The organism is Bacillus sp. AFS012607 (genome assembly GCF_002558005.1).
Classification (GTDB): Bacteria; Bacillota; Bacilli; order Bacillales; family Bacillaceae_G; genus Bacillus_A; species Bacillus_A thuringiensis_S.
This window is the reverse complement of record NZ_NTVM01000005.1, coordinates 173,015-288,357: the sequence shown is the minus strand read 5'-3', so window position 1 is coordinate 288,357 and position 115,343 is coordinate 173,015. Positions and strand designations below refer to the sequence as shown.

Below are 115,343 nucleotides of genomic sequence, written 5' to 3'. Positions count from 1 at the left end.
AAATTGCAAGGGTCCTTTTCCCGATTAGTTACTTTATCTTCTGCGTTTCTTCTTTTTTCTCATCATTTTCTTTCGGCGCGTATTCACCTTATCCGCTATAATGTGGAGCGTACTTGCCACAACAATTCCCATTAAGAACGTTACAATTTCAACCTCATGTTTCTTCGCAATTTCTATTAAATTACCATCCAGTGCGATTACATTTAATAGGAATAAAAATGGAGAAAAGACGATTAACATGTACGCAATACGAATCACATCACCAAGTATAATCGTATGCGTAAAGAAAGATCGATGTGGCATTACTTTCTTATAAGGATACCAAAATATACGTAAGAAACCCCATTTGTTATAAGCATTACTGTACGTATCTAAATCTGGTGTTAAAAATGAAGTACCTACTAAAAAACCAATTGCAAAAGTTAATAAAAAATCAAAATTTGTTAATCCATACGAAAAGAGCAAAAACAAAACAACCGGAAGGGATATTAAGTTTATTTTCGTATGCGTTCTTCCTGATGGCATAATGCACTTCCTCGCTTACGTTCGTCCTGTCACCTTATGACAGATTTCACCTATTGACCTAATTTCTGATCGATAAATGTTGTGTCTATATCCGAACCAAACCATTCTGCCAACTTCACTCGTGCCTTATCTTTCACATCTTCATTGACGTATAACGACACCTGTATTAGTGCGGCCGTTAACGCCCCTAAATCATCCGTATAGCCAATTCCAGCAATGAAATCTGGAATCGCATCAATCGGTGCAATAAAATAAGCAAGTGCTCCAATTACAATAATTTTCACTCGTTTTGGAACATCGGGTCTTTGCAAAACGTAAAACAGTAATAAACTTGTATAAATGACCGACTGCCCTGCTTGCTTTGCAACATGTTTTACTTTCTTCCAAAACGCTTCAACTGAAAATTTTTGTTTCATGTAAAAGCCTCCCTATTTTTAAAAAGAAATAAGCTACAATATGTTATCAGTAAAAGTTCATGGAAATTACACAAAACCTATCAATGAACTTTCATTGTAACAAATAAACCAAAAAAGAACAAGTGTTCGTTAATTTTTACACAATTTCCTTCATATAATAGATTTCTAGATAACCCTTATCCACCTTCGTTTCTTATTTCTCAACAAAGAAATTTTCACTTCCACTTAACATTCTGCTCTATCTTTGTTATATTTTCTAGTTGACGGACATATAAACGAATGTTAAAGTTTTCTCTGGTAGTGACAACTCTTATACAAAAAATGTAAAATGTTATAGTGTTTCTCAGAAATGAATTTTGTTGTATAATACAGAAATGACGTTATGCTTATGAGCAACAAAAGAAACCAAAAGGGTATGCATAGTTATAGTCGTATATGGGTGAATATAGAACCTTTAATTATGGCCAAGAAAACTATGTATTTTTTATTTTAGCATTTTTCGCTCCAAAATCGACCAAGCCTGATAGAGAAAGGGTGGAAATGAATGAAAGAAACCTTGAAATCGCAATTTCAAAATGTGCGTTTCACTGTATTCGTAGCTTTAGCCTTATGGCTGAAAACTTACATTATTACACGCACAAGCTTTGATTTAAAACTTGAATCTTTCATGCAAGAATTCATTTTATTCCTTAGCCCATTAGCAGCATCATTACTGCTTGTTGGTCTTGCATTATTTGCAAAAGGGAAAAAACGTAACTATATAGCACTTGGAATTAACTTTGTCTTAACAATCGTTCTTGTTGGTAACGTAATGTTCTACGGATTCTACAATGACTTCGTTACTTTACCAGTACTCGGACAAACATCTAACTTCGGAAGTTTAGGTTCTAGTGTGAAAGAATTATTTAACTACAAAATTATTCTTGCATTCGCAGACATTATCGTATTCTTCGTTCTATTGAAGAAAATGAAAAACTTTGCACCTACAGAGCGTGTAGCACGCCCGATGCGTTCTCTATACTTCGTATCAACAGTTGCTATTTTCTTCGCAAACTTAGGACTTGCAGAAGCTGAACGCCCAGAACTATTAACACGTTCATTCGACCGCGTTATGCTTGTTAAAAACTTAGGATTATATGTACACCAAGTATACGATCTTGGATTACAAGCGAAATCAAGTTCACAAAAAGCATTCGCTGACGGTAGTAAATTACAAGAAACAGAAAACTACGTGAAAACAACACAAAGTAAACCAGATCCAAATATGTTCGGTACTGCAAAAGGGAAAAACGTAATTGTTGTCTCTCTTGAGTCATTACAAACATTCTTAATTGGCGCAACAGTTAACGGACAAGAAGTTACACCGTTCTTAAACCAATTTACGAAAGAAAGTTATTACTTTGATAACTTCTTCCATCAAACTGGGCAAGGTAAAACATCTGATGCTGAATTCCTAGTAGATACTTCTTTATATCCACTAGACCGCGGTGCTGTATTCTTCACACACGGTAACAATGAATATACAGCAACTCCAGAAATTTTACGTCAGCAAGGGTATCACACGTCGGTATTCCACGCAAACAACGCAACATTCTGGAACCGTAACATTATGTATCCAGCACTTGGTTATGATCGTTACTACAACGAGCTTGATTACAAGATTACGCCGGAAACAAAATTAAACTGGGGATTAAAAGATATCGAATACTTCGATCAATCTATTGATATGTTGAAAGAAGTGAAGCAACCATTCTATACTCGCTTCCTTACTTTAACGAATCATTACCCATTCACTTACGATGACAGTACAAAATTAATCGACGAATATAATTCTGGTGATGGAGTATTTGACCGTTACATGGTAACTGCTCGTTACTTAGACGAAGCAATGAAACACTTTATTGAGCGTCTAAAAGCAGAAGGTATTTACGACAACTCAGTAATCGTATTCTACGGTGATCACTACGGTATTTCTGAAAACCATAACCGTGCAATGGCACAGTTCTTAGGAAAAGAAGAAATCACTGCATTTGACCATATGAACTTACAAAAAACACCGATGTTTATTCACGTTCCAGGTCAAAAAGAAGGTAAAACAATTTCGAAACCAACTGGTGAAATTGATATTAAACCAACTATTCTAAACTTACTTGGTGTAGATTCTACAAATGACGTTCGATTCGGTCATGATGTATTCTCACCTGATAATAAAGGATTTGTTGTTCTTCGTGACGGTAGCTTCATTACAGATAAATACATGTACACAAACAGTACATTCTACGACCGTGCTACTGGCGAAGTTGTACAATTACCGAAAGAAGAATCTCAACCACTAATTGATCGTGCCCAAAATGAATTGCACATGTCTGATAAAATCATTGAAGGTGACTTACTTCGCTTCTCTGAAAGTAATAAGATCAAAACTGGTGAAGTAAAAACAGCTATTAAAGAATAAAAGAAGAGCGCTGAGTAATCTCAGCCTCTTTTTTTATTTTCTTCCATACAACTGCTTATATTCATTAACTTTAAAATTACATAACCTTTACCAAATATTCACATAGGGTTAATGAAGAATCTCTATAATAAAATATGTAAACAAGGTTCTACATATTTCTTACCTCTCATCTTTCGTAAGATCCCTTAAAGAAATGTGTAAATCTCTTGTTTCTACTTTCTTATAATTGTCTTTCAACATGTTTTGTTTCCATACACAAAGCATTCAACGAGACAATGTCCCTATGAAAGATAGCTACCCTCCTTGTGCAGCATTCCATAAGAATGTTGCTTTTTTTTATTTAAAAGCAGGATTCTCATTTCTTATTTTCGAATTTGTATATACAAAATGCTGTAAAGTGAAACTTTAATCAGCCCGTTAATGCGGGGGAAATCGTCCTTACTTCTCTATGATTTACAAATACATATACGGTCATATATAGAGAATAGCTTACATAAAAATTACTATAGTGATTTTTATCTCGCATGAATGAAAGTTTCACGTTATTTACGTACTTACGAAAGGATGGGACGGAAATTGGCATACGAAAAATTTGTACTTTGGAATGATGAAGTTATTGATACAACAAAACAACAAACGTACATAGAACTTGAAGAAAGAGGTTTGCAATTCGGAGATGGTGTCTACGAGGTTATTCGCCTATATAAAGGGAACTTTCACTTATTAGATCCGCACATAACAAGATTATATCGATCCATGGAAGAAGTAGAATTATCGCTCCCTTTCTCAAAAGCTGAACTCATCACTTTACTTTACAAATTAATTGAACGAAACCATTTCCACGAAGATGGCACAATTTATTTGCAAGTATCTCGCGGTGTACAAGCTCGCACACATGTATTTTCATATGACACCCCTCCGACAATTTATGCCTATATTACAAAAAAAGAAAGACCAGCATTATGGATTGAATATGGTATACGCGCTATATCAGAACCCGATACTCGATGGCTACGCTGTGACATTAAATCATTAAATTTATTACCAAACGTACTAGCTGCTACGAAAGCTGAACGTAAAGGCTGTAAAGAGGCACTTCTCATAAGGAATGGTATCGTAACGGAAGGAAGCCATTCCAACTTCTTTTTAATTAAAAACAGAACTCTTTACACACATCCAGCCAATCACCTTATTCTAAATGGAATTATTCGTCAATATGTCCTTTCTTTAGCGAATACTCTTCACATTCCTGTACAGGAAGAACTTTTCAGCGTTCGTGACGTTTATCAAGCAGATGAATGCTTTTTTACAGGCACAACGATTGAAATTTTACCAATGACCCACCTTGATGGAACCGCGATTCAAGATGGGCAAGTTGGGCCTATCACCAAAAAACTGCAAAAATCTTTTAATCAAATCTTGTTACAATCCAATATGGCATCTTCTTAAACACGAATAATTTCTGTCCTTTCATATTCAATATATACATTTAAATGGAAATCAAGGTGTAAATTTATGCCTTGATTTTTTTTTGTAATCTTTTTGTCATATTCAGATTCCTACATAAGTCTTGACAGTAATCGACATGCTCTTTAGAATTTTTAACAGTTGGTAAATATTTCTTCACTACATTACAGACAGAAAGGAATCGACAAATTATGAAAAAGTATCTTGCCGGTCTTGCGGCAGTGTCTGTAGCAGGAGGAGCAGCACCTACACTTGATAGTGTTCAAGCTGCACCTGAACAAAATACACAAAAAGCTGCTACAACTGTCCAAGCTTCTGCATCAAACGACTCATCTTATAAGGTAAACGCGAGCGTATTACATGTTCGTGCGGGATCAAGCACTTCTCACGACATCATCTCACGCGTTTATAACGGTCAATCACTAAACGTGATTGGCGAAGAAAATGGTTGGTTCAAAATTAACATTAACGGAAAAACAGGCTTTGTTAGTGGCGAATTTGTATCAAAAAGTGGAGCAATAAACAACAATGTAAGCACAGGCGGAAACAATAAAGTTACTGCTGATGTATTACGTGTACGTACAGCTCCTAACACTTCTAGTTCTGTTTCTGGACGTGTATATGCAGGACAAACATTAAACGTAATTGGACAAGAAAATGGTTGGGTGAAAATTAACCATAATGGACAAGTAGGTTATGTAAGTGGCGAATTCGTATCTGGCGTTTCTTCTAATGCGGGTTCTTCAAACAACAATACGAATAATAACAATAACAACCAAGAAGTAAAACCAGCAAGCGGAAACTATACAGTAAATGTATCTTCCCTTCGTGTTCGTACAGGTCCTAGTACTTCTCACACAACTGTAGGTTCTGTTACAAAAGGACAAGTAGTACAAGTTGTTGGCGAAGTTCAAGATTGGTTCAAAATCAATTACGCAGGACAAACTGCTTATATAAGCAAAGACTACGTAACAAAAGGCGGTTCTAACGAAAACGTTACAGAAGGCAACAAACAAGAGCAAAACAATAATAATGGAACTATTCAAACTGGCGGTTCTTACGTGGTTAACGCTACATCTTTACGTGTTCGTACAGGCCCTGCTGCTTACCATAGTGTAATTGGTGGTGTTTTAAACGGTACAACATTAAACGTAGTTGGATCTGAAAACGGTTGGTTTAAAGTAAATTACCAAGGAAAAACAGGCTTTGTTAGTAGCGAATTTGTAAAATTCGTTAAAGGTGGTACTACTACTCCTGAGCAACCAAAACAACCTGAAAAACCTAACCAAGGTGCAATTGGCGACTACTACATTAATGCTTCTGCACTAAATGTACGTAGCGGCGAAGGTACAAATTATAGAATCATAGGTGCACTTCCACAAGGACAGAAGGTTCAAGTAATCTCTGAAAACTCTGGATGGAGCAAAATTAACTACAACGGTCAAACTGGTTATATCGGAACACGTTACCTATCTAAAACACCAGTTGGAGGCGCAGTAGATAATAAGCCTAACAATAACCAAAATAACAATCAAAACAATAACAACAATAATAATACAGGCAATAATAGTGGCGACAGTTCTTCCGTACTTGCATATGCAAAATCAATGCAAGGTGTACCATACGTTTGGGGCGGAACTTCTGCTAACGGCGTAGACTGCAGTGGCTACATCTACCATGTATTTAAGAAATCTGGTCATAACATTAGCCGTCAAAGTGTTGCGGGATATTGGAGTAGCCTACCAAAAACTTCAAGTCCACAACCTGGTGACTTAATTTATTTCCAAAACACTTATAAATCTGGTCCTTCTCACATGGGTATTTACCTTGGGGGCGGATCATTTATCCAAGCTGGAGATAAAGGTGTAGCAATCGCTTCATTAAGTAACTCTTATTGGAAGAGCCACTTCTTAGGATACACGAAAGCACCTTAATTAATAGTTTCAAAGCCTTCTAGTTTACTAGAAGGCTTTTTTGTTACGAGTTCAACACATTACTCCCTTTCCCCTAGTTTCTCTCTACAAAAATAATGTATCCATTCTTCTATTTCATACACTTTATTCTGCAAAAACAATGCATAACGTTATCATAATGTATATATTTTCATAAAAAACATAACCTATTTCATGTCTATTTATTTTATATGTGTTTTTTTGAAGAATTTTCTTTTTATTTAAACTTTTCATTAGACGTTTGACCTCCGATGTCCATTATGATAAGTTACTTAAGATGTTATATTCGTAAATGTATAGACAACTGGTTTATACACTGTTTTTTACTATGAGGAAGGAGCATACACTGCATGAATCTTTTATGGGGAATTGGCGGCGTGATTGGAGTATTAGCAATTGCTTTCTTACTATCTTCCAACCGCAAAGCTATTAATTGGCGCACAATTTTAATTGCGCTAGCATTACAAATGTCATTTTCATTTATCGTATTACGATGGGATGCTGGTAAAGCAGGTTTAAAACACGCTGCTGACGGTGTTCAAGGATTAATTAATTTTTCTTACGAGGGAATTAAGTTCGTTGCTGGGGATTTAGTCAACGCAAAAGGACCTTGGGGATTTGTATTCTTTATTCAAGCACTACTTCCAATCGTATTTATTAGTTCATTAGTAGCAATCTTATATCATTTCGGTATTATGCAGAAATTTGTTAGCGTCGTTGGTGGTGCATTAAGTAAACTTCTTGGAACTTCTAAAGCAGAAAGCTTAAACTCAGTAACGACTGTATTTTTAGGACAAACTGAAGCTCCAATCTTAATTAAACCTTACTTAGCACGCTTAACAAATAGTGAATTCTTCACTATTATGGTAAGCGGTATGACAGCTGTTGCCGGATCAGTTCTTGTCGGCTATGCAGCAATGGGTATTCCGTTAGAGCACTTATTAGCAGCTGCAATTATGGCAGCTCCATCAAGCTTATTAATTGCGAAACTAATCATGCCAGAGACAGAAAAAGTAGATAATAACGTTGAACTTTCTACAGAACGTGAAGACGCAAACGTTATCGACGCAGCTGCACGTGGTGCATCTGAAGGTATGCAACTTGTTATTAACGTAGCAGCAATGTTAATGGCTTTCATTGCATTAATCGCTTTATTAAATGGTCTATTAGGATTAGTTGGGTCTTTATTCCACATTAAACTTAGCCTTGATTTAATCTTCGGTTACTTATTATCACCATTTGCAATCTTAATCGGGGTTTCTCCAGGTGAAGCTGTACAAGCAGCAAGCTTTATCGGTCAAAAACTTGCAATCAACGAATTCGTTGCATACGCAAACTTAGGACCACATATGGCAGAGTTCTCTGACAAAACAAATCTAATTTTAACATTCGCAATCTGTGGATTCGCAAACTTCTCTTCTATTGCAATTCAATTAGGTGTAACAGGAACGCTAGCTCCTACTCGCCGTAAACAAATTGCACAATTAGGGATTAAAGCAGTTATCGCTGGTACATTAGCTAACTTCTTAAATGCAGCAGTTGCAGGTATGATGTTCCTATAAACTTATATAGAGTCTTCTCTTTCTCCAAGAGAAGACTTTTTTCATGCACTCCAAACGCCTTTTATGTATCTATCAATCACCTTACCCCAAATATGAGGACATTATGATACAATAATGTTTAAGTCTTTTTATTTTTCTTATGAAAATAGAGATACTACTTGTTGTTGCCCTTCAAAAGAATTTAACGACATAGTCAATTTCTTAATAATTGCGCATACTACAAGTATCTATGGATGAAATAGCTTTAAGGAGGAAAGTTTTGTGAAAGATAAGTTCTATAAAATCCTCTCTATGTGGATTCTACAAATTGTATTTTATTTTACTACTGTACATGTGACGAATTATGAGCATGCGCTCATTTTTACAATAATATACGTAATCGTAAATGTACTATTCTTATTTTTAGCTGATAAAACAGCATTTATTTTCTTCATACTAGGAACCATTATTTCCGTATTTTATTTATTTTATCAAGCATGGCTTCATTTATGGAGTACATCAGATCAATGGCAATATATGATTACCCACTTCCTGATGGTAGCTAACTTCTTCATTGTATATATAACAACTCACCTATTGAAAAAAGTGATTCATGAAAATAAAACTTTAACTGAGCGTGTGAGAACGTTGGAACAATATATTGGAGAATCAAAATTATTAACTAGACAAGAATTCGAGAGACGCCAAGCGTTATTAACGACTGCAATAAATCGTCGTAATGAAACAGGCGTTATCGTTTACTTTGATTTCACTTCCTTTAGTAAATATACGAAGGAAAGTGTTATGGATCGTGTAGCTTCCTTATTAGTTGAAACGGTAAGGAATGATTTTGACCTTGCTGCTGAATATGATGAGAGTACATTAGTTATTTTATTACAGAACACAAATGAGGCTGGTGCAGATATAGTAATGAACCGTCTACAGCCAAAATTAGAAAAATGGCTTGCAGCTGAAGCAATCCAAGATATAAAAATTTCACGCGAGCAAATTGGAAACAAAGGACAGACATTGTTATGATGACTCTCGTTATACTTCTTTTATTTCTTCTGTTTTGCGTACTCGTTTTTTGGATCAGTATCACATTTTCAATTAAATATGTACTTATTTTTACGGCCTTTCTATTCTCTGGCTTACTCGTTTACTACTCTTTCTTAACAATCGCGGGTTTAATTCACCGAAATAGCAAACGAAAAGATCGTACACTAGAACATTATCCTAGCGTCGATATTTTCATACCTGCCCATAACGAGGGGGTCGTTATTAAAGATACTTTAGAGGCGATGGCGAAGATTGAATATCCAGGAAAGCTAACTATTTATTTATTAAATGATAACTCTCAAGATGAAACACCTGAAATCGGCGATGATTTCGACAAAGCTTATGCTCATATTCGCCACATTCGTGTTCCCTCCGGTGAACCGAAGGGTAAATCACGTGTACTAAACTATGGGCTTAGTATTTCAGATGGTGAATACTTCTGTGTTTACGATGCAGATAACCAACCTGAACCACACGCACTGCGAATGCTTGTAGAGCACGCTGAAACAACTGAAGATGCGGTTGGAGCAGTTGGACACGTTCGTACTGTAAATGAAAAAAGAAACTGGCTGACGCGAATGATTTCGCTAGAATTTCAAATCTTCCAGCTCCTTATGCAATCTGGACGCTGGTTACTATTCCAAACGGGTTCACTGACAGGAACAAACATGCTTCTTCGTCGCTCTGCACTAGAAGAGCTTGGTGGCTATGACCCTTATGCAATTGCAGAAGATGCTGAATTAACATTACGAATTACACAAAAAGGTTATCTCTTACCAATCGTCCCAGAATCAGTTACTTGGGAACAAGAACCAGAGCATTTAAAAATTCTTATTAAACAACGTACACGTTGGCTCCAAGGAAATTTATACATTTTAGAAAAAATGTTCTCGTCATTAAGTTTCTTTAAAGGAAAACTGCTCGTTCATTCCTTACAACAAGTTCTAGTGTATGTTGTATTTTGGCTATTCCTAATCATTTCAAACGTTTGGTTTGTAATTGGGCTACTCGGGATATTCCAAATTCAATATAGCATTCCGCTACTATTTATGTGGTATGTAGCATATATTACATATGTTTCACAATTATTTAGTGCCCAGAGTGTCGAACGAACCTTTACACCGACTAATATTTTTATTAGCGTTATTATGTACTTTACGTATGCACAGCTCTTTACGTACTTATTTATTCGCAGCTTAATCTTATATTTACGTGCAAAGAGCAAGAAACAAGTCATCGGCTGGGATAAGACAGTTCGATTTAAAAAAGATAAATAAAAATAAGCACAGAGCGCCGTATGCTCTGTGCTTATTTATTGCCGTATAAATTATATATCAGACAATACCCCTTAGCTGAAAGTAATTTCACGTCCATCCCCCAACGAACGATCGACCTTCATTTATATACGAAAAAGTGATTGCTATTTTTGTAGAACCAATTGCTTCTCTTGCTGTTCTTTGCGCGTTTCAGTCTTAGGTTCCGTGCTTTCTTGGACACTACGATGTGCCACACGTTTCAAACAAATATGCTTCCACTTTCTTTCGTAACGTTTCATTATTCTAGATGTCCCCCTTGAATGCGCTTTAAAACTATTTGAAATCGCTTACAGGAAATAATATAGCACATATACATAAAAGTGACAACACATTTCCGACATATTTTTGACAAAAATACGAATAGAATTCGTAAGGTATCGAATATTGTCGAAACCTATCGTTTTTTCTTCATATAAAGGGCATACTACTTATATAGTAAAGTATTTTATTTCCCCTACCCGCATTTCAAATTCCTTCTATATAAAGTGAAACTTTCATTAGCCATCACCAATCGGGCTTTTACAAGCAGCTCGATTTATTTGCTTTTGCTGAATTTTGAGGTGGGGTTCTTACTGCTCAGCAAATAGAGGGATAAAAAAAGAGCTGATATAAAATCAGCTCTTTTCCTTCTATTATTAATGACGCTTCATACGTCCTTCTTTTTGTAACTCTTTAAATAATGCTACCATCATAAAGAAAATAACAAAGACGAATGGGAATGCTGCAATGATAGCTGCCGTTTGTAAGGCTTCTAATCCGCCAATATATAATAAGGTAGAAGCTATCGCGGCTAGAACGATACCCCAAATCATTTTAATACGATTTGGTGGGTTTAAACTACCATGTGTCGTTAACATTCCTAAAACAAATGTTGCAGAGTCTGCCGATGTAATAAAGAATGTAGAAATAAGAAGAATCGCTAAAACAGATAAAGCTGATCCAAAGCTTCCCATCTGATCGAACATAGCAAACAATCCTACTTCTGTTCCCATCTCTTTAATTTTTTCAAAGATATGTGCATCACCAAACAGCTCCATGTGAATACCAGTCCCGCCGAAAACGGAGAACCAAAGCGCACCGATTACGGTCGGTACAAGTAACACACCGATAACAAACTCACGAATTGTACGACCTCGTGAAACACGAGCAATAAACGTACCTACGAACGGTGACCACGCAATCCACCATGCCCAATAGAAAATTGTCCATGACTGAATCCATTGATTTCCGCCTTCATCCAATGGACTTAAACGGAAACTCATACTTGGCAATTCCTGAATATAAGAACCTATTGTTGAAGTGAAGTAATTCATAATAAAGTTTGTTGGACCTGCAAATAATACAATGATCATAAGTGCAAATGCAAAAATAATGTTCGTATTACTTAAATATTTAATTCCTTTATCAAGACCTGTTTGTGCAGATAACATGAAAAGAACTGTTACGATTGCAATAATAACTAACTGTGTCGTTAATGAATTCGGAATAGATGTTAAATAGCTAACACCACCTGCAATTTGTTTTGCACCGAGACCTAATGAAGTTGCAACACCAAACACAGTTGCGAAAACAGCTAACACATCAAATGAATGAGCAATACGTCCGTGTTCCCCACCCTTAAATAACGGACCTACCGTCGCACTAATCGTACTTGCTTTTCCTTTTCTAAAGGTAAAATAAGCAATACATAACGCTACAAACGCATATAGTCCCCAAGGATGTAATCCCCAATGGAAAAATGAAAAACGCAATGCAAGGCGCGCACTTTCCTCAGTTGCACCTTCTCCAAACGGAGGTGCGTACAAATGGTTTAATGGTTCAGCAACGCCCCAGAAAACTAAGCCGATACCCATACCAGCACTAAATAGCATAGCAAACCATGTCATATAACTATAATCAGGTTCGTCATCATCTTTACCTAAACGAATAGAACCGTATTTCGAAACAATTAAAAAGATAGACACACCTAAAATAATAGAAACGGAAATAATATAAAACCACCCAAACTTACTAACTAATGCAGTTTGAATTGCAGTTGTTACATTTCCTAAGCTACCTTTTCCAATAATAGATTCGGGAATAATCCCCCAAATTGTAAATGCAATACATAATGTTAATGAAACGATGAATGTTTTTGTCAGTTTCCTCATCAAATCCCCCTTCGTAGGTTTCGCTTTTGTAAATAACATAAATTCCGATATGTAAAATCGGATAGAAAACTATAATTTTGCGGTGATTTTCTTACTTTCACCTTCACCAATTCGAATTCTTATAGACAGCCTTACCTTTCGTATAACCTTTTCACTCTGCAAGAGCTACAAGTTAGAAATACTGCTGTCAAATTGTGTGAGAAAAACGCGGATAGGAATGTATTTTCCTAAAAAAGGATGTGTTACATATGTAAAAAAGGGCGAATTTCTTCCTTGCAACCCTTTCGTTTTGTAACAATTATGCGGTTTTTTTGCTAGTATATAGCACGTGTTTATAGCTTCACAAACAAAATGTTTATGTTTATATAACTATATTACCCATAAAACGGTAAAATACTCAAGGAATGTAATCGTTTAGTAAACATCATGTAACATTCCTGTAATATTTTTATTTACGTCGAAAAAAATATGTTGTATTAAATATTTTGAATATAACCAGCAACCTATGAGTCATATAGAATGAAAAACGCTTTCCTATATTTTTTGTTATATTACAGGATGTTAACGACTGATTACGAATGGTTTGTAATTGTGTGTTTTCCCCAAATCCGAAAAAATCTGTTGCTATAATGAGGACACGAAAACAAACGCAATGGAGGCTATCATGAAAAAATTAATTGGAATAGCAACAGCAGCAGTTTTTGGTCTTGGGATTTTCACATCATCTGCTAATGCAGAAACTGTTGTAACAACAGACGTACTAAACGTACGCGAAAACCCTACTACTGAATCAAAAGTTGTCGGTAAATTACTAAACGGTAATAAAATAGATGTTCAAAATACAGAGAACGGATGGTCAAAAGTTACTTTAGACGGTAAAGACGCATTCGTAAGTGCAGAGTTCACAAAAAGCATCTACTACGTAACAGCTAACGTATTAAACGTACGTGCTGAAGCGAACACAAACTCAGAAATTCTTGGAAAGTTGAAGAAAGACGATGTAATCGAAACAACGAGCCAAGTACAAAATGAGTGGTTACAATTTGAATATAACGGGAAAACAGCTTATGTTCATGTTCCTTTCTTAACAGGTACAGCACCTGTAATTGAGAAACAAGAAACAACTGCTCCTGCTAAAGCTAAAGTTGAAGCACCAGCTAAGGCTCAAACACCTGCAGCACAAGCAAAACCAGCTGCTAAGCCTGCTGTGAAAGCTGCTGAAACTAGCGAACCGTCTGGTGGTCGTGAGTTAACAGTTGTAGCTACAGCATATACAGCTCATCCGAGCGAAAACGGTGGCACATATGGCGGCCGTGTATTAACTGCAATGGGTCATGATTTAACTGCGAATCCAAACATGAAAATGATTGCTGTTGACCCGAAAGTAATCCCATTAGGATCTAAAGTATGGGTAGAAGGTTACGGAGAAGCTATCGCTGGAGATACTGGTGGTGCAATTAAAGGTAACCGTATCGATATCTTACTTGGATCAGATAGCGCTGCTCAAAAATGGGGACGCAAAACTGTTAAAGTGAAAATTTTAAAATAACCAATGACTGCTAAATTACAAGCCGGTTCTCTTTATTGAGAGCTGGCTTTTATTTATTTATAATACATATAAGGAGGCTATGCCCATGAATGTACAAGCAAAAGTAGACTGGATTGGTACGCCAAAACCGTACATATATAAAGATGAAGTAACATATAACGCTACTTCTATTGATTTCTCACTCGCTGGCGATGATAATCGCTATAAGCTAATTGTGCTCAAGTCAGAAAAAAATACACATTACAAAATTGTGCAATATGGAATAAAACCAGGCTCTCAAAAGCCATTTCCTATCGACATTCCATTTGAACAAAACATGTTACCAATTATAGAGCAAATATTACATGATCCATATGTACAAGCGATATTAAAGGAAACGCACTCATAATTGTAAAAAAAGATATCAACGATTTTCCAAATATATCTATCATAAATCGCAATATATCAACAATTTTTCAATTATATCTATCATAACTTACGATATATCAACGGTTTGACACGAAATATCGATTTAGCTACAAAAAGAGGCTGTTCAAATATTGAACAGCCTCTCTCATATTAACGAGTTGGACCAGATACATCTTCTGATTTCAACGTATTATTTGCACCAAGAGAATGATACAACATCTTTCCATTTCCATTCACAGTTACAATATGTTCGTTGTTAAAACTTTTGAACTTCACAGATCCATCACCGTAACGAATATGATACTCTTCATATGTCGTTACTTTATATTTCGTATCACTTTGACGCTCTACATTACGAACTTCCATCGTTAATAAGTCTTCTGTAATTCCTTTTTTGTGTAAATACTGTATATAATCACGGTCTTCCTTATACGATTTCCCGCTCTTATCATAATTATTTTCAATTAAACTAAAATCATTTAATGAAATTGCACGTACGTTATCATAAATATGATTTTTTACAAATTCGCCCACTGCTGAACTTGATGTTTCTTTCGGGAATTTTAAGTAATAGGTGCTTTGGTCTCCAACTTTAACGCTTTCTGATTTAATTAAGCCAAACTCAGCATTTTTCTCTAAATGCACTTCTACCGTTTCATCTGTTGGTACAGGACCAAGTTTATAACTTCCGCGGCTTAACTTCCCACGCTTCTTACCATTCACAACTACATTTGCATCATTTTCATCAGAGGAAATTGTTACATAATTGCCTTCTAATGATAAATTTACATCTACCTTCGCACTTTTTTCATCTGCTAAATCTACTTCTTTTTCTGTTTCTAACTCAGTTAACTCTGACTTTGCTTTTGCCTTTACAACGTAAGAACCCGGAAAATATGGACCAATTTCTTTTGAAGTTTTGTCATTAGACAATTCTACTTCTTTCTTATCATTCACATATATTTCTGCATTCTTCGCAGTTGTACTTACATTCATATAATACGATTTCATGCTAAATTTATACTTCGGATATAAAAACCATTCTTTTCCGTCTTCTATAATTTGTCCATCTTTAAACGATGCTTTATCACTTGCTAGTTTTTGATCCACTGTCTCTCTTTGTAAATAAGACAGCAGCTCTTTATTATATGAAGGGTTGTCTTTTAAATAACGGATATATGCCTTAATATCCTCTGCCTTAATCTTTAAGCTCGGATCATCTACCTTTACAAACTCATCAATTGCATTCGCATCTTTCTTTTGAAACGCCTCAATCATAACGTTTACTTGTTTTTCCTTTGAAAACTTGCTTGCACCAAATTTATATGCTCCGAACAATATAGCAAAAATAACAAGAAAACCTAGCAGTAAAAATATGTTCTTCTTACTTTTCACCGGCTTTGTTTCCCGTTGTATTTCTGAACGAGAAGAAGCTGTTTGATCAGCTATTTCTTCTATCTTACTTCCACACTCTGGACAAAAATTTAAATGGTCTGCAACTTTTTCATTACATATTCCACAAAACTTCAAGCGATTCTCCCCCTTATTTTTTTACCAACTTCATCCCAGCAAACACTAATACGTAAGAAAGAATAAAGCTACCTACTATTAAATACATCGTGCTACTTTGAATCGATAATAGCGGACCAGAAATCCCCGTAAATTCCTTCATAATTTCCTTACTACCTGAAGCTTCGATTTGGATTTTTGCTAATCCATTTACACAAAGCATCATCACAGTATAAACCGCACTAAACATCGCAATTGTTACATATATATTTTTCATTGGATATTGAGCTAATTTCATTCCAGCTCTAAATAGTAAGATACATGGTATTAAAATTAATAAACCCCACCAATGCATGTAGGAATTGAAATCATCCATATATTTAATTTCTTTAGCAGAAGCACCATTAGCAATTGCCACATCTTTTAAAGACGTACCATTTAATGATATGCCTGATGTATATGATAAATGTAACGGCCCTTTTCCTCCTGGATAGTTCTGTATTTCTTTCTCCATGTTCGCCCATTCAATTGCAGTTGGAGCAAAGTGAGCCATATTCCACATATACGGTGTTGCTTCTAATGAAATTAATGCTTTATATGTTTTCTCAGGGAAATCAATTGGTCCCATTGATTTTGAACTACTAAATAAAATCGTAATAAGTATAATACCAAATGTAATGATTAATCCTTTTAAAACAGTCACTACACTATAATAAATAGATGCTGCATATGGAACACTTTGACTAATTGCGGAAAGCATACGATGTGGTCCCGCTGCAATACTCATGCCAATAAAGCTAAATAATAAACCAAATATAATACCGTACAACAAACTAATAATATGAGAATAACTAACATTAATTGTCATTGTTTCATAGAATTGAGAAATCGTCGTAGAAGAACTTGCTACAAAACTTATAACACATAAGAAAATTCCATATACAATACCGATAATACATGCTGTTACTAGCTTCTCACGCCAAACAATAGACGGGTTTTTTTTCTCTACAAAAAAGCCAATTCCACCTAATATAAGTGCTGGAATAGTTAATAAAATGAACAATGGGACATGAAGAATAAATGACATTATGTATGTACCACTTCCACTGACTTCAAGACCCGCTAAATGATACATTAAAATTAATGGCGCTATGCCAATGAAAGATTGATTAATGGTAGTCATATCCAGCATACCGTTCGTATTTGTAACCATCGTTCTCATTAAATCATTCATCGCTGCATCGATAATTAAACTACTAATCCAGCCAGCCAAAAACATGCATATAATTGCCAGACCACCACCAAGTAAGCCTTTTTTCAAAGCAATTCCAGATGAACCCACATTTAGTTGTACACCCTGGTCTGGTAATTTCGTTTTCATTTCTTTTTTCGTAATACCTACTAGTAAGGAATCGCCGCATTTCTCACAATATGTAGCAGTTTCTTTACTTTCCACTCCACAAGTTCGGCAATATTTTGAGTCTTTAGGCGCTAATATAATATGACTTGCTACACCACCTGTACTAGACCCATCATGCGTACAATAATTTGATACATCAGACTGTTCTAAACCACAAGTTTTACAATACATGTTCCTCACTCCTTACTTTGCTTCATACCACAAACTGGACAGAATATAGCTTCTGTTGCGATTTGTTCACTACATGAAGAACATGATTCATTTTCAACATTGTTTGTTTGAAGGAGTAACTCATTTTCTTTCCCGCACTGTCCACAAAATTTATCATTTAATGATAATGAGCCACCACAGCTACACTGCCCTTTCTGACCTTGATTCTGCAAATTAGCAATTTGCTTACGCATGTTATAAATAGCAATATCAAGCTCTTGTACCGGTTCTACAATTCCTTTCAATACCTCTATTCGAACTTCATCATTGCGCAGTTGCATATATGTAGTTTGACCAAGCTCCAACAAAATTTCAGTTTTCGCTTGTAACTTCTCCTGCGTAATTTTCTTTAGTTGTGCAACCTCTTGTGCAACTTGCAACTTCATCTTTCCTTGCTCAATTCCCTCTTGCAACTTGTTCATACCATTACCAAACTTCGCTTGTAAATCTGACACAACTTCCCCTCCTATAAATATATAGTAATATACGAAATTAACATTTTATATATTACCATGATTTTCAAGTTATGTAATCCAAATTTCATTTTTTCTGTTTTGAGCATTTTTTGTTTATAATGGTAAAGGAAAGAAATATGTGTACGGAGGAATATTATGCTGCAACACTCAATTACGAAAGATGAAATTATGATGATTGCGAATGAGTTCGTTCAAGGACTAGATCCACAGCAAACAGCTGATCAGGAACATGTCGCTACAGCTCGGCACCTATATCGTAGTGGTGTTGTCTATAACGTTGACTTTGATGGTTATACACTATCAGGAACTGTAGATGCGGAAGGCAACGTATATAGCGTTCATATTCCGATTCGTAACGTCGCTGAAAGCTATTGTGATTGCTTCGCACCAACACAATGTGAGCATATGCTCGCTGTATTACTATCTGCAGCGTCTAGTTTTGGGCAAGTAGGAGATGTATTAACTTTATTTAAAAATAATACGAAACCTTCCCTTCCCCCTATTCGAACTGCAAGACAAGTATTACAATCATCAGCTTTTGAAGAAACTGACTATAAAAGTTGGGAATCATATTTTGAAAAAGAATATGATTCATTTAAAAAAGAACAAGCTCGGCTTACTTATAAACAAATGTATTTTCTTATGAGTATCTTTACAGATTTCTATACGAAACTTGAGCGGAAAGCTCCGCGTATCATTGCGATACATGAATTATTCAGGTTACACGCAGCACTTTACTGCTTTCAAAAATTATTAGAAGAAATTCAGGCATTCGAAGCAAACAAAACATATTCTTATCACCAACCTGTTAATGTCATTCGCCTATTTGTAGACAAAGTGGAATCCATCGTTCGGGACTTACAATCAGAAGCGATTCCTTCAGAGTCTGAAATAATTTTACAAGAAACAGCTCGTCTCGTTCATGAAGTATTCTTCTCTACCGACGCTTATACGCAAGAGCGATTTTTCATTTATCGTCACATATGGAGTGAACTTTTAAACAATAAAGAGAAAATACAAGAAGAAGAAAAACGAATCGATACAAAAATCAATCCACTATCTAAAGCGTTAGCGTCTTCTCATCTTCTCTTTTTAAATGACGAAGATCTACTAGCGATGGACTTACTAAAAAAACAGCCTGCTTCTGTTGTGAGTCTATACTTCTATTGGTTAGAAGAACTATTAAGTGCCATGCATTGGGATCGTGCAAAAAACTGGCTTTCCTTTACGTATAAACAAGTAAAGAAAACGATCCAAGATCACGAAAATACGATTTTCATAAAAGATGTCGTTCGGCTATTTGTAATCATGTATGAAACATATGCAACACATACAAATGAACAAGCTGGTTTCGAAATGATCTTACAAGAACTATTACCGTATAGTTTCACAAACTATGAACAGTACGTACTCGCGAAAAAACAGTATCGTACATGGGCAGAGCTTCATCTCCTATATGGATTTGAAGCAATTGAGCTGTTGAAAGAGCCACTGAAAGATATTGAAAAAGAAGCGCCAGAAGTGGCACTTCCTCTTTACCATCTTGCTGCTGTAGAGGCGATTGAAGAACGAAATCGTAAATCATATAAACGCGCAGTTCGTTACTTAAAGAAATTACGTACATTGTATAAACGATTAAAACGCACCGATGAATGGGATGCTTTCATTATTCACATCGCCAATCTCCATTCACGTCTGCGTGCACTACAAGAGGAATTACGGAAAGGAAAATTAATCGATGATCAATCAAACTGAAGTAACAATTAGGCTCCAGCATGTTAGTCAAGGTTGGTTCCTTTGGGGAGAAGATGACAGCGGTACTCCATTATCCGTAAAAAGTTGGAAACGAAATGCATTCACATGGCACTCCACTTCTTTCTACGGTACTTCTCTAAAAGAAGCAACCTTCGAAGGAAAACAAGGTGTGCTCCTAACAAATGCACAAGCCTTTGAATACATTGCAAACAAACCGATGAATTCCTTTGCACATATACAAATAAACGGACCTATTACAGCACTTACGAAAGATGCAAATGAATTATGGGACACCTTTACGAGTGGTAGCTTCGTACCAGATATGAATCATTGGCCTAAACAGCCATCTTGGAAAGTTCAAAATACACCAATTGAAGATGACACATTAGCATCTCTTTTCTCAGCAGCAGTTAATGAAAGCATATTACAAGATAATCGCTCAAATGACGGCTGGGAAGATGCTAAAAGGCTATATGAACATTACGACTTTACGAAAAGACAATTGGAAACAGCACTACATGAAGAAGATTGGCTTCGAAAAATCGGTTATATTGAAGATGATCTTCCGTTTACAATCGGACTAAGACTACAAGAACCACAAGAAGAATTTGAAATGTGGAAGCTTGAAACAATTGTGACACCAAAGCGCGGGGCTCATCGCATATATGTATATGAAAACATCGATTCCTTACCGAAAAGATGGCACGATTACGAAGAACGGATTACAGAAACACAAGAAGGTTTTAGTAAGCTCATACCGTGGTTAAAAGAAGGAGATACATTCCGAAATGAGCTCTTTGAAACAGAAGCTTGGAACTTCTTAACAGATGCAAGCAACGAATTACTTGCAGCCGGCATTACAATTTTACTACCATCATGGTGGCAAAATTTAAAAGCAACAAAACCGAAATTACGTGTCCAGTTGAAGCAAAATACAGCACAAACACAATCGTTCTTCGGTATGAATACGCTCGTTAATTTTGACTGGCGCATTTCGACGAACGGCATTGATTTATCAGAAAGCGAATTTTTCGAGCTCGTTGAACAAAACAAACGTCTATTTAATATAAATGGTCAATGGATGCGACTAGATCCAGCCTTTATCGAAGAAGTAAGGAAACTCATGAACCGTGCCGATAAATACGGACTAGAGATGAAAGATGTCCTGCAGCAACATTTATCAAATACGGCTGAAACAGAAATTGTAGAAGATGATAGTCCGTTTACTGATATTGAAATCGAACTAGATGGATATTATGAGGAACTATTCCAAAAGCTGCTTCATATTGGAGATATTCCAAAGGTAGATGTCCCTACTTCACTAAACGCAACACTTCGTCCGTATCAACAACATGGTATTGAATGGTTATTATATTTACGAAAGCTTGGATTTGGAGCATTGCTAGCTGACGATATGGGACTCGGGAAAAGTATTCAAACAATCTCTTACTTACTATATATAAAAGAAAACAATCTCAAAACAGGCCCTGCATTAATCGTAGCGCCGACATCTGTTCTTGGAAATTGGCAAAAAGAATTTGAGCGTTTCGCACCGAATTTATGTGTCCAATTACATTACGGAAGTAATAGAGAGAAGGGCAATTCATTTGAAGATTTCCTTCAATCAGCAGATGTTGTATTAACATCTTATGCATTGGCTCAACTCGATGAGGAAGAACTGACTTCATTATGCTGGGATGCTGTTATTTTGGATGAAGCACAAAATATTAAGAACCCACATACGAAACAGTCGAAAGCAGTACGAAACTTGCAGGCAAATCACAAAATCGCTTTAACTGGTACACCAATGGAAAATCGCCTCGCTGAACTTTGGTCCATTTTCGACTTTATTAATCATGGATATCTCGGAAGCTTAGGACAATTCCAACGCCGCTTCGTCACACCGATTGAAAAAGATCGTGATGAAGGAAAAATCCAGCAAGTTCAACGGTTTATCTCACCATTTTTACTGCGCCGAACGAAGAAAGATCAAACAGTCGCATTAAATTTACCAGATAAACAAGAACAAAAAGCTTACTGTCCTCTTACTGGTGAACAAGCTTCCTTATATGAACAACTTGTTCAAGATACACTGCAAAATGTAGAAGGATTAAGCGGAATTGAAAGACGCGGCTTTATATTACTTATGTTGAACAAGCTAAAACAAATTTGTAATCATCCTGCTCTTTATTTAAAAGAAGAAGAACCACAAAATGTCATTGAACGCTCTATGAAAACAAAAACGTTAATGGAGCTCATCGAAAATATAAAAGATCAAAATGAAAGTTGCCTCATCTTCACTCAGTACATCGGCATGGGAAATATGCTAAAACATGTGCTAGAAGAACAATTTGGCCAGCGTGTCCTCTTCTTAAACGGTAGTGTACCGAAAAAAGATCGTGACAAGATGATTGAGGAGTTCCAAAACGGAACGTATGACATTTTCATCTTATCCTTAAAAGCTGGCGGAACAGGATTAAACTTAACTGCTGCCAACCATGTCATTCACTACGATCGTTGGTGGAATCCAGCTGTGGAAAATCAAGCAACAGACCGCGCATATCGCATTGGTCAAAAAAGATTTGTTCATGTTCACAAACTCATTACAACAGGAACATTAGAAGAAAAAATCGATGAAATGCTAGAAAGAAAACAATCTCTAAACAATGCGGTCATCACAAGTGATAGCTGGATGACTGAACTATCAACAGACGAACTAAAAGAATTACTTGGTGTATAAAGTGAAACTTGAATCAGGTCGGTTACCGGAAGTTTTACTACCCGCAAAAAAAGCGCTAATCTCGAAATGAGATTAGCGCTTTTTTCTATTCCAAAACCAATTACTTATTATAATTCCCGTTAATCCGCCGCACGTATCAAGCAATGAATCTTGCCACATTGGTGTACGGTCCCCCGTATACCATTGGTGAATTTCATCAAATGTTGCATAACCCGCAACGAAAAGAATGGCATATATAAAACATCTTTTCCTCGAATGACCTGATCGATGAAAAGCGTAATAAATCAATGAACCTAGCATAAAGAACACCATAAAATGAGCACCTTTACGAAGGAAAAACTCAATAAATCCGCCTACACCTTTATTCGCAATACTAACAGGGGTTCCTCCACCATAATCAATAGATACCCATGAAAAATGCTCTTTTACAAATTCAACATTTACATATTGTTCAATATCTGAACGCATATCCTGCTTTTTATATGGTTGTGCCGAAGAATAGAAAATCAGCCCCATCCATAGTAATACAGGAATCCAAAATAACCATTTACGATTCATTATCCAGAATTCTCCTCTCTTAATCTTTTAAGGGTACCAAAAAAAAGAAAAAATTTCACGCCAAAACATGACATTTACGCCCTATTTATAAAGTGAAAGGAGGTGATACACATGGCAATTGAAACAATCGTAATGGATTTAACTTTACGTCTTGTCTTAAACAACGGATTAGATAAGAACGGCAAAACAGTTTTCAAGAGCAAACAATTTAAACGTGTTAAAACAAATGCGAGCTTAGATCAAGTACACAACGTAGCTCATACTCTCGCTTCCTTACAAGCATCACCACTTCACTCTGTGCAACTTGTAAGCACATCAGATCTTTCTAAACTATAAAGTAAAACTTCAGATCAGTGGGGATTTTATTCATCCCTACTGATTATTAGCCCGCAATTTAATCGGCAGACCCGAATCCCGTAAATAGCGGGATAAATACAAAGGAGGGAATAACACATGCAAGTACTAGAGTTAATTTTTGCGAAAGAAGATGGAAAAACAGTCGTTTTTTCGATCGATACGCCCATCACACCAATTGATGCACAAGTCGTAAATCAAGTAATGGATACAATCCTTGCCTCATCTGTATTTTCATCCATTGATGAAAATACAAGAAAAAAGGGAGCTCGCCTTGTAGAAAAAAATGTATCTGAAATTCCAATTACTCTATAAAATGAAAAAGACGAATCTGCATCATTTTGCAGATTCGTCTTTTTTCTTCGGCATTTCAATCGGAATAAAAATCTTTGAAAAACCGACGCATACATACTTATAATGTTCTTCACCTATATCAAACTCAGTCGTATATGTTGAGAAGAATATATAATCATTTCGCTTCGTATAATGATCAATTAATAACCCAACTTGTGGCTCAACATACTTTTTCGCTAACTTTTTACCGGCCGATGCCAAGTCGCCAAGGAGACCCTCTTCATTCTCTTTTTGAACTTCATCTAGCTTCTTACTCACATCATTACGCTTCATAAACTGCTTCGCTGCCCATTCTGTATATTCTCCTTTACTCGGATTACTGTTTGCTAAATATACTAGGAGGATGACAACTAAAGCCATAATAATATACTTTTTCTTCATACTATATCACCGCCTACTCTTTTCTATTTTCATATATATGTACAAGCGATGCAAATTAGAAAGACTATCACCTATTGATTGTAAACGAATAGCCAAAATTTACAATATGAAATAGAATATTAACAACCAATTTACTTAATTTATATATAATTATATTCAGAATGAAAATTATAAGGGAGGATATAGAATTATGGATAATGAAAACAACATTTTTATTTCTAGTTCTACAATGATGCTTGAACCATGTAAACACCCTTATTACCGTACAAAAATCATCGACAGTAGCGGAAACCATCTTTACTCCTGTCAGACTGCTCTCCAACTTATACAGAAATCTTGTCTAACAAATATTCATTCTACCTATCAAGGGAGACGTAATGCCGTAAAAACAAAATTTAAATTTAAACAAAACGTTCCAATTCCGATCAATCATAGAGAATATATTTGCGCTTTCCCAACAGAATCTCCTGCTTCTCCAAATTGTATTTGGCTTTTCTTCAAACATGTTCATACAATAGAGTTTTTCAAAAAAGCTAAACAAGCTAAAATTCATTTTTCAAACGGAGCTACCGTAACGATACAAATTAGTTCCCATAAGCTAAGTCAGCAATTATGGAAAGCTGGATATGTATTATCCCAAATGAACATGCAAGATTCATCACCTTAATAGCAAATAGAATGGAAGGTAGTATTTTCTTAACTTCCATTCTATTTGCTATTTTTATCCTCTTACACTATCTCGCATTTTCTCGAGTGCTTGCCGATACATCCATCTTACTTGATAATATGTCATTTCCGTCTCTAAAGCGATTTCTCCCATCGTCTTTCCTACAAAAAAACGTTCAAAAATAATATACTTCTCCTTCTCATCTAACACACTCATAAAATCCTTCACTCTTATTTCAACATCTTCAAAATGAAAAATATCCTCATACTCACCTACACATACACATCTTTCTTGTACAGTAGATTCTTTCTTCAATCTTTCTAATATATAACCACGCACCGTTACAAGTGCATATGCAGGGAAATACCCTTTCTTTGCATCAAATCTTTCATACGCATGCCAAAGACCAATTAAACCACATTGATAATACTCTTCATAATCTTGGCGAATACCTAATTTCTTTATTTGATTTACAATCATTCCTTCATACAAAACAACTGCCTCTTTAAAAGTCGCTGGCTTCACACAGTACCCGTTTCTAAAAGGTATACCTTTCTAGTATTCCGCGGTACCTTCACAATATAAAAATAAAGAAAAGATTTCACTGTGAGTAATTTCAAATACTACCGATGGAATTTGAAATTACACTAGATAGTATTTGAAATTTTGTTGTTGGTATTTGAAATAAGGGTAAAAATAAAAAAGGGTGACTCCTTTGAAGAGTCACCTTTTCTATTTTATTTCCTTATTGGAACATACCTTGTAAAGCACCCATTCCGAGAGTTAAAACAAAGAAAACAATAGTAATAATTGTTGCCTGTTTTTTAGTTAAGCCTGCTGTAATTTGAAGACCTAGCCATGTAACTACATATCCCCAAATTGTAAACACTTCAAATTTACTTACAATACCTTTTACAACACCACTACTCGAGGCGAAAATTGGTCCTAGGCCAGTGTACATTTCTTGACCCGATCCACCTAAAATATAAGCTAAAATTATATTTATTAATACACCAATTAATGAAATAACACTTGAATATACAGTAATCGCCAATAATTTTTTATAAGAAGTATCATTGCTCATAAACACCATTAATACTTTATACACTACAGCACTTATTAAGAAACTAAATCCCATACCAAGAGCACCTACACCGAATCCCATACCATATGTCATTCCAGCTGAAACAGTAACACCTAACTCCTTATTGAGCTCAATTGCTTCAGGTGTTAGAGAATATACATAAGCAGCAAATCCCCCAACAAGTCCACCTAATAAAACAAGTAGCCAAAACGCTCCCCAAACTGCATTACTCGTTTTCATTCTTTCGAACTGCACTCCAGGCGAAGTGATTATTCCGAACAATGATGGCTTTTCTCCACCAACTTTTTGCGTATTAATATTTGCTTCCATTATAACGCCTCCTTCTATTTATATAACCCGTTCTAACGGGCGGTTCACTTCCTCATGCAAGAGGCTACGAACCGCCCACTAGAACGGTAATGTGTAGTTCTACTACACTATTAATTACTCATAACGCAATGCTTCAATTGGATCTAATTTCGCAGCTTTATTTGCTGGAATTAATCCGAAAATAATACCGAGTGTCATCGAGAACAGTACGCCTCCAACAACAACTTCCCACGAAACAAGCGGTGGCCATTTTGCGAATGTGGAAACGATATATGCTCCGCCATACCCAAGACCAATTCCGATTAAACCACCTAGAAGTGTTAACATAACGGCTTCAATTAAAAACTGTAATAAAATTTTACTACGCGTTGCTCCAAGTGCTTTACGTATCCCAATTTCGCGCGTACGCTCTGTTACAGATACGAGCATGATGTTCATAACACCAATACCACCAACGACTAATGAAATACCAGCGATACCACCGATGATCATCGTCATAATGTTAGTAACTTTAGAAACATTTTCTTGGAATTCTTTTAAATTAACCAGTTCATATTTACCCGGAATTTCACTTGGCTTACGACTATTTAATACATCAACAGCTTGTTTCCCTGCTGCTTCTAAATCGTCTACATTTTTAGCTTGAATTGCGATACTTTGAATTTCATCTGTTCCGTATAAAACAGGCCATAACGTAAGAGGGATTAACGCTTCTTCCATTTCAAATCCCATAAATTCATTATCAGATGTATACACACCGACAATTTGCATCGGTTGTCCTTTCATCTCAATAATTTGTCCTACTGGATTTACGCCCTTAAATAACGTCTCTTCTGTTTTTGTACTAATCATCACGACGTTATTTGCATGAGAAATATCTGATTCATTTAAAGTACGTCCCTTTACGACCTTTACTTTATTAACCGCAAAATATTCATTATCAAGACCAATAACATTCAGATTTGCTTTTTTATCATTTACATCAAGCACCTCTGAATTCTGGTTTGTCGTAATAACATGTGAAACATCTTTCACTTGTTTTACTTCCAAAATATCCTCTTCCGTTAACTTCGGCATTTCAAATCCACCTATAGCAAACTCATCATTAATATCTGGTTTAAATTGAATTGGCATAAGGTTATTACCACCAGAACCTGCGAATTTCGACTTCAGCATCGCTTCCCCGCCTTGCCCAATCGCAACGACAGTAATAATTGAACCTACCCCGATAATAATACCGAGCATCGTAAGAGCTGAACGCAATTTATGAGCTAAAATAGAAGAGAGGGCAATTTTTATACTATCTAGTAAACTCATACCGCACACCTTCTATCTTCTGTAACTTTCCCGTCCCGCAGTACAATGCGGCGGGAAGAATACGCTGCTACTTCCTCTTCATGCGTAACCATAACAATCGTCGTGCCTTCTGCATTAAGCTTCGTGAAAATATCCATAACTTGTTCACCAGACTTCGTATCAAGTGCACCAGTCGGTTCATCGGCCATAATGAACGTTGGATTATTTGCAATCGCTCTTGCAATCGCTACACGCTGCTTCTGTCCACCTGATAACTCATTCGGTAAATGATGCACGCGATCTGCCAATCCAACTTTACCTAACGCCTCCAAAGCGCGCTTACGACGCTCCGCTTTCTTCACACCACCATATACGAGCGGAAGCTCAACATTTTCCACCGCGGAAAGACGAGGCAGTAAATTAAAGTGCTGAAATACAAACCCAATATATTCATTACGAATTAAAGCAAGCTTTGACTCGTCTGCTGTTAAGATATTCACGTCATTCAGCATATATTCACCTTCTGTTGGACGATCTAAACAACCGATAATATTCATAAGCGTCGACTTACCAGAACCAGACGGTCCCATAATCGAAACGAACTCACCGCTCTGAATCGTTAAACTAATACCATGCAAAATCGGCACCGCCAATTTCCCTTGATAATACGTTTTAGCAATATTATTTAACGTAATCATTTCTCTTTCACTTCCATTCCGTCATACACATCGTCGGAAGGATTTTTAACCACCTTTTGCCCCACTGTTACGCCTTCTACAACCTCTGTCCAGTCTCCATCAGTAGAACCTTTTTTCACATTTTGTTTACGAAGCTTCCCTTTTTCCTCAACATAAACAAATGCATCCTCGCCTTTTTCTACAATGCTTTTACTTGGAACAGCAATCATCGTCTTATTCTCTAAGTTTACTTGCAGAGAAACGTGGTAACCTGGAGATAAACCATCTTGACTATCAAGACTTGCTTTATATGTATACTGAGACATATTTTGAGTTGCTTCACCCACGCCGCCAGCTTGCGCCATCTCTGCGCTCGTTGGGAACTCACTTACCTCTGTAATCTTACCTGTCCACTTCTTCTTGCTATTTGCTTTTGCAGTTACAGTGAATGTTTGATCCTTTTGAATTTGTGACTTCTGAAGCTCAGTTAACGTACCTTGAACTTGGAATGGATCTTTAGAAGCTACTTGTAAAAACGATTTTCCTTGACCACCTAACGCTTGAGATGAACTTTGCGCCGCATCTTTATCTAACTTTTGAACAACACCAGCGAAATTACTATAAATCGTAAGCTCTTTCTGCTTCTTACTTAACTCTTCTTTCTGCAACTTCCCTTTTTCTTTCTCAAGATCAGTTGTCTTTTGAGCTATCTCTAATTCGTTTACTTGCTCGTCCATCGGATCTGTTACTTCTTTCCCAGCTCCGCTATCTTTCGCCTTCTTAATTTCTTTCTTCAATGAATCAATCTTCTTTTTCCCTTGATCATAACGCATATCCGCCATCTTCTGATCAAGCTCAGCTTGCTTCATTTGAAGGTTAATCTCTTCATTATCATAAGAGAATAACTTCGTACCTTTCTCTACCTCTTGCCCTTCTTTTACCTCAATATCTTTCACTTTCCCTTTAGCCGGATCTGCATAGAAGCTTTCAATATTACCAGGCTTCACCTGACCAGAAATTAACTTCGTATTATTCAGCTTACGCTCTGTCACTTTCTCAAAACTTACAGCATCAGCATTTGTTGATGCACCCTTCTTCTTACCTTGCATAACAAAAATATTAATTGCCGCTACAATAACAATTAGTGCAATAACCCCAATAATAATCCATTTCTTCTTCTTGTTTGGAGTACGAACCGTATTTGGTAACATATTCTCTCTCCCTTTATAAATTAATAGTTTAATAAATAACATAATTGTATAAAACTTTCTGAAAATAAACTGTATATTATTACAATCTTTTTACAAAGTTTTACACATCCATTTATATTGTAACAAAAATTCCAATGATTAGAAATATGACATTATATCTTTTAAGATAGATTTAAGGAAAGATTATATTATATAGAAAAAGCCATCCAAAATAATAATTGGATAGCTTTTCAAACAAAACATTACGCTACTTTAGGATCTTTTCTCTCATGTCCACGTTGAACAATAAATAAGAAGATTGTTGATAAAACCGCTCCTGTTAATAGTAAGATGAAACAACCATCCCAGCCAGAACGATCAACAATAACACCAATTGCTGCGTTAGCTACAAGACTTCCGCCTACATAACCGAATAAACCACACATACCAACTGTCGTACCTACTGCAAATTTCGGTACTAATTCCATCGCACTTAAACCGATTAAGAACTGTGGTACATAAATTAAACAACCGATAATAGAAACTGCAATACTTACAACAAGTACGCTAGTTGCTTGCCAATATATAAACGTACCAATAACAACCCCAACCATACTAATAATACATAATGGCATACGTTTTCCTTTAAATAATTTATCACTTAAAAAACCAACGATTAATGAACTTGGAATTGCCATACCTTCAAAGATTGCATATGCCGCATGCGCTTCTGCTTTTGAAAATCCTTTAACTGTCGTTAAATAAAGCGGAACCCAGTTAATAACACCGAAACGAATTAAATAAACAAAAGCATTCGCAATACATAAGAACCATACAAATTTATTTTTCACTACATACTTCATTAAAATTTCTTTTGGTGACATCTTGTTAGCATTATCTGCTTTTTCAAGATTTTCATAGTCATTACGATACTCATCAATTGGAGGAAGACCTTCAGATTCTGGTGTATCCTTCGCATTAATCCAAACAAGAACTGAAATTACCATTGCGATAATTGCAGGGAAAATAAACACGCCGCCTTGCCAATGGTTTTCACCAAAAATACCTACACCAATTCCGACAAGTGGTGGCACAAGCATTCCACCAACGTTATGTGAAATATTCCAAAGACCTGTTTTCGTACCACGTTCTTTCTTTGAGAACCATTTCGTCATAACAATACTACAAGGTGGTGCTCCCATACCTTGTACAATACCGTTAACAACAAGTAATGTAACAATCATCCCAAATGACGATGCAAAGCCAAAACAAATATTTACAAGCCCTGATAAGAATAAACCGACTGCGATAAAGCGCTGGGCGAAAGCTTTATCTGATAAATTCCCCATAAAGAACTTACTAAATCCATAAACAATTGCCATTACTGAACCTAGTAGACCAATTTCAGCTGTACTAAAACCATATTCTTGTACTAAGTACGTACTTGATAACGTAAAGTTACTACGAACTAAATAATAAGCAGCATATCCAACTGAAATCCCGATTAACACACGAATACGTAGTAATCGATATACACGGTCGATCATATCCGCTGGCAATCTTTCAATTGCAGGTGCTGGCTTGAGCCATTTAAACATATATTTTCGTCTCCTTTTCTCACTTCAGAGAGAGACGCTGTCTATTCCATATCTCGATTATCCCGCTATTTGATATATTTTGGTTCGTCCTTCTAACCGGCTGTCCTTCTATTTCTTTCTCATTCTTCGCAAACATCGTTGGTACGCCAAACGACACTTTTTCTAAAATGTGACCCGCTTCTTCTGATAAACAATAATCAATAAATAAATCCGCAATAATACCACTCGGTGCACGTTTTAGTTTAGAAATCGCATTAACGGATAACCCTGTTTGCTCAGGTTCGTTACTTAAAATAGGAAAGCCTTGTTTTTGAAGCATTCTCTGATCTCCCATAAAGTTGATGCCTATCATATATTCACCGCTCGCAACAAGTTCTGCTGGGATATAACCATTCACTGTTACTTCTCCAACTTGTTCTGCCAGATTCTTCACATATTCCTTCGCTTCCTCTTCACCTAACGTATCAATAAGTGATTGAAAAAACGTATATGCTGTACCTGAAACATTTGGATCGGGCATGACAATCTTTCCTTTATATACTGGATTCAATAAATCTTTCCATCTTAACGGATACGAGAGACCGAGCGGCGCTATTTCCTCGTTCCACCGCTCTTTATTAATCGCAATTGCTAGCTTCTCCACTTCATAACCGTACCAATAACCATCTTTATCTTTAACAGTCTTTGAAATACGATTTGCATGTTGGCTTATCACAGGAATAGAAAGATTTTTTTGCTTCATCATTTGATGCGCATCTACTGTACCGCCAATAATAATATCCGCCTTCGGATTTCCAGCTTCTTCTTCCACTCTACGAAGAAGTTCTTCTGTCGAAAGACGAATAAATTCATACGTACATCCGCGCGGCTTACAAAATGACGAAAGTAACGCTTCACCAACTTCCTCACGAGCCGCTACATACGCAACAATATGACGATCATCCAAAATAGGGAGACCATTTTTACTATATTTAATAGAGGTTGTATCTCGAGAGCAACTAGACATCGCTCCTCCAATTACTAGCAAAAAGAAGAAAAAGGCTATCTTTCTCATGACGCATTCTCCTTTACGAATAACTCTGCTAGAGAGCCTTTCATATACATGACATTACCGTTATTATCACCGAGATATTGCACAACAAAGTACGATGGATACACAGAAATCGTAAGAATATCTTCACGATCATTCTTTACACGCTTACCTGTTTTATAAGCTGTAATATAAGCAATCGGTTCATTCTGTGATTGTAATAACTTCTGAATTTCTCCGTAATCTGTAATTTGCTTTGCGTACCGAATAGAATCAAGTATGTGCGTAAGATTGATAGTACGTACCACATCACCTTGACGTACTACGACATCCTTTGCTGAAGCAAAGAAATCACTAATACGCTCTGGTGTGTAATACAGGCTTAATAAATACGTTTGAAGTGCTGAAATCATCGGATCCATGCCATTCTTTCCGTATACATTTTCCCCATACTGGAACAAGTCACCTACTGCAAAAGTACGCTTATGTCCATTCAAGTACGTTACTTCTCCAGTAAATACTTGTTCTTTGCTCTTAACGTCACCTGGCTCTATTCGAATTCGGTCAAAGAATGAAACAATCGTATGCAAACGAACTTCATCCGTTACAACAATTTCTCCCCACTTTTCATGTCTTACTTTCACTTCAATTGGAAGAGATTCATTCACCCTTTGTAAAACGGCTTGTTTATCATTTACAATGTTGATTCGATTATATATTTGCTTCTCCATAACATAAAACAAAACAAGAGAAACAATTATACAAATGACAAACATAAGAATTTGAAATGATAGCCTTTTCATTTCTGCCTACCTCCAAGATAAAAAAACGTTGTTTCGAAAATACCGCATAATTGTTTCATAAATGTATCATTTAACCGCTTTCAAGTTTTTTATGTCTTCCATCCTTCTCGGAAGCAAAAATGTAATGAATATTGTAGTACCTATTTCTTCACTACTCTCAATCCGCATGCTTCCGCCCTGCTTATTCATAATCTCCTGACAAATATACAAACCATAACCATTCCCATAACTAGAAGGAAGTGCCTTTCCTTTCGGAGACTCATTCCACTCTGCAAGCACCATTTCATCTATACCGATCCCATCATCATGAACAAAAACCTTCGCCTCATGCTCATTTACAATTACATTCATACGAATATGCGAAGCATCACTATACTTAATTGCATTATCAAGCACATTTAAGAAAATTTGCTTCGTCTTATCAAAATCCGCAACAACATGTACATCCGTTAACTCATTTATTACTTCAATTTCAAACTGATTTAGGCGAGGTTTCACAATTGAAACTGCTTCTTCTGCCAATTCCTTTATATTCACAACTGTAGGTGACACTTCAAACGTACTCGTCCCATATTTCGAAGACTTAAGCAGTTCCTCTACAAGTGATAATAAACGCTCACTTTCCACCGCCACATAACGAAGACTTTCCTGTACATCTTCTTTCGATTGTAACTTCGGAATTAAATCCACATAGCCGATAATTGCCGTTAGCGGTGTTTTTAGCTCATGCGTAATGCGGTCTAGGAAATCTTTCTGCTTCTCTTTCTCCTCCTGCAGTTGCTTAATATGCAGCTCAATTCCATCGGCCATCGCGTTAAAAGATGCTGAAAGCTGAGCGATTTCCACGTACTCATTTAACTCGATCTTACTCTTATAATCACCATTCGCGAGCCGCTGTGCCATTTGTCTCAACTGATCAATTGGTTTATGAAGAGACTTCGCCAAACGAATCGCAAAGAAAATACCGGTTGCTACTAGGCAAAGAGATGTCATTAAGAACGTCCAGCTCACATTCGTTAAAACTTCCTTCTCACCCGTTAACTCATTTATAAAACGAATACTTCCAATGACATCGTTTCCATAATAAACCGGGCTTGAAAACAAAAGAATAGGAGCTGGATCCGCCTCCTCAAAAACGTAAGACTTCTTTCCCTTCAAGGAACTCTCAATGTCGATGTTACGGTGAAGCAATGCTCCTTTTTGTGTATCTGCAACAACATCGCCATTCTTCCCGATCATCTGCACACGGACATCCATACGCTTCGCTAAATACGACGCAATTAAAAGTGAATTAGGACCAAGCGTATCCACTTCTGCTTCCTTCTCTAAATAATTCATCGTATAAATTTGTGCTTCTACACTTAACTTTTCTAAAGAATCTGCTGCGTTATGATACATATTCTTTTCTAACGTAATATAAACAACTGCATATAAAAGAACAAAAATCGGAATTAACAGCCCAACTATTCCAAACACCATATTTCGCTTTAAAGACATACCATCACCACTCAACAATCCAGTTTATAGCCAACGCCATAAATTGTCTTAATATATTCTCCGCTCGTACCAAGCTTCTTTCGAAGTCTCTGCACCATAATATCAACTGCTCTCGTATTTCCGATATACTCAAACCCCCATACTTTCTCAAGTAACTCATCCCTCATAAACACACGCTGCGGATTTGAAACAAATAACTGACATAAATTAAACTCTCGGTACGTTAACTGAATCTCTTGTCCACTCACATGTACCTTTCTTTCCTTAGGACAAATCACTATCTCTCCAGCCTCAATTACTTCATGACTTACAGCGGTCTCCGTCTTCTTTACACGCCGCGCCATATTCTTAACCCGAAGAATAAGCTCCGCATAATTAAACGGCTTCGTCACATAATCATCAGCACCAAGCTGCAAGCCAAGCAACTTATCATTCATCTGACTCTTTGCCGTTAACATAAGCACCGGAATATCCCTATCCCTCTCACGGAACAAACGAAGCAACTCATACCCATCCGTATCCGGAAGCATAACATCCAAAATCAATACATCCGGCCCTTCATTCCATCGCTCTAAAGCTTCTCTCCCATCAGCCGCTGCCAATACTTCATAACCTTCCATCTCCAACTGCATCCGAATCAAATTACGAATACTCGATTCATCATCAACCACAAGTATTTTCATTACTCTCCTCCTTCCATCATGTATTATAGTACAGTTTAGTATAGCAAAAATCGTACAAAAAAAGAGAGGGTATTGTCGAACATATTTTGTCGACGATACCCTCTCTTTCACTTATTATATTTATTTAGCATATCCATTCGGTTGCTTTTGATGCCAATTCCAAGCATGTTCAATGATTGTCTTAACATTTACATACTTAGGATCCCATCCTAGCTTCTCTTTTGCTTTCTTAGAAGAGGCAACTAAACGTGCTGGATCGCCCGCACGGCGCGGTGCTACCTCGGCAGGAATTTCATGATTTGTAACTTCGCGAACTGCATCAACAATTTCTTTTACACTGAAACCATTACCATTTCCTAAGTTATAGAAATCAATCTCTCCGCCGTTTTGTAAATCCTTAAGCCCTAAGAAATGAGCTGCCACTAAATCTTCAACATGAATATAATCACGGATACAAGTACCGTCTGGTGTATTATAATCATCACCAAACATCATAATCTTCTCACGTTGACCTAAAGCCACTTGCAACACAAGAGGAATTAAATGTGTCTCTGGGCGATGATCTTCCCCAATAATACCATTTGGAGTCGCACCAGCCACGTTAAAGTATCTGAAGATCTTATAACGTAAATTAGAAGCTTGGCTATACCAATGAAGCATCTTCTCGATTGCTAACTTCGTCTCTCCATACGTATTCGTAGGATTTGTCATCGTTTCTTCAGTAATAAGATCAACATCTACCTCACCATACGTTGCCGCAGTAGAAGAGAAAATGAACTTATCTACCTTAAACTCATCCATCACTTCTAACAAGCAAAGGGCACCATACACATTATTATTATAATATTGAAGGGGCTTCTCCATACTAACTCCAACTAAAGAATCAGCTGCAAAGTGCATAACCGCCTCAATATTTTCTTGTTTAAAAACATCCCTTAAAAAGGCTTTATCACGAAGGTCGCCATTATAAAACTTTGCGCCTTCCGTAATTGCATCTTCATGACCAGTTTGCAAGTTATCTACTACTACTACAGATAAACCTTCGTCTACTAATTTTTTCACAGCGTGAGAACCGATGTAGCCAGCTCCGCCACAGATTAGGATTGAGTTCATTGTTTTCCTCCTACCATTTCAGATATCTTATTTATAACAGGAAAAGGTATACGATAACTCGTATACCTTTTATCTCTCCTTCATTACTTAGCTACAAAATAATCAGTTACATATTTCGCCCAAACGTCATGTCCTTTTGCACTTGGGAAACCAAATTCTTCTTGTAAGTATGGTAGGATAGCCTTTGTTGTCGCATCAGGCCATGCTCCCCAATGATCAATATATGTATAATTATTTTGCGTTGCAAATTGTTTTAATGCTTCAATCGATTTCGGATAATTTTTCGCACCATACACTGGATTTGATGGTTGAATCATAATCGTAGCGCCTTTTGCACTAGTAGAAAGTGCTTGAACAAACTTCTGTGTATTCACAACAGAGTTCCCATTACCAGTTTTACCGTTATCAGTAATGAATGGTGGTTCAAATAAAATCACATCTGGATTGTCTTTCGCAATCTCTTTATCACGCTTATTCGCGATTAACTCTTCTGTGCTTTCACCCTTATATTCCTTTACCGTCACATTCCATAAACCTTTACCGTAAGCTGTTTCTAAATTAGTTGTTAACTTAGCTGCCCAAGCATCTTTTGCAGATGAAGAAGCTTCATCACCAACAATAACAAGGTTTACTGGCTTTTTATCCTCAGCAGCTTTCTTTAACTTCTCTTTCACTGCATCTGGCAAGCTCTTCGCATATGCTTCATTAAAAGATGACTTTGTATCTTGTTTTTTCTCTTCCTTTTTCTCTTCTTTCTTCGCTCCGCTATCTTTCACTTCATCCTTTGTTTTCGTTACTTCACTCGTTTGTCCTGTTGCATTCGCAACCTTCTTATTCCAGTACAATTTACCGCTCACAATCGAAGCAACAAACAATACAAAAATAACAAGGACAAGTACTGCTTTCTTATTCATCGATTCACCTCATCTATTAATCTCACAATATATAATACTAATATAAATCCATGCAAAAATAAACCCAACTCCTTCCAAAGGAGTTGGGTTATTACATATTACTTAGTCACCTCAAGATGCGCTCTTAACTTATTCGTTAAATCTTGTTTTGCAGCATCTGGAACGTAGTAGTACCAAATACCATCAGCAGCTTTGTGTCCGTCACCTGGGATTTGGATATCCTCACTATTCTGCAGACAATCTTTATAATTCTTTTGCATATCAAACATTTGATCTTGCGTTAAGTTTGTCTTCACATTCTTTTGAATTGCTGTTAATACATCACCATAACTTGTTAAAGAAGAGAAAGTTGCGCCTTTCTTAATAACAGCTTGCATTACTTGGCGCTGACGCATTTGACGTCCGAAGTCGCCGCGAGGATCTTCTTTACGCATACGTGTAAACGATAACGCTTCATCCCCCGTTAAATGTATATTCCCTTTAATAAAGTGGTGACCATCTGCAGTAAATTCTAAGTCATTATTTACATCTACGCCACCAACTGCATCAACAATATCCTTAAATCCTTCCATATTTACCTCAACATAATAGTTAATAGGAATATTTAAGAACTTTTCTACAGTTGAAACAGACATATCTACGCCACCAAATGCATATGCGTGATTAATTTTATCACTTTTCCCTTTTCCAACGATTTCTGTATACGTATCACGAGGGATACTTACTGTTTTCATTGAATTATTTTTAGGATTTAACGTAATAACGATTAAAGAGTCTGAGCGCCCTTTGTCTTCACCGCGCTCATCTGCTCCTAATAGTAAAATTGAAACCGGTTCAGATTTATTAATCTTTTCTTCTTGTTTATTATCCTGATCACGCTTTAACGGCTTATGAACTTCATCTAATGTTTTTGAGACTTTTGAATATACATTATAGGCATATACTCCTCCACCTATAATCATTACCCCTATAATCCCTAGTACCCATAATAGGATTTTCTTTTTCATTACTATAGACCTCTTCTTTCAATTATTCGAAATAAATATTCAGATAACATAAATATTAACTTAGTCTATTATACTAAGAACGAGATTCTATAACTAGTATATTTCCTGTACAGTAATGTAAGATTTTAATTATTTCACTTTATAATAATCCACATACCAATTAGAAAATTCCTGCAAACCTCTTTCTATAGAAGTTTTAGGTTTAAAATCTACAGCTTTCTGTAATAAATCAGTTGATGCGTACGTAGCTGGTACATCTCCTGGTTTAATAGGTTCAAAAACTTTCTCAAATACAACTTCTCTTCTTAAAGCTTTACTTAACGCTTTCTCTAAAGTCTCGATAAATACCATTAATTTTTCAGGATTATTATTTCCAATATTAAATACCTTATGTTCAACATCACCCTTAGGTGGGTTGTTTAAAAGACGTTGAATTCCTTCAACAATATCATCTATATAAGTAAAGTCTCGATACAGATCATTTTCAAAATCACCATTATTAAATATTTTAATCGATTCACCAGCGAAATATTTATCAGTAAATCCAAAATACGCCATATCTGGACGCCCCATAGGACCATATACTGTAAAGAAACGAAGTCCAGTTGCAGGGATTTTATACAAATGACTATACGTATGTGCCATTAACTCATTTGATTTCTTAGTAGATGCATAAAGTGATACTGGATTATCTACAAAATCTGTTTCCTCAAATGGCACCTTTTTATTAGCACCGTAAACAGAACTAGATGATGCATATACAAGATGATCTACTGGGTAATGTCTACAAGCCTCTAGGATATTATAGAAGCCTATAATATTACTTTGAATGTATACATCTGGATTTTCAATGGAATATCTTACACCCGCTTGCGCAGCTAAATTCACTACAATATTTGGCTTATGCTCCTCAAAAAGTTTAGTAATCATATCTTTATCAGAGATATCACCTTTAATGAAAGTAAATTTATCATATGGCTTAAGTTGCTCTAAACGAGCATATTTAAGGTTCACATCATAATAATCATTTATATTATCAACACCTATTACTTGGCAACCTTGTTCTAGTAATCTTTTAGATAAAAAGTATCCTACAAAACCAGCTGCTCCAGTGACAAGGTATTTTTTTTCATTATTTAGAGATTTGTAATTCAATATTAGACAGCTCCTTCCTACGGTCTCTACTTGTTGATTTTCTACCAATAGAATGATACTCTATACCCGCTTCTTGCATAGACTGAATATCATATATGTTTCTTCCGTCATAAATTAGAGGTGTCCTCATTAATTTTTTATACATTTCTGGAGTTAACGCCTTAACTTCTCCCCATTCTGTAAAGATAAAGCAAACATTTGCCCCTTCTAAAGCTTGTTCAATATTTGTTACGTAGGTGATATTTCCATGTTTATTGCTTCCTTCTGGATACACTTTTGCAAAATTATTTGCACCGACTGGATCAAATGCATAAATATCAGCACCTTGCTCTAATAATAGAGGAATATTTTCAAGGGATGCAGCTTCTCTTAAATCATCTGTACCAGGCTTAAACGTCAATCCTAGTACAGCCACTTTAAGTCCATTGAAGGTAATTAACCTTTGACTTGCTTTTTTGTATAACAAAGTCTTTTGATCTTTATTCACATCGATTGCAGCTTTTACTGTTCTTAACTCATAACCATTTTGTCTTGCTAAATATTCTAACGCTTTTGTATCTTTAGGGAAACATGATCCACCAAAACCGATACCTGCGTTTAAGAACTTACTACCAATACGCTCATCAAAGCTCATACCTTTTGCAACATCTTGAATATCTGCTCCAACTAATTCACAAAGATTTGCAATATCATTCATATAAGAAATTTTAAGAGCTAAGAAATCATTAGAAGCATACTTAATCATTTCAGCTGATCTTCTATTAACAGAAACAATTGGCAAATGGAATGGTTTATAAAGGTTCATTAATACTTCCTCAGCCCACTTACTTTCTGTACCAATAACAATCCTTTCTGCATATAACGTATCGTGAACAGCAGAACCTTGTGCTAAAAACTCTGGATTTGATGCTACTTCTACTTTCACATCATTAACTAAAAAGTCATGAATAAACTGCTCAACTTTGTCATTTGTTCCAATTGGAACAGTTGATTTTACAACAACCAGACAATCTTTTTCTATACTTTCAGCAATTTGCTTGGCAACAGTTGCAATATATGAAAGATTTGCAGAACCATCTGCCTGTTCCGGAGTTCCAACCCCAATAAAAATAGCATCTACATCCTTATATGCCGCCTTATAATCTGTTGTATAATTAATTCTTCCAACGCTATAATTTTTCTGCATTAACTCTTCTAAATCCGCTTCATAAATTGGTGAAACACCAGATTTCATTAATTCTACTTTTTTTTCATCTATATCCACGCAAGTTACTTGGTGTCCAACTTCTGCAAAACACACACCTGCTACTAAGCCGACATAACCTGTTCCAGCTACTGCTATTTTATACATTTACAGTGCCCCTTTTCACTAAACTATAATAAATCTAAGTATTTCTCTTACAAATACCCACAGAGTCATATTCTAATTGATATTGATTTCTGGACCTTTTCAACTTCAACTTTAGAAACAATAAAAATAAAATTTCTACAATTCCTTAATTATTATACATATCACCCGTAATCACAGATGTTACCAATTATTAAATGACAGGCCTTTAAAAGAATAAAAGGCCTGCAAGAGATTGGTACCCTGTTTCCTACTATAAGGTTTATTTTATTTCTTCTATGAGTTCTACCTGCAATAGCGATTTTGAATCTTTATACTTAGCAGATCCTTGATAGAAAAATGTGAAATTATCTTTATCATTACCAAATAGCTGTAAATATTTCTTATATTCTTCGCTACCATTATAAAAATTCCCCTCTTCAACTCGTTGTTTATACTTGTTTAAATCACTATTAAGAAATTTATAATGTAGTAAAGCTGAAAAACAAGGTGAATTCTTATTTTTCTTATATGGATATGGGAAATGAGAATGTCCTTGTATATCACCCTTTCGGAAATAAAACAATGGATGTTTAGTCAAACAAACCTTTAAATCAAAGATACGTTCTCGTGGCCCCCCACTTATCATCAATCCCTCATGAACTTCAAGTACTCTATAATTTGTTTTATCAAAATAACTATACTCCGCTACGTAATCTTCATTCTCACTATTTTCCTTCTTATCAAGAATTATATTATCTTTTGGATACATATCTAACATTATAGAACGAATCCGTTCATAACCTTTATCCTTAATAAGAGATATAAAATAATTAATATCTTCCTGTTCAATTCCCGGATACACAAAGTGCTCATCTGAATCCACCACTAAATACCATTGATTAAATCCGTAATGGCTCAGTAAACGATTAATCCATCCTTCCCTTTTATGTGTTGAATAGGGTTCCTTCGTACAGAAAACATCACAATCCGGTTGGTTACATAACCATTCACGTGTTCCATCATTTGAGTTATTATCCAAAATGACAAAACGCTGAAAACCAATACCTCTATAATGATTTAAAAAGGTTTGGATACGTTTAATCTCATTTTTTACAATCGTAACTAAGATAGGTCCTTCATCATTTTGGCTATGCCCATTAATAAGATCTATGCGATTCTCTGTAAACGCATTAAGTATTTCATGCGTATTCTGATTATTACACCATAACTTATAAAATGCTTTCCGCCAATGTAAATCGTCCTGATTTTGATATAAATGTTTTAAATTATTATCTTGTGCCTTACTAAATTTATTATTAATGATTTTTTTATAATTATGGCTTTTTATAGGGTGCTTAATAAAAAACGGTACTTTTTTGTTTAAAACTCTCAATATATCCAACATATAATTAATATCTCCCTTTAAGTCTATATCCTATAAATATCTATGTTTTTTTCAACTTTCCTTTAATCATATGAATAGCTAATTTTTTTTCGTGATTATTAAATATAATAATAAAACTCGCAATATATCCACTCAAACCTGCAAAACCACAAACCAGTATAAAAGAAATCCATGATGATATATTAGCAATATGATTTATTACAAAAAACATGGCAGTTAAGATGAACAGTGCTACTATCCCTCTTAATAGGATAACGTAAAATGTATACCATTTCACATTCAAAGTATAAGCTGCATAAATTGGAACAAATACAACCATACGAATTAAAATCATTAAGCCGCTCACTGCTGCAACTGCATAAACACCTAGATTTGTATAATTAATCAATAAATATACAATAATTATATTTGCCCCTCCCATAATAAGGTTAGTAATTACAGGAAGTTTTATTTTTGCAGTAATTGTATTTACATTAAAAAGTGGATTAAATATTGTATTACATATTAATGGCAATAATGTTAATACTGAAAGAATTTGAATCTTTACAATTTCATTGTCCGAAAGACCTGGCATCCATAACGCAAAAAAATCTTTTCCAAAAATTATCAGTCCTATAATAGGAACAGACCCCAGAAAACCAGTAATTTTCATTGAAAAGATTATTTCTTTAACAAATTCCTTTATATTTCCACCGGCATATGTTTTAGTAAGCTGAGGTGTAAATATATTAGCACTCATGTGTATAAAATTTTGAATTTGTAGTGGGATAGTCTTAGCAATAGATAAATACCCCATATCTGTTGCACCAATAAATAAGTTTGTCATTAATAAATCCATACCAGCCATTAATATTTGACTTAATTGATTAATTGAATTCCACACCCCTACTACTAATAGTTCTTTCATTGAATTCCAATTAAAATATTTCTTTCTTATTTTAAGTTGGGGTGTTAATTTTTTCATAAACTCAATTTTTTTCACAGTAACATAAATTGTACAAAGTAGCGTTATAAATCCTATATACCATAAATGAGGTGGCATAAAACTAAAAAAAACAAATAGTAGTATGGCTCTAAATATGTTGGATTTAATATCAATTGATGCAGCAAGGTCCAATCGATTTTTCACAAATGTTCCTAAATTATAGACGCTCCCTAACAGACTAAGAAAAAAATTAATAAATAATAGTAACCAAAGTATTTTAACATCAAAAATAAAAAGTTTTGGTATATTAATAATGTTATCTAAAAACAAAACAAATACAATTGTTGGAAGTGTAAAAACTAGTACGATAGTAAGATTCGCAATTGCTACAGACGAATAGTACTTATTTGCAGTCTCAATATCATTTTGATGAATCTTAATCATTACGAATCGGCTTAACATACTATTCAATGCAACGGTAAATACTGTTATATAACTAACAAAATTATTTGCTAATCCCCAAAAACCATACATTTCCTTACCTATATTTTCAACAATAAACGATGCTAGAAAAAAACTTATTCCAATGTTCAATATAAAACTAATTATTTGAGTTGCCATATTAATAGCTACTTGTTTCTTTGCTCCCATCTTATTCCTCTATCCTTATCATTAATTTTCGAATATCCTCGTTAATTCATCTTTATAAAAAAGATAGTGGTGCATTCTCCACTATATGGACTTCTCTACTTCCTTTTTACATATCTCAATATTACTTACTGATTCTATTTTTCATTTCAATAAACAGCCATATAATTTAAGGGTATTTATAATTAATCTAATGGATAATAGCTATTATCCATTAGATTTTCATTAAATAAATTTTGATATAGCCAATTATTAACCTCACTTTTAATAACAAGTGAAGTTAACCCACTTATTTTATTTAATATCTCGACTTCCTAATATAATACAATCAATACACCCTCATTTATTCTGACTAATTTCACATAGAGTTAGTAAGTTGTATTCAAATAGTAAATATACTTTGATACGGAATAAGTTTGTTAATTGGATTCATAATCATATTAAAATGTTCAAATAAGGTTAAGGAGATTAGAAACATTAATACAATAATTTTAATATACTTATTTTTAATAGAAACTACTATTTCTGGAATTAGTAGTACTAAAAATATGGAAGAGTAAGCCATTAATCGAGTTATAATCCAAGTATTTAAACTAAAAATTGATAATGCTAAATTAAGGAAGGACCAATTAATAAGAATATTATTATACTTGCTACGATTTATTAATGATTTCTTACAAATCATAGTAAGTATAAAATAAATCAGTGCAATCATTACAGTTTTAATATTGCCACCTGTCATTCCAAACGAAGCCTGCGTATAGTCATTATAAAAATATCTTTGTATAGTTGAGAAAATAAAATTAAAAGATAAGCTCATAATAAATCCTATAAGCAATACATATACCATGCGCTTAGCATTTAAATTAATATTTAAAATAAAATATAATGGTAAGATCAGTAAAGCTGAGGTATGGAATAGCGATGCTACTAATATTAACCCTAGGAACTTAATAAATTTCTTTTCTATTATATATCTATAAGAAAAAAATACTATTCCAACTGCAATATACTGCCGTACTATATTTAAAGAAGATATATATGCACCCACAGTAAAAATATATACACTTAACCAGACAATAGATGAATATCTGCTAATAGTTTTAAATATTAAATACAATATGATAAAACTAGTTACAATAAAAATCCATTGAGCTTCGTCGGTAAATAAACCTACTATCTTATTAAGAAAAAGGTATCCATATTCAACTGTTGATTTTCGACCAACCTCCAATAATTCGATTAGATTAGAGGTGCTATTTACCAAATTAAATGTCCCTTTATAATTTATAAAATCCACCCCAACTTCAAATCTCATGGCTGAAATTGCTAGCAACTGTATAAAAGTCAAAAATAAAAAAATTTCTTTTTTATTTTGCAATGGGACAAGAATAAATAAAAAAATTGCAAGAGCAAAGATAGCTATAATATTAAATATATATATTTCCATTCAATTACCTCTTACTAAAATCATTAACCTTACAATATAGCTTAATATTAATTATTAATAATATAGCTTTAAAAAAGGTCTTTAGGCTATTTGCTTTTCCTATGACGAATGATTTTCTTATATTTTTTTTATATTCAGGTCTATCTAACCTTCCTATATAAATACCACCCAAAAAAATATTTAGTAAATACTCATATAAAATTTTCCTTTGTTTCTCGCTTACTTTCTCTCTGTAAATACTTTCTAACTTATAACAAGTCTTTAGTATATGCAAACCGTTTCTAGATTTATCCCTTACATTCGTAATTGAACCTTCTCTAATTACATACATATAACCTTTAAAATCTACGTACCTAATTTTCTTTGCTTCAAGGAAAACCCTAGGTGTCCATTCCTCATCTTCATGTAATAACCCTTTTTCAAAGTAGAGATTATTCTCAAATAATAAATCTCTCTTATATAAGTTTAACCATGCACACACATGAAAAGAGTTTTGCTGAATGCTTTCACACATATACTCTATTCCAGTTAATGTTTCCTTAGAAAGTTTTTTCTCTTTCATTAATGGTAGATCAGACTTACCTTCCTGTATCAACATGGCATTAGCAGCTACCACATCTAAATTTTCTTTGATGGCCGCCTTAATTAGGATTTCGTATGTATTTTGGATTATATAATCATCACTATCAACAAAAGCAATATATTCTCCTTGTGATGCGAGCATCCCTGTATTCCGCGCATCTGATAATCCTCCATTTTTTTTATGTATAACTTTTATTCTGCTATCTTTATTTGCATAGTTATCACATATTTCTCCACAACCATCTAAGGAACCATCATTTACAAGTATTATCTCTAAATTAGTATACGTTTGATTACATATACTTTCAATGCACCTGGGTAATACTTCCTCAACATTATATATGGGTACAATTACACTAATAAGCCCTTTAATCAACCATCTCACTCCACTAACTTTTTTATGATGTAAAACTATATTTTTCTACTAATACTTAAATTTCATTTTTGACTTTAATATCCAAAAGAATTTACTTGTATAATACATAAGTGATTTATTATTAGTTTTTAATATCCCTTGCAATAACCTAAACTTAAAACCATCTCTACAAGAATTTTCTATCATATATCTGAATTTAGGTGACTCTGAAATTTTATTAATAGCACTCATTTTTTCTTTTTTTGATAATGTACAATGCGGATGAAAAAGATTCATAAATGCAGCATATACATTTTTAATATATATAAAATTTATTCGCCCTAAGATTTTATCATCCTTGCATCTATCCATATAAAAATTCACGAGTAAGTCGTGCACCTCATTTGTCATATCATATTTATTAGGGTAATATCGCGATGTTACACTTTCCCCTACCCCTTTATTGTAATGATAGTAACAGCCTTCCAACACACACATCTTCTCTGTTTTTTCTAATATTTTCAAATTAAAATATAGATCTTCTTGCAAACTAATATGCGGTGGCATTTCTATCATATTTTTCTTTACAATATCCATTCTAATCAGCTTACAACAAGGACCACTTATACTCTCATTTTCTACTAATTCAATAATACCCAAAGGAATATCCTTATTTGACGATATATTTTGCTTTGGAAGATTTACTTCTAAAGAAGATACCAAGTTCTGCTCTCTATCGAAAGTATCAACCAACATACCACACATTACAAAATCCGCACTTTGCTCCGTAGCAACTTTAGCTAACTCTTGTAGCATGTTATACTCAATATAATCATCCGCATCCACGAACATTAAATAATCGCCTGTTGCATTTAAAATCCCTTGATTCCGTGCTGCAGACGCACCTAGATTTTCTTGGGAAATTAATTTAACTCTTTTATCTTTCTCCTCAAATTTCTTACAAATAAAATTACTAGTATCTCTTGAACCATCGTCAACTAATATTAACTCTATATTCTCGTAAGTCTGATCTAAAATACTGTTTATACACTTCTGTAAAGAGTTTTCACAATTATAAACTGGTACAATAATACTGATTTTTTTATCACTCATGACACATCAATTCTCCATATATATTCATCATCTTAATTGTAGAATTTTCAATATTAAATTTTTGTACCCTGCTGATATTACTTTTTCCCATTTCCAATCTCAAATCCTCATTATCAACCAATTTTTCTATTGCTTCCAAAAATGCATCTACATCAGTTGAATTGCATAAATACCCTGTAACACCATCAATAGAATAATCAACGATCCCATGAATATTTGATGTAATTATTGGCAATCCCGTAGCCATAGCTTCCAGAGCAACCATACCAAGCCCCTCTCGTCTTGAAGGGAAACAAAAAATATCAGAAATCTTACATATTTCAATTATATCTCTACGGTATCCTAAGAGTTTCACCTGATTTTTGAGCCCTAGTTGTTTTATTAATAACTGCAAATGTGTTTCTAATGGACCCTTTCCACAAATTACATATTGAACGTTAGGATTATTTAATTTTGCAATAGCCCTTATAACTGTCTCATGATTTTTATTTATATTAAGTTCTCCTACTGAGAGAATAACAATTGCGTCTTTTGATATTCCGAGTTCTGTACGTTTTACTAATTTATTAACATCCATCATATTAATTTTCTGTGTATCAAGTCCCACTCCAGGAATATATTCTACCTTACCTGCTCTAAAAGATTGAACTGCTCTCTGCTGATCTTCATTATTAATCGTAATAAGCACATCTGTATGCTTTGATAAATAATACTCTATTGGATAATATATCAGCCAATTTTTTAAAGGTGCACCCTTAAAAAAATGAAATCCATGTGCAGTATATACAACTTTTACGTTCTGGATATTTTTGCAAGCAAGTCTTACACATACAGAAGCGACAGGTGTATGTGTATGTACCATGTCGTATTGTCCCGATTTTATAATCTCTTTTAATTTTTTGTATGCAAAATAATTTCTTTTGTCTAATGGTGAACGCTGGAATTCTAAATTGTAAACTTTACACCCAAGATCTAATATACTCGGATCGACTTTTTGTTGAAGATTAAATGCGACATCTACATGATGCCCCTGTTCAACTAACATTTTGATGTGAGGTATCAAAAATGCATTTACAGTATTAGATATAGTTGTAACATATAGTATTTTCATTTTTGATATTTGCGCTCCTTTTCTAAAATTACTTTACTAATTAATTTTTCTTGCTGGTATCCCTATGTATGTTCCGGACTCATTAATATCCCTCACAATTACAGCCCCTGCCCCTACCTGACATTTATTAGTGACACTTATACTATTCTTTACTAAACTGCCAATCCCTAGCCACGTTTCTTCCCCTACTCTTACATTTCCAGCCAAATGAACCCCTGGGGATATATGAACATAGTCTTCTATTATATTGTCATGATCTATAGTAGAAGCGGTGTTAATAATGCAACCTCTTCCTATTTTTGTACAACTATTAATTATAACCCCAGCCATAATGACTGTCCCATCCGCCATTTCAACCTGCTCCCCAATAATTGCACTAGGATGAATTAAAACCGGTAAATTAACACCGTTATTTTCCAATTTTTTTTGGAGTTTTTTTCTTATAGTGTTATTACCAATACCTATAAATAAATCATAGTTTTCTATAAATTGGGTGAAATCCATAGATGTACCTATCACTTCAAGTCCCATAGATGATCTTAACCCTTTATTATCATCCAAAAAAGCTATTTCTTCCCATAAGTCCATCTTTAAAGCTATATCAGCTACAACCTTACCATGACCACTAGCACCTATAATAAGGAGTTTTTTCTTCATAATCCTATACTTCCTTTTTTTGTTCCTTTAAATGGCTCCATCGTTGCAGCAGTTCCTGAATTGATTCCTTCTCTAATAAAAACCTTCTTAATTGTTAAAAGGATAATTTTCCAATCTGTAATGAAACTTATATTTTCCACATATTCTACATCGTAATTAAACTTTTCTTCCCAACTAATAGCATTACGACCATTAACTTGTGCTAACCCAGATAACCCTGGTCGAACTTCATGACGTCTTTTTTGATGCTCATCATATAAAGGTAAATATTGAACCAACAAAGGTCTAGGTCCTATAATTGACATATCACCTTTAAAAATATTAAAAAGCCCTGGTAATTCATCAAGTGATGTTGAACGTAAAAATTTACCGAACTTAGTAAGCCTTACGCTATCAGGTAGTAACTCACCGTTTTCATTTTTTTCATCTGTCATTGTTCTAAATTTATACATTTTAAAAATAGTTCCATTTAATCCTGGTCTCTCTTGTTTAAATAATACCGGACTACCCAATCTTGTTTTTACAAGAAAAGCCACTATAAGGAATACTGGACTAAGCATTATAATAGCAATTAAAGACAGTATAAAATCCATCGGCCTTTTTATAAACCTACCATAGATGCCAACTTTAGAACTCCTCATTATGCTATCCACAACCCTTTAATAATTTTCACAACTTTTTCTAGATCTGCTTCTTTCATCTTCGTATCGCTTGGTAAACATATACCATTCTCAAAAAGTTTTTCTGATACATCTGTACCAACAAAATCATATTTCTCAAAGAATGGTTGCATATGCATTGGCTTCCAAACTGGTCTAGATTCAATATTTTCTTTTTCAAGGGCTTCCATCACATCTATTGGACGAACCTTACCGTTTAGTGTCATAGAACTTAGCCAATAGTTTGGTTCATTCCACTCATTACTAGGCATAAATTCAATTCCTTCAAGATTTCCTAATTCTCTCTTATAAAAATCAAATATGTATCTTTTCTTCTGAACTCTTTGATCTAATACTTTAAGTTGCCCTCTACCAATTCCAGCAACTACATTACTCATACGATAGTTAAATCCTAATTCACTGTGTTGATAATGTCTTGCCTGGTCTCTACTTTGAGTAGCCCAAAACCTTACCTTCGAAACTCTTTCTTCATCATTAGAAACAAGCATACCGCCACCAGAAGTAGTAATGATTTTATTACCATTAAAAGAAAAAATACCATACTCTCCAAAACTACCTGTATGTTTACCTTTATAATAAGTTCCCAAAGATTCAGCAGCATCTTCAATTAAAGTAACATCATGTTTTTTACAAAGCTCAATAATCTTATCCATATCTGCCGAAAGACCATAAAGATGAACTACTATAACTGCCTTTACATTTGGATACTTTTTAAAAGCCTCTTCTAATGCTTTAGGACACATATTCCAAGTTTCATAATCACTATCTATGAAAACAGGAGTAGCATTTTGATAAATAATTGGATTTGCTGTAGCTGAAAACGTAAGTGTTTGACAAAAAACAACATCACCTTCCCCTACTCCTGCTGCTTTTAAAGCCATATGAATTGCAGCTGTTCCAGAAGATAGTGCTGCTGCTGCATTAGATCCTACTTTCATAGCTAATTCTCTTTCAAATCCATTTACATTTTCCCCAAGTGGTGCAATCCAATTTGTATCGAAAGCTTCCTTCACATAATGCATTTCATAACCTTCATCACTCATATGTGGTGATGAAAGAAATATTCTATCTCCCATTTTTAAAACTTCCTTCCATTGAATTAATTTTTAAGATCTACTTTATTATTTGCAATATCTAATAGTCGTTCTCTTATTTCTTCTTTACTAATTCCTTCAAAGTCATTCATAAACTGCCTTAAAATCCCTTGATCAATTAAAACAGCCTTTCCTATATGAATTTTAGGGAAAATTTGTTCTGGATGAATTTCACCTTCATTTAATAACTCTTCATACATTTTTTCACCTGGTCTTAATCCGGTAAATTCAATTCCAATTTCTTCAATAGAAAAACCTGAAAGGGTAATTAAATTTTTAGCTAAATCCACAATCTTTACTGGGGCCCCCATATCTAGCACGAACAATTCTCCGCCCCTAGCTAGTGTTCCAGCCTGAATAACTAATCTTGAAGCTTCTGGTATTGTCATAAAGTAACGAATCATATCAGGGTGAGTAACTGTTACAGGTCCACCTTTTTGAATTTGTTTCTTAAACAGAGGAATTACACTTCCCCTACTTCCAAGAACATTACCAAATCTAACCGCAACAAAACGTGTACCAGTACTAACCGATGCCATATGCTGCACAATCATTTCTGCAAATCGTTTTGTAGCTCCCATTACATTTGTCGGATTTACAGCTTTATCTGTAGAAACCATAACAAACGTATTCACTTTAAACGTATCTGCCGCTTCAGCTACATTTTTCGTACCAAAAATGTTATTTTTAACAGCTTCTTCTGGATTACGCTCCATTAAAGGAACATGCTTATGTGCAGCTGCATGATACACAATATACGGTTGATGCTTTTTCATTATTTCAAAGATTTTATGACGATCTTGAATATCAGCGATTTCTGTTGTAATTTCAACTGTATCTTTATATGTAACTCTCATTTCCATTTCGATATTATAAATGCTGTTTTCACCATGTCCTAAAAGAACAATTTTAGCTGGTTTGTATTTCATCACTTGACGACATATTTCTGATCCAATTGATCCACCAGCACCTGTTACTAAAATTGTTTTACCTGTAATCTTCTCTCCAATTCCTGCATCATCTAACTTTATTGGTTCTCTCCCTAATAAATCTTCTACTTGTACATCACGGAATTCATTAACAGAGAGTTTTCCATCTAAAAGATCTTCAAGCATCGGTACAATTTGTGTTTTCGCCTTCGTTTTTCTACACTTCTCAAAAATCTCATTTATTTGATTTCTATTCAATGAAGGAATTGCGATAATAATATGTTCTATATCATTGTCTTCCACAATTTCTTGAATATGATTTGTTGTACCAACAACCGGAACATTATAAATTTCTAATTTTTGCTTATTCCTATCATCATCAACAAACGCAATTGGATATAGGTCTGCTTCTCTATTATGCTGTAATTGACGTACTACCATTGTTCCCGCTGAACCAGCACCAATAATCAATGTTCGCTTTTTATCAGTAGCTTTAGCAATATACGTATCACGGAACATACGCCATACGAAGCGAGAACCACCAATCAATAATAAATGTAACATCCATGCGATCGCTAAAATTCGAACATAAATATCATGATTTATAATTTGTTGAACAATTGCCGTTACTATGATTGAAAGCGTTATAGCTTTAAATATTTGTTTTAATTCTCCAATACTTGCGTATTCCCAAGCCTTGTTATAAAGCTTATAAATAGCAGCAAAAACATGATGACTACACAATAATGTAATAGAACTAATAACTACTGTCATAGGAATTTTGTTTAATACATTGGGATGTATAAACCAATAACTTAAATACACGGCAGTTAATACGATAAATGAATCTAATAAAATTAATAATGAGAGCCGTTTTCGATAACTCAATATACCTGTTCCCTTCTTTAGATAATTCTTATCTTACTCATAATAAAAAAGGACATTCTCTTATGAATGTACCTTTTCTTTTTTTACAAGTTCTTTCATATATTCCATTAAATCAACTTTTAATTCTTCATTTTGAAGTGCCATTTCAATCGTCGTCTTAATAAATCCAAACTTCTCCCCAACATCATAACGTGTACCTTCGAAATCATAAGCAAACACACGTTGAATTTCATTTAATCTTTGAATCGCATCTGTTAACTGAATCTCTCCACCAGCACCTGTCTGTTGATCCTCAAGGAACATAAAGATTTCTGGTGTTAATATGTAACGTCCCATAATTGCCAAATTAGATGGCGCTGTTCCTTGAACTGGCTTTTCTACAAATTGACGCACCTGATAACGACGTTCATTTTGTTCAACTGGATCGATAATACCGTAACGATGTGTTTCATTTTCTGGTACTGTTTGTACACCAATAACGGATGATTGTGTACCTTCATATTGATCCATTAATTGACGTAAACATGGTGTATCAGCTTGTACAATATCATCACCAAGTAATACTGCAAATGGTTCATTTCCAATAAACTTACGTGCACACCATACTGCATGCCCTAGACCTTTTGGCTCTTTTTGTCTTATGTAATGAATATTAATTTTTGAAGAAGCCTGCACTTTTTCGAGCACTTCAAGCTTTCCTTTTTCTAATAAGTTTTGTTCTAATTCGAAAGAATGATCAAAATGATCTTCAATCGCACGCTTTCCTTTTCCAGTCACAATAATAATATCTTCAATTCCTGATGCTATTGCTTCTTCTATTATGTATTGAATTGTCGGCTTATCAACGATCGGTAACATTTCTTTTGGCATCGCTTTCGTTGCTGGTAAAAATCTCGTCCCAAGACCAGCTGCTGGGATAATTGCTTTTCTTACTTTTTTCAAATCTAGTACCCCCAAAAATAAATTTTTATATTTACATGTAGCAATAACAAAAACCCTACCTATGGAGTCATAGTTATAACTCCATAGGTAGAGTTTCTATCATAAATAAATTATGGGCATCTAACCCACCCTCACGTCATACTCCCGACGACAAGCGTCTAAGGTAGGTTCGAAATAAAAATTTCTACCCACAGCACAACCGAGTGCCCCCATTGATAACGGTTAGGAGACATCACCAATTCTTTATTTAAAAAATACCGAACAATTTTTTACGACGAATTTGTTCTGGATCTTCTTTATAAATTGCTTTGCCGCTAATTAATAAATATGGATTCTCTTTCAAATCACTCATAACATTCATTCCAACTTCTTTCTCAATTAGTTCATAGCTTTCCGCTAAGTGAAAACCTCTTGACGTTGTGTTATGTGCATCTGAAGCGACCATATGTGTTAAGTTATGTTCTACAAGTTGAAGTGAAAACTTTTTAATTTTTTTACCGAATTTCCCTAACAAACTACCTGCCGTTACTTGCGTTAATGCCCCTTTATTTACAATGTTATATAACTTATCTGGCCGCTCGATTAACTCGGCATTACGTTCCGGATGAACGATAATTGGAATCATTCCTTTTACGCGCAGTTCATATAATAATTGTTCGGCATAACGTGGTACGTGATTCGATGGAAATTCAATGAATATATATTTATTTGTTTCATTTAAAGTAACGATTTTATCAGCTTCATAGTCTTCTAATAAATCGCCATATAACCTGACCTCTTGCCCAGGTAAAATAGTAAGTGGAATATTATGTTGTTGTAGTTCATCATTTAGTTGTTTTACGTGATGAATAATTGAGGTACGTTCATTTATATATTTACCATTTTGATGATGTGGTGTTGCGACAATAGTATGTATTCCTTCTGAAACGGCTTGTTGCGCCATCGCTAAACTATCTGTTACTGTCTGTGCACCGTCATCAATACCAGGTAAAATGTGACAATGTAAATCTATCATTTGTTTCATCCTCCCTCTCTCCTATAAAGATCTTTTTTCCCTTGAATATGAGATATCGCTCATATTCAAGGGAAAAAAGGAGATATGTTTCAACCATATCTCACTCTTTTAATTAGTTTGCACCGTAATAATAATATAAGCCTTCTTCACGTTCACGATCATTCAGAACAACGCCCAACAATTTACCTTTAGCCGATTCTAACAATCCTTTTGCTTTTACCGCTGTTTCTTTCTCTGTTGATTCACTACGAACAACAAGAATAGAAGCATCACATACATTTGCCATAATTTGCGCATCTGTTACAGCTAAAATTGGCGGCATATCAAAAATAACTAGATCGTACATACTATATGCTTGTCCAAGAAGTTCTTTCATTGATTTCGACCCTAGCAATTCGGCCGGATTTGGTGGAATTGGACCACAAGCTAAAAAGTGTAGATTATCAACTAATGTCGTTTGTACACATTTTTCTAAACGTTCACTATGTGTTAATACGTTTGTTAATCCAAAAATATTATCTACTTGGAACATTTGATGCATTGCTGGTTTACGCATATCTGCATCAATTAATAATACTTTTTTTCCTTGTTGAGCAAACACAACTGCCATATTCGCTGTCGTTGTCGTCTTCCCTTCACTTGGGTTTGCAGACGTGACCATTAATGAATGTAAATTCGTATCAACAGCTGCAAATTCAATATTCGTTCGAATATTACGATATTGTTCTGAAATTGGTGATTTCGGTTGTTGATGAGCAATTAATTGACGGCGTTGACGATGATTCTTTTTCTTTTTAAATAAATTAAGAGCCAATTGTTTGTCCCCTCACTTTTCTTGATGATGGAGCGTGTGATTTCACGTTCATTGTTTCTTCATCCATACGAGCTACAATCCCTAACACTGGTAAGCCAAGTAAGGTTTCTACATCTTCTTCTTTTTTCACCGTGTTATCTAAGTACTCTAGTAAGAATGCAAGACCAACTGAAGCCATTAAACCAACAACGAAAGCGATTGCTACATTTAACATTGGACGTGGTTTAATTGGAGATTGATTTTCTGCCACTTCTGCTTTAGATAATACTGTTACGTTATCAACACTCATAATTTTTGCAACTTCACCTTTAAATACATCAGCGGTTGCATTTGCAATATCACGGGCTAGTTTTGGATCTTTATCTTCAGCTGTTAAAGAGATTACTTGTGAATCCTTTTCATTCGTAACATTAATCTTCTTTGTTAAAGCTTGGGCTGTCATATTTAAATTTAATTTTTCATTTACTTGATCTAAGATTACTGGACTTTTAATAATAACCTTATATGTATTCGTTAATTGAATATTCGTTTGAATTTCACCAGCTTGAATCATTGCCCCTTCTTGCTTCTTCTGATTAACAAGAATTTGCGTCGAAGATTGATAGATTGGTGTCATGAAGAAAAAGCTAATGATAGCACTTACTATAGCTGCACCAAATGCGATTACGAGGGTCATTGCTAAACGTTTTTTTAAGATATGAAATAACTCTTTTAAACTAATTGTTTCTTCCATAAGTTCCTCCAACTTTCTAAAATTTACACATAGGAAAAATTATAACATATAAATCTTACATTTTTTATTTTTAATAATTCAGTTCTATATTTGTTCACAAGAAACAAGTTTAATCTTACAAAATAATCTTAAATATGACAACACATTCCAATGATTTTCCAAATTATTTATCATATCACGTTTTTTATGCTATGTAACTTGAGAAATAAATTTCAAAATGAGAAAAAAGCCAACAAGTATTCCTTATTGGCTTTTTTCTATTTTAGTAATAACCATACTGCTCTTTTTCTTCTCTTTTGTCGTTTAAAACGACTCCAAGTATTTTTCCTGATGCTTTATCTAATATTTGTTTCGCTTTTACGATTTTATCTTTTTCTGTCTTTTCACTTCGTACAACGAGTACGATTCCATCACATTTATTCGCAAGTATTTGTGCATCCGTAACCGCAAGGACAGGTGATGTGTCAATTAATATAATATCAAACATGTTATATGCTTCTAGCAACGCCTCGTCCATTGCCCGGCTCCCTAATAGTTCTGCTGGGTTTGGCGGGATTGGACCTGCTGCCATTAAGTATACGTTCTCTATATCTGTTTTTTGAATGCATTGCATAAGTTTTGCTTGTCCTGATAATAAGTTCGTTAACCCATTTGAACTATGAATGGCAAATAAGTTTTGTATCGTCGGCTTACGCAAGTCAGCTCCAATTAATAAAACTTTCTTTCCTTGTTGTCCGAAAACGACTGCTAAGTTTGCGATTGTTGTTGTTTTCCCATCACCTGGATCTGCTGAAGTAACAATGATAGAACGAACATGATTATCTACAGATGTAAACTCAATGTTTGTACGAATGTTACGGTATTGTTCTGTAATACGCGATTTAGGCTCTTTATGTGTAATTAATTGTCGTAATGGTTTTCTTTTCTTTCTCCCGAACATATTCATAATCTCCTTTTGTGAAATGCGACATTTCCCTTTTCTCTCTTTTATGCTCGATTTCATACGTCTAATTAATATTCTTGCTGAGTTCCCCACATTTCATCATAATCAATAACATTCTACTTTGTCTTATTTAATTACCTTAACAATATGACAACGCCCTTATTTCTTTATTACCTTTATCACTTATCCTGTTTTCTAGACAAATAATAAAGTAAGTATATGGTAATTGCCATCTATTTACAAGTTATTTTCTGATTAGTTTGCAAATTATCGTTTCATCGTTATATAGCAGAAATTAAAAAATCTCCTTGTCTTTTCACAAGGAGATTTTTTAATTTCTATTCTTTTTTATCACCAATCGCAAATGTAATTTCTGCCTCACATGCAACTTCACCATCTACTGTTGCGATTGCTTTTCCTTTTCCAATCGGGCCGCGTACGCGTGTCATTTCTACTTCTAGACGAAGCTGATCACCTGGTCGTACTTGTTTTTTGAAACGGCAATTGTCGATACCTGCAAAGAAAGCAAGTCTTCCGCGGTTTTCTTCTTTCTTTAATACTGCAACTGCTCCAACTTGCGCTAATGCTTCTACAATAAGTACACCAGGCATAACTGCATAGTCAGGGAAGTGTCCGTTAAAGAATTCTTCGTTTGCGGATACATTTTTAATCCCAACCGCTCTTTTTCCTTCATCTACTTCTAATATTTTATCAACAAGTAAAAATGGATAGCGGTGAGGAATGATTTCTTTAATTTGTTCTATATTTAGCATGTAACAATCGCCCCTTTTGTAATATTGGTCTTACCACTTGGACATATTGCTATTATCCCATTTTGTTTATTATTTGTCATTACAAAGTAACATTTTATATTTAGCACAACTTCCTAAAAAAAAATGCACACACTCTATTCCATTAAAATAGTTGCACATTTTTGCAACTGACACGGAGGTAGAAAAGAGTGTATGCCCAAATTAGGGAAAGGCAATATGTATTGAAACATTATTTGCCTTAATGTCGTATTCGACTCATTATATTATAAACGTTTTCAAATAAGGAAATATTAAATTTAACCATATATATGAATATTTTACCTGTTTCCTTCATATTTCTCTATTTTCCTTCCATTTTCGCAAAAAAGCAAAATAAAAAAATATAAAAATGAAAAAAAGAACTAAGGCGTCAGCCTTAGTTCTTTCAAATTATCTCAAAGCACGCTTTGGTAATCTGTCGATATTCTCTAACATAATACCTGTACCAACCGCAACGCAGTGCATTGGGTTTTCAGCAATTAATACCGGTACTTTTAGTTCTTCTGCTAGAAGCATGTCAATACCGTGTAGTAAAGCTCCACCGCCTGTTAGAATAACACCGCGGTCGATGATATCTGCAGATAATTCTGGTGGTGTGCGCTCTAATACGCCTTTTGCAGCTTGTACAATAACAGCTGCATTTTCTTTTAATGCTTCTGTAATTTCTTCAGAGCATACTGTAATTGTACGTGGTAAGCCTGTTACCATGTCACGTCCGCGAATTTCAAGTTCTTCGCTACGTGCACCTGGGAATACTGTACCAACCTTAATTTTAATATCTTCTGAAGTACGTTCCCCGATTAATAGCTTATACTTACGTTTAATATAGTTTAAGATCTCCATATCAAACTTATCGCCAGCCATTTTGATAGAGGAAGAGGTAACAATATCACCCATAGATAGTACAGCGATATCTGTTGTACCTCCACCAATATCAACAACCATGTTACCGCTTGGTTGGAAGATTTCCATACCAGCACCAACTGCGGCTACTTTTGGTTCTTCTTCTAAAAATACTGTTTTACCACCTGAACGTTCAGCAGCTTCACGAATTGCTTTTTGTTCTACTGATGTAATATTTGTTGGACAACAAATTAAAATACGAGGTTTTGAAAAGAAGCTCTTTACGTCCAATTTGTTAATGAAATACTTTAACATTGCTTCTGTAATTTCGAAATCTGCTATTACACCATCTTTAAGCGGACGAATTGCTACAATATTACCAGGCGTACGTCCCACCATACTTCTCGCTTCTTCACCGACTGCTAATACTTTACCACTATTACGATCAATTGCCACAACAGATGGCTCGTTTAATACAATACCCTTACCTTTAACATGAATTAATACATTAGCCGTACCTAGGTCAATTCCGATATCTCGCGCAAACATTCCCGTTTTTTCCTCCTCGATATTCAAAATCAGGTTACACCCGAATTCTTTTCACCTAATTTCTGATTTTATCATAAATTTAACAGAAACGTAATATTCGCAAAAAGAATTCTTCTGAAAAATATTACCGAATGTGAACGGAATGTTTGCTACTGTAACATTATTGACGTACAGGCTTCTCTACATCTTCTTTTCTATACTTTTGTTTTGTTGCTTCTCCACCTCTTAAATGACGAATAGACTTATGATAATCAAGAATTTCTTTTACTTCATTTGCGAGCTCTGGATTAATCTCTGGTAGACGTTCTGTTAAATCTTTATGAACTGTACTCTTTGATACCCCAAATTCCTTTGCAATGACACGCACTGTCTTTCTTGTCTCCACGATATACTTACCAATCTTGATAGTTCTCTCTTTGATGTAATCGTGCACACCACTCGCCTCCCTAATTTGGATGTGAGAAGGGTGAAATGAGCCTCGCTGCATACGACTAAGAAGTAAGTGTGAGTGCTGTTTGTAAGCGTTAAACATTCTTGGATTTATAATGAAATGATTCACGATTTCTCACCTCAAACACTCTCTTTGCTTTGGTTTATACCATTGTATTGCCCGCACTACTGATATATGCTACATGTTCACTATTTTTGCGGACTAAGTTAAGAAAAATTACATTTTTTTGTGAGAAATACGTTAAAACTGACTATTATGGCCAAAAAAAATGACACCTTGTATAAAAGGCGTCATTCTTCTCGTTCCAATTCTTCTTCTAACAACTGATGGTGGGGAACCTCTTTCTTACCGGCAATATAATAATATAAAGTGAATAAAACAAACAATAAAATAATAGCAGTCGACAGAACAAATAAAAATGACACAGTATCCCCTCCCTTTTGTAATATATATTCGAGAATCTCGTCATTTTTCCTTGTTTTTGCAACTTTTTTCTCGAAATTGATTATTTTTATATAGAAATAAAAAAATCAGCTCTCCTAATGAGAACTGATTTTTTCACTTTCTTATTCTTGTGAAGAAGAATCGTTAGATGATTCTGTAGAACCATTTGTAGATTTTTCTTCTTTCTTCGATTCTTCTTTTTTGTCACTAGTTGAACCGCTTGTTGATTTCTCTTCTTTTTGAGACTTGTCTTCTGTTTTATTTTCTGGTTTCGTGCTCGTTGACTTCTCTTCTTTTTGAGATTTGTCGTCAGCTTTTTTACCAGAAGCATTCGTAGCTTTTGCAGCACCTGCATCAGCTTTAATTTCTGTTACTGATTTATTTAAGTAACGTTCAGGATTCACAGCCACATTGTCTTTACGTACTTCAAAGTGAACGTGAGAGCCTGCCTCTTTATTCATTGCACTTAGACCGGATGTTCCTAATACTTCACCTTGTGCAACTCTTGCACCTTTTTCTACTTTCACACTGCCTAAGCTTTGATAAGATACCGCTACACCATTTCCACTATCAACTGTTACAACATAACCAAGAAGTGAATCTTTTTCAGCTTTCGTTACTGTACCACTTAAAGCAGCAGCAACATTGAATTCTTTTCCATTCTTCGCAGCAATGTCAATTCCTTTGTTCGGGGAATATGTGTTGTTATAAAAGACAAGTGCTTTTTCTTGTTCCGCCTCAGTTGCTGCATCTTCATAGAATTTCTTCTGTACGACTACTTCCGCATTCGCGGCAGCTGGCATTTTCACTACTTCTGAAGATTTCGTTACTGGTACTGCTGGATCTTCCGATTGTGTATACGGTGTTGCTTGATCGTGGTTTGGAGTCTTCTTCGGATTAGCTCCTTGGAACCATAGCGCAACCATTAAGATTACCGCTGCACAAGCAATGTATAGTGCCGGAAACACCCATCTTTTCTGAAATAAATGTACTACCTTTTGCGACTTTTTATTATTTCTTCCTCGCATTCCATCATCACCTCAGCAATCATTTTGAACAATATTCACGTATCCTATACAACGCATAACTAATTACTTTTCGACAAAATCTGTAAAAATATGTATAAGAACTGTAAAATTTCCGAGGAAATGATAGAAAAAAGAAAAAACTGAGCGTTTCGGCTCAGTTTTTAGTCTAATTGTTTCTTTTTATATACGATTAAACATACAACGAGCGATATAATAAGCCAAACTGCAACATTTAATATATGCCCACTAATACTACTAAATCCTGCTCCACCTACTACGCTGTTAATCGCTTTTGAAATATGGGATGTTGGAAGATATCCAATCATCGTCTTAATTAATTTATTTTCAACCATTGGCTCAAACTGTACAGCTAAATACATCGTCATTAAAATAGGCATACCAATTAATGATGTTTGTGGTACAGAAGATGCAAGTAATCCGATCATTGTTCCAAGCACGATAAACAGAATAGTTCCGCATAAGAATATCAATCCTACCAATGGAAGATTAATATTTAACTGATCTAAAATGAATAAATTTGCAATACAAATGGCCATCGTCAGACCCGATGTTAATAAACTCTTTCCAAGAAGAACTTCAACAGAAGATGCTGGGGATAACATTAACACACGCAGTGTATGTTTTTCTTTTTCTTCTGCAATTACCATAGATTGAACAAATCCTGCGACAAATAGGAAGGCCATTATAGTAGTAGTGCCTAACATTTCCTTTCCCACTCCAAATCTGCTAAACAAAAATGAAAGTATAATTGGTAAAAATGCCATTAATAATACTTGTGAATTTGTCTTAAAATCTTGGACTTCTTTCCGAAAAATAGCTGAAAATCTTCTCATTGAAAATGTCATTATAATCCCCTCCCAGTAACTTCAATAAAGATATCGCCTAGCGTTGGTTCGTGTGAATGAATAGATAACAGTTCGCCCTTTTTCATCCATTCTGAAATACGTTTTGCGCCTAATTCATCTTTTTGCACTACTTCTTTTTGTTTATCTTTTAATACGACCTCTATTTGATCCTTAGCGTATTGTAAGCGCAGGTTCTCTGGCGTATCAAGCGCTACAATTTCTCCGCCACAAAGGAAGGCAATACGGTTACAAAGCGTTTCTGCTTCATCCATGTTGTGAGTCGTTAAGAAAATGGTCGTTCCTTCTTCATTTAAGTCTTTTAAGATTTTATGAATGTTTTGTACATTTACTGGATCAAGTGCAGATGTTGGTTCGTCTAAGAAGAGGATATCTGGTTTATGAAGGATTGCTCTTGCTAGTGTGACGCGTTGCTTCATTCCCTTTGATAGTTTCTTTACTGGTGTTTTTTTATCATCTAATAAATTTACTTGTGCTAGTACTTCATCGATTCGTTCTTTTTTACAATCGTATAGGTCACAAAATAATAGTAAGTTATCATAAATACTAAGTCTTTCATATAAGCCGCTGTTATCTGTTAAAATACCAATTCGTTTGTAATCGATGCTACTTGGTCCTGTAATATCTTTCCCTAATACTCTTACTGTTCCAACACTATGAAGCAATTGAGAAGTTAAAATTTTTACCGTTGTCGTCTTACCAGATCCACTCGGTCCGAGGAATCCGAAAATCTCTCCTTGCTTTACCTCAATATTTACATTTCGAAGTGCCGTTTTTCCGCCGAAACTTTTCATTACATCTTTCATTTCAATTGCCAATGTCATTTCGTCATCCCCTTTGTTTTTCTTCTTTATAGATGAAAGTCGCTTTAGCGCTTTTCGTTTGTTTGTTTGTTTGTTTGTTTGTTTGTTTGTTTGTTTCGCTTTTCTTGACTCAATCATATGAAAAACAAAGGGATTACGCAGTAAAATACCGGTAAAAGGAGTATTTTTACCGGTGAATGAATCGCATGTTGAGCTTATTGGAGCACTTTTTATAGCCCAATCACGCCTTTTAATTCATCCATGCGTCCTTTTGAAAGCGGAATTGAACTTTTTCTTTCGTCATCCAAAATTAAGCTGAAACTGTTACGAGTCCATGTAATCACTTCTCGTACTCTTTGTAAATTTACAAGGTACGAGCGATGACATCTAAAGAAACCAAAACCTGTTAATCTCATTTCTAGTTCACTTAATGTTAAGGCGCATACGAAATCCCCTTCACGAACGTGAATATGTGTTACCCCGTTTTGCGTTTCAATAAAATGGATTTCCATCGGATCAAGTAAAATAATTTTATCGTTCACTTTCGCAGGTATTCTTTCTAACTTCATTTGCGGAATCATTTGAATGACTTTTTCTTCATCGACTTCTTCCACTTCCTCTTGCTCAATTTCTATCTTTTTCACACCATCGTTGTTTAATATGTATACATCCTCTGTTAACGAAAGGGCATCCGATAGAAATGATGACGTAATAAAGATTGCCTTTCCTTTCTCTTTCATTTTCATGATCGCCTTTCGAATAATAACCGTACTCTCTGTATCTACATTTTGCTCCGGTTCTTCCAAAACAACTAAATCCGGATTATGAATCATCACTCGTCCAATATGAAGACGACGCTTCTCTGAAAACGATAGTTTTTCTATTTTAACGTTTAGTTTATCTAGGAGACCAACAGACTGCACAACTTCTTCTATGCTTATCTTTGATTCATAAAGCCCTATTAAAAACTTAAAGTATTCCTTCACCTTCAAACGATCATATGCCTCATCTTTCAAAAAACAAAAGCCGATGCGTGGATAATTTTTCTTTCCAATTGCTCCCCCTTCAAACAGTACATTGCCAGTCGACGCTTCTTCTTCGCCTATAATGATGCGGTGCAACACTTTAGCTGTATGATTATTGCATTGCAAAACAACACATTGTCCTTTCGCGACTTTTAGGTCAATTACCGGTAATTGGTTCGTTTTCCCTAACTGTTTCAACTCCAGTAGCACCATTTCATCTCCCCCAAATGCCTTTTTATCCTATTATATCAAACAGTTAATGGAAAATTATGATATTTTAAACAAAAAAATAAGTGCCAGAGTTCTGACACCTATTTCTTCACCATCAATTTTCCTTCATAATCATTCATCGTCTTTATTTCAACGCCTTTATAGTAATGAGCGACGATATCTGTATATTTCTTTCCTTCCGCTGCCATACCGTTCGCTCCGTATTGACTCATACCAACGCCGTGACCGAAGCCTTTCGTTGTAATGATGATTTTATCCCCTCGTTGTTTCCACGTGAAATCAGAAGAACGTAAATCTAACTTTTCACGAACTTCTTTTCCTGTTAATGTTTTTCCTTGAAAAGCTACATCCTTTACGCGCTTTCCTTCCGTAAGGTCTTTAATATTTCCAACCTTCCCGTCTGCTAGTACTTTCACACCGAGACGTTTTTGAAAATCAGCTACTGTAAATGTTTGCTCGCTCGTAAACTTTGGAGAGGCTTGATCCCACGGACTATCTACACTTTTCAAGTACGGATAATCATTTCCCCAATAGTCAGCTGCATTTTCTGTCCGGCCATTACTCGTTGAGAAGAAGGATGCTGAAATTGGTTTTCCATCATATGTTAAAACTTGTCCTGCTGTTTTCGAAACGGCTTCTTCGATTTTCTTCAAATTATTTTCGTAGTTATTACCCCATTGTTTCTTCAATTCTTCTTTACTTTTGTACACTTGATCTTTCACCGTATCTGTCACGTCCGCATTATTTTTCTTTCCTCCGCTTAGCATACGTTGTACTACAAATGTTCTCGCTGCTAATGCCTGTGCCTTTAGTGCCTCTATTTCAAAACTGGCATTCATCTCAGAAGCTACTACACCGGTCACATACTCCTCCATAGGCAATGATTCTACCTTCTTCTGTTTCTCACGATATACAGCAACTTGAACCGCTGTATCTACTTTTCCTGGAGCTGGTATACTTTCTATCGCTGGAGGAGTTTTAGAGGCCGTTTCTTCCCCTACTTTTGCTTTCGCAAATGGGATAACAAGGGCTGCAGGTACAATGATAACGAGCGCTATTAAGAGCGCTACTGTAATAAAAAGTGGCTTTGAAAATTTCATCCTATTTTCCCCCAATATAAAAGCTTTACTCCATTCATTCTTATGGAACAACTCTTTCTTTTAGAACATACTTAAGGAGGAAGAGCATAAAACGGAAATTTTCTAAATATTTTTACTGGTACGTGCATAAGTATAGAATTTATTGACTATAACAGTAATAACCCAAAAAAAAATAGCCCCTATGTCAAAAGACATAGAGACTATTTCAATTAAGCGTGAAGATCAGAAACTTCTTGTTCTTTCACTTCTTCTACTTTTTCGTTTACACGTTCAATAGTTGCACCTAATGCAGCTAATTTCTTATGGAAATCTACATAACCACGGTCAAGATGTTTTAACTCAGTTACACGAGTATAACCTTCTGATACTAAACCAGCTAAGATTAATGCAGCTGCAGCACGTAAATCAGTTGCGCCTACTTCAGCACCTTGTAAGCTGTTTGGACCGTTCATAATAACAGAACGACCTTCAATTTTAATATCAGCATTCATACGACGGAATTCTTCAACGTGCATAAAGCGGTTTTCGAATACCGTTTCTGTAATCATGCTTGTTCCATCAGCTTGTAGTAATAATGCCATCATTTGTGATTGCATGTCTGTTGGGAAACCTGGGTGAGGCATAGTTTTAATATCAACCGCTTTTAACTTATCTGGGCCGATAACACGTACACCTTCGTTTTCCTCAATAATTTTAACACCCATTTCTTCCATTTTCGCTGTAATTGAGCGTAAATGTTCAGGTACAGCATTTTCAATTAAGATGTCTCCACCAGTAATTGCTGCTGCAACCATGAATGTTCCCGCTTCAATACGGTCAGGAATAATAGAGTGGTTTGCACCATATAATTTATCAACGCCTTCGATACGAATCGTTCCAGTTCCAGCTCCGCGTACTTTCGCTCCCATTGCATTTAAGAAGTTAGCTAAGTCAACGATTTCTGGTTCTTTCGCTGCGTTTTCAAGAATTGTTGTCCCTTTTGCTAATGTAGCTGCAGACATAATGTTTTCTGTCGCGCCTACGCTTGGGAAGTCTAAGTAGATTTTAGCTCCTTTTAGTTCTCCCTCAACATATGCCTCAACAAAACCGTTACCAACCTGTACTTTTGCTCCCATTGCTTCGAAGCCTTTTAAATGTTGGTCAATTGGACGTGAACCGATTGCACATCCACCAGGAAGTGCAATACGAGCACGACCATTACGTGCTAATAATGGTCCCATTACTTGAACAGATGCACGCATTTTACGTACATATTCAAATGGTGCTTCAATGTTTAGTTCTTTAGAAGAATCGATTGTTACTTGATTATTTTCAAATACGACTTCAGCATTTAAATGACGTAATACCTCATTAATTGTGTATACATCAGACAAAACTGGTACTTCAGATAGTACATTCTTTCCATCACTCGCTAATAGGGCTGCAGCGATTATAGGTAATACAGCATTTTTTGCGCCCTCAACACGCACTGTGCCGTTTAACCGCTTTCCGCCACGGACGATGATCTTTTCCAAATTATTCCCCTCCGTGTCCTTTTTTCAGTATCTATTCACTCAATACTCAGAAGTTATGATCGGTGTGCCAACCACAATTGTATCTTTGTTGTCTGTAGAACGTATTGCTATTTGCACATTTATTTTCTCTCTATTTGTTGAAAGAGCGTCATCCCACTTTTTATTGTATGCGGAGACTGACACAAATGCTCTTTCTTCTACTTGTTCGATCGCTCTTGCTGAAAGATCTTTCAAAACCTGATTGGTTTTATTTTGCAAAACACCTTCAATCTTATCATTCAGTACACCTTGAACACAAGTGTAAATTATAGGTTTTTCACTAAAAATTTTATTCACTTTTTGAACATACTTCGGGTCCCATTTCGCCCCACTTACTTCAAAGATAATGAAAGTGTTTTCTTTAGTATTTTCTTTACTCCAAGTTACTACTACTCGTTCTTCATGAGAAGCAAACTTTTTATAGGATGTAGCTTTATATCCATCTGGAGATTGCTCTACTTCCCACTTTTGAATATTTGCCTTGTCCTTCACATCGTTTAACAACTTTTGAAACGTATGTATATTAGAAATTGTTTTTGTTTCTCTAGCTAACCATGACCATTTTTCTACTTTAGCATCATTTTTCTCTAAAGCCTTAATCATGCTCTCCATTTTCTGTTCATCGCTTATCGGTTTCATCTCTCTATATCCAACCAAAAATAAAACAACACTAAGTGCAACAATAAGAATGGCTTTAAGCTTCAATTTCATCCCCTCCTATCCCCATTGTTAACGGAGATTTGAGGTTCTATACACTTACTTTACTAAATACGTTAAACTCTTCGAATAGCCTAAATAATCAAGGAAAAAGTTACTTACAGATGTCCCAATTGCAATTGTAATTAAGATGAGTAATACTCGCGTCTGCAGCACTTTTCCGGACTTCATTAAACGCTCAATGTGAATGCCTTGCAAAGCCCACCACGTAATGGTAATAAACAATAAATGCGAAACAATGGCAATCAGTGCTTGTTGCCCTAAAAGTTGTGCCAAAAAATCGACCCCTTTTTACTCAGCTACTACTTATGAAAGAATATAAAAACGATACCATAATAAGTAGGAGCCACACTTTTTCAAATGCAAATAGACATCTTACATTTTACATCGTGATTTTCTTTCAAAAAACGTATATCTACATTACAAGTTAACACAAAATAAAAAGCGCAGAGTACTGACTCCACACCTTTTATTTTCACTATTGTACCACGTTCCCTAAGAAGAAGAAATCTTTCATTAATGGAAAATATTCATAAAAGAAATTGTACCCAATCATCGGCATAATCCCTAGTATTACAATCGAAATTGCACAAAGACTCATAACAACCTTTATATTTAACGGTAACCGTATCCTCTCTTCTGTCTCTCCGGTGCGGAAAAACATTTGTTGTAAAATACGGAAATAATATACGAATGAAACAACTGTCGTACCCATCATAATCGAAGCTAGTACGTAATGTGCTGGCTCTACATGAAGCGCGCCTAAAAAGATGTTAATCTTTCCAATGAAGCCAGCCGTCCCTGGTATCCCGGCCAGCGATAAAATAAAGATTGTCATCATGATCGCTGCAAATGGTGATTTCTTATATAATCCGGTGAAAATCGTTATGTTTTCCTTATCGTTTTGTAAGATTAAGCCGTGGATAATGGCAAACGCGCCTATATTCATAAGCATGTATGCCAGCATATAAAACCACATGCTATCTAGCGTAAATGGTGATAATGCCACAAGTGGAACGAGTAAATACCCAGCATGCGCAATACCTGAATAAGCAAATAAACGTTTTATGTTGTATTGTTTTAACGCGACTACATTCCCAACAATCATCGTTATACTTGCTAGCACCGCAATATATATACTCATATGCCCATATAAAGATTGCATATCTCCTTGTATTAATACACTTGCAAAAACCATAAGGAACAAACGAATAATGAGTAGGAAACCAGCAATTTTAGAAATCGTTCCAAGAAAAGCGGTAACAGGTGTAGTCGCTCCTTCATACACATCAGGTGCCCACATATGAAACGGCACTGTGGCAATTTTAAATGAGAGACCAACTAGCAATAAAAGAAATGCGAGAGCTAACAATAACTGAATACCACTAGCGAGCTCCCCAGTGAGTAACTTTTGCATATCTACAATGTTAGTTGAACCTGTAATACCGTATAAATAACTCATTCCGAAGAGCGTGATCGCCGTTCCAATTCCTCCGCTAATGACATATTTCATTGCCGCTTCATTTGATGCACGGTTCTTTTTTCGTATTCCGACTAAAATATAAGAAGAAAGTGAAAGTAACTCTAAACCAACGAAAAGGGTGATAAAGTCAACACTAGAAGCCATGAACATTGCGCCAAGAAGTGCCATTAAAAATAAGTAATAATATTCGCCCTTATCTTCAATCGGATTCTTCTTATCATCGCTCATTGCGATGCATAAAATGAGAGCTGAGGCGCCTAATAACAACGTTTTAAACCCTTTTGAAAATCCATCTAACACAAACGATCCATTTAAAATATCTCCAGCTGGTTCGCTATATAGCGTAATTAATGAAACAATTGCTAATACGATGGCAGCGATCGCACCAAGAGCTACATATCTATGGTTCAGCTTAAAAAACAAATCACATATGGAAAGAAGGATGGCGGCCCCGAGAATAATAAATTCTGGCACCATTAGATGCCACGATAAGCTAAGTAACGTATTCATATCCATCCTACTTCACCCCCAATGTTTTCAATGTATTTTGAAGCGGATCCCCTAGTATCTCTGGCATAACTCCAATTGCAATAATACAAAAGATAAGTAGTAAAACAGGGACGTACTCCCATCCGTGTATATCAGATTTCGCTTCCCATTCTTTCTTTCCAAATGTCACTTGAAGTGTCGCTCTTAATACGTATACAGCGGTTAAAATGATGCCAATCACACCGACTGCAGCAATGACGGGCTCTCCTTGAAATAAACCGAGAAAGGCAAGAAATTCACTAACAAACCCAGACATCCCTGGTAATCCAAGTGATGCCATTCCTCCTGCTAAAAAGAATCCGCTAAGTATCGGTACACTTTTCGCAAGTCCGCCTAGCACCGTAATATCCGAAGTTCCAAATCGTTGTTCTATAACACCTAGCAAGAAGAAGAGCAAGGCTGCAATTAAACCATGTGATACAACTTGGAATAGCGCTCCTTGTGTACCAGGTGCATTAAGTGACGCAAGTCCCATTAATACAATTCCCATATGCGAAATACTAGAGTAAGCGAGTACTTTCCTAAAGTCCGTTTGGATGAGCGCTAAAAAGGCACCGTATAATAAATTAATTACGCCTAATATCGCAATTAGCGTTGCAACATCGTGAAAATATTCCGGGAATAACCCTTTCCCGAAGCGAATAATACCGTACGCTCCAATCTTTAACAAAACACCCGCATGAAGCATAACTACAGCTGGATGCGCTTCTATGTGTACATTGACCATCCAGCGGTGCAACGGAAAAACAGGTAGTTTAATTGCAAAGGCAATCATTATGGCAATAAATACACCAAGCTGCAAGCTACTTGGGATGACGAGTTCTCCCCCTGCGCTTACGCTTCTTAATATCTCTTTCAGCTCCACAATATTTGTTGTACCTGTTTTCGCGAACAAAATTGAGAAAACAATGAGCAAAATAGCTGAGCCAATACCGTTATATATTAAATAACTATAAGCAGCCTTTTCACTCGACAATTTTCCCCACTTCCCAATTAATAAGAACATGGGTGGCAACGTAATTTCAAAGAAGATAAAAAACAACATTAAATTTTGAGCAGCAAAGACGCCGAGCATCCCTATTTCTAGCATGAGTAACAGCATATAAAATGCTTTTAAATTGCTTTTAATAGAAAAGGCTGCAATTGCTGCAAGCATCGCTAGAAGAGCCGTCAGTACCATCATGACAAGCGACAAACCATCAATACCGAGCTCGTAATAAATAGAAAACCACCTTTTATCCACCGCTGTAAAATCTCCGAACTTAATCCATTTCACCTTTTCATCAAATAGTGACAAGCTCTTTCCAGAAGCATATGTACAAGCGAGGACGATGGCGATTCCAAATGGAAGTGCCGTCCCAAATAAGCCAAGCGCCCGCACTGTACGCAATTCCTTTTTCGGTGTTAATACAAGCAATAAAATTCCTAAAAGCGGGGAAAAAATGAAGAACGTTAACAACAAATCATTCATCGTAAATCCCCTCCCGTATAGAGCAAAATAATGACGAGTACAGCGAGCGAAACCGCCGTTACAGTACCGTACACTTGTACATTCCCGTTTTGAAGTTTCGAGCCAAGGTTACTTGTGCCTTTAACTACACTTGCAATTAAAACTGCAATTCCTTCGACTACATACACTTCAAATAAGCGAAGCACACGAGCGATTCCTTTCGTAATAGGGATCACCGTCATGTTGTATAGTTCATCCACATAATATTTTTCTTTCAAAAGATTATAAAGCGAGGTTCCCGTACCCCCAGCCCACTCTCTAGAAATTGATTTCTTGCCATATATGAAATATGCAAGAGCGATTCCCGCAAATGAAACGAGCGTCGCAACAATCATAATCCAAACTGGTCCATGCGCTTCTTCAACCTTAAACCCTACATCTTTCGTCAACCAATCTCCGAGAAACGTCCCAAACCATGGTGTATTTATATATCCTGCCACTACTGCGAGAACGCCGAGAACAATCATTGGATACGTCATAATGCGGGGCGACTCATGCACATCTTCCTTCGTCTTCGCTTCCCCAGTAAAGACAAGGAAGTATAGACGAAACATGTAAAATGCCGTTAAGAATGCCGCAAGTACTGCTAATACGAATAAAAAGTAATTACCATTCATCCAAGTCGCAGCCAAAATTTCATCTTTACTAAAGAACCCAGAAAGGAGTGGAACCCCACTAATTGCAAGTGTACCTATCAAAAATAGCGTACCAGTTACTTTCATCTTCTTCTGTAAACCGCCCATTTTGTTAATGTTTTGCGTATGCACGGCATGAATTACACTTCCTGCTGCCAAAAATAGTAGTGCTTTAAAAAAAGCATGTGTCGTCAAATGGAATATACCAGCTACATAACCAGCAGAACCTAACGCGAGCATCATATACCCGAGCTGGCTAACTGTAGAATAAGCAAGTACTCTCTTTATATCTGTTTGTACAAGGCCGATAGAGGCCGCAAAGATTGCAGTGAAAGCTCCGACAATTGCCACTGTCTGCATCGCTACCGCACTTGCCGAAAATAATGGAAACATCGTCGCTACTAAATATACGCCCGCTGCAACCATCGTCGCCGCGTGAATAAGTGCCGACACGGGCGTTGGCCCCTCCATTGCATCTGGCAACCACGTGTGAAGCGGGAACTGACCTGATTTCCCCATCGCCCCGATAAAAATTAATATCGCCGTTATTGTAATCATGTAAGGAGGTAGATCCCCTGTATAAATCGCCCTAAATATTGCGTCATATTCAAAACTACCTGCGTACCAAAAAATTAAAATCATCCCGATAAATAAACCAACATCCCCAATACGGGTCATAATAAAAGCCTTTTTTGCAGCAGTCTTCGCTTCTTCTTTAAAGAAATAAAAACCGATAAGTAAAAATGAGCCAAGGCCAACTAATTCCCAAAATATATAAAGCTGTAATAAATTCGTTGATATAACAAGCCCTAACATCGCAAATGTAAAGAGTCCTAAATATGCGTAAAAGGTTGGTAATCGTTCATCACCTTTCATATAACCTTTCGAATACACATGTACAAGCAGACTCACAAGCGTAACGATAAACAACATTAAAGCTCCTAATGCAGTCACTTCAAAGCCAAATGATATATCCACATCTCCAGCTCTAAGCCACACCCACTTATGCTTCACGCTTGCTTCTGAAAATCTTTCTATTAACACAAGTACCGCAAGTATAAAGGAGAGAAAGACGAAAAAAATACTAAGTACACTGCTTCCTTCTCTAATTTTCTTCCCGAATATAATAAGTAACAAAAACGAAACGAGTGGGAAAAGCGGTATGAGCCATGCATAATCGATCATTGTTTCCTTCCCCCTTTTTCGGTCACAATGCTATCCTTTGAGCGTATCCATTTCATCCACCTGAACTGTCGTACGATTACGATATAAAGCAATTAAAATAGCGAGTCCTACCGCCGCTTCCGCTGCCGCTACAGCCATCGTAAACAGTGAGAAAATTTGACCTGTTAAATTCGGAAATAAGCCTAATTTACTAAACGCCACTAAGTTTAAATTGGAAGCATTTAGCATTAATTCGATACAAACTAATACGATTACTGTATTCCGCTTTGTTAAAGCTCCAAATAGGCCGATGCAAAACAAAATAATCGCAAGTGTTAAATATGCAGAAGCCGGAACGCTACTCATTGGAATCCTCCTCTTTCTCGTCCTTTTTCGCAAGTATAATCGCGCCAACGAGTGCTACAAGTAAAATAACTGAAGTTAGTTCAAATGGGATAATATATTTTGAATAGAGAAGCGTACCGATTTGAAGTGTGTTGTTTTCATGGAGAGGTAAACTTCCTTGTGTGCTCTCATTTGCAAAATCAATATTATTAACAGCGAAATACATAACCGCTCCAAATGCTACAACCGCAAAGAAGATAATCCATTTTCGAAGAGTAAGACGCGATTCATTTTCCGCGTTATGTTTCGTTAACATAATGCCGAAAATCATAATAATTGTGATTGCACCAGAGTAAAGTAAAATTTGTGCAACGCCTATAAATTCGGCTGATAAAAGAAAATACAAACCTGCAATGCTGAGAAATGTTAGAACGAGAGCTAGCATCATGTGCATAACTTTCGTTAAGTTCAACATAAGAACACCGCCGATAATTGCAGTCAAGGATAGTATAAAGAATGCTACAAACTCGCCATTCATGCCTTATTCTCCTTCCTGACGTTTTCGTCGTTTTCGTCAAGCCACTGCAAATTTTTAAATAAGTCATCACGTGAATATTCCGCGAGCTCAAAGTTATTTGTCATGACAATCGCCTCTGTCGGACAAACTTCTGTACATAAATCACAAAGAATACAAATTTCAAAATTAATATCATACGTGTCGATAATTTTTCCTTTTTTCGTAGGATCCGGATGTTTCTTTCCTGTTAACTGAATACAGTCTGTCGGACAAATGTTAGAGCATTGATTACAAACAATACATTTCTCCGGATAGAATTTTTGAATCCCCCGAAAACGGTCTGGCAACGGCAACGGTTGATTTGGATAATCATACGTTACCTTCTTCTTGCTCAAATTACTTAGTGTATATTTTAATCCTTTAAATAGTCCCTTCATCTCTTACTGGCACCCCCCTCATAGATTAGAAGAATAACTCCTTAATCAATGCCGTTAAGAAAATATTTGCAAGTGCAATCGGCAATAATACTTTCCATCCAAACTCCATTAACTGGTCACCTCTTATACGCGGGAACGTAACGCGGAACCAAATTAATAGAAAGACTACACTGCTAAATTTCAAAGCAAACCATACGGCACCTGGGATAAATCCAAGAAACATGACTGGATTCCATCCGCCTAAAAAGAGCACTGTAATTAACGATGCCATCCCGAAGAAATATACGTACTCTGAAAGCATGAAAAACGCCCAGCGAAAACCTGAGTATTCCGTATGATATCCAGAAACAAGTTCTGACTCCGCTTCTGGCAAATCGAATGGCGTCCGATTTAACTCTGCAACTGCTGCAATTAAGAAAACGACGAAGCCAATTGGCTGCACGAAAATGTACCAAACCTTCTCCTGCGCCGCTACAATCTCATTTAAATTCAGGCTACCAGCTAACAACACGATACCAATTACACTCATTACGAGCGGAATCTCATAAGAAATCATTTGCGCCGCCGCACGCATCCCTCCTAAAAGGGAATATTTATTATTCGATGCCCATCCCCCAGTTACAACACCTATCGTCGTAATACCGGAAACAGCGATATAATAAAGTAGCCCGACTCCAATATCGGCAAATTGAAATTTATCAGTGAACGGGATAACTGCCAGCACCATAAATGCTGGCGCAAATGCAATGACAGGTGCTAATATAAACAGTGGTTTATCTGCTGCTTTCGGAATACTATCTTCTTTCAATAATAGTTTTAAAACATCAGCTACCGTTTGCAGTAAACCGAATCGGCCTCCAACCTGGTTTGGTCCAATCCGCCCTTGCATAAACCCCATCACTTTCCGTTCTGCCAAAATTCCATATGTAACGAAGCCAAGGACTGCAAATAGTAGAAGCACCGCTAATCCGAAAAAAATGAAGAAATTCGTCCAGCTTGAAGGTGATTGTAAGAGCGTCTCAATCATTAGCCATCAACCTCCCCAAGTACAATATCAACTCCACCTAAAATCGTAATTAAATTAGCGATGTTTTCACCTTTCAATAACTTCGGTAAAATTTGCAAGTTATAAAAAGATGGCCTACGAAACTTCAAACGGTACGGCTCTTTCTTTCCGTCACTAGCGATGTAACAACCAATCTCTCCGCGCGGCGATTCGATACGTACAAACGCTTCTCCCTTAGGTGCCTTAATAATTTTCGGTACTTTTGCCAGCACTGCTCCATCTTTTGGGAACTGCTGAACTGCTTGCTCAACAATCTTTAAAGACTCCTCGATTTCTTGCATTCGGCAAACGTAGCGATCCCAAGCATCTCCCACGCTTCCAACAGGAATATCAAAATCAAAACGATCATAAATCGAATACGGCTCGTCTTTGCGAAGATCCCAGTTTACTCCAGTGCACCGCAAATTTGCTCCGCTTAAAGAATACGAGATCGCTTCTTCCGCGCTATATATACCAACGCCTTTCACACGATTTAAGAAAATCTCATTACCGCTAACAAGATCATGATAACCTGCCAATTGCTCTCTCATATACGGAACAAACTCTTCCACCTTTTCAATCCAACCATCTGGCGCATCCCACTTCACACCGCCAACTCTCATATAGTTAAAAGTAAGCCGTGCCCCGCATAATTCATTTAATAAATTTATAATCATCTCTCGTTCACGAAACGCGTACAAAAACGGGCTGACCGCTCCTATATCAAGAAGATTCGTCCCCCACCAAACGAGATGGCTTGCAATTCTCCCTAGCTCCATCGCAAGTACTCGCAAGTATTCGGCACGCTCCGGAATTTCAAGTCCCATCATCGTCTCTACAGCATGGCAAATGACGTAATTATTCGTCATGGCTGATAAATAGTCCATTCGATCTGTATAAGGGATAATTTGCGTATACTGTAAGCTCTCAGCGATTTTTTCCGTCCCGCGATGCAAATACCCAATAACCGGTGTAGCTTCTCTAATAATTTCCCCGTCAATCTTAATTACGAGCCTGAACACACCATGTGTACTCGGATGCTGAGGTCCTACATTCAAAAGCATCTCTTCCGTACGGATCATAGCTACACCTCCACATCATACGGTTCATAGTCTTTTCTAAGCGGATGTCCTACCCAATCATCTGGCATTAAAATACGCGTTAAATTCGGATGCCCTTTAAATACAATGCCGAGCAAATCGTATGCTTCTCGCTCCGGCCAGTCAGCCCCTTTCCAAAGCGCTGTCACAGATTCAACTTGCGGTTCTTCCCGGTCTAGCTTTACCTTCACCGCTACCGATTGTTTCTTACCATATGAAAACAAATGAACATATACTTCCATATGTGTCACAAAATCCGTCGCATGTAGCTCTGACATATAATCAAAAGCAAGTCCTTCATGGAATCGCAGTGACTCCATCACTTCATAATATTTTTCTTGATCCACCACAAGAGTCGGCACATCCTTTGACAGTTTATTAATGTAGGAATCTACTAATGCACCCTCTCCTACCTTCTCCCTAATAGCCTCAACATACTGATTTAAATACGGCTGATTTACGGACGTTTCTTCCCGCTTCGGCTCATCCTCTTTCTTACCTTCAGCTCCCTTTGTCTTCGCTCTTGCAGCCGCTGCTGCTTTCGCTTTTGCTGCTGCAATTGCCTTTTCCTTTTCATCTCCCGAATCCCCATCACCTTGCGAAGCTTTCTGCTTCGCTAATGCTGCCGCTTTTGCCTTGGCTGCTGCCACCGCCTTTGCCTTTGCTTTCGCNNCTAACGCCGCCGCTTTTGCTTTTGCTGCCGCTGCTGCACGTCGTTTTGCTTCTTCTATAGTAATATCATTATTTTTTGGTAGCGCTTTCTCTTTTTCTTGATTTTCTGCCTCAAGCTCACTTATTTCCGCCTCGTGTTTCGCTACAAGGCGTTTTCTCGCTTCTTCTTTTGCACGCCTAGCTGCTTCTTTTTTCAGATCCTCTAAGTCTTTGTTTGGATTACTCATTTATTCGTCACCTGCTTCCCGGTCTTTGCTTCGTAACGAATTTTTTCTTTTAATTTATTAATTCCATAAATTAAAGCAGCCGGATTTGGGGGACAACCAGGAATATACACATCAACTGGTACGATTTGGTCTACACCTTTCACAACAGCATATGAATTTACATACGGACCACCTGCTGTCGCACAAGATCCCATCGCAATAACCCATTTCGGTTCGGGCATTTGATCATATAAGCGCCGAACAATAGGAGCCATCTTCTTCGTTACTGTTCCCGATACAATCATGACGTCCGATTGTCTTGGTGAAGTCCGAAAAAATGACCCAAATCGATCTAAATCGTAATGTGATGAGCCTACTCCCATCATTTCAATTGCACAGCACGCCAGTCCGAATGTCATCGGCCATAAAGAATTGCTCCTCGCCCATCCTTTCAACTGCTCCAATGTAGAAAAAAAGATATTTCGTTCTAATTCTGCTCGCTCATTTGGATGTAATTCCTCAAAATTTATAACCATTGTAACACCTTCTTTTTCCAAGCATACGCTAATCCAACTAGCAACATTACAACAAAGATGAGCATTTCAATTAATGCAAATAAACCTAGCTTGTCATACGCAACAGCCCAAGGATATAAAAATAAAGTTTCTACATCAAAGATCACAAACAATAAAGCGAAAATATAATAACGAGCATGAAACCGAATATTTGCATCATGAAACGGCTCAATTCCACTCTCATACGTCGTCGCCTTTGCTGCACTTGGCTTATTTGGGCGCAGCATCCTTCCTAATGTAAGAGCCACTACCGGCAGCAATATACCTAATAGCAAGAAAATCAAAACGATCATATAACTATTTTCATATACACTTGCCATTGTGAAACCCTCCCCCCTAAATTAAGAACAAGTTCACATAGTAAACAATATGTCCTAGTTGCAGTAATTATTATTTTTAAATTTTTCTAAATAATGCAACTATTCTAATCATTATAGCAAACTTCAAATTCCTATGTCGATATGTTGGGAGACAGAAACAAGAATTATTAAAATCTATTTTTACAACTCGCTATAACTGTGCAAAATAAATATAAAACTTATATACGCTTTTCAAGAAACCGTAGGTGATATAAATGAAAAAACAAACACATGTAAGTATTCTTATAAGCATTGTATTGCTGTCTATAACGATTCACTACGTAGCGATGCCTTTTCTATATGAATATTCATTTCCTTTTCAGCTATTAATCGGAATGAGTACCCTATTAATTGATATTATCGCTTGTAGTTATATACTTTACTTTTCAAACATGAAAGAAGGGCTATCTCGTTTATTTTGGATTATATTATCCGTTGGAGCTCTCTCTTATTTTATCGGTGATATAGTCGTTGCCTATCAGCGTTTAATTGTAAAGGACTTCTATACGTTCGTTGATCCATCTGACTTTTTTTACTTACTTTTTTTAGTTACTTTTGCATTTGCCTTTCTATACGAAATCATTTATAACCGAGATTTATTAGAAAAACTTTTTATGCTATGTGATATTTGTATTATCGTTACAGCCCAATTTACTTTAAGTTACTACTTACTTATTGAACGAACCATTCACGTTTTTACAACATCCTATATCGACATATTTGTTCAACTTACCTATCCAATGGTTGATTTACTCTTTCTCTTAATAGGAATCAATCTTTTATTCAAACCACTATCCTTATTACCTAAAAAGGTTGGTGCGCTTCTTAGCAGTGCTTTAATTTTATATGCTACTACAGATGCGATTTATGCTTATATAAAATACTTCATACCAGAGTATTCTATGTTTACAGTTACTCCTTTCTATCAAGTAACCTTAGTACTAGTAGCAATCGCCTGTATTCTCCATACAAAAGAACCTGAAAAACAAGAGCAAGTACTACTAACACCTAAAATTGGTGAATCAATCCGATTATCATTGCCTTATATTTCAGTAATAACACTTATTCTTTTTATATTAGTTGAATACGTCTTTGGGCCTATTATAGTAATTGGTCTTATAATAACTTTCTCTTTCGTTCTCATACGTCATAGTTTAGTTCGAAAACAAAATAAAATATTATTGCTAGCTCAAATGCAATTCAACTCAGAACTCGAGAAACAAATTAAACTACGTACAGAAGATTTAGTAGAACAGAAGAATGAACTCTATCATAATCAACAAATGTTTAAATCTTTATACGAGCATCATCCAGATCCAATCTTCACATTAGATTTATACGGCAATTTTCTCAAAGTAAATAACGCTGGTACTACTTTACTCGGTTATCAAACGAATGAATTATTAAACCAGCCTTACTATTCACTCATATACGAAGAAGATTTAGAAGAAATGATTAACTCCTTTCATCGTGTAAAAAAGGGACATTCTATCTCTTTAGAAATACGGGCGTATCATAAAAACAGAGATATTTACTACTTGCACGTTACCGCCGTACCGATCTTTTTAAAAGAGAAAATTTCTGGGGTTTATTTAATGATTAAAGATATTACGGAAAGCAAACAACAGCAAGAACAGATTAATTTTCTAGCATACCATGATACTTTAACAGAGCTTGCAAATCGTCGTGCATTTCATCAACATTTGGAACAGGCAATTGCACGAGCAAAAATATCGAAAAAGCCTTTTGCTGTTATGTTTCTCGACCTAGACCGTTTTAAAGTTATTAATGATACCCTCGGTCATCGAGTAGGAGACCTATTGCTCATCGCAGTAGCAAAAAGGCTCGAAAGAATATCAACATCAAATATGAAACTCGCGCGGCTAGCTGGAGATGAGTTCACAATCCTTATCGAAAATTACAAAAAAAAGCCAGATGTCCAAAAAATGGCTGATATAATTGTAGCGGCCATGAATGAGCCATTTGAAATCGAAAATCAACATTTACAAATCTCACCGAGTATCGGAATTGCAATATATCCTGAAGCAGGTGAAGATCCGCTATCCATTTTGCAGCATGCTGATATGGCCATGTACGAAGCAAAAAATAAAGGAAAAAACGGTAGCTCTCTTTACACGAAAGAACTATATAAAAAAATGGAACGAAAAGCTCGAATTGAAAAAGATCTGCCAATTGCTTTAGTAAACAAAGAATTTCATCTCGTCTATCAACCACAAATTGATACGACAACAAATAAAATCATCGGCGCTGAAGCTTTAATACGTTGGAAACACCCACTATTAGGTGATATTTCACCATGTGAGTTTATTCCAATTGTAGAAGAGACGCCACAAGTAGTCCCACTTGGACATTGGGTATTACAAGAAGCTTGTCTCCAATTAAAAATATGGCATATCCTTGGCTACCAAAATTTAAAAATAAGTGTTAATTTATCCGCAAAAGAGTTCCGGCAAGATCAATTAATCGAAAACATTTCACAAATATTAAACAACGTAAGCGTCGACCCAAAATATGTCACACTTGAGTTAACAGAAAGAATTGCAATGATTGACGAGAAAGAAACGTTATTAACACTGAAGCAATTAAAAGAATACGGTATCCAAACTTCCATTGATGACTTCGGTACTGGGTATTCTTCTCTTGCTTATTTATCAATTTTTCCAATCGACACATTAAAAGTACCGAGAGAATTCACACAATTAGCCGATCATCGTCCTGAAGAACGAGCCATCGTTTCTACAATCCTTTCCCTCGCAAATACTTTAAATCTTTCAGTCGTTGCCGAAGGAATTGAAACCGAAAAACAGCTTAAGTTTCTGCAAAAACATAACTGTAAATATATGCAAGGTTACTATTTCAGTAAACCACTTACTAGTAATCAATTTATAAAGTTTCTACAAAAAACCCCCAGTATGAACAAATAATTCATACTGGGGGTTTTATAGTGCTAAATTTTTTCTCATAATATTCTTCTGCGATTTCTTCGTAAAAAGCCGCAGATGTTGTGTAGAAATATGGAATTAACCATAAGAATCCAATCCCTAACGTAATACAACTCAATATAAACCAACCGATAAAACTTAAACATAAAATGAAATACTCCATCTTATGCCCATCCATCATACGACGGCTTTCTGTAATAGCTTGATTTATGGAATACTCAGGATGATCATTTATTATAAAGTACGTCATCGCATAAGAGAATGATTTAATGATGCCTGGAATAATAAATAGTAAAAACCATAAGAAAATATAAATGTTCACTACTATATATAATAAAAATGACTTTATAAACTTACTTCCTGCTGTAAACCATCTAAATATATGCCCAATACGCGCGTCTTTTTCTCGAATTATATGTAGCGCTAAATAATAGCCACCTAACGTTAATGGACCTACCATAAAAGTTGTAATAATATCTACTATCATGGAGTTTTTCATATCTTCCCAACCCAAAATTTGTGTAAACGAAAAATCAACAATAAAGTTAAAAGTGATCATTATAACAGAAATAAGTAATGTGGCTCCGACTGCTAATCCCCATTTCCCTTCTAATGAATCTAGTGCTTCTCCTTTTAGATCACTAATCATATTTAGCCTCCTATACACAATAATTCTATTAGTATAGCATGTTTCTATTGCAATTCACCTTTTGAGATGTAGCGATAAAAGTATGCTGTCGTTGTACTCATATACGGACTAAGCCAAAGAAAGCCTATTCCAAAAGTAAGAAGCGCTAAAATAGCCCATCCTATGAAGCTCAGCCATAAAAGAAACAAATCTAACTTATGCCCCTTCATAAGATTCTTACATTCCTTCATCGCCTGCGAAACACTATATTCTGGATTTTCAATCATTACATAGTACGTCAGCGCATAAGAAAAATACATCACAATCATACCAACAATTGAAATCGCTAATAGCACGAAGAAAGCTATTGCAAATGACGTATTCCCTTCTTCACCTAACAATGCAAATAAGCCTATTAACAGCATCGGAATCCACTTACCTGTATATAACAAAATTGCAAGCATTGCCCACATTGTTTTCATCATTCTTTTAAAACCGCGAAATCCTTCAAATAAGTGATCTACTTTAGCATCTTCTCGTTTACTAATCTGTAAAAATACATTTGTATAACCATATGATGTAATCCCATACGATGCGTTACTCAAAATTATCATAATGCAATAAAAAATCCCAAAGGTAATACCTGCTCCAATTGACATCGTTTCCTCTTCAAATGATCCAGTTAAACTTACAACTGAGAGAAATATAATAATTCCTGGAATTAATAGTATAAGCATTGCAGCCATCGAAACGACATAACTTAAAATAAAATATAAAATTGTTGACCCAACACCTAGTCCCCATTTTCCCTTTAAAGAGTACAATGCTTCTCGTTTCATTTCACCAATTATTGATTCATCCCCTTCATAAAATATAAATTGTTGTACACTTCTACTTATACAAGCATCAATATAATTATACCAATTTTGTAAAATTATCCATGAAATAGACAAAAAAATCCGTAAAGGCAAGGGCCCTTACGGATTTTTTTTACTTCATATCAGAAACGTTTAAACGGTTCACGGCACGTTGCAAGGCCATTTCTGCACGTTTAAAGTCAACATGTGCTTGTTTATCTTGCATACGTTGCTCAGCGCGACGCTTCGCTTCATTTGCACGATGGATATCGATATGGTTTGCTTCTTCAGCAGATGATGATAATACAGTCACTTTATCTGGACGAACTTCGATAAAGCCACCGCTTACTGCTACATAATCAGTGTGTCCACCATTTTTCAGACGAACTGCACTAATTTTTAATGGTGCAACAGTTGGAATGTGACCTGGTAAGATCCCCATTTCCCCACTCTCTGCTTTTACACTTACCATTTCTACTTCTTTTTCGTAAACCGGTCCATCAGGAGTTACAATACTGACTGGAAATGTCTTCATACTTCGTCCCTCCTAAGGCCTTACGCCATCATTTTCTTCGCGTTTTCAATAACTTCTTCAATGCCACCTACTAAGCGGAATGCATCTTCTGGAAGGTCATCATATTTTCCTTCTAGAATTTCTTTGAAACCACTAACTGTATTTTTTACAGGTACGTAAGAACCTTTTTGACCTGTAAACTGCTCAGCTACGTGGAAGTTTTGAGATAAGAAGAATTGAATACGACGAGCACGATGTACAACTAACTTATCTTCTTCAGATAACTCATCCATACCTAAGATAGCGATGATATCTTGAAGTTCTTTATAACGTTGTAAAGTTTGTTGTACTTGACGAGCTACTTCATAATGTTCTTCTCCTACGATTTCTGGAGACAGTGCACGAGATGTAGATGCTAATGGATCTACGGCTGGGTAAATACCCATTTGTGTTAAACGACGCTCTAAGTTTGTTGTTGCATCTAAGTGAGCGAACGTTGTAGCTGGTGCTGGGTCAGTATAGTCATCGGCTGGTACATATACCGCTTGGATAGACGTGATAGACCCTTTATTTGTAGATGTAATACGCTCTTGTAATTGACCCATTTCTGTTGCAAGTGTTGGTTGGTAACCTACCGCAGATGGCATACGACCAAGAAGGGCAGATACTTCAGAACCCGCTTGCGTGAAACGGAAGATGTTATCGATGAACAGAAGTACGTCTTGTCCTTGCTCATCACGGAAATGCTCAGCCATTGTTAAACCTGTTAATGCAACACGTTGACGTGCTCCAGGTGGCTCGTTCATTTGTCCGAATACCATCGCAGTTTTCTTGATTACGCCAGAATCGCTCATTTCGTGGTATAAGTCATTACCCTCACGAGTACGCTCACCTACACCAGCGAATACAGAGATACCACCGTGCTCTTGTGCGATGTTGTTAATTAATTCCTGAATTAATACTGTTTTACCTACACCGGCACCACCGAATAGGCCGATCTTACCACCCTTAATGTAAGGAGCAAGTAAGTCTACTACTTTAATACCAGTTTCAAGAATTTCTACTTTAGTAGATAATTCTTCGAATGCAGGTGCTTGACGGTGAATTGGATCACGGTGTACATCCGCAGGAAGTTCACCATCTAAGTCAATTGCATCACCTAATACGTTGAATACACGTCCAAGTGTTACATCACCAACTGGTACAGAAATTGCTTTACCAGTATCTTCTACTTCTGTGCCACGAACAAGTCCATCTGTGGAAGACATCGCAACTGTACGAACTGTATCATCACCTAAATGAAGTGCAACTTCAAATGTTAAGTTCATGCTTCCGTTTTCGTTGCTTTGTTTTACCGTAAGGGCGTTGTAGATTTCTGGTAGCTTTCCGCCATCAAACTTAACGTCTACAACCGGACCCATGATTTGCGTAACGCGCCCTTTATTCATCGGGTTCCCTCCTAGCTTTCTTTTAATTAGCCAGCTTTCTAAGAGAAGTTGGCTTTTAATTTTTTATTAGTTTAGCTTACGCGACTCTTTTGAAAGAGCCGCTTCCGCTTTTAATACTATTCTAACGCTGCTGCTCCACCAACGATTTCCGTAATTTCTTGCGTAATCGCTGCCTGACGCGCACGGTTGAATGAAAGTGTAAGTGAATCGATAACTTCCATTGCGTTGTCTGTAGCACTCTTCATTGCTGTCATACGCGCTGCGTGCTCACTTGCTTTACCATCTAGTAATGCACCGTACACTAAGCTTTCTGCGTATTGTGGCAATAGTACTTTTAAAATCTCTTCTTCAGAAGGTTCGAATTCATAAGCTGTCGTCGGTTTATCAGACGCCACATCAGTAAGCGGTAAAATTTTATTTTCCGTTACTTCTTGTGAAATTTTACTTACGTAATGGTTGTAGTAAATATACAGCTCATCATAAGCACCATCTGCAAACATCGCAATTGCTCGAGAAGCAAGATCTTTAATATCAGTAAATGATGGGTGGTCAGATAATCCAACTACTTCATCAATGATGTTAAAGCCGCGACGTTTTAAATAATCACGTCCTAGTCGTCCAAGCACAATAATTGAATATTGGTTTGAATCCATATTATGACGTTCACGAATTACGTTACTCACTGTACGTAATACGTTACTGTTATAACCACCTGCTAGTCCGCGATCAGATGTAATAACGATGTATCCTGTACGCTTTACAGGACGCGCATTTAGCATCGGATGATTAATTCCTTTACTTCCTTGCGCAATGCTCGCTACTACTTCTTGAATCTTTTCCATATACGGAACGAAAGATTTAGCATTTTGTTCTGCACGGTTTAACTTAGATGCAGATACCATCTCCATCGCTTTCGTAATTTGACTCGTTTTCTTTGTCGAGGTAATCTTCGCTTTTATATCGCGTAAAGATGCCACAGGTTTTCACCACCTTTTTTCCGGAAGTTGGCACGATTAGTAAGAATCCTCTTCCTAATCTACGTTGCAAGATATTCTTGCTCATGATTGAAGGAAAAGAATAGGTGCACCTACTCTTTTCCTTTACATAACCGTCAGCAATCTCAAAGATTGAGATGCCTATATATATTATTATCTAGCTCCAGCGGCTTGAATGTTCGGTGGCTTCACTTCTTCCCCCTCACATTCAGGACGAGCCGCTTCCGCTTTTATTACTCAGAAGCTACGAATACTTTTTTAAATCCGTTAATTGCTGCTGCAAATTTGTCGTCATCCGCAAGTTTCTTAGTTGTGCGGATTTCTTCTAATAAGTCAGTCGCATTAGAATCTAACCAAGCATGGAATTCTTCTTCGAAACGAGTGATATCTACTACTGGGATATCATCTAGGAATCCACGTGTTAAAGCGTAAAGAATGATAACTTGTTTCTCTACACGTAACGGTTTGTGTAATCCTTGTTTTAATACCTCAACAGTACGAGCACCACGGTTTAGTTTCGCTTGAGTTGCTTTATCAAGGTCAGAGCCGAACTGAGCGAACGCTTCTAACTCACGGTAAGATGCAAGGTCAAGACGAAGTGTACCTGATACTTTACTCATTGCTTTAATCTGAGCAGATCCACCAACACGAGATACAGAAGTACCCGCATCGATCGCTGGACGTACGCCAGAGAAGAATAGGTCAGATTGTAAGAAGATTTGTCCATCCGTAATAGAAATTACGTTTGTTGGGATGTAAGCTGATACGTCCCCTGCTTGTGTTTCGATGAAAGGTAGTGCAGTTAAAGAACCGCCGCCTCTTGCATCACTTAATTTTGCTGCACGCTCTAATAAGCGAGAATGTAAGTAGAATACATCCCCTGGATAAGCTTCACGACCTGGAGGACGACGTAATAGTAATGACAGCTCACGGTAAGCCGCTGCTTGTTTTGATAAGTCATCATATACTACTAATACGTGTTTACCATTGTACATGAACTCTTCACCCATTGTTACACCAGCATAAGGAGCTAAGTATAATAATGGAGCTGGTTGAGAAGCAGATGCAGTTACAACGATTGTGTACTCTAATGCACCGTGCTTACGTAGTGTTTCTACTACGTTACGTACAGTTGATTCTTTTTGTCCGATAGCTACATAGATACAAATCATATCTTCATCTTTTTGGTTAATGATTGTATCAAGTGCAACTGCTGTTTTACCAGTTTGACGGTCACCGATGATTAACTCACGTTGACCACGGCCAATTGGTACAAGAGCATCGATCGCTTTAATACCTGTTTGAAGTGGCTCATGAACAGATTTACGATCCATTACACCTGGTGCTGGACTTTCGATTGGACGAGTGTTTGTTGTATTGATTGGGCCTAAACCATCAACTGGTTGACCTAATGGGTTTACAACACGACCAATTAGTTCTTTTCCTACTGGTACTTGCATGATGCGACCAGTACGACGAACTTCGTCACCTTCACGGATTTCTGTGTAAGGTCCTAAAATGATAATACCTACGTTGTTTTCCTCTAAGTTTTGTGCTAGTCCCATAACGCCGTTAGAGAACTCTACAAGTTCACCAGCCATAACGTTATCAAGACCATGAGCACGCGCAATACCGTCACCAACTTGGATAACTGTACCAACATCACTAACTTCGATTTCAGACTGATAGTTCTCGATTTGTTGCTTTATCAGTGCGCTAATTTCTTCAGCTCTGATGCTCATGTGCTTCACCCCTATCTATTCTTCATTAATTCACGCTGAATACGTGCTAATTTTCCTTGTAAACTTCCGTCATAAATGCGATTTCCAATACGTACTTTAATTCCGCCTAGTAAATCTTCATCTACAACATTTTTCACGCGAATTGCATCTTTTCCCGTTCTCTTTGCAAATGCTTCTGCAATGTTAAGCTTCTCTTCTTCAGATAGAAGACGAATAGAATATACAGTTGCATCCGCTACGTTACGTTCTTCATTAGCAAGAACAACATATTCATCTGCAATTTCAGGTAAGATATCAATACGCTTGTTATCAATTAAAATATATAACGTATTTAAAATTGATTCAGAAACAGATCCGAATACGTTTGCAAGAAACGTTTTCTTCTGCTCTTTTGAAATGTTTGGTTGCGTTAAAAAGCTATGTAGTTCCCCGTTCTTTACATAAACGTTTTGTACAAGGCGTAATTCTTCTTCAAACATTTCTAATACGTGTTTTTCTTTTGCAATTTTAAAAAGAGCGACAGCATAACGTTTTGCTACAATCCCATTGCTCATCGCGCTTCTCCTACTTCTTTAATATAATCGCGAATTAACTTAACTTGATCTTCTTCTTTTAATTCTTTTTCAATTACTTTAGAAGCAATTTGAACAGATAAAGAAGCGACTTGTTCTTGTAAAGCAGCAATTGCTTGCTCTTTTTCGCGTTGAATTTCTTGTACAGCAGATGCTTTAATTGATTCTGCTTCTTCTTTCGCAGCAGCAACAATCACATCTTTTTGATCTACAGCTTGTTTTTTCGCTCTTTCGATTAACTCTTGTGCTTCAACACGCGATTGTTTTAACATTTCACGTTGTTCTTCTACTAACTTCTTCGCTTCAGCGTTACTTCTTTCTGCAGCGTCGATTTCATTAGTAACATGCTCTTCACGTTCTTTCATAATTCCCATTAAAGGACCCCACGCAAATTTGCGTAGCATTACTAATAGAATTAAGAAAATGAACAATGTATAAGCAATCGTTCCAAATGGAATGGCAGCTCCTAATAATAAAGTTGGCACAAGGATTCACTCCCTTCAAAATATCTAAATTGATCATATGAAAAAAAAAGACATACGTTTCGTTCATAAAGCAATGGCGAAGAAAGTTCGGAAAAACACTCTTCGCCATCTATGTAAGGGGAGTCTCCCTTATTTGTTCATTACGATGAATGCAATAACTACACCGATGATTGGAAGTGCCTCAACTAAAGCAACCCCGATGAACATAATTGTTTGAAGTGCGCCTTTTAATTCTGGTTGACGAGCAACACCTTCGATTGTACGTGATACGATAAGACCGTTACCAATACCTGCACCTAATGCTGATAAACCAATTGCAATTGCAGCTGCGATTACACCTAAACTCATTTAATTTGTCCTCCTTTGTATTATAAAAAAATAAATTTTTTCTTACTTAAATTATATTAATGGTCATGACTTACTTTATGAGCCATATAAACCATCGTTAACATAACGAAAATAAATGCTTGGATTGATCCAACGAATACACTGAATCCCATCCATGCTAACATCGGTACAAGCGCACCTAATGCTCCAAGGAATGATGCCCCGCCTAACTTAGCAAGTAATCCTAATAAGATCTCACCTGCATAAATGTTACCGAATAAACGAAGACCTAACGTTAATGTGTTAGCAAACTCTTCAATAACCTTTAATGGGAATAAGAATTTCATAGGTTGGAAATAACCTTTAACATACTCTTTCGTACCCTTCATCTTAATTCCATAATAATGGGTGAGGGTAACTACCATCACGGCTAATGTTAATGTAACTGCTGGATCAGACGTTGGTGACCTCCACCATGCAATATGTTCGCCAGCTTCAGTTGCTGAATACATGAATGGTAAACCAAGGAAGTTCGATACGATGATAAACATGATAAGCGTAACGCCAAGCGTTAAGAAACGTCCACCTGTTTTCCAGTCCATCGTACTATTGATAATCCCTTTCACGAAGTCAAACACCCATTCCATGAAGTTTTGCATCCCGGTTGGGCGAAGGGCTAAGCTGCGAGTTCCGATAACAGCGATTAAGAAAACAATAACTGCTGCTACAGTAACCATCATAACTGATGACAAATCGAACGTTAAACCTAGAAATTTAACTAATTTACCGTGTTCCACTAGTAATTCACCTCTCTTCCCTGCTCTTATACTCTAAATAAAGAAAATCTATGATCATGACAAGGTATCCTGTCAGCAATCCTACACCTAAGCCCCACATCGCAATTAACTCTTGATATTTGGCTGCAAATAAAATTAATAACCCAATCGTGGCGAATCTTGAATATGTACTTACAGCTGTCGCCTTAAACTTCACGTTTTCTCCATTTGTTACGCGATCTAACAGCTTGTCTGTTCTACGTGCAATGATGCGCAAACTAAGAAAACTGAAAATCGTTCCGATAATCAGCCCAAGAAATACATCCTTGTAAGAGGTAAATCCCCATCCTAGCACTAGAAGCGCAAGCAAGTAGTACATATATTTCTTTTGTCTTTGGACAAGTCCATGTACGTCTATCATCATTGCTCTCCCGAATAGTAATGTCGAATGAGTCGAATCATTGCGTATACCCCTGTTCCTAACCCGAGTAATAACCCTATAATAAGAAACAATGGAAACGTTCCAACCTTATTATCAATCCACTGCCCACCAAAGATTCCAACAAGTATGGAACCGACTAATTGAGCAAGAATTCCTGACATTAAAGCATATGCTTTTATATGGCTGCGATCGTTTTTTTGCAAGGATTCATCCCTCCAATATGTAACCCTCATTCACGATGTGTTAATAATAACTCATTTTTTTGCATAAATCCTATACAAAACAAAAAGTTTACATTTTCGTCACGGAATAGATGTATTTTTGTCACTGAAAGCCCTACCATCTATCCCCGTTGTTAGCATACAATAGGGTATTAACAGTGTCAACGAGAAATCGTAAAAAATCTAAAAATTTGAGTATTAGGCATTTCCTCCCAAAAATGAAAACGTTCCCCTTCTAAATACTGGTTACATATATGCAATTTCTAACAGTTTTCTCTTTATAATAGAAGGAAATGTTCACAAGTTTGTCACTATTATATTTTCGAGATATAACGCTTTTCTTCCATAATATAGTGTTCCTCAGACGTAAGACTTCTATATTATATGTGATGTGTATGCAACTTATGTTGTATATACGATGTATATTTATCCTCTCCTCTCCCCTCCCCTACTTGCTTACAGCAAAAAAAAACGAGCAGGGGAATCTCCCCTGCTCGTCAGTTGTCTTACTTCGTTCCGAATAAACGGTCACCAGCATCACCAAGACCTGGTACTACATATCCGTGGTCATTTAATTTCTCATCTAATGCTGCTACATAAATATCAACATCGGGATGTTCTTCTTGTACTACTTTTACCCCTTCTGGAGCTGCAACGATACACATTAATTTAATTTGTTTCGCACCGCGCTTTTTCAGAGAGTTAATTGCTTCAGCCGCAGAACCACCTGTTGCTAGCATCGGATCTAGTACGATAAAGTCACGCTCTTCTACATCCGTTGGAAGTTTCACATAGTATTCTACCGGTTGCAATGTTTTAGGGTCACGGTATAAACCAACGTGTCCTACTTTTGCTGCTGGAATTAATTTCAGAATTCCATCAACCATTCCTAAACCTGCACGTAAAATCGGAATTAAACCAAGTTTTTTACCAGCGATCACTTTTGTTGTCGCTTTGCTTACAGGCGTTTCAATTTCAATATCCTTAAGCGGAAGGTCGCGAGTAATTTCGAAAGCCATTAAGCTTGCTACTTCGTCCACTAATTCACGAAAATCTTTCGTACCTGTATTCTTATCGCGAATATATGTAATCTTATGTTGAATTAACGGGTGATCAAATACATACAGTTTTCCCATGTGAATCTCTCCTTTAGATGATATTCATGCGTTTGCACGCTTTTTTACACTATTTACGATTGTAAAGAAAACGCTACTAATATTCAAGGGCAAATTTGGCAAAATCATGATTTTACGATGAATCTATCTAGTATCTTTACCAATTATGGGAGCTGTATCCTTCATTATATCGCCAAAATTTATTCATCATTTGTATACATACTTTAAAAATAATATATGTCCACAAAAAAGACTGCCAAAACAATTACGTTTCAGCAGTCTTCTTCAATCTATTATAGATTTGGATACATTGAGAATTTGCTCGTTAACGCTTCTACACGCTTACGTGCTTCTTCTAATGCAGCTTCATTTTCATGATTTTTTAATGTATAAGCAATAAGTGACGCAATTTCATCCATTTCTTCTAAACCGAAACCACGAGATGTTACAGCTGCTGTACCGATACGTACACCACTTGTTACAAATGGGCTTGCTGTTTCAAATGGAATTGTATTTTTGTTCACTGTAATACCAACTTCATCTAATACGTGCTCTGCTACTTTACCTGTGATTTCTAGGTTACGAACATCAATCAAGATTAAGTGATTGTCTGTTCCGCCAGAAACAAGTGTAAGTCCTTCTTTTTGAAGACCTTCAGCTAAGCGGTTCGCATTGTTAATGATATTTTGTGCATACGTTTTGAAATCCTCTTGAAGTGTCTCACCAAACGCAACAGCTTTTGCAGCGATTACGTGCATAAGTGGACCACCTTGAATACCAGGGAAGATTGATTTATCAATTTGTTTTGCAAACTTCTCTTCACATAAAATCATACCACCGCGCGGACCACGTAACGTTTTATGTGTTGTCGTTGTAACGAAATGTGCATGTGGTACTGGATTTGGATGTAAGCCAGCAGCTACTAAACCAGCGATATGTGCCATATCCACCATTAAGTATGCACCCACTTCATCTGCAATCTCACGGAATCGTTTGAAATCGATAACACGAGGGTATGCACTTGCACCTGCAACGATTAATTTTGGTTTATGTTCTTTCGCTTTTGCTAATACATCATCGTAATTAATACGGTGAGAGTCAGCATCCACGCCATATTCTACGAAATTATATTGTACTCCACTGAAGTTAACAGGGCTTCCGTGTGTTAAGTGACCACCATGAGATAAATTCATACCAAGTACTGTATCGCCTTGCTCTAAAATTGTGAAGTATACTGCCATGTTCGCTTGTGCACCAGAGTGTGGTTGAACGTTTACGTGCTCTGCGCCAAAAATTTCTTTTACGCGATCACGTGCGATATCTTCTACTACGTCTACGTGTTCACAGCCACCATAGTAACGTTTTCCAGGATATCCTTCAGCATACTTATTTGTTAAAACAGAACCTTGCGCCTCCATTACCGCTTCACTTACAAAGTTTTCCGAAGCAATTAACTCAATCTTTGAACGCTGTCTTCCTAGTTCTGCCTCAATTGCAGCAAATACCTTTTCATCTTGACGTTTTAAATGATCCACCAAAATCCCCCTTTTCTGAACGAATTACATCGATTCCCAACAGTTTTTTCTCATTTATTCAGAAAAAACGAAAATTCAGGTTGTAATTCTTTCGAACCTTCATGTTTTCAACTACATTCTAACATGACTTTCTATATCATAAAAGAAAAAAAAGACCGAAAATCGGTCTTTTCTTTCTTCTACTATAAAGTCAGACAACATACCTTTTATCTTATGATAAACAGCTACTATATGACTTCCTAATTTCTCATATTTAACGGCAAGTGGTAGTCTCTTCCGTCACCGCGTAAACAGCACGTGCTCCACCAATTAGTTTTCCACGTGTTTTGGCCATCGTTACATGCGCACTTCCAATTGCCTTCACACTTGTACGAACCGGAACAGCTACATGTTTTAAATGCATACCAATAAATGTATCACCAATATCCATTCCTGCATCTGCTTTAATAAACTCAACTACTACCGGATCTTTCAAATTGTGATACGCATATGTCCCCAATGCACCACCTGCTGATCTAACAGGCGTAACTGTTACAATTTCAAATTGATATTTTATCGCTACTTCTCTCTCAACTACTAAAGCACGGTTTAAATGCTCACAACATTGAAACGCTAATTCAATACCTGTTCGCTCTTGAAATTGTTTTAACTCAGAAAAAATCGCCTCTGCTACTTCCATCGTTCCTGATGTTCCAATTCTTTCGCCTAGCACTTCGCTCGTGCTACAACCCACTACAAAAATTTGACCGCTTTGTAATGAAGCTTGTTCTTGGAAATCAGAAAGCGACATTTGTAGCTGTTCTCTTACTTTTACGATTTCTGTCATTACGCCTCTTCCTTTCACAGGTTGGTTCACCAAATTATATTTCACACTACTAATAGTTAGAATCTATTACTTTGTTTCGTATGTTTTAATTTTTCCTACGCGGTTTTCGTGACGACCACCTTCATAGTCAGTTGTTAACCAGATTTTTGCGATATCACGCGCTAGACCAGCACCAATTACACGCTCGCCCATTGCTAGCATGTTAGTGTCATTATGCTCTCTCGTTGCTTTCGCACTGAAAGTATCATGAACTAACGCACAACGGATACCATTTACTTTGTTTGCTGCGATTGACATACCAATGCCTGTCCCACAAACTAAAATACCACGATCTACTTCACCGTTCGCTACCATTTCAGCTGCCGGAAACGCAAAGTCAGGGTAATCAACAGAACCAGCTTCACATTCACAACCTAAATCAATATATTCAATATTTAACTCTTCTAATAAACTTACAAGTTCTTTGCGGATATTCATACCGCCGTGATCAGATGCTATTACTACTTTCATTTTTACCCCTCCAAAGTTTCAATCAATTATCTTCATTTCACACTTGCTACCTCAATAGGACGAAGTGATCTCCAATATCGTATTATACACGAAACATCAACCTACTGAATGTTTTTTCAGTAAAGTTTGTACAAGTTTTTCCATCTCATCTAACGTTTTTTTATAAATAGAAAGCGAGCCTCCAAATGGATCTGAAATGTCCTTACCTATACCTTCAGTTAATCCATATAACGTATTCAATTTCTTTTCAACACTCGGATAATGCCCAAGTACAATGTGTTTATGATTTTCTGTCATCGTTACGACAATATCAGCCCAATCAAGCAAAGTTTCGTTTACTTGCTGCGCGGCATGATTAATTGAAATCCCTTTTTCAGCTAAAGCTTCCTTCGCATATACCGATGCATCGCTCCCAGGATAGGCGAAAACACCGGCAGATTGCACTTCAAACCTATCTCCTCCGTGATGACGAAGCAACGCCTCAGCCATCGGACTACGACATGTATTGCCAGTACAAACAAATAACACTCGTTTCATCCAACCCCACCCCTATATTCGATTTCTTACCACTCATCATAACTTACATTAGAATAGAACAAAAGAAATGTGAATATACAAAAAGCGCAGTTCTCTTATATTTTTTCTAAGAAAAATGCGCCTTATCCACATATATGTGAAACCCTATTTCCAAGTGCCCAGAGTATTTTAACATACCTACTGAATATGCAACAAAAATAAGGAATCCATTTCATACTAAACAGATTCCTCTTATACAGCAATTATTTCATTGTAACTTTCATTACTTCTGTTGAACCTTTTGTAGCTGTTACGCCTACAGTTGTCTTAATAGACTCAGCTGCATCTGTGTTTGTAATAACGATTGGAGTAATTGTGCTTTTCGCTTTTTCACGGATTAATTCTAAGTCGAATGAGATTAATTTATCTCCAGCTTTTACAGCTTGGCCTTCAGAAACGTGAGCTTCGAAACCTTCGCCTTCCATTTTTACAGTTTCTAATCCAACGTGGATTAAAATTTCTGTGCCGTTTTTCGCTTTAATTCCGATAGCATGTTTTGTGTGGAATAATTGTACGATTTCACCATCAACTGGAGATACAACTACACCTTCAGTAGGATCGATTGCAACACCGTCACCCATCATACGACCAGCGAATACTGGATCTGGTACTTCTTCAATATTTTTCACTGCTCCAGTTAATGGAGCTACGATTGTTTCTTCATTTGTTTTTGAACCAAGACCAAATAATTTTTTAAACATAGGATAGTCCTCCTTATAATTTACCTAAAAGTTTATAGGGCAATCCCTAGTAAAGCTCGGGATACATGTAAGACTTCATACTTCGAATATTATACTGTAAAAACGCTTTCGAAATAAATTACGTCATTACTAATAGACTCTTATTGTAGCGCTTCACAAAATTCCAGTCAATTCTGATTGTCTGAATAACAATAAGAAGTTAACTTCTATTTATATTTTCTCTTTTTTTGCCCAACTTGTCTAGAGGTCTTTACTACATTTTGTTTTTTGTTGTTAATTTGTAAAATTTAATTCAAACTTTTTTCAAAATCCGCTTGACTAAAGTAAGTAACTATTTTATCATTACTTACGTAAGGTAAGTTAATAACTTTTAGGAGGTTTTTAAAAATGATGGATTTCGGTCTTCTTATTATTCGTCTTATTATAGGAATTACATTCATGGGTCATGGTGCTCAGAAATTATTTGGTTGGTTCGGCGGTTACGGTTTAAAAGGAACAGGTGGCTGGATGGAATCAATCGGTTTACGTCCTGGTGTATTTATGGCATTTATGGCTGGTGCAACTGAATTACTAGGTGGTTTCTTATTCGCATCAGGTATTTTCATTATAGTTGGCTCATTATTTATCGTTGGAACAATGTTAATGGCTATCTTCACTGTTCACGGGAAAAATGGTTACTGGGTGACACAAAACGGATATGAATATAATTTAATGTTAATCGCTGTTGCTGTTGGTGTAGCTTTAATCGGACCTGGCGCATACGTTTTACTTTAATTTTCATCTCAATCTTGAGATTCTTGAAAAAGAACTTACTTCATTACAATTGAAGTAAGTTCTTTTTATGAAACAAAATATTATTTCCAGCAGGATTTTCTCACCGATATCTTGTAAACAAACAATAAGTATTCATATTTAGAAAGGGGATTACAAGCATGTTATCCATTAATCCAAATGAACAAACTGAAAAAGATAATTACAAATTACTTACTGGAAGTATCATCCCTCGCCCTGTCGCATTCGTTACTTCTGTAACAAAAGACGGTGTATTAAACGGCGCACCATATAGTTATTTCAATATTGTCGCTGCTAATCCACCACTTATCTCTGTTTCTGTACAACGAAAAGCCGGAGAAAGAAAGGACACTTCCCGAAACGCAATTGAAAAAGGTGAGTTTGTCGTACATATTTCTGATGAATCTTACGTAGAAGCAATTAACGAAACAGCAGCTAATCTCCCGCCAAATGAAAGTGAAATTGAACTAGCAAAACTAACACCAATTGAAAGTGAAGTCATCTCTGTTCCAGGTGTAAAAGAAGCAAATATTCGAATGGAATGTATATTAGAACGTGCAATTCCACTTGGTGGAACAGAAGACTCACCAGCTTGTGATCTACTAATTGGACGCGTCGTTCGTTTCCACGTTGCCGAGCATCTATATGAAAAAGGGCGCATTCACGCAGAAGGACTCAAACCAATAAGCCGCCTAGCAGGACACAACTATGCAAAATTAGGAGAACAATTTGAACTGGTTAGGCCAGTTTAAAAGCAGAAGCGGCTCGCTCAGAATGAGAGGGGGATGGAGCTTCTGACGCAGAGGCGCTTTTTGCCTCATAGGAAGACGCGAAGCCACCGACCATTCTAGCCGCTGGAGCTGGATAAATATCTAAAAGCGGAAGCGGCTCGTTCAGAATCGATTCCTGCCATCACTCAAACATAAAAATCCCCTGCTTTTTAGCAGGGGATTTTATCATTGTAATTCTTCCTTCTTTTCCTCTAAAGTAGGCAGTTTTTCTTTTTTCGGCTTCCCTAGCTTAATTACGAAGAAGTATAGGGAAAGCAGTGTAATAAGAAAAACAATTAAAAACGGGTACGGAGAGTAAAAAGCACGCGCCGCCTCAGTCTTTCCTGCAACAAATTTCAATGACTCAATATCTAAAAACTCAGCAAACATTTGTACACCGAGCATACTAAACCAAAAAACAAAAAAACTAATAATAATACCAAAAACTTGCTTCAATCTTGTCATTCATCTCATCCTTTCTATATGTGTAATTTTTTAGCGCAATCAATATAGTACAAACAAAACTATGCACAGAAAGGAGCTATCTTACTATTCGCGAATTAACTTAATCCAACCTAAAATTGCAATTTGCAAAATAATACCCCAAATTATAAGCCTTCTTAGCCATCGAGGAAAGAAGGTTAAAAACTTAACATACCATCCCAATAGCTTGTTCATAATTCCCTCCTACATAAAATTATATAGGAAAAAGGATATATAATCCAAATCCAACTAGAATGATGCCACCTACTATCTCGCCATATGTACCGAGCATATCTTTCGCATGTCTACCAATTAATAAACCAATCCACGCTAACAACATGCTAACAAATCCAAAAAGTAATATCGTAATGATTGTTTGTGCCCCATAAATACCAAGACTAAGCCCTACTGAGAAACTATCTATACTAACGCCAAATGCAAATACGAATAAGCTAATTCCAATAGGGACAGTTCTAGTCTCTCCATTTTGTAAAATGGTCGAATATACGATATAAAAACCTAGTCCGATTAATAAAATAGCACCCGCAAAATGTGCAATATCTCCATACTTCTCTGATAAAAAACGACCTAGTACCATCCCTATAAATGGCATAATAATATGAAATATCCCTATCGTCATACCAATATACAGGATTTGTCTTAACTTTAGGGGCATCATCCCCATACCAAGACTCACCGAGAACGCATCCATCCCTAAGGCGAATGCCATAATTATTAAAGGTATTAGCTGTTCAAACGTCATTCATGCCCCTCCTTGGACGTGCTACTTCACAATATGCTTATCCAAGGAGAAATATTCTGTTTGCTAACCTTACCTTATCATTCAATAATAATATGATGTCCTGCCGCTTTTGTTAAACGATTCATAATAGCATTTCCTATTCCTTCATTAGGGAACGACTCACTAAAAATAACATCCACTTCACTTGCATCAAATGTTCTAAGTACATCATATAATTTAGTCGCAACGCTAGCTAAGTCACTTCTAACACCACAAGACAATATAACATCTGCGTTATATACATGCTGATACTCTTCCGTCGTTAATACACCTACTTTAAATCCTTCTTCCTTTTTCTCATCCACAAGTTGCTGAATAAACTCACGTGAGCCCTCAACAATACTAAGTGGTGCTTTCGGCGCATAATGTGTGTATTTCATTCCAGGTGATTTCGGTTTTTCCTTCTCATCCTTTAAAGCTGGATCTAAAGAAACGGTACCTATCACCGCTTCTAATTGTTCTTTCGTAATCCCACCTGGACGTAATATTGTTGGAACCGTGCTTGTACAATCAATTACAGTTGATTCAACGCCTACTCCAGTTGCACCACCATCAACAATACCTGCAATCTTCCCATTCAAATCTTCATATACGTGAGAAGCTAGTGTTGGACTTGGACGCCCTGAACGATTCGCACTTGGTGCCGCAACAGGTACATTCGCCTCTTCAATAAGAGCAAGTGCAACTGGATGATCAGGCATTCTTACCCCAACCGTATTAAGTCCCGCCGTCACCCTCTCTGAAATCCCTTCTTTTCTCGGCAAAATAATTGTTAATGGTCCTGGCCAAAAATGCGCCATTAACTTCTCTGCAACTGGTGGGATTTCTTTCACAATCCCATCTAACTGAGATTTTGTACCTATGTGGACAATGAGTGGATTATCACTCGGTCTTCCTTTCGCTTCGAAAATTTTCGCGATTGCTTCATCATCCATCGCATTTGCACCTAACCCATATACTGTTTCCGTAGGGAAAGCAACCGCCTCATTTTCTCTTAATAATTTTGCTGCTTCTTGTAACTGTGGATAATATTTTTTTCTTTCCACAACATTATCCACAACCCACATATTTGTATGCATTTTTTTCCACGTCCTTTTCTACCCTTAAATACTTGTCTATTTTTAGTTTACTATGAGATTTATCCAAAAGACAAACAAGGTTTATCCACAAAATGTGGATAAACCCAATTAATCCGTGGATAACTTTGTGAATAGCTGACAATTTAGTATTATTGCATTCTGCTCTTTTATATTTTTACAAAAATGTTCTAACTGTTGAATACCCTCTGGAACCTCATCCTTTTCTATAGTAAAAAAGTCAAAGAACTGAAAGATCGGTACAGATTGTGGATGGTTTGTTAGTAAGTACAATTGTTGAACACTTTTTTCTTTCATATACTGCAAAAACATTTCAAAAAAATATAAGAAAGTCTGTTTATCCACATGAGGTGTGAATAAACAAGAACGAATAAGTACATCTTCCCCACTTTGTTCATAACCAATTACAGCTCTTATTTCTTCCGCCTCTTCCAAAATCATAAATTGTGCGTACAACTCATTTATTTTATCATCTTTTTTATTAGCTTGTCCGAAAAAAGAATGTAATCTTTCCACATCTGCTTTCGTAGCAAAATACACTTTCTTCATAATAAATCCCTCCTCATTTTTATATATGAGGAGGGATTTATTAATAGTACTATTTAGAGAATAAAGATGTAAAAGCTTCTACAATAAACAATTTAACTTCTGGCTTTTTTTCTTCCTCTTCTACTTTTACATACTCATTTTGCTTTTCTTGTTTTTTCTCCACAGGTTTCTCCACTTTTTCCACCGTTTTTGTTTCTTCTTTACTTACAGGCTGCTCTTCGACTTTTGTTTCATTTTTTACTACTTTCTTTTCAGAAGCTGTTACTTCTTTTACTACTTCCTGTTTTACAACTTTCGTTTCTTTAACCTTATCCACTTTCTTCTCTTCTGTATTTACTACTTCCTCATCTAGTTGTTTCACCTGCTCCTCTTCAGGAGATTCCGCCTTCACAACGTGCTCTTCTTTTCTTACAGCTGTCCCACTCGAAAAATCTAAGAAACACATTGGTGGAAATAATACACACCACCAGTTCGCCCCTTCACCTTCTCCAATTGTAATCAATACCGCTTCATATTCTCCTGCTGGATAAATAAAATTCCCATATACCTTTGTAGGAAACTTTACATTCTTACTAAATTTCACTTGAAATGATTCTTTACTTCCTTCTCTTTTTAACGTATTTTCCACCGTTTTCTCGATTTCTGGAATATGACTTTGAATTACTTTGCGCGCCTCTTCAAATGAAGTTAAATCCGCTACCCATCCATCAATTTGTGCTTTTACTTCATCACGCACTTTACGCTTTAATGCCTGGTCTTTATCTGAATCACTATTTGCTAAAATTCGTAATCGAACGGCCTCTTTCGGAATAACTGAAGGCCCTTTTGCATCAGCTTTCATATATCCAAACTGCACAAGTAACTGTGCACCAATTAATAATATAAGAAGATAAGCAATAACTTGTTTTTTCATTTCCTCCACCGTCCCCTCTACAAACAGTGTGGACAGACTTTCATATTTCTAAACTATTAAATTCAAAATCTATATGAATTTTCCCACAAAAAAATGGAGTAAGGTGTGAACCTTACTCCATCTCTGCAAATACCATACGGTCTTTTCCGTTAATATCAAAAACAACCTCAACATGGGCATGTGGAAAAGCTTGTTGTAACAATCTTTTTACATCCTCACCTTGTCCTACTCCAATTTCAAACGCTACAATTGCTTTCTCCTGCAACACATTCGGCAATTCTTCCATAAAACGGCGATAAAAATCTAATCCGTCTTCTCCACCAACAAGCGCTCTCTTCGGCTCATGCTCTTTCACAACAGGAGAAAGACCACGCCAATCCTCTTCCGGTATATATGGAGGATTTGAAACAACAACATCTAGCTTTTGACCCGTTTTATGAAATGGTGACAATAAATCACCGTGATAGAACGTTACTTCTGCACCTAAAGCTTTTGCATTTTCTTTTGCAACTTCAATCGACTCTTGTGCAATATCTACTGTATACACGTGGAGATTTTTATTTTCTAAAGCAAGCGTAATAGAAATCGCTCCACTACCTGTGCCTATATCTGCTACATGTAGTTCCTTGTCGCCAAAATGGCGCTCAATTCTTTCTAATACTCCTACTATAAGCTCTTCTGTTTCCGGTCTTGGTATTAATACTTCTTCATTCACAAAGAACGACCGGCCATAAAACATTTCATAACCAATCATATATTGAATAGGAATACCTTCTACATGTTTGTGGATAAACTCCGTAAAGCTTGCCTCTTGTTCCTCATTTATTTCTTCACGCATATTCATAAGTAATCCTGTTCTGTTCATCTTTAATACATGACAAAGGACAATTTCTCCCGCATTTTCATCTCGTCCATTTTCCTGTAAAAAAGAAGAAGCCCATTTCAGGGCTTCATAGACACGCATTACTCAGCTGCCTCCATCCTTTGAGCCTGATCTTCCATCACTAAGGCATTGATGAAATCATCTAACTTACCTTGTAAGATTTGATCTAGCTTTTGAATCGTTAAACCGATTCGATGGTCTGTAACACGGTTTTGCGGGAAGTTATACGTACGAATACGCTCTGAACGATCGCCCGTACCAACAGCTTGTTTACGGTTTTGATCATATTCAGCTTGTGCTTCTTGTCTAAACTTATCATAAACACGTGCGCGTAATACTTTCATCGCTTTTTCTTTATTCTTAATTTGTGATTTCTCATCCTGACAAGATACAACTACACCAGTCGGTAAATGTGTTAAACGTACCGCTGACATCGTTGTATTAACACTTTGTCCACCAGGACCACTAGAAGCAAATGTATCAACACGAACATCTTTCTCGTGAATGTCGATTTCTACTTCTTCTGCCTCTGGTAATACAGCTACAGTTGCTGTAGATGTATGAATACGTCCACCAGATTCCGTTTCAGGAACACGTTGTACACGGTGAGCACCATTCTCGAATTTCAGCTTCGCGAAAGCACCTTTACCGTTAATCATAAAGATAATCTCTTTATATCCACCTAACTCTGTATAGCTAGCCTCGATAATTTCTGTTTTCCAACCTTGAACCTCAGCATAACGGCTATACATGCGGTATAAGTCACCAGCAAATAAAGCGGCCTCGTCGCCACCAGCAGCCCCACGAACCTCAACGATAACGTTCTTATCATCATTAGGGTCCTTTGGAACTAGTAAAATTTTCAGACGTTCTGATAACGTTTTTTCTTGTGATTCTAACTCAGAAACCTCTTCTTTTACCATGTCACGCATTTCTGCGTCTAACTTCTCTTCTAACATTGCTTTCGCATCTTTTAATTGCTCACGAACATCCTTATACTCACGATACACCTCTACCGTTTCCTGTATATCAGACTGTTCCTTTGAATATTCACGAAGCTTATTTGTATCGCTAATAACCTCTGGGTCACTTAACAATTCATTTAACTTCTCATAACGATTTTCTACAGCTTGCAAACGATCTAACACATCATTCACCTCTACATCCTAGTATCTAATACAAATAGTATATGGTACTTACTCAAAAAAACGCAAATTATATTTAAAAGCGTAAGCGGCTTGCTCAGAATCGCAGGCCATTGGAGCTCTCGACCTTGAAGCGCTTTTTGCTTCAAGCGAGAGAGTGAAATGGCCGGAGATTCTAGCCGCTGAAGCTAGATAATATTTAAAAGCGTAAGCGGCTCACACCACCCACACTCTCCATTCTGAAAAAAACCCGCCTTGCGCAGCGAGTTTTACTTGTCTTTGTTTGTAGGAACTGCATGACAATGACGACATCGTGGTTCATACGATTCTGAAGCCCCAACTAAAATAATCGGATCATCAAATGCCGCTGGTTCTCCATCAATTAATCGTTGTGTACGACTTGCCGGAGATCCACATGCAGAACATACTGCTTGTAGCTTTGTTACATGTTCAGCAATTGCCATCAGCTGAGGAACTTGTCCAAATGGTAGACCACGGAAATCTTGGTCTAAACCAGCTACAATGACACGATAGCCACGATTTGCCAATACTTGCACCACTTCCACAATGTCCCCATCAAAGAATTGTACCTCATCGATTGCAATTACATCCATATCTTCAGTGATATGTTCAAATATATCTTTTGAAGCTGAAACAGGAACTGCTTTTACCTTTAATCCGTTATGCGATACAACGTCTTCTTCACTATAGCGATTATCAATACATGGTTTAAATACAATTGCATGTTGTTTTGCAAATTGCGTACGGCGCACACGGCGGATTAACTCTTCTGATTTACCAGAAAACATACTACCGCAAATCACTTCAATCCAGCCATTTTGATTTATTAAGTACATGAAGCTCTCCTTTCATCTACTTTTTAGTTAAAAGTAGGGTAAAGGTATAATATTTTCACAAAAAAAACAGACAAGCGAATACATACACTTGCCTGTTTTATGTTTTTATTACTTGATACCGTATTTCTTATTGAAGCGATCAACGCGTCCGTCTGCAGTAGCAAACTTCTGACGTCCAGTGTAGAATGGGTGAGAATCAGAACTGATCTCAACTTTTAGTAATGGATAAGTGTTACCATCTTCCCACTCAACAGTTTCGCTAGAGCCTTTAGTAGACCCGCTTAAGAATTTGAAGCCTGTGTTTGTGTCCATGAATACAACTTTCTTGTAATCTGGGTGAATTCCTGCTTTCATTCTTTTCATCTCCTTCCGCCCTGAATCATTTTCGAAACAGAGTTTTTCATCTTCAGCTGCATACACAACTATATTGATGAAACACATATGATGAAATTATAACAAGGCTAACTTCATTTTGCAACTACCTGTTTTTGTCTTTTGAAATTTAAAGTGGCTTGGGCTCGCTCAGCTCTGACCAGCTAAGGTTCTCCCACTTATTTCTCTCTTTAATATCACCTAAAAGGCATAAGAAAACTCGCTTACTATAAAATAAGCGAGTCCCAATCTTTTCCCTTTACTTAGTTGTTACATACCTTTTAGAGTCTGCAACAATGTTTTGTAAAAATTCTTCGTTTGTCTTCGTTTGACGAAGCTTACGTAAGAAGCTTTCAACAAAGTCTGGTGTATCACGCATTGTTTTACGAATGCCCCATAACTTGTCTAAATGCTCTTTTGGAATTAATAGATCTTCTTTACGTGTACCAGAACGACGAATATCAATCGCTGGGAAGATACGACGTTCAGCTAACGAACGATCTAAGTGAAGTTCCATATTTCCAGTTCCTTTAAATTCCTCGTAAATAACATCGTCCATACGAGATCCTGTATCAACAAGGGCTGTTGCTAAAATCGTTAAGCTACCGCCTTCTTCAATATTACGTGCAGCTCCAAAGAAACGCTTCGGTCTATGGAAAGCCGCTGGGTCGATACCACCCGATAATGTTCTACCACTTGGCGGAATAACGAGGTTGTAAGCTCGCGCTAAACGGGTAATACTATCCATTAAAATGATAACATCTTTTTTGTGCTCTACAAGACGCATTGCACGTTCTAACACAAGTTCAGCTACTTTAATATGATTTTCTGGTACTTCATCAAAAGTAGAACTTACAACGTCACCCTTAACAGAACGTTCAATGTCTGTTACTTCCTCTGGACGCTCATCAATTAAAAGAACAATTAATTCTGCTTCTGGATGATTTGTTGTAACACTGTGTGCAATTTCTTTTAATAGACTTGTTTTACCAGCCTTTGGAGGCGCAACAATTAAACCACGTTGTCCAAATCCAACTGGTGCGATTAAATCCATGATACGTGTCGGTAACTTTTTCGGTTCCGTTTCCAATTTCATTTGGCGATCTGGGTATAATGGTGTTAATGCAGGGAAATGCACACGCTCTTTTGCTGAATCTGGATCATCTCCGTTTACAGCTTCAACTTGTAATAACCCAAAATAGCGTTCATTTTCTTTCGGAGGTCGTACTTTACCAGAAACTTTGTCTCCATTACGTAAATCGAAACGACGAATTTGCGAAGCTGAGATATAAATATCTTCTGAGCTTGGAGAATAGTTGATAGGACGTAGGAATCCAAATCCTTCTGATTGAATAATTTCTAATACGCCTTCCATGAAAAAGAAACCTTCTTTTTCTGCTCGAGCTTTCAAAATAGAAAAGATTAACTCTTTTTTCGTTAACTTGCTATAATACGAAATCTTAAATTCTTTCGCAAGCTCGTATAACTCTTTTAATTTCATGTTTTCTAATGCTGCAATTGACAAATTCATTCAGACACCACACTTTAACGTTATTCTCTTTTTTCATGGGTAAAGGGAAAAATACGGAAGGCAAATAATTAATAATGAAAGGCAATAAGTTCAAGTAGGGTAATATTCACTATTGTAACCCTTTTATCTAGTTTTAATCAATACGTTGGAACACAAATACAAGAAGCGAAGACAAGAAAATTTGTCTTCGCTTCTTATTTAGTTTAGTTCCAGCTCCGATAGTTAAAAAGATCGACCATTTTAACCTTTCTGAAGGAGCCGCTTACGCTTTTTATTTAATCCAGCTTCAGCAGCTAGAATGGTCGGTGGCTAGAAGGGTCAGTCATTTCACCCCTTCCTGCGAGGCACAAAATGCCTCTTCGTCAGGAGTTCCAATGCCTTCCCCTTCTGAGCAAGCTGCTTACGCTTTTTACTTAAATCCAGTTCCAGCGGCTAGAATCTCCGGTCATTTCACTCTCTCACTCGAAGCAAAGAGCGCTTCAAGGTCGAGAGTTCCAATGTCCTGCGATTCTGAGCGAGCCGCTTCCACCTTTTACTTAATAACCAAGTTCGGTTTTTTATTTAAGCTATGACGACCATCTACGAAGCGAACTGTGCCTGATTTCGCACGCATAACAAGAGATTGCGTTGTTCCTACGCTACCTTTAAATTGAACACCGCGTAATAGTTCTCCATCTGTTACACCTGTTGCTGCAAAGATTGCATCGTCACCTTTTACTAAGTCCTCCATACGAAGGATACGATTAATGTCTTCTATGCCCATTTTTTTACAACGCGCTAATTCAGCTTCGTTTTGTGGCAATAGTTTTCCGTGAATTTCTCCACCTAAACATTTTAAAGCAACTGCTGCTAATACACCTTCAGGTGCTCCACCAGATCCAAATAAAATATCTACACCTGTACGATCAAACGCTGTATTAATCGCTCCAGCTACATCTCCATCATTAATTAATTTAATACGAGCACCAGCTTTACGAATTTCTTCGATAATTTCTTGATGACGTGGGCGATTTAAAACTGTCGCTACAACATCTTCAATATCTTTATTTTTCGCTTTCGCAACTGCACGTAAGTTATCAATAATAGGCGCATCAATGTCGACCGCCCCAACTGCTTCTGGGCCAACCGCGATTTTATCCATGTACATGTCAGGAGCATGTAACAAATTACCATGGTCTGCAATTGCAATAACAGCAAGAGCATTCCAGCCACCAGCTGCTACGATGTTTGTCCCTTCTAAAGGATCAACTGCAACGTCTACACGTGGTCCATATCCTGTACCTAATTTCTCTCCGATATATAGCATTGGTGCTTCATCCATCTCACCTTCACCAATTACAACTGTACCTTTCATCGGAATTGTATCAAATACATCACGCATAGCTGATGTTGCTGCACCGTCTGCTTCATCTTTTTTCCCGCGCCCCATCCAACGCGCTGATGATAATGCTGCAGCCTCTGTTACACGTACTAACTCCATAGATAAACTTCTTTCCACAATAATCCCTCTCCTTTAAGTCTTTATATTTCTGCCGTATTTTGTGAACCGTGTTTTTCTATAAAGTGTACTTCCGCAAGTAGTGATCCTTCGCTTCCCCCTTGCGGAAGTATCACTTATGCGTTCTTCATCTCTTCAATTTCTTGTTTTGTCATTTGTTCTCGCCAAATGTTTGCTCCAAGCCCTTTAAGCTTGTCCACTATATTCTCATAACCTCGATCAATATGCTCAAGTCCTGTTACTTCTGTAATTCCATCTGCCATTAACCCTGCAATAACAAGTGCCGCTCCCGCTCGTAAATCACTCGCCTTCACTTTTGCACCTTGCAGTAACACAGGACCAGTTACAATTGCCGAACGACCTTCTACTTTAATTTGAGCATTCATACGACGTAATTCATCAATGTGTTTGAAACGGGCACCGTAAATTGTATCTGTTACAACTCCCGTCCCGTGCGCTTTTGTTAAAAGCGTCGTAAACGGCTGTTGTAAATCTGTTGGAAAACCTGGATATACAAGCGTTTTGATATCAACTACTTTTAACTTTCTATTACCGTTCACCGTAATTTGATCATCGTTCGTTTCAACTTGAACACCAGCTTCTCTTAGCTTTGCAGTAACTGATTCTAAGTGCTGAGGAATAACGTTATCAACCGTTACTTCTCCTCCTGATGCAGCTCCTAGAATCATATACGTACCAGCTTCGATACGATCTGGGATGATAGTATGGTGACAACCATGTAAAGAGTCCACACCATCTATTCGGATTACATCTGTACCAGCACCTTTAATACGTGCTCCCATGCTTGTTAACAATGTAGCTACATCAATAATCTCGGGCTCTTTCGCTGCATTTTCAATAACAGTTCTACCTTTCGCTCGTACAGCTGCTAGCATAATATTAATCGTAGCTCCCACACTAACAACATCTAAATAAATACGTGCTCCATGTAGTTCATCTGCCCTTAAATAGATGGCACCTTGTTCATTTGTAACATGTGCACCCAGCGCTTCAAACCCTTTAATATGCTGATCAATTGGCCTCGGTCCTAAATGACATCCACCCGGAAGCCCAATAACAGCTTTTTTAAAACGGCCAAGCATCGCACCCATTAAATAATAAGAAGCGCGCAACTTTTTCACTTTTCCATTTGGCAAAGGCATTGCAACCATGTTAGAAGGATCGACTACCATCTCTTCCTCCTGTCCATAAGTTACTTTCCCTCCAATTTCCTCTAGTAAGTCTCCTAACATTTTCACGTCCGAAATATTAGGGACACCACCAATAGTTACTGGAGTATCTGCTAAAATTGTCGCTGGAATTAATGCAACGGCACTGTTCTTTGCACCGCTTACTCGAATTGTTCCATTTAAAGCTCTTCCGCCTTCAATTAGCAATTTTTCCATATTGAGCTCCCTTCTTGTGAATGTATTTACTTTCTATATTTTTATAGAAAGCTCCCCTTAAGAATCTCAATTACTCTTTCCATCCCAAAACTCAATAAAGTGAAACTTTAATTAGTCGGGGGTGTTTATCCCCCACTGGTTATTAGTTGAACCAATCGGGCTTTTACGGGCAGTTGACCCCCACCTAACTTCTTTGCTTCCACTAAATTTTGAGGTGGGGGTCTTACTGCCCTTTAATGCGGGATAAATAGGAAACCATTATCTTCATTTCTCCTGTAGCACGAATAGATAAAGATCAACTATTCATCGAATTCACTTTATCAATTTAGATACGTTATCACATTTATTAATAGGACTATGCACATTATTTTCTATTTAAAAACCAAAAATGATAAAATCTTTCGACTTGTTCACGCTTTCATTATACAACGAAAGGAAACCGTCTAAAAGACTAGACGGTTTCCAAAACGGAATTTTATTCTTACGCTTTACCGTTAGAACCGAACTCACGCATTTTACCAGCAACAGTTGCTTTAATAGCGTCGCGGCCAGGTCCGATAAATTTACGAGGATCGTAAACTTCTTGGTCTTTGTTTAATACTTCACGAACAGCTTTTGTAAACTCGATTTGGTTCTCAGTGTTTACGTTGATTTTTGAAGTACCTAAAGAGATAGCTTTTACGATATCAGCAGTTGGGATACCAGTACCACCGTGTAATACTAAAGGTACGCCAGTGAAGTCACGAACTTGTTCCATTTCAGCGAATCCTAAGTTAGGCTCACCTTTGTAAGGACCGTGTACAGAACCTAAAGCTGGAGCTAGGCAATCGATACCTGTTGCTTCAACAAGGTGCTTACACTCTGCTGGATCAGCGTAAATTACGCCTTCAGCGATTACGTCGTCTTCTTGTCCGCCAACTGTTCCAAGCTCAGCTTCAACAGATACGTTACGAGCGTGTGCGTATTCTACTACTTGTTTAGTAGTTTCAACGTTTTCTTCGAATGGGTGGTGAGAAGCGTCGATCATTACAGATGTGAAACCTGCATCAATTGCTTCTTTACATTTTTCGAAGCTTGAACCATGGTCAAGGTGAATCGCTACAGGAACAGTGATGTTCATTTCTTCGATTAAAGCTTTAACCATAGCTACAACTGTTTTGAAACCAGTCATATGACGAGCTGCACCCTCAGATACACCTAGGATTACAGGAGATTTTTCTTCTTCCGCAGCAGCTAAGATAGCTTGAGTCCACTCTAAGTTGTTCATGTTGAATTGACCAACTGCGTATTTTCCTTCTAGTGCTTTGTTTAGCATTTCTTTCATAGAAACTAAAGGCATGGTGAATCCTCCTAAAAAACGTTTTTTGTATCCGATAAGTTCTTATCGCTGGTAGTATGACCAGAATAAGGTAAAATATGTATATCTACATACCGGACTTTTTTCTACACTCAATAGGATAACAACTTGTACTCAAAAACTCAACCGTATTCACCTGCACAATAGTCCATGTAAACGCTTTTTTCCATATTTTTTATAAAAAATTCATTTTTATGCCTCTACAGCGAGCTCATTTCTCACAGCTTGACGAATTTCATCAATATCAAATGGTTTAGCAAAATGCATTAAAGCACCTAAATCTTTTGCTTCTTGGATCATATCAAGCTCTCCATAAGCAGTCATTAAAATGACTTTAATACTCTCATCAATTTCTTTTACATGCTTTAAAATCTCTATACCATCCATGCCTGGAATTTTCATATCTAATACTACTAAATCCGGATTATCTTTTTTCACGATATCTAAAGCTTGAAATCCATTCGCTGCTTGGAATGTCTGATAACCTTCTTTTTGGAACACTTCATGTAATAACACACGAATCCCATATTGATCATCAACGATTAAAATTTTACCTTCCATAATTCCCAACCTTTCTGTGTAAGTACAAGATTTAAAGCTTCTTATATCTTAACGATTTATTTTCGCTATTCTTTGGCAAATTCCTTCCTATTCTTTCTTATTTTACCGTTTCCTATTTTGTTATGCTACCCTACGATTTCACCTTTCTAAAAAAATAAACTATAATGAAAGCCGGCAAACACGTACGAAGGGAGTAACATTATGTTAAAAATTTTTTCAACTCAATTAAGTGGTTATTTCTCCAGAGTTTCTCAAAAAGAAGAAATGAATATAGAAGATAGCGCTCGTTTACTTGCTCAAGCACTAATTGGCGATGGTTTCATTTATTTATATGGTACAAATGAAATGGATGGTGTTGTTACCGAAGCACTATTCGGTGCTGAACCAATGAAGCAAGCAAAACGCTTATTTGAAAATGGTAAAGAAGCAGAAGTAACCTCTGCGGATCGTGTACTTCTTATTAGCCGTTTTTCAACAGATGAAGCAGTTGTAGAAATTGCAAAAAAACTACAAGAAGAGGGACACTCTATTGTCGGCATTTCTGCTCTTCAAGAAGGTACGAAATCACTGGAACAATATACAGACGTACATATTGATACAAAACTGTTAAAAGGCCTTATTCCAGACGATGAAGGTAATCGCTACGGGTTCCCAAGCTTAATAGTGGCTTTATTTGCTTATCACGGAATCAAATTTACAATCGATGAAATGTTAAACGAATATTAAAAAAAGCGCCGTCACTTTAAAGTGACGGCGCTTTTTTTATTACTTGCTCTCTTTATTCGTAATAGAAGCTCTTACGAAGTCATGGAACAATGGTTGTGGACGGTTTGGACGAGAAACAAGTTCTGGGTGGAACTGTGCTGCTACGAACCAAGGGTGGTCTTTTAATTCAATGATTTCAACTAGACGACCGTCTGGGCTTGTACCAGAGAATACGAATCCTTCTTTTTCCATATCCGGACGGAACTGGTTGTTGAACTCATAACGATGACGATGACGCTCATATACAACCGGCTCATTATAAGCATTGTAAGCATTTGTTTCTTCAGAAAGCTTACATGGGTATAGACCAAGACGAAGTGTACCACCTAGGTCCTCTACATCTTTTTGTTCTGGTAATAGGTCAATGATTGCGTATGGTGTATCAGGGTTAATTTCAGAAGAGTTAGCACCTTCTAAACCTAATACATTACGTGCGAATTCGATTGATGCAAGTTGCATACCTAAGCAAATTCCTAAGAATGGAACTTTGTTTTCACGAGCATATTGAATCGCAACGATTTTACCTTCTACACCACGATCGCCGAAGCCACCTGGTACAAGGATACCATCTGTGTCTCCTACTAATTCTTGTACATTTTCTGCTGTTACGTGCTCAGCATTTACCCATTTTACTTCTACATCTGTATCGAATGAGTAACCAGCATGACGAAGTGCTTCTACAACAGAAATATATGCATCTTGAAGTTCTACATATTTACCAACAAGAGCGATTTTTGTTTTCTTAGAAAGGTTACGTACCTTGTTAACTAGCGCAGTCCACTCTGTCATATCTGCAGCTGGATTGTCTAATTTTAAGTGATCACAAACGATTTGGTCCATGTTTTGTTCTTGAAGAGATAATGGAACCGCATATAAAGTATCTGCATCGCGAGCTTCGATAACTGCTTTTGTATCGATGTCACAGAATAATGCAAGCTTGTCTTTCATATCTTGAGAAACAGGAAGTTCTGTACGAACAACGATAATATTTGGTTGAATACCTAAGCTACGAAGTTCTTTAACACTATGTTGTGTTGGTTTTGTTTTCATTTCACCCGCTGCTTTTAAGTACGGGATTAACGTACAGTGAATGTACATTACATTGTCACGACCGATGTCGCTCTTAATTTGACGGATTGCTTCTAAGAATGGTAGAGACTCGATATCACCAACAGTTCCACCGATTTCTGTAATAACAACATCCGCATTTGTTTCACGGCCAGAACGATATACGCGCTCTTTAATTTCGTTAGTAATGTGAGGAATAACTTGAACTGTTCCTCCTAAATATTCACCGCGACGCTCTTTTTGAAGAACTGAAGAGTAAATTTTACCTGTTGTTACGTTGCTGTATTTGTTTAAGTTAATGTCGATAAAACGCTCATAGTGACCAAGGTCTAAGTCAGTTTCTGCGCCATCATCTGTTACGAATACCTCACCGTGTTGGTATGGGCTCATAGTCCCTGGGTCTACGTTAATGTATGGATCAAACTTTTGAATCGTTACATTTAAACCACGATTTTTTAAAAGTCTTCCAAGAGATGCTGCTGTAATACCTTTTCCTAAAGACGATACTACACCGCCTGTTACAAAAATATACTTAGTCATGAAAAAGCTCCCTTCTATTTTGCTGTTATATAATCACCGTTGCAAAGCGCAACGTATGTAGATAACACTGTATCCATCTTATTGTTAGACTCTTTTTATTTTCTAAACAAAAAACAAAAAAGAAAATTGCTCCCCTCATCACATAAAGTAATAAGTAGGGAGCAATTTTCTTTTATATTTACACTTTAAAAGTATTATCGTCCTTTTTTAAAGAGCCCAAAAATGATTCTACATGGACGATAATGAAAAGTCAAGAACTACAGTTCTTCCTCTTCTTCTTCAGTTTCATCATACTCAAGTTCTTCTTCAGCGAAGTCGTCTTCTTCATCTTCTTCTAAATCATCAAGATCGTCGTCATCTCCGTCTTCTTCTTCAAGAACCTTGTCCAAATCTTCTACATCATCTTCTTCGTCTGCATTTCCGTCTGCATCGTCAAAGTCATCTTCATCTTCTTCAATGTAGTCGTCAAAACCGTCTTCTTCAACTTTACGTTTCTTCTTCGGTTTTGGCTGTGGTAAGATTTCTTCATCAATTTGCTCATATGGGTACCAGCTGCGTAGTCCCCAACGATTTTCTCCTAAATTAATGAAACGTCCATCGATGTTTAAGTCTGTATAAAATTGTGCGAGTTTCGCATTAACTTGCTCTTGAGATAGTCCCAGCACTTGAGCGATTTCTTGAACCAACTCGTTGAATGTCGTTGCTTGTCTTTTATCCCCTAAAACGCTATGTACAACTTCAATCATTGAACATTCTTTTAGCTCTTCTGGTGAATATTGCTTAAAATTCACTTATGCGGCACTTCCTTTCATCAAATATAACCTTATATATAACGGTCTGCTTAAAAAAATCCATACTATTCATTATAAACAAAAGTCGCACAAATATGCTACAAAAAAAAACGGGAAACTTTTATATGGTAATAAAATTAATAATTTGTCTGTTCCTTATTTCGGAAGCATATGGGCACCTTGCAACACATACCTAATTTGCATTTCTGTGTATTCTTCAAGCGTATACAGTTTTTGCAGCGCCCAGCGTCTAAACCCCCACATTTGTCCTTGTATAAAAATATTATGTGCAAGAAGCTGTATTTCTTTTTTATTTAATATAAACGTTCCATTTTCCGTACACTGTTCTAAAATATCCTCAAACATTCCTACCATTTGAAACTCTTTTTCTAATACATATGGGAGAGATTCTTTCGGTAAAAAACGTACTTCTTGATACATAATTAATACTTCTTCTTGTAATTCGTCCATCACTTTAAAGTAATTCGTTATCGCTATCTTTAAACTTTCTATACTCCCTTTTTCTGTACATACTACTTCCTCTAATCGTTCTTTTACATGTTCATATATACTATCACAAACTAAATACAAAACATCATCTTTTGTACGAATGTACTCATAAAGTGTCCCTATACTAAATCCCGCCGCTTTTGCAATCTCTCTCGTTGTTGTACGCGGAAATCCTTTTTGTTTAAACAGTTGCACCGCACCTTTAATCATTTGTTCACGTCTTAACGCAACTAATTTTTCATCTTTCACCGATGCATGTACATTATGTTTAACCATTACCTTCACCTCTCTCTATTATTTTTTGGAAGGAAAAAGCGTAGGAAAATACCTACGCTTTCGTTCCTACTTCGTTAACATACGAGAAATTACAAGCCTCTGAATCTCTTGTGTTCCTTCATATATTTGTGTAATCTTTGCATCTCGCATATAACGCTCTACTGGATAATCTTTCGTATAACCGTAACCACCAAATACTTGCACCGCTTCAGTCGTCACCTTCATCGCTGTATCCCCCGCAAATACTTTTGACATCGCTGATTCTTTTCCATACGGAAGCCCTTCTGATTCAAGCCAAGCCGCTTGATATGTTAAAAGGCGTGCCGCTTCTACATCTGTTGCCATATCCGCAAGTTTAAAGCCAATCCCTTGCTGCGCCGCAATTGGCTTTCCAAATTGATGGCGCTCCCTTGCATATTCTACAGAAGCATCTAAAGCCCCTTGTGCAATACCAACAGCTTGCGCCGCAATACCGTTACGACCTCCATCTAATGTTTGCATCGCAACTTTAAATCCTTGCCCCTCTTCTCCAAGTAGATTCTCTACAGGAATACGGCAATCTTCAAACATAATTTCAGTCGTTGGTGAAGAGCGAATCCCTAGCTTGCTCTCCTTCTTCCCAACTGAAAATCCCGGTGTATCACTTTCTACAATAAATGCACTCGTACCGCGCTGCTTCGATTCAGGATCAGTTAGCGCAAAAACAACATAAATATCAGCAATACCGCCATTTGTAATGAAAATTTTTGATCCATTTAAAATATAATGGTCGCCATCTCTCTTTGCGATTGTCTTCATTCCACCAGCATCCGATCCAGATCCTGGCTCCGTTAAGCCGTATGCACCAATTTTCT

The 115,343-nt window shown here is 36.4% G+C and carries 116 protein-coding genes (1 of these 116 cut by a window edge); 17 read left to right on the top strand and 99 right to left on the bottom strand.

Translation table 11 applies throughout. The features are described from left to right. Nucleotides 1-33 precede the first annotated feature (33 nt). On the bottom strand, nucleotides 34-525 hold the full coding sequence (locus tag CN409_RS04205; protein ID WP_001139059.1) for a metal-binding protein: 492 nt from the start codon (nucleotides 523-525) through the stop codon (nucleotides 34-36). A gap of 50 nt (nucleotides 526-575) precedes the next feature. Then, nucleotides 576-941, bottom strand: coding sequence for a YkvA family protein (locus CN409_RS04200; protein WP_000810378.1), 366 nt, complete (start codon nucleotides 939-941; stop codon nucleotides 576-578). Between the two features lie 544 nt (nucleotides 942-1,485). Here CN409_RS04200 and CN409_RS04190 point away from each other — a divergent pair. The 6 genes from CN409_RS04190 (at nucleotide 1,486) to CN409_RS04160 (ending at nucleotide 10,692) form a co-directional block, all read left to right on the top strand. After that, on the top strand, nucleotides 1,486-3,396 hold the full coding sequence (locus CN409_RS04190) for an LTA synthase family protein (protein WP_097980963.1): 1,911 nt from the start codon (nucleotides 1,486-1,488) through the stop codon (nucleotides 3,394-3,396). Nucleotides 3,397-3,960: 564 nt separating this feature from the next. Next, entirely contained in the window at nucleotides 3,961-4,845 is an 885-nt protein-coding gene (locus tag CN409_RS04180; RefSeq protein ID WP_079997269.1) for a D-amino-acid transaminase, read from the top strand. A 209-nt stretch (nucleotides 4,846-5,054) separates the two neighbouring features. Beyond that, nucleotides 5,055-6,797 carry a C40 family peptidase gene (locus CN409_RS04175; RefSeq protein ID WP_079246185.1) on the top strand — a complete coding sequence of 581 codons (1,743 nt, stop codon included), beginning with the start codon at nucleotides 5,055-5,057 and terminating at the stop codon, nucleotides 6,795-6,797. 368 nt (nucleotides 6,798-7,165) lie between these two features. Beyond that, nucleotides 7,166-8,377, top strand: coding sequence for a NupC/NupG family nucleoside CNT transporter (locus CN409_RS04170; protein WP_001051018.1), 1,212 nt, complete (start codon nucleotides 7,166-7,168; stop codon nucleotides 8,375-8,377). Nucleotides 8,378-8,638: 261 nt separating this feature from the next. Beyond that, nucleotides 8,639-9,394, top strand: coding sequence for a nucleotidyl cyclase domain-containing protein (locus CN409_RS04165; RefSeq protein WP_097980962.1), 756 nt, complete (start codon nucleotides 8,639-8,641; stop codon nucleotides 9,392-9,394). Continuing rightward, nucleotides 9,391-10,692 carry a glycosyltransferase family 2 protein gene (locus CN409_RS04160; protein ID WP_000988755.1) on the top strand — a complete coding sequence of 434 codons (1,302 nt, stop codon included), beginning with the start codon at nucleotides 9,391-9,393 and terminating at the stop codon, nucleotides 10,690-10,692. The genes CN409_RS04165 and CN409_RS04160 overlap by 4 nt, the downstream gene beginning before the upstream one ends. Nucleotides 10,693-11,366: 674 nt before the next feature. Here the strand turns inward: CN409_RS04160 and opuD are convergent. After that, a complete protein-coding gene (opuD, locus tag CN409_RS04150) occupies nucleotides 11,367-12,881 on the bottom strand; it encodes a glycine betaine transporter OpuD (RefSeq protein WP_097980960.1) in 1,515 nt (504 codons plus the stop codon). A gap of 664 nt (nucleotides 12,882-13,545) precedes the next feature. On the opposite strand from opuD, the gene CN409_RS04140 reads away from it, so the two are divergent. Further along, entirely contained in the window at nucleotides 13,546-14,430 is an 885-nt protein-coding gene (locus tag CN409_RS04140; protein WP_000733345.1) for a cell wall-binding protein EntA, read from the top strand. Nucleotides 14,431-14,515: 85 nt separating this feature from the next. Continuing rightward, a complete protein-coding gene (locus tag CN409_RS04135; protein WP_001102538.1) occupies nucleotides 14,516-14,818 on the top strand; it encodes a DUF3910 family protein in 303 nt (100 codons plus the stop codon). 170 nt (nucleotides 14,819-14,988) lie between these two features. On the opposite strand, the gene CN409_RS04130 is transcribed toward CN409_RS04135, so the two are convergent. The 3 genes from CN409_RS04130 to CN409_RS04120 are packed head-to-tail and all read right to left on the bottom strand — an operon-like array spanning nucleotide 14,989 to nucleotide 18,432. Beyond that, entirely contained in the window at nucleotides 14,989-16,368 is a 1,380-nt protein-coding gene (locus CN409_RS04130; RefSeq protein ID WP_000666859.1) for a zinc ribbon domain-containing protein, read from the bottom strand. A 13-nt stretch (nucleotides 16,369-16,381) separates the two neighbouring features. Continuing rightward, nucleotides 16,382-17,938, bottom strand: coding sequence for a zinc ribbon domain-containing protein (locus tag CN409_RS04125; protein ID WP_016078175.1), 1,557 nt, complete (start codon nucleotides 17,936-17,938; stop codon nucleotides 16,382-16,384). 5 nt (nucleotides 17,939-17,943) lie between these two features. Continuing rightward, on the bottom strand, nucleotides 17,944-18,432 hold the full coding sequence (locus tag CN409_RS04120) for a zinc ribbon domain-containing protein (RefSeq protein WP_001281736.1): 489 nt from the start codon (nucleotides 18,430-18,432) through the stop codon (nucleotides 17,944-17,946). A 156-nt stretch (nucleotides 18,433-18,588) separates the two neighbouring features. On the opposite strand from CN409_RS04120, the gene CN409_RS04115 reads away from it, so the two are divergent. Further along, the gene (locus CN409_RS04115) at nucleotides 18,589-20,208 is read left to right on the top strand and encodes an SWIM zinc finger family protein (protein WP_000939128.1); all 1,620 of its coding nucleotides are present in this window, start codon (nucleotides 18,589-18,591) and stop codon (nucleotides 20,206-20,208) included. Then, on the top strand, nucleotides 20,192-22,948 hold the full coding sequence (locus tag CN409_RS04110) for a DEAD/DEAH box helicase (RefSeq protein ID WP_097980959.1): 2,757 nt from the start codon (nucleotides 20,192-20,194) through the stop codon (nucleotides 22,946-22,948). Before CN409_RS04115 ends, CN409_RS04110 begins: the two co-directional genes overlap by 17 nt. 72 nt (nucleotides 22,949-23,020) lie before the next feature. Here CN409_RS04110 and CN409_RS04105 read toward each other — a convergent pair whose 3' ends face one another. Next, complete coding sequence (locus CN409_RS04105; protein WP_001080704.1) at nucleotides 23,021-23,506, bottom strand: VanZ family protein; 486 nt, start codon at nucleotides 23,504-23,506, stop codon at nucleotides 23,021-23,023. A 111-nt stretch (nucleotides 23,507-23,617) separates the two neighbouring features. Here CN409_RS04105 and CN409_RS04100 point away from each other — a divergent pair, with 111 nt between their 5' ends. Both CN409_RS04100 and CN409_RS04095 read left to right on the top strand, forming a co-directional pair. Further along, nucleotides 23,618-23,842 (top strand): DUF1659 domain-containing protein, encoded by a 225-nt coding sequence (locus CN409_RS04100; protein WP_017763770.1) that lies wholly within the window; start codon nucleotides 23,618-23,620, stop codon nucleotides 23,840-23,842. A gap of 117 nt (nucleotides 23,843-23,959) precedes the next feature. Beyond that, nucleotides 23,960-24,175 carry a DUF2922 domain-containing protein gene (locus CN409_RS04095; RefSeq protein WP_001197592.1) on the top strand — a complete coding sequence of 72 codons (216 nt, stop codon included), beginning with the start codon at nucleotides 23,960-23,962 and terminating at the stop codon, nucleotides 24,173-24,175. Between the two features lie 21 nt (nucleotides 24,176-24,196). Here CN409_RS04095 and CN409_RS04090 read toward each other — a convergent pair whose 3' ends face one another. Beyond that, on the bottom strand, nucleotides 24,197-24,595 hold the full coding sequence (locus CN409_RS04090; RefSeq protein WP_000731400.1) for a DUF4359 domain-containing protein: 399 nt from the start codon (nucleotides 24,593-24,595) through the stop codon (nucleotides 24,197-24,199). Between the two features lie 190 nt (nucleotides 24,596-24,785). On the opposite strand from CN409_RS04090, the gene CN409_RS04085 reads away from it, so the two are divergent. Continuing rightward, nucleotides 24,786-25,262, top strand: a complete 477-nt coding sequence (locus tag CN409_RS04085) for a competence protein ComK (protein ID WP_000368310.1) — start codon at nucleotides 24,786-24,788, stop codon at nucleotides 25,260-25,262. 54 nt (nucleotides 25,263-25,316) lie between these two features. Here CN409_RS04085 and CN409_RS04080 read toward each other — a convergent pair whose 3' ends face one another. From CN409_RS04080 to nuoA, 53 genes are all read right to left on the bottom strand, one after another. Next, nucleotides 25,317-25,787 (bottom strand): sigma-70 family RNA polymerase sigma factor, encoded by a 471-nt coding sequence (locus CN409_RS04080; RefSeq protein ID WP_097891562.1) that lies wholly within the window; start codon nucleotides 25,785-25,787, stop codon nucleotides 25,317-25,319. 220 nt (nucleotides 25,788-26,007) lie between these two features. After that, nucleotides 26,008-26,676 carry a YknW family membrane protein gene (yknW, locus tag CN409_RS04075; RefSeq protein ID WP_097891559.1) on the bottom strand — a complete coding sequence of 223 codons (669 nt, stop codon included), beginning with the start codon at nucleotides 26,674-26,676 and terminating at the stop codon, nucleotides 26,008-26,010. 114 nt (nucleotides 26,677-26,790) lie between these two features. Then, a complete protein-coding gene (locus tag CN409_RS04070; protein WP_000054362.1) occupies nucleotides 26,791-27,993 on the bottom strand; it encodes an ABC transporter permease in 1,203 nt (400 codons plus the stop codon). Next, nucleotides 27,990-28,670 carry an ABC transporter ATP-binding protein gene (locus CN409_RS04065; RefSeq protein ID WP_000631624.1) on the bottom strand — a complete coding sequence of 227 codons (681 nt, stop codon included), beginning with the start codon at nucleotides 28,668-28,670 and terminating at the stop codon, nucleotides 27,990-27,992. Before CN409_RS04065 ends, CN409_RS04070 begins: the two co-directional genes overlap by 4 nt. After that, nucleotides 28,667-29,860, bottom strand: coding sequence for an efflux RND transporter periplasmic adaptor subunit (locus CN409_RS04060; protein WP_000937312.1), 1,194 nt, complete (start codon nucleotides 29,858-29,860; stop codon nucleotides 28,667-28,669). Before CN409_RS04060 ends, CN409_RS04065 begins: the two co-directional genes overlap by 4 nt. A gap of 242 nt (nucleotides 29,861-30,102) precedes the next feature. Then, the gene (gene pgtP, locus CN409_RS04055) at nucleotides 30,103-31,437 is read right to left on the bottom strand and encodes an MFS transporter (protein ID WP_000477603.1); all 1,335 of its coding nucleotides are present in this window, start codon (nucleotides 31,435-31,437) and stop codon (nucleotides 30,103-30,105) included. 19 nt (nucleotides 31,438-31,456) lie between these two features. After that, nucleotides 31,457-32,491 carry an ABC transporter substrate-binding protein gene (locus CN409_RS04050; RefSeq protein ID WP_001225641.1) on the bottom strand — a complete coding sequence of 345 codons (1,035 nt, stop codon included), beginning with the start codon at nucleotides 32,489-32,491 and terminating at the stop codon, nucleotides 31,457-31,459. After that, the gene (locus CN409_RS04045) at nucleotides 32,488-33,270 is read right to left on the bottom strand and encodes a DUF3919 family protein (protein WP_097980957.1); all 783 of its coding nucleotides are present in this window, start codon (nucleotides 33,268-33,270) and stop codon (nucleotides 32,488-32,490) included. Before CN409_RS04045 ends, CN409_RS04050 begins: the two co-directional genes overlap by 4 nt. Nucleotides 33,271-33,336: 66 nt before the next feature. Continuing rightward, nucleotides 33,337-34,767 carry a HAMP domain-containing sensor histidine kinase gene (locus CN409_RS04040; protein ID WP_016078180.1) on the bottom strand — a complete coding sequence of 477 codons (1,431 nt, stop codon included), beginning with the start codon at nucleotides 34,765-34,767 and terminating at the stop codon, nucleotides 33,337-33,339. An 11-nt stretch (nucleotides 34,768-34,778) separates the two neighbouring features. After that, nucleotides 34,779-35,450, bottom strand: coding sequence for a response regulator transcription factor (locus CN409_RS04035; protein ID WP_000699556.1), 672 nt, complete (start codon nucleotides 35,448-35,450; stop codon nucleotides 34,779-34,781). 120 nt (nucleotides 35,451-35,570) lie between these two features. Then, complete coding sequence (gene galE, locus CN409_RS04030) at nucleotides 35,571-36,563, bottom strand: UDP-glucose 4-epimerase GalE (RefSeq protein ID WP_097980956.1); 993 nt, start codon at nucleotides 36,561-36,563, stop codon at nucleotides 35,571-35,573. Nucleotides 36,564-36,646: 83 nt separating this feature from the next. Next, complete coding sequence (locus CN409_RS04025) at nucleotides 36,647-37,477, bottom strand: SGNH/GDSL hydrolase family protein (protein WP_097980954.1); 831 nt, start codon at nucleotides 37,475-37,477, stop codon at nucleotides 36,647-36,649. A 98-nt stretch (nucleotides 37,478-37,575) separates the two neighbouring features. Continuing rightward, nucleotides 37,576-38,484, bottom strand: coding sequence for a polyisoprenyl-teichoic acid--peptidoglycan teichoic acid transferase TagU (tagU, locus tag CN409_RS04020; protein WP_097980953.1), 909 nt, complete (start codon nucleotides 38,482-38,484; stop codon nucleotides 37,576-37,578). Nucleotides 38,485-38,613: 129 nt separating this feature from the next. Then, complete coding sequence (locus CN409_RS04015) at nucleotides 38,614-39,639, bottom strand: GDP-mannose 4,6-dehydratase (RefSeq protein WP_097980951.1); 1,026 nt, start codon at nucleotides 39,637-39,639, stop codon at nucleotides 38,614-38,616. Further along, nucleotides 39,617-40,990, bottom strand: a complete 1,374-nt coding sequence (locus tag CN409_RS04010; RefSeq protein WP_097980950.1) for a UDP-glucose dehydrogenase family protein — start codon at nucleotides 40,988-40,990, stop codon at nucleotides 39,617-39,619. The genes CN409_RS04015 and CN409_RS04010 overlap by 23 nt, the downstream gene beginning before the upstream one ends. Before the next feature lie 259 nt (nucleotides 40,991-41,249). Next, nucleotides 41,250-42,374, bottom strand: a complete 1,125-nt coding sequence (locus tag CN409_RS04005; protein ID WP_097980948.1) for a glycosyltransferase family 2 protein — start codon at nucleotides 42,372-42,374, stop codon at nucleotides 41,250-41,252. A 40-nt stretch (nucleotides 42,375-42,414) separates the two neighbouring features. Next, nucleotides 42,415-43,950 carry a lipopolysaccharide biosynthesis protein gene (locus tag CN409_RS04000; protein ID WP_097980947.1) on the bottom strand — a complete coding sequence of 512 codons (1,536 nt, stop codon included), beginning with the start codon at nucleotides 43,948-43,950 and terminating at the stop codon, nucleotides 42,415-42,417. Between the two features lie 379 nt (nucleotides 43,951-44,329). Continuing rightward, nucleotides 44,330-45,397 (bottom strand): EpsG family protein, encoded by a 1,068-nt coding sequence (locus CN409_RS03995; RefSeq protein ID WP_097980946.1) that lies wholly within the window; start codon nucleotides 45,395-45,397, stop codon nucleotides 44,330-44,332. Between the two features lie 4 nt (nucleotides 45,398-45,401). Next, a complete protein-coding gene (locus CN409_RS03990) occupies nucleotides 45,402-46,355 on the bottom strand; it encodes a glycosyltransferase (RefSeq protein WP_170955777.1) in 954 nt (317 codons plus the stop codon). Between the two features lie 48 nt (nucleotides 46,356-46,403). Further along, nucleotides 46,404-47,447 (bottom strand): glycosyltransferase family 2 protein, encoded by a 1,044-nt coding sequence (locus CN409_RS03985; protein WP_097980944.1) that lies wholly within the window; start codon nucleotides 47,445-47,447, stop codon nucleotides 46,404-46,406. Beyond that, the gene (locus CN409_RS03980) at nucleotides 47,440-48,558 is read right to left on the bottom strand and encodes a glycosyltransferase family 4 protein (RefSeq protein WP_097980943.1); all 1,119 of its coding nucleotides are present in this window, start codon (nucleotides 48,556-48,558) and stop codon (nucleotides 47,440-47,442) included. Before CN409_RS03980 ends, CN409_RS03985 begins: the two co-directional genes overlap by 8 nt. A 36-nt stretch (nucleotides 48,559-48,594) precedes the next feature. Further along, on the bottom strand, nucleotides 48,595-49,215 hold the full coding sequence (locus tag CN409_RS03975) for an acetyltransferase (protein ID WP_097980942.1): 621 nt from the start codon (nucleotides 49,213-49,215) through the stop codon (nucleotides 48,595-48,597). Continuing rightward, nucleotides 49,212-49,856 carry a sugar transferase gene (locus tag CN409_RS03970; RefSeq protein ID WP_097980941.1) on the bottom strand — a complete coding sequence of 215 codons (645 nt, stop codon included), beginning with the start codon at nucleotides 49,854-49,856 and terminating at the stop codon, nucleotides 49,212-49,214. Before CN409_RS03970 ends, CN409_RS03975 begins: the two co-directional genes overlap by 4 nt. Continuing rightward, nucleotides 49,856-50,971, bottom strand: coding sequence for a DegT/DnrJ/EryC1/StrS family aminotransferase (locus CN409_RS03965; RefSeq protein ID WP_097980940.1), 1,116 nt, complete (start codon nucleotides 50,969-50,971; stop codon nucleotides 49,856-49,858). The genes CN409_RS03970 and CN409_RS03965 overlap by 1 nt, the downstream gene beginning before the upstream one ends. A gap of 23 nt (nucleotides 50,972-50,994) precedes the next feature. Next, nucleotides 50,995-52,806 (bottom strand): polysaccharide biosynthesis protein, encoded by a 1,812-nt coding sequence (locus CN409_RS03960; RefSeq protein WP_097980939.1) that lies wholly within the window; start codon nucleotides 52,804-52,806, stop codon nucleotides 50,995-50,997. Between the two features lie 60 nt (nucleotides 52,807-52,866). Then, nucleotides 52,867-53,748: a UTP--glucose-1-phosphate uridylyltransferase GalU gene (gene galU, locus CN409_RS03955; protein WP_097980938.1), complete on the bottom strand. Its 882-nt coding sequence runs from the start codon at nucleotides 53,746-53,748 to the stop codon at nucleotides 52,867-52,869. A gap of 247 nt (nucleotides 53,749-53,995) precedes the next feature. Next, a complete protein-coding gene (locus CN409_RS03950) occupies nucleotides 53,996-54,763 on the bottom strand; it encodes a tyrosine-protein phosphatase (protein ID WP_097980975.1) in 768 nt (255 codons plus the stop codon). Nucleotides 54,764-54,875: 112 nt separating this feature from the next. Beyond that, entirely contained in the window at nucleotides 54,876-55,577 is a 702-nt protein-coding gene (locus CN409_RS03945) for a CpsD/CapB family tyrosine-protein kinase (RefSeq protein ID WP_097980937.1), read from the bottom strand. Further along, nucleotides 55,567-56,310 carry a YveK family protein gene (locus tag CN409_RS03940; RefSeq protein WP_097980936.1) on the bottom strand — a complete coding sequence of 248 codons (744 nt, stop codon included), beginning with the start codon at nucleotides 56,308-56,310 and terminating at the stop codon, nucleotides 55,567-55,569. Before CN409_RS03940 ends, CN409_RS03945 begins: the two co-directional genes overlap by 11 nt. 262 nt (nucleotides 56,311-56,572) lie before the next feature. Further along, complete coding sequence (locus tag CN409_RS03935; RefSeq protein ID WP_141527682.1) at nucleotides 56,573-57,250, bottom strand: CpsD/CapB family tyrosine-protein kinase; 678 nt, start codon at nucleotides 57,248-57,250, stop codon at nucleotides 56,573-56,575. 341 nt (nucleotides 57,251-57,591) lie between these two features. Beyond that, nucleotides 57,592-58,026: a 3-hydroxyacyl-ACP dehydratase FabZ gene (fabZ, locus tag CN409_RS03930; protein WP_000931959.1), complete on the bottom strand. Its 435-nt coding sequence runs from the start codon at nucleotides 58,024-58,026 to the stop codon at nucleotides 57,592-57,594. Nucleotides 58,027-58,455: 429 nt separating this feature from the next. Continuing rightward, nucleotides 58,456-59,457, bottom strand: a complete 1,002-nt coding sequence (gene mreB / locus CN409_RS03925) for a rod shape-determining protein (RefSeq protein WP_000457978.1) — start codon at nucleotides 59,455-59,457, stop codon at nucleotides 58,456-58,458. Nucleotides 59,458-59,617: 160 nt separating this feature from the next. Further along, entirely contained in the window at nucleotides 59,618-59,890 is a 273-nt protein-coding gene (spoIIID, locus tag CN409_RS03920) for a sporulation transcriptional regulator SpoIIID (protein ID WP_000544012.1), read from the bottom strand. Nucleotides 59,891-60,198: 308 nt separating this feature from the next. After that, nucleotides 60,199-60,333, bottom strand: a complete 135-nt coding sequence (locus CN409_RS03915; RefSeq protein ID WP_000008903.1) for a hypothetical protein — start codon at nucleotides 60,331-60,333, stop codon at nucleotides 60,199-60,201. 141 nt (nucleotides 60,334-60,474) lie between these two features. Next, nucleotides 60,475-61,380, bottom strand: coding sequence for a stage II sporulation protein SpoIIQ (gene spoIIQ, locus CN409_RS03910; protein WP_044783408.1), 906 nt, complete (start codon nucleotides 61,378-61,380; stop codon nucleotides 60,475-60,477). A gap of 161 nt (nucleotides 61,381-61,541) precedes the next feature. Beyond that, nucleotides 61,542-62,246, bottom strand: a complete 705-nt coding sequence (locus CN409_RS03905; RefSeq protein ID WP_016078200.1) for an ABC transporter permease — start codon at nucleotides 62,244-62,246, stop codon at nucleotides 61,542-61,544. Next, complete coding sequence (locus CN409_RS03900; RefSeq protein WP_044783406.1) at nucleotides 62,246-63,088, bottom strand: ABC transporter ATP-binding protein; 843 nt, start codon at nucleotides 63,086-63,088, stop codon at nucleotides 62,246-62,248. The genes CN409_RS03905 and CN409_RS03900 overlap by 1 nt, the downstream gene beginning before the upstream one ends. Before the next feature lie 209 nt (nucleotides 63,089-63,297). Further along, the gene (locus CN409_RS03895) at nucleotides 63,298-64,305 is read right to left on the bottom strand and encodes a LytTR family transcriptional regulator DNA-binding domain-containing protein (RefSeq protein ID WP_044783405.1); all 1,008 of its coding nucleotides are present in this window, start codon (nucleotides 64,303-64,305) and stop codon (nucleotides 63,298-63,300) included. A gap of 98 nt (nucleotides 64,306-64,403) precedes the next feature. After that, entirely contained in the window at nucleotides 64,404-65,423 is a 1,020-nt protein-coding gene (gene spoIID, locus CN409_RS03890; RefSeq protein WP_000672657.1) for a stage II sporulation protein D, read from the bottom strand. 209 nt (nucleotides 65,424-65,632) lie between these two features. After that, nucleotides 65,633-66,937, bottom strand: coding sequence for a UDP-N-acetylglucosamine 1-carboxyvinyltransferase (gene murA, locus CN409_RS03885; RefSeq protein WP_000411275.1), 1,305 nt, complete (start codon nucleotides 66,935-66,937; stop codon nucleotides 65,633-65,635). Nucleotides 66,938-66,976: 39 nt separating this feature from the next. Further along, a complete protein-coding gene (locus CN409_RS03880) occupies nucleotides 66,977-67,681 on the bottom strand; it encodes a YwmB family TATA-box binding protein (RefSeq protein WP_000767913.1) in 705 nt (234 codons plus the stop codon). Nucleotides 67,682-67,732: 51 nt separating this feature from the next. Continuing rightward, nucleotides 67,733-67,969: a DUF1146 family protein gene (locus CN409_RS03875; protein WP_000057889.1), complete on the bottom strand. Its 237-nt coding sequence runs from the start codon at nucleotides 67,967-67,969 to the stop codon at nucleotides 67,733-67,735. A gap of 202 nt (nucleotides 67,970-68,171) precedes the next feature. After that, nucleotides 68,172-69,686, bottom strand: coding sequence for an NADH-quinone oxidoreductase subunit NuoN (gene nuoN, locus CN409_RS03870; protein WP_327944895.1), 1,515 nt, complete (start codon nucleotides 69,684-69,686; stop codon nucleotides 68,172-68,174). Nucleotides 69,687-69,693: 7 nt separating this feature from the next. Further along, nucleotides 69,694-71,196, bottom strand: a complete 1,503-nt coding sequence (locus CN409_RS03865) for an NADH-quinone oxidoreductase subunit M (protein WP_000998944.1) — start codon at nucleotides 71,194-71,196, stop codon at nucleotides 69,694-69,696. Continuing rightward, nucleotides 71,193-73,055: an NADH-quinone oxidoreductase subunit L gene (gene nuoL, locus CN409_RS03860; protein WP_086396114.1), complete on the bottom strand. Its 1,863-nt coding sequence runs from the start codon at nucleotides 73,053-73,055 to the stop codon at nucleotides 71,193-71,195. Before nuoL ends, CN409_RS03865 begins: the two co-directional genes overlap by 4 nt. Before the next feature lie 30 nt (nucleotides 73,056-73,085). Then, nucleotides 73,086-73,400, bottom strand: a complete 315-nt coding sequence (gene nuoK, locus CN409_RS03855; RefSeq protein WP_086396115.1) for an NADH-quinone oxidoreductase subunit NuoK — start codon at nucleotides 73,398-73,400, stop codon at nucleotides 73,086-73,088. Beyond that, nucleotides 73,393-73,917: an NADH-quinone oxidoreductase subunit J gene (locus CN409_RS03850; protein ID WP_001012827.1), complete on the bottom strand. Its 525-nt coding sequence runs from the start codon at nucleotides 73,915-73,917 to the stop codon at nucleotides 73,393-73,395. The genes nuoK and CN409_RS03850 overlap by 8 nt, the downstream gene beginning before the upstream one ends. Then, nucleotides 73,914-74,333: an NADH-quinone oxidoreductase subunit NuoI gene (gene nuoI, locus CN409_RS03845; protein ID WP_000677191.1), complete on the bottom strand. Its 420-nt coding sequence runs from the start codon at nucleotides 74,331-74,333 to the stop codon at nucleotides 73,914-73,916. Before nuoI ends, CN409_RS03850 begins: the two co-directional genes overlap by 4 nt. 25 nt (nucleotides 74,334-74,358) lie before the next feature. After that, nucleotides 74,359-75,360 (bottom strand): NADH-quinone oxidoreductase subunit NuoH, encoded by a 1,002-nt coding sequence (gene nuoH / locus CN409_RS03840; protein WP_000573426.1) that lies wholly within the window; start codon nucleotides 75,358-75,360, stop codon nucleotides 74,359-74,361. Next, nucleotides 75,360-76,460: an NADH-quinone oxidoreductase subunit NuoD gene (nuoD, locus tag CN409_RS03835; protein ID WP_000621463.1), complete on the bottom strand. Its 1,101-nt coding sequence runs from the start codon at nucleotides 76,458-76,460 to the stop codon at nucleotides 75,360-75,362. Before nuoD ends, nuoH begins: the two co-directional genes overlap by 1 nt. A 2-nt stretch (nucleotides 76,461-76,462) precedes the next feature. Then, nucleotides 76,463-77,377 carry an NADH-quinone oxidoreductase subunit C gene (locus CN409_RS03830; RefSeq protein ID WP_097980934.1) on the bottom strand — a complete coding sequence of 305 codons (915 nt, stop codon included), beginning with the start codon at nucleotides 77,375-77,377 and terminating at the stop codon, nucleotides 76,463-76,465. Further along, nucleotides 77,374-77,892, bottom strand: coding sequence for an NADH-quinone oxidoreductase subunit NuoB (nuoB, locus tag CN409_RS03825; protein WP_000236331.1), 519 nt, complete (start codon nucleotides 77,890-77,892; stop codon nucleotides 77,374-77,376). Before nuoB ends, CN409_RS03830 begins: the two co-directional genes overlap by 4 nt. Next, a complete protein-coding gene (nuoA, locus tag CN409_RS03820; RefSeq protein WP_000179273.1) occupies nucleotides 77,883-78,251 on the bottom strand; it encodes an NADH-quinone oxidoreductase subunit NuoA in 369 nt (122 codons plus the stop codon). The genes nuoB and nuoA overlap by 10 nt, the downstream gene beginning before the upstream one ends. A 254-nt stretch (nucleotides 78,252-78,505) precedes the next feature. On the opposite strand from nuoA, the gene CN409_RS03815 reads away from it, so the two are divergent. Beyond that, nucleotides 78,506-81,235, top strand: coding sequence for a putative bifunctional diguanylate cyclase/phosphodiesterase (locus CN409_RS03815; RefSeq protein ID WP_097980933.1), 2,730 nt, complete (start codon nucleotides 78,506-78,508; stop codon nucleotides 81,233-81,235). 1 nt (nucleotide 81,236) lies between these two features. Here the strand turns inward: CN409_RS03815 and CN409_RS03810 are convergent, their stop codons facing one another. From CN409_RS03810 to CN409_RS03715, 19 genes are all read right to left on the bottom strand, one after another. Beyond that, nucleotides 81,237-81,902 (bottom strand): DUF975 family protein, encoded by a 666-nt coding sequence (locus tag CN409_RS03810; protein ID WP_097980932.1) that lies wholly within the window; start codon nucleotides 81,900-81,902, stop codon nucleotides 81,237-81,239. A 44-nt stretch (nucleotides 81,903-81,946) separates the two neighbouring features. Beyond that, nucleotides 81,947-82,732: a DUF975 family protein gene (locus CN409_RS03805; RefSeq protein ID WP_097980974.1), complete on the bottom strand. Its 786-nt coding sequence runs from the start codon at nucleotides 82,730-82,732 to the stop codon at nucleotides 81,947-81,949. A gap of 139 nt (nucleotides 82,733-82,871) precedes the next feature. Further along, nucleotides 82,872-83,273: a F0F1 ATP synthase subunit epsilon gene (atpC, locus tag CN409_RS03800; RefSeq protein WP_000847214.1), complete on the bottom strand. Its 402-nt coding sequence runs from the start codon at nucleotides 83,271-83,273 to the stop codon at nucleotides 82,872-82,874. Nucleotides 83,274-83,293: 20 nt separating this feature from the next. Continuing rightward, entirely contained in the window at nucleotides 83,294-84,700 is a 1,407-nt protein-coding gene (atpD, locus tag CN409_RS03795) for a F0F1 ATP synthase subunit beta (RefSeq protein ID WP_001032597.1), read from the bottom strand. A gap of 116 nt (nucleotides 84,701-84,816) precedes the next feature. Beyond that, complete coding sequence (gene atpG / locus CN409_RS03790) at nucleotides 84,817-85,677, bottom strand: F0F1 ATP synthase subunit gamma (RefSeq protein ID WP_000157703.1); 861 nt, start codon at nucleotides 85,675-85,677, stop codon at nucleotides 84,817-84,819. A 251-nt stretch (nucleotides 85,678-85,928) separates the two neighbouring features. Beyond that, complete coding sequence (gene atpA / locus CN409_RS03780; protein ID WP_000027521.1) at nucleotides 85,929-87,437, bottom strand: F0F1 ATP synthase subunit alpha; 1,509 nt, start codon at nucleotides 87,435-87,437, stop codon at nucleotides 85,929-85,931. An 11-nt stretch (nucleotides 87,438-87,448) separates the two neighbouring features. Continuing rightward, a complete protein-coding gene (gene atpH / locus CN409_RS03775; protein WP_000064682.1) occupies nucleotides 87,449-87,991 on the bottom strand; it encodes a F0F1 ATP synthase subunit delta in 543 nt (180 codons plus the stop codon). After that, nucleotides 87,988-88,494 (bottom strand): F0F1 ATP synthase subunit B, encoded by a 507-nt coding sequence (atpF, locus tag CN409_RS03770; RefSeq protein ID WP_001142615.1) that lies wholly within the window; start codon nucleotides 88,492-88,494, stop codon nucleotides 87,988-87,990. The genes atpH and atpF overlap by 4 nt, the downstream gene beginning before the upstream one ends. A 129-nt stretch (nucleotides 88,495-88,623) precedes the next feature. After that, on the bottom strand, nucleotides 88,624-88,842 hold the full coding sequence (atpE, locus tag CN409_RS03765) for a F0F1 ATP synthase subunit C (protein ID WP_000052064.1): 219 nt from the start codon (nucleotides 88,840-88,842) through the stop codon (nucleotides 88,624-88,626). A 56-nt stretch (nucleotides 88,843-88,898) separates the two neighbouring features. After that, nucleotides 88,899-89,618 carry a F0F1 ATP synthase subunit A gene (gene atpB / locus CN409_RS03760; protein ID WP_000399879.1) on the bottom strand — a complete coding sequence of 240 codons (720 nt, stop codon included), beginning with the start codon at nucleotides 89,616-89,618 and terminating at the stop codon, nucleotides 88,899-88,901. A gap of 7 nt (nucleotides 89,619-89,625) precedes the next feature. Next, a complete protein-coding gene (locus CN409_RS03755) occupies nucleotides 89,626-90,018 on the bottom strand; it encodes an ATP synthase subunit I (protein ID WP_000567600.1) in 393 nt (130 codons plus the stop codon). Next, the gene (locus tag CN409_RS03750; RefSeq protein WP_001171223.1) at nucleotides 90,018-90,242 is read right to left on the bottom strand and encodes an AtpZ/AtpI family protein; all 225 of its coding nucleotides are present in this window, start codon (nucleotides 90,240-90,242) and stop codon (nucleotides 90,018-90,020) included. The genes CN409_RS03755 and CN409_RS03750 overlap by 1 nt, the downstream gene beginning before the upstream one ends. A 26-nt stretch (nucleotides 90,243-90,268) precedes the next feature. After that, on the bottom strand, nucleotides 90,269-90,382 hold the full coding sequence (locus tag CN409_RS03745) for a DUF4024 domain-containing protein (protein ID WP_000232961.1): 114 nt from the start codon (nucleotides 90,380-90,382) through the stop codon (nucleotides 90,269-90,271). Between the two features lie 384 nt (nucleotides 90,383-90,766). Then, nucleotides 90,767-91,396, bottom strand: a complete 630-nt coding sequence (upp, locus tag CN409_RS03740; RefSeq protein WP_000517539.1) for a uracil phosphoribosyltransferase — start codon at nucleotides 91,394-91,396, stop codon at nucleotides 90,767-90,769. Between the two features lie 272 nt (nucleotides 91,397-91,668). Beyond that, on the bottom strand, nucleotides 91,669-92,910 hold the full coding sequence (gene glyA, locus CN409_RS03735) for a serine hydroxymethyltransferase (protein ID WP_000349800.1): 1,242 nt from the start codon (nucleotides 92,908-92,910) through the stop codon (nucleotides 91,669-91,671). Nucleotides 92,911-93,163: 253 nt separating this feature from the next. Next, nucleotides 93,164-93,736 carry a TIGR01440 family protein gene (locus tag CN409_RS03730; protein ID WP_000136383.1) on the bottom strand — a complete coding sequence of 191 codons (573 nt, stop codon included), beginning with the start codon at nucleotides 93,734-93,736 and terminating at the stop codon, nucleotides 93,164-93,166. Between the two features lie 66 nt (nucleotides 93,737-93,802). Then, nucleotides 93,803-94,246 (bottom strand): ribose 5-phosphate isomerase B, encoded by a 444-nt coding sequence (rpiB, locus tag CN409_RS03725; protein ID WP_000869542.1) that lies wholly within the window; start codon nucleotides 94,244-94,246, stop codon nucleotides 93,803-93,805. Between the two features lie 96 nt (nucleotides 94,247-94,342). Next, complete coding sequence (locus tag CN409_RS03720; protein ID WP_000832378.1) at nucleotides 94,343-94,783, bottom strand: low molecular weight protein arginine phosphatase; 441 nt, start codon at nucleotides 94,781-94,783, stop codon at nucleotides 94,343-94,345. Between the two features lie 242 nt (nucleotides 94,784-95,025). Next, entirely contained in the window at nucleotides 95,026-95,523 is a 498-nt protein-coding gene (locus CN409_RS03715) for a PTS sugar transporter subunit IIA (protein ID WP_000473666.1), read from the bottom strand. Between the two features lie 387 nt (nucleotides 95,524-95,910). Between CN409_RS03715 and CN409_RS03710 the strand changes: the two genes are divergently transcribed. Next, a complete protein-coding gene (locus CN409_RS03710; protein ID WP_000968613.1) occupies nucleotides 95,911-96,297 on the top strand; it encodes a DoxX family protein in 387 nt (128 codons plus the stop codon). 158 nt (nucleotides 96,298-96,455) lie between these two features. After that, the gene (locus CN409_RS03705) at nucleotides 96,456-97,067 is read left to right on the top strand and encodes a flavin reductase family protein (protein WP_000949050.1); all 612 of its coding nucleotides are present in this window, start codon (nucleotides 96,456-96,458) and stop codon (nucleotides 97,065-97,067) included. A gap of 204 nt (nucleotides 97,068-97,271) precedes the next feature. On the opposite strand, the gene CN409_RS03700 is transcribed toward CN409_RS03705, so the two are convergent. From CN409_RS03700 to spo0F, 15 genes are all read right to left on the bottom strand, one after another. Further along, nucleotides 97,272-97,550, bottom strand: a complete 279-nt coding sequence (locus tag CN409_RS03700; protein ID WP_000197471.1) for a DUF3935 domain-containing protein — start codon at nucleotides 97,548-97,550, stop codon at nucleotides 97,272-97,274. An 84-nt stretch (nucleotides 97,551-97,634) separates the two neighbouring features. After that, nucleotides 97,635-97,763 (bottom strand): hypothetical protein, encoded by a 129-nt coding sequence (locus CN409_RS32515; protein WP_001037654.1) that lies wholly within the window; start codon nucleotides 97,761-97,763, stop codon nucleotides 97,635-97,637. Between the two features lie 19 nt (nucleotides 97,764-97,782). Then, nucleotides 97,783-98,331, bottom strand: a complete 549-nt coding sequence (locus CN409_RS03695; protein ID WP_000142476.1) for a manganese efflux pump MntP — start codon at nucleotides 98,329-98,331, stop codon at nucleotides 97,783-97,785. Between the two features lie 77 nt (nucleotides 98,332-98,408). Continuing rightward, the gene (locus CN409_RS03690; RefSeq protein ID WP_000557357.1) at nucleotides 98,409-99,449 is read right to left on the bottom strand and encodes an L-threonylcarbamoyladenylate synthase; all 1,041 of its coding nucleotides are present in this window, start codon (nucleotides 99,447-99,449) and stop codon (nucleotides 98,409-98,411) included. Nucleotides 99,450-99,557: 108 nt separating this feature from the next. Then, on the bottom strand, nucleotides 99,558-100,016 hold the full coding sequence (locus CN409_RS03685; RefSeq protein ID WP_000758437.1) for a GNAT family N-acetyltransferase: 459 nt from the start codon (nucleotides 100,014-100,016) through the stop codon (nucleotides 99,558-99,560). 49 nt (nucleotides 100,017-100,065) lie between these two features. Further along, a complete protein-coding gene (gene spoIIR / locus CN409_RS03680; protein WP_016078210.1) occupies nucleotides 100,066-100,929 on the bottom strand; it encodes a stage II sporulation protein R in 864 nt (287 codons plus the stop codon). Nucleotides 100,930-101,041: 112 nt separating this feature from the next. Further along, nucleotides 101,042-101,893, bottom strand: coding sequence for a peptide chain release factor N(5)-glutamine methyltransferase (gene prmC, locus CN409_RS03675; protein ID WP_001267024.1), 852 nt, complete (start codon nucleotides 101,891-101,893; stop codon nucleotides 101,042-101,044). Next, nucleotides 101,893-102,960, bottom strand: a complete 1,068-nt coding sequence (gene prfA, locus CN409_RS03670) for a peptide chain release factor 1 (RefSeq protein WP_000887066.1) — start codon at nucleotides 102,958-102,960, stop codon at nucleotides 101,893-101,895. Before prfA ends, prmC begins: the two co-directional genes overlap by 1 nt. Before the next feature lie 266 nt (nucleotides 102,961-103,226). Then, nucleotides 103,227-103,814: a thymidine kinase gene (locus tag CN409_RS03660; RefSeq protein WP_000280851.1), complete on the bottom strand. Its 588-nt coding sequence runs from the start codon at nucleotides 103,812-103,814 to the stop codon at nucleotides 103,227-103,229. 108 nt (nucleotides 103,815-103,922) lie between these two features. Continuing rightward, complete coding sequence (locus tag CN409_RS03655) at nucleotides 103,923-104,168, bottom strand: type B 50S ribosomal protein L31 (protein WP_000643435.1); 246 nt, start codon at nucleotides 104,166-104,168, stop codon at nucleotides 103,923-103,925. Nucleotides 104,169-104,445: 277 nt separating this feature from the next. Then, nucleotides 104,446-105,717, bottom strand: a complete 1,272-nt coding sequence (rho, locus tag CN409_RS03650; protein WP_001053903.1) for a transcription termination factor Rho — start codon at nucleotides 105,715-105,717, stop codon at nucleotides 104,446-104,448. Between the two features lie 532 nt (nucleotides 105,718-106,249). Then, a complete protein-coding gene (gene glpX, locus CN409_RS03645; protein WP_000442340.1) occupies nucleotides 106,250-107,215 on the bottom strand; it encodes a class II fructose-bisphosphatase in 966 nt (321 codons plus the stop codon). Nucleotides 107,216-107,331: 116 nt separating this feature from the next. Continuing rightward, the gene (gene murA / locus CN409_RS03635; protein WP_000413248.1) at nucleotides 107,332-108,621 is read right to left on the bottom strand and encodes a UDP-N-acetylglucosamine 1-carboxyvinyltransferase; all 1,290 of its coding nucleotides are present in this window, start codon (nucleotides 108,619-108,621) and stop codon (nucleotides 107,332-107,334) included. A 481-nt stretch (nucleotides 108,622-109,102) separates the two neighbouring features. After that, on the bottom strand, nucleotides 109,103-109,960 hold the full coding sequence (locus tag CN409_RS03625) for a class II fructose-bisphosphate aldolase (RefSeq protein ID WP_001131856.1): 858 nt from the start codon (nucleotides 109,958-109,960) through the stop codon (nucleotides 109,103-109,105). Nucleotides 109,961-110,170: 210 nt separating this feature from the next. Then, nucleotides 110,171-110,539 (bottom strand): sporulation initiation phosphotransferase Spo0F, encoded by a 369-nt coding sequence (gene spo0F / locus CN409_RS03620; protein WP_000398594.1) that lies wholly within the window; start codon nucleotides 110,537-110,539, stop codon nucleotides 110,171-110,173. Between the two features lie 201 nt (nucleotides 110,540-110,740). On the opposite strand from spo0F, the gene CN409_RS03615 reads away from it, so the two are divergent. Then, nucleotides 110,741-111,265, top strand: coding sequence for a DUF2529 domain-containing protein (locus CN409_RS03615; RefSeq protein ID WP_000912391.1), 525 nt, complete (start codon nucleotides 110,741-110,743; stop codon nucleotides 111,263-111,265). A 39-nt stretch (nucleotides 111,266-111,304) separates the two neighbouring features. Here the strand turns inward: CN409_RS03615 and pyrG are convergent, their stop codons facing one another. The 4 genes from pyrG to acdA all read right to left on the bottom strand — a co-directional run. Continuing rightward, a complete protein-coding gene (pyrG, locus tag CN409_RS03610; protein WP_000170448.1) occupies nucleotides 111,305-112,912 on the bottom strand; it encodes a CTP synthase in 1,608 nt (535 codons plus the stop codon). Between the two features lie 257 nt (nucleotides 112,913-113,169). Next, nucleotides 113,170-113,703 carry a DNA-directed RNA polymerase subunit delta gene (gene rpoE, locus CN409_RS03605; RefSeq protein ID WP_001009774.1) on the bottom strand — a complete coding sequence of 178 codons (534 nt, stop codon included), beginning with the start codon at nucleotides 113,701-113,703 and terminating at the stop codon, nucleotides 113,170-113,172. A gap of 156 nt (nucleotides 113,704-113,859) precedes the next feature. Further along, nucleotides 113,860-114,489, bottom strand: coding sequence for a TetR/AcrR family transcriptional regulator (locus CN409_RS03600; RefSeq protein WP_000238594.1), 630 nt, complete (start codon nucleotides 114,487-114,489; stop codon nucleotides 113,860-113,862). A gap of 66 nt (nucleotides 114,490-114,555) precedes the next feature. Next, a protein-coding gene (gene acdA / locus CN409_RS03595) for an acyl-CoA dehydrogenase AcdA (RefSeq protein ID WP_000545543.1) crosses the window boundary here: on the bottom strand, nucleotides 114,556-115,343 show its 3' portion. It continues 352 nt past the right edge of the window; the window shows 788 of its 1,140 coding nt (coding positions 353-1,140); its start codon lies off the right edge, out of view; the stop codon is at nucleotides 114,556-114,558.

Coding starts and splice junctions, on each gene's coding strand:
- CN409_RS03710 (WP_000968613.1), top strand. CDS start 95,911: ATGATGGATTTCGGTCTTCTTATTATTCGTCTTATTATAGGAATTACA.
- fabZ (WP_000931959.1), bottom strand. CDS start 58,026: ATGCTAAATATAGAACAAATTAAAGAAATCATTCCTCACCGCTATCCA.
- nuoN (WP_327944895.1), bottom strand. CDS start 69,686: ATGAATACGTTACTTAGCTTATCGTGGCATCTAATGGTGCCAGAATTT.
- CN409_RS03940 (WP_097980936.1), bottom strand. CDS start 56,310: ATGGAAGAAACAATTAGTTTAAAAGAGTTATTTCATATCTTAAAAAAA.
- CN409_RS04000 (WP_097980947.1), bottom strand. CDS start 43,950: ATGGGAGCAAAGAAACAAGTAGCTATTAATATGGCAACTCAAATAATT.
- nuoH (WP_000573426.1), bottom strand. CDS start 75,360: ATGATTGAGACGCTCTTACAATCACCTTCAAGCTGGACGAATTTCTTC.
- CN409_RS03900 (WP_044783406.1), bottom strand. CDS start 63,088: ATGACATTGGCAATTGAAATGAAAGATGTAATGAAAAGTTTCGGCGGA.
- CN409_RS04160 (WP_000988755.1), top strand. CDS start 9,391: ATGATGACTCTCGTTATACTTCTTTTATTTCTTCTGTTTTGCGTACTC.
- galE (WP_097980956.1), bottom strand. CDS start 36,563: ATGAACTCAATCCTAATCTGTGGCGGAGCTGGCTACATCGGTTCTCAC.
- CN409_RS04070 (WP_000054362.1), bottom strand. CDS start 27,993: ATGAGTTTACTAGATAGTATAAAAATTGCCCTCTCTTCTATTTTAGCT.
- pyrG (WP_000170448.1), bottom strand. CDS start 112,912: ATGACTAAGTATATTTTTGTAACAGGCGGTGTAGTATCGTCTTTAGGA.
- CN409_RS04085 (WP_000368310.1), top strand. CDS start 24,786: ATGGATAATGAAAACAACATTTTTATTTCTAGTTCTACAATGATGCTT.
- CN409_RS04125 (WP_016078175.1), bottom strand. CDS start 17,938: ATGTATTGTAAAACTTGTGGTTTAGAACAGTCTGATGTATCAAATTAT.
- CN409_RS03950 (WP_097980975.1), bottom strand. CDS start 54,763: ATGATAGATTTACATTGTCACATTTTACCTGGTATTGATGACGGTGCA.
- CN409_RS03695 (WP_000142476.1), bottom strand. CDS start 98,331: ATGACGTTTGAACAGCTAATACCTTTAATAATTATGGCATTCGCCTTA.
- nuoD (WP_000621463.1), bottom strand. CDS start 76,460: ATGATCCGTACGGAAGAGATGCTTTTGAATGTAGGACCTCAGCATCCG.
- atpE (WP_000052064.1), bottom strand. CDS start 88,842: ATGAGTTTAGGTGTAATCGCAGCTGCAATTGCAATTGGTTTATCAGCA.
- CN409_RS03655 (WP_000643435.1), bottom strand. CDS start 104,168: ATGAAAGCAGGAATTCACCCAGATTACAAGAAAGTTGTATTCATGGAC.
- CN409_RS03980 (WP_097980943.1), bottom strand. CDS start 48,558: ATGAAAATACTATATGTTACAACTATATCTAATACTGTAAATGCATTT.
- CN409_RS04010 (WP_097980950.1), bottom strand. CDS start 40,990: ATGTATAAAATAGCAGTAGCTGGAACAGGTTATGTCGGCTTAGTAGCA.
- rho (WP_001053903.1), bottom strand. CDS start 105,717: ATGAATTTGTCAATTGCAGCATTAGAAAACATGAAATTAAAAGAGTTA.
- CN409_RS32515 (WP_001037654.1), bottom strand. CDS start 97,763: ATGAACAAGCTATTGGGATGGTATGTTAAGTTTTTAACCTTCTTTCCT.
- nuoL (WP_086396114.1), bottom strand. CDS start 73,055: ATGATCGATTATGCATGGCTCATACCGCTTTTCCCACTCGTTTCGTTT.
- CN409_RS04005 (WP_097980948.1), bottom strand. CDS start 42,374: ATGTTGGATATATTGAGAGTTTTAAACAAAAAAGTACCGTTTTTTATT.
- CN409_RS04135 (WP_001102538.1), top strand. CDS start 14,516: ATGAATGTACAAGCAAAAGTAGACTGGATTGGTACGCCAAAACCGTAC.
- CN409_RS03985 (WP_097980944.1), bottom strand. CDS start 47,447: ATGAGTGATAAAAAAATCAGTATTATTGTACCAGTTTATAATTGTGAA.
- atpH (WP_000064682.1), bottom strand. CDS start 87,991: ATGAGCAATGGGATTGTAGCAAAACGTTATGCTGTCGCTCTTTTTAAA.
- CN409_RS03905 (WP_016078200.1), bottom strand. CDS start 62,246: ATGACATTTTCAATGAGAAGATTTTCAGCTATTTTTCGGAAAGAAGTC.
- CN409_RS03865 (WP_000998944.1), bottom strand. CDS start 71,196: ATGAATGATTTGTTGTTAACGTTCTTCATTTTTTCCCCGCTTTTAGGA.
- spoIIR (WP_016078210.1), bottom strand. CDS start 100,929: ATGAAAAAACAAGTTATTGCTTATCTTCTTATATTATTAATTGGTGCA.
- spoIID (WP_000672657.1), bottom strand. CDS start 65,423: ATGAAATTTTCAAAGCCACTTTTTATTACAGTAGCGCTCTTAATAGCG.
- CN409_RS03995 (WP_097980946.1), bottom strand. CDS start 45,397: ATGGAAATATATATATTTAATATTATAGCTATCTTTGCTCTTGCAATT.
- rpiB (WP_000869542.1), bottom strand. CDS start 94,246: ATGAAAGTAGTAATAGCATCTGATCACGGCGGTATGAATATCCGCAAA.
- tagU (WP_097980953.1), bottom strand. CDS start 38,484: ATGAAAAAGAAAATCCTATTATGGGTACTAGGGATTATAGGGGTAATG.
- CN409_RS03625 (WP_001131856.1), bottom strand. CDS start 109,960: ATGCCTTTAGTTTCTATGAAAGAAATGCTAAACAAAGCACTAGAAGGA.
- CN409_RS03745 (WP_000232961.1), bottom strand. CDS start 90,382: ATGGTAGGGCTTTCAGTGACAAAAATACATCTATTCCGTGACGAAAAT.
- CN409_RS03600 (WP_000238594.1), bottom strand. CDS start 114,489: ATGGTTAAACATAATGTACATGCATCGGTGAAAGATGAAAAATTAGTT.
- atpA (WP_000027521.1), bottom strand. CDS start 87,437: ATGAGCATCAGAGCTGAAGAAATTAGCGCACTGATAAAGCAACAAATC.
- CN409_RS03720 (WP_000832378.1), bottom strand. CDS start 94,783: ATGAAACGAGTGTTATTTGTTTGTACTGGCAATACATGTCGTAGTCCG.
- CN409_RS04045 (WP_097980957.1), bottom strand. CDS start 33,270: ATGAAAAGGCTATCATTTCAAATTCTTATGTTTGTCATTTGTATAATT.
- nuoB (WP_000236331.1), bottom strand. CDS start 77,892: ATGGTTATAAATTTTGAGGAATTACATCCAAATGAGCGAGCAGAATTA.
- CN409_RS04040 (WP_016078180.1), bottom strand. CDS start 34,767: ATGTCTTTAAAGCGAAATATGGTGTTTGGAATAGTTGGGCTGTTAATT.
- CN409_RS04175 (WP_079246185.1), top strand. CDS start 5,055: ATGAAAAAGTATCTTGCCGGTCTTGCGGCAGTGTCTGTAGCAGGAGGA.
- CN409_RS03895 (WP_044783405.1), bottom strand. CDS start 64,305: ATGGTGCTACTGGAGTTGAAACAGTTAGGGAAAACGAACCAATTACCG.
- opuD (WP_097980960.1), bottom strand. CDS start 12,881: ATGAGGAAACTGACAAAAACATTCATCGTTTCATTAACATTATGTATT.
- yknW (WP_097891559.1), bottom strand. CDS start 26,676: ATGGAAGCAAATATTAATACGCAAAAAGTTGGTGGAGAAAAGCCATCA.
- CN409_RS03615 (WP_000912391.1), top strand. CDS start 110,741: ATGTTAAAAATTTTTTCAACTCAATTAAGTGGTTATTTCTCCAGAGTT.
- murA (WP_000413248.1), bottom strand. CDS start 108,621: ATGGAAAAATTGCTAATTGAAGGCGGAAGAGCTTTAAATGGAACAATT.
- CN409_RS04170 (WP_001051018.1), top strand. CDS start 7,166: ATGAATCTTTTATGGGGAATTGGCGGCGTGATTGGAGTATTAGCAATT.
- CN409_RS04060 (WP_000937312.1), bottom strand. CDS start 29,860: ATGTTACCAAATACGGTTCGTACTCCAAACAAGAAGAAGAAATGGATT.
- CN409_RS03975 (WP_097980942.1), bottom strand. CDS start 49,215: ATGAAGAAAAAACTCCTTATTATAGGTGCTAGTGGTCATGGTAAGGTT.
- CN409_RS04095 (WP_001197592.1), top strand. CDS start 23,960: ATGCAAGTACTAGAGTTAATTTTTGCGAAAGAAGATGGAAAAACAGTC.
- atpD (WP_001032597.1), bottom strand. CDS start 84,700: ATGAATAAAGGGCGCGTTACGCAAATCATGGGTCCGGTTGTAGACGTT.
- CN409_RS04140 (WP_000733345.1), top strand. CDS start 13,546: ATGAAAAAATTAATTGGAATAGCAACAGCAGCAGTTTTTGGTCTTGGG.
- CN409_RS03730 (WP_000136383.1), bottom strand. CDS start 93,736: ATGACAGAAATCGTAAAAGTAAGAGAACAGCTACAAATGTCGCTTTCT.
- CN409_RS04190 (WP_097980963.1), top strand. CDS start 1,486: ATGAAAGAAACCTTGAAATCGCAATTTCAAAATGTGCGTTTCACTGTA.
- prmC (WP_001267024.1), bottom strand. CDS start 101,893: ATGCGTGTCTATGAAGCCCTGAAATGGGCTTCTTCTTTTTTACAGGAA.
- CN409_RS03970 (WP_097980941.1), bottom strand. CDS start 49,856: ATGAGGAGTTCTAAAGTTGGCATCTATGGTAGGTTTATAAAAAGGCCG.
- CN409_RS04035 (WP_000699556.1), bottom strand. CDS start 35,450: ATGAAAATACTTGTGGTTGATGATGAATCGAGTATTCGTAATTTGATT.
- spo0F (WP_000398594.1), bottom strand. CDS start 110,539: ATGGAAGGTAAAATTTTAATCGTTGATGATCAATATGGGATTCGTGTG.
- upp (WP_000517539.1), bottom strand. CDS start 91,396: ATGGGAAAACTGTATGTATTTGATCACCCGTTAATTCAACATAAGATT.
- CN409_RS04205 (WP_001139059.1), bottom strand. CDS start 525: ATGCCATCAGGAAGAACGCATACGAAAATAAACTTAATATCCCTTCCG.
- CN409_RS04100 (WP_017763770.1), top strand. CDS start 23,618: ATGGCAATTGAAACAATCGTAATGGATTTAACTTTACGTCTTGTCTTA.
- nuoA (WP_000179273.1), bottom strand. CDS start 78,251: ATGGCAAGTGTATATGAAAATAGTTATATGATCGTTTTGATTTTCTTG.
- spoIIQ (WP_044783408.1), bottom strand. CDS start 61,380: ATGCGAGGAAGAAATAATAAAAAGTCGCAAAAGGTAGTACATTTATTT.
- pgtP (WP_000477603.1), bottom strand. CDS start 31,437: ATGTTTAAATGGCTCAAGCCAGCACCTGCAATTGAAAGATTGCCAGCG.
- atpC (WP_000847214.1), bottom strand. CDS start 83,273: ATGAAGACATTTCCAGTCAGTATTGTAACTCCTGATGGACCGGTTTAC.
- CN409_RS03660 (WP_000280851.1), bottom strand. CDS start 103,814: ATGTACTTAATAAATCAAAATGGCTGGATTGAAGTGATTTGCGGTAGT.
- CN409_RS04105 (WP_001080704.1), bottom strand. CDS start 23,506: ATGAATCGTAAATGGTTATTTTGGATTCCTGTATTACTATGGATGGGG.
- CN409_RS03815 (WP_097980933.1), top strand. CDS start 78,506: ATGAAAAAACAAACACATGTAAGTATTCTTATAAGCATTGTATTGCTG.
- nuoI (WP_000677191.1), bottom strand. CDS start 74,333: ATGAAGGGACTATTTAAAGGATTAAAATATACACTAAGTAATTTGAGC.
- nuoK (WP_086396115.1), bottom strand. CDS start 73,400: ATGAGTAGCGTTCCGGCTTCTGCATATTTAACACTTGCGATTATTTTG.
- CN409_RS04115 (WP_000939128.1), top strand. CDS start 18,589: ATGCTGCAACACTCAATTACGAAAGATGAAATTATGATGATTGCGAAT.
- CN409_RS04050 (WP_001225641.1), bottom strand. CDS start 32,491: ATGAGAAAGATAGCCTTTTTCTTCTTTTTGCTAGTAATTGGAGGAGCG.
- CN409_RS04200 (WP_000810378.1), bottom strand. CDS start 941: ATGAAACAAAAATTTTCAGTTGAAGCGTTTTGGAAGAAAGTAAAACAT.
- CN409_RS03935 (WP_141527682.1), bottom strand. CDS start 57,250: ATGTTCGGGAGAAAGAAAAGAAAACCATTACGACAATTAATTACACAT.
- mreB (WP_000457978.1), bottom strand. CDS start 59,457: ATGTTTGCGCGAGATATCGGAATTGACCTAGGTACGGCTAATGTATTA.
- CN409_RS03705 (WP_000949050.1), top strand. CDS start 96,456: ATGTTATCCATTAATCCAAATGAACAAACTGAAAAAGATAATTACAAA.
- CN409_RS03690 (WP_000557357.1), bottom strand. CDS start 99,449: ATGCATACAAATATGTGGGTTGTGGATAATGTTGTGGAAAGAAAAAAA.
- CN409_RS03685 (WP_000758437.1), bottom strand. CDS start 100,016: ATGAAGAAAGTGTATTTTGCTACGAAAGCAGATGTGGAAAGATTACAT.
- CN409_RS03810 (WP_097980932.1), bottom strand. CDS start 81,902: ATGATTAGTGATCTAAAAGGAGAAGCACTAGATTCATTAGAAGGGAAA.
- CN409_RS03965 (WP_097980940.1), bottom strand. CDS start 50,971: ATGGGAGATAGAATATTTCTTTCATCACCACATATGAGTGATGAAGGT.
- CN409_RS03715 (WP_000473666.1), bottom strand. CDS start 95,523: ATGTTTAAAAAATTATTTGGTCTTGGTTCAAAAACAAATGAAGAAACA.
- CN409_RS04180 (WP_079997269.1), top strand. CDS start 3,961: ATGGGACGGAAATTGGCATACGAAAAATTTGTACTTTGGAATGATGAA.
- CN409_RS03850 (WP_001012827.1), bottom strand. CDS start 73,917: ATGAATGGCGAGTTTGTAGCATTCTTTATACTATCCTTGACTGCAATT.
- CN409_RS04090 (WP_000731400.1), bottom strand. CDS start 24,595: ATGAAGAAAAAGTATATTATTATGGCTTTAGTTGTCATCCTCCTAGTA.
- CN409_RS04065 (WP_000631624.1), bottom strand. CDS start 28,670: ATGATTACGTTAAATAATATTGCTAAAACGTATTATCAAGGGAAATTG.
- CN409_RS04025 (WP_097980954.1), bottom strand. CDS start 37,477: ATGAATAAGAAAGCAGTACTTGTCCTTGTTATTTTTGTATTGTTTGTT.
- CN409_RS03700 (WP_000197471.1), bottom strand. CDS start 97,550: ATGACAAGATTGAAGCAAGTTTTTGGTATTATTATTAGTTTTTTTGTT.
- CN409_RS03755 (WP_000567600.1), bottom strand. CDS start 90,018: ATGATAGACGTACATGGACTTGTCCAAAGACAAAAGAAATATATGTAC.
- CN409_RS04110 (WP_097980959.1), top strand. CDS start 20,192: ATGATCAATCAAACTGAAGTAACAATTAGGCTCCAGCATGTTAGTCAA.